The 115,343-nt window shown below is 72.8% G+C and carries 92 protein-coding genes and 1 pseudogene (1 of these 93 running past the window's edge); 28 read left to right on the forward strand and 65 right to left on the reverse strand.

The window, feature by feature from the left end:
- On the forward strand, positions 1 to 114 hold a 114-nt coding region (locus tag ABZ354_RS14595; protein ID WP_358656890.1), incomplete at its 5' end, for an integrase core domain-containing protein.
- A gap of 202 nt (positions 115 to 316) precedes the next feature.
- Positions 317 to 1,207, forward strand: a complete 891-nt coding sequence (locus ABZ354_RS14600) for a septum formation family protein (RefSeq protein WP_358656595.1) — start codon at positions 317 to 319, stop codon at positions 1,205 to 1,207.
- A gap of 128 nt (positions 1,208 to 1,335) precedes the next feature.
- Here the strand turns inward: ABZ354_RS14600 and ABZ354_RS14605 are convergent, their stop codons facing one another.
- The 6 genes from ABZ354_RS14605 to ABZ354_RS14630 all read right to left on the reverse strand — a co-directional run bounded on the left by ABZ354_RS14605 (position 1,336) and on the right by ABZ354_RS14630 (position 8,422).
- Complete coding sequence (locus ABZ354_RS14605) at positions 1,336 to 3,459, reverse strand: hypothetical protein (RefSeq protein WP_358656597.1); 2,124 nt, start codon at positions 3,457 to 3,459, stop codon at positions 1,336 to 1,338.
- 147 nt (positions 3,460 to 3,606) lie between these two features.
- On the reverse strand, positions 3,607 to 4,092 hold the full coding sequence (locus ABZ354_RS14610) for a hypothetical protein (protein WP_358656892.1): 486 nt from the start codon (positions 4,090 to 4,092) through the stop codon (positions 3,607 to 3,609).
- A gap of 92 nt (positions 4,093 to 4,184) precedes the next feature.
- A complete protein-coding gene (locus tag ABZ354_RS14615) occupies positions 4,185 to 4,886 on the reverse strand; it encodes an alpha/beta hydrolase (protein WP_358656599.1) in 702 nt (233 codons plus the stop codon).
- A 26-nt stretch (positions 4,887 to 4,912) separates the two neighbouring features.
- Entirely contained in the window at positions 4,913 to 5,998 is a 1,086-nt protein-coding gene (locus ABZ354_RS14620) for a hypothetical protein (protein WP_358656600.1), read from the reverse strand.
- A gap of 7 nt (positions 5,999 to 6,005) precedes the next feature.
- Entirely contained in the window at positions 6,006 to 6,470 is a 465-nt protein-coding gene (locus tag ABZ354_RS14625) for a hypothetical protein (RefSeq protein WP_358656602.1), read from the reverse strand.
- Positions 6,471 to 7,015: 545 nt separating this feature from the next.
- Complete coding sequence (locus ABZ354_RS14630) at positions 7,016 to 8,422, reverse strand: PLP-dependent aminotransferase family protein (RefSeq protein WP_358656603.1); 1,407 nt, start codon at positions 8,420 to 8,422, stop codon at positions 7,016 to 7,018.
- Between the two features lie 46 nt (positions 8,423 to 8,468).
- On the opposite strand from ABZ354_RS14630, the gene ABZ354_RS14635 reads away from it, so the two are divergent.
- The 3 genes from ABZ354_RS14635 (at position 8,469) to ABZ354_RS14645 (ending at position 10,040) form a co-directional block, all read left to right on the forward strand.
- A complete protein-coding gene (locus ABZ354_RS14635) occupies positions 8,469 to 8,975 on the forward strand; it encodes a carboxymuconolactone decarboxylase family protein (protein WP_358656604.1) in 507 nt (168 codons plus the stop codon).
- A gap of 178 nt (positions 8,976 to 9,153) precedes the next feature.
- Positions 9,154 to 9,312, forward strand: a complete 159-nt coding sequence (locus tag ABZ354_RS14640; RefSeq protein WP_358656605.1) for a hypothetical protein — start codon at positions 9,154 to 9,156, stop codon at positions 9,310 to 9,312.
- Positions 9,309 to 10,040, forward strand: a complete 732-nt coding sequence (locus tag ABZ354_RS14645; protein WP_358656607.1) for an isocitrate lyase/phosphoenolpyruvate mutase family protein — start codon at positions 9,309 to 9,311, stop codon at positions 10,038 to 10,040. The genes ABZ354_RS14640 and ABZ354_RS14645 overlap by 4 nt, the downstream gene beginning before the upstream one ends.
- A gap of 6 nt (positions 10,041 to 10,046) precedes the next feature.
- On the opposite strand, the gene ABZ354_RS14650 is transcribed toward ABZ354_RS14645, so the two are convergent.
- The 5 genes from ABZ354_RS14650 to ABZ354_RS14670 all read right to left on the reverse strand — a co-directional run bounded on the left by ABZ354_RS14650 (position 10,047) and on the right by ABZ354_RS14670 (position 17,427).
- The gene (locus ABZ354_RS14650; protein ID WP_358656894.1) at positions 10,047 to 11,009 is read right to left on the reverse strand and encodes an ABC transporter substrate-binding protein; all 963 of its coding nucleotides are present in this window, start codon (positions 11,007 to 11,009) and stop codon (positions 10,047 to 10,049) included.
- A 5-nt stretch (positions 11,010 to 11,014) separates the two neighbouring features.
- Positions 11,015 to 12,964 (reverse strand): ABC transporter permease subunit, encoded by a 1,950-nt coding sequence (locus tag ABZ354_RS14655; protein WP_358656609.1) that lies wholly within the window; start codon positions 12,962 to 12,964, stop codon positions 11,015 to 11,017.
- The gene (locus ABZ354_RS14660) at positions 12,964 to 14,307 is read right to left on the reverse strand and encodes a glycine betaine/L-proline ABC transporter ATP-binding protein (RefSeq protein WP_358656611.1); all 1,344 of its coding nucleotides are present in this window, start codon (positions 14,305 to 14,307) and stop codon (positions 12,964 to 12,966) included. The genes ABZ354_RS14655 and ABZ354_RS14660 overlap by 1 nt, the downstream gene beginning before the upstream one ends.
- Positions 14,307 to 15,836 (reverse strand): GMC oxidoreductase, encoded by a 1,530-nt coding sequence (locus ABZ354_RS14665; RefSeq protein ID WP_358656613.1) that lies wholly within the window; start codon positions 15,834 to 15,836, stop codon positions 14,307 to 14,309. Before ABZ354_RS14665 ends, ABZ354_RS14660 begins: the two co-directional genes overlap by 1 nt.
- A 61-nt stretch (positions 15,837 to 15,897) precedes the next feature.
- Positions 15,898 to 17,427: an aldehyde dehydrogenase family protein gene (locus tag ABZ354_RS14670; RefSeq protein WP_358656615.1), complete on the reverse strand. Its 1,530-nt coding sequence runs from the start codon at positions 17,425 to 17,427 to the stop codon at positions 15,898 to 15,900.
- A gap of 216 nt (positions 17,428 to 17,643) precedes the next feature.
- Between ABZ354_RS14670 and ABZ354_RS14675 the strand changes: the two genes are divergently transcribed.
- Positions 17,644 to 18,603 (forward strand): helix-turn-helix domain-containing GNAT family N-acetyltransferase, encoded by a 960-nt coding sequence (locus tag ABZ354_RS14675; protein ID WP_358656617.1) that lies wholly within the window; start codon positions 17,644 to 17,646, stop codon positions 18,601 to 18,603.
- A 58-nt stretch (positions 18,604 to 18,661) separates the two neighbouring features.
- On the opposite strand, the gene ABZ354_RS14680 is transcribed toward ABZ354_RS14675, so the two are convergent.
- The 7 genes from ABZ354_RS14680 to ABZ354_RS14710 all read right to left on the reverse strand — a co-directional run bounded on the left by ABZ354_RS14680 (position 18,662) and on the right by ABZ354_RS14710 (position 26,243).
- Entirely contained in the window at positions 18,662 to 19,567 is a 906-nt protein-coding gene (locus tag ABZ354_RS14680) for a hypothetical protein (RefSeq protein WP_358656619.1), read from the reverse strand.
- Between the two features lie 10 nt (positions 19,568 to 19,577).
- Positions 19,578 to 19,931, reverse strand: a complete 354-nt coding sequence (locus tag ABZ354_RS14685) for a hypothetical protein (RefSeq protein ID WP_358656621.1) — start codon at positions 19,929 to 19,931, stop codon at positions 19,578 to 19,580.
- A gap of 2 nt (positions 19,932 to 19,933) precedes the next feature.
- Positions 19,934 to 21,679, reverse strand: coding sequence for a hypothetical protein (locus ABZ354_RS14690; protein ID WP_358656623.1), 1,746 nt, complete (start codon positions 21,677 to 21,679; stop codon positions 19,934 to 19,936).
- Positions 21,680 to 21,962: 283 nt separating this feature from the next.
- Positions 21,963 to 22,952, reverse strand: a complete 990-nt coding sequence (locus ABZ354_RS14695) for a malate dehydrogenase (RefSeq protein ID WP_358656625.1) — start codon at positions 22,950 to 22,952, stop codon at positions 21,963 to 21,965.
- Positions 22,953 to 23,432: 480 nt separating this feature from the next.
- On the reverse strand, positions 23,433 to 24,584 hold the full coding sequence (locus ABZ354_RS14700; RefSeq protein WP_358656627.1) for an XRE family transcriptional regulator: 1,152 nt from the start codon (positions 24,582 to 24,584) through the stop codon (positions 23,433 to 23,435).
- A 290-nt stretch (positions 24,585 to 24,874) separates the two neighbouring features.
- Positions 24,875 to 25,306: a DUF3017 domain-containing protein gene (locus ABZ354_RS14705; protein WP_358656896.1), complete on the reverse strand. Its 432-nt coding sequence runs from the start codon at positions 25,304 to 25,306 to the stop codon at positions 24,875 to 24,877.
- Between the two features lie 82 nt (positions 25,307 to 25,388).
- Positions 25,389 to 26,243, reverse strand: coding sequence for a bifunctional methylenetetrahydrofolate dehydrogenase/methenyltetrahydrofolate cyclohydrolase (locus tag ABZ354_RS14710; RefSeq protein ID WP_358656629.1), 855 nt, complete (start codon positions 26,241 to 26,243; stop codon positions 25,389 to 25,391).
- 298 nt (positions 26,244 to 26,541) lie between these two features.
- Here ABZ354_RS14710 and ABZ354_RS14715 point away from each other — a divergent pair, with 298 nt between their 5' ends.
- Positions 26,542 to 27,141 (forward strand): hypothetical protein, encoded by a 600-nt coding sequence (locus ABZ354_RS14715; RefSeq protein ID WP_358656631.1) that lies wholly within the window; start codon positions 26,542 to 26,544, stop codon positions 27,139 to 27,141.
- 92 nt (positions 27,142 to 27,233) lie between these two features.
- On the opposite strand, the gene ABZ354_RS14720 is transcribed toward ABZ354_RS14715, so the two are convergent.
- From ABZ354_RS14720 to purN, 3 genes are all read right to left on the reverse strand, one after another.
- Positions 27,234 to 27,815, reverse strand: a complete 582-nt coding sequence (locus ABZ354_RS14720) for a Uma2 family endonuclease (protein ID WP_358656633.1) — start codon at positions 27,813 to 27,815, stop codon at positions 27,234 to 27,236.
- Positions 27,816 to 28,317: 502 nt separating this feature from the next.
- Positions 28,318 to 29,886, reverse strand: coding sequence for a bifunctional phosphoribosylaminoimidazolecarboxamide formyltransferase/IMP cyclohydrolase (gene purH, locus ABZ354_RS14725; RefSeq protein ID WP_358656635.1), 1,569 nt, complete (start codon positions 29,884 to 29,886; stop codon positions 28,318 to 28,320).
- Positions 29,883 to 30,521 (reverse strand): phosphoribosylglycinamide formyltransferase, encoded by a 639-nt coding sequence (gene purN / locus ABZ354_RS14730; protein WP_358656898.1) that lies wholly within the window; start codon positions 30,519 to 30,521, stop codon positions 29,883 to 29,885. The genes purH and purN overlap by 4 nt, the downstream gene beginning before the upstream one ends.
- Positions 30,522 to 31,014: 493 nt before the next feature.
- On the opposite strand from purN, the gene ABZ354_RS14735 reads away from it, so the two are divergent.
- Positions 31,015 to 31,836: a hypothetical protein gene (locus ABZ354_RS14735; protein WP_358656637.1), complete on the forward strand. Its 822-nt coding sequence runs from the start codon at positions 31,015 to 31,017 to the stop codon at positions 31,834 to 31,836.
- A 35-nt stretch (positions 31,837 to 31,871) separates the two neighbouring features.
- Here the strand turns inward: ABZ354_RS14735 and ABZ354_RS14740 are convergent, their stop codons facing one another.
- Positions 31,872 to 33,794 carry a DUF6350 family protein gene (locus ABZ354_RS14740; RefSeq protein ID WP_358656639.1) on the reverse strand — a complete coding sequence of 641 codons (1,923 nt, stop codon included), beginning with the start codon at positions 33,792 to 33,794 and terminating at the stop codon, positions 31,872 to 31,874.
- Between the two features lie 96 nt (positions 33,795 to 33,890).
- Between ABZ354_RS14740 and ABZ354_RS14745 the strand changes: the two genes are divergently transcribed.
- Positions 33,891 to 35,291, forward strand: a complete 1,401-nt coding sequence (locus tag ABZ354_RS14745) for a helix-turn-helix domain-containing protein (protein ID WP_358656641.1) — start codon at positions 33,891 to 33,893, stop codon at positions 35,289 to 35,291.
- A 166-nt stretch (positions 35,292 to 35,457) separates the two neighbouring features.
- Here the strand turns inward: ABZ354_RS14745 and sucD are convergent, their stop codons facing one another.
- The 7 genes from sucD to ABZ354_RS14780 all read right to left on the reverse strand — a co-directional run bounded on the left by sucD (position 35,458) and on the right by ABZ354_RS14780 (position 46,686).
- Entirely contained in the window at positions 35,458 to 36,342 is an 885-nt protein-coding gene (gene sucD, locus ABZ354_RS14750) for a succinate--CoA ligase subunit alpha (RefSeq protein ID WP_358656643.1), read from the reverse strand.
- A 28-nt stretch (positions 36,343 to 36,370) separates the two neighbouring features.
- Complete coding sequence (gene sucC, locus ABZ354_RS14755) at positions 36,371 to 37,552, reverse strand: ADP-forming succinate--CoA ligase subunit beta (RefSeq protein ID WP_358656645.1); 1,182 nt, start codon at positions 37,550 to 37,552, stop codon at positions 36,371 to 36,373.
- Between the two features lie 523 nt (positions 37,553 to 38,075).
- Entirely contained in the window at positions 38,076 to 39,725 is a 1,650-nt protein-coding gene (locus ABZ354_RS14760; RefSeq protein WP_358656647.1) for a hypothetical protein, read from the reverse strand.
- 216 nt (positions 39,726 to 39,941) lie between these two features.
- Positions 39,942 to 40,910 (reverse strand): hypothetical protein, encoded by a 969-nt coding sequence (locus tag ABZ354_RS14765; protein WP_358656649.1) that lies wholly within the window; start codon positions 40,908 to 40,910, stop codon positions 39,942 to 39,944.
- A 117-nt stretch (positions 40,911 to 41,027) separates the two neighbouring features.
- Positions 41,028 to 42,161, reverse strand: a complete 1,134-nt coding sequence (locus ABZ354_RS14770; RefSeq protein WP_358656900.1) for a VWA domain-containing protein — start codon at positions 42,159 to 42,161, stop codon at positions 41,028 to 41,030.
- 553 nt (positions 42,162 to 42,714) lie between these two features.
- Positions 42,715 to 45,336: a DUF5682 family protein gene (locus ABZ354_RS14775; RefSeq protein ID WP_358656651.1), complete on the reverse strand. Its 2,622-nt coding sequence runs from the start codon at positions 45,334 to 45,336 to the stop codon at positions 42,715 to 42,717.
- Between the two features lie 174 nt (positions 45,337 to 45,510).
- Positions 45,511 to 46,686 (reverse strand): AAA family ATPase, encoded by a 1,176-nt coding sequence (locus ABZ354_RS14780; protein WP_358656653.1) that lies wholly within the window; start codon positions 46,684 to 46,686, stop codon positions 45,511 to 45,513.
- A gap of 133 nt (positions 46,687 to 46,819) precedes the next feature.
- Between ABZ354_RS14780 and ABZ354_RS14785 the strand changes: the two genes are divergently transcribed.
- Positions 46,820 to 48,325, forward strand: a complete 1,506-nt coding sequence (locus ABZ354_RS14785; RefSeq protein ID WP_358656655.1) for an SWIM zinc finger family protein — start codon at positions 46,820 to 46,822, stop codon at positions 48,323 to 48,325.
- Positions 48,326 to 48,387: 62 nt separating this feature from the next.
- Positions 48,388 to 50,019 (forward strand): DUF5691 domain-containing protein, encoded by a 1,632-nt coding sequence (locus ABZ354_RS14790; RefSeq protein WP_358656657.1) that lies wholly within the window; start codon positions 48,388 to 48,390, stop codon positions 50,017 to 50,019.
- A 326-nt stretch (positions 50,020 to 50,345) separates the two neighbouring features.
- On the opposite strand, the gene ABZ354_RS14795 is transcribed toward ABZ354_RS14790, so the two are convergent.
- Positions 50,346 to 50,762 (reverse strand): cobalamin B12-binding domain-containing protein, encoded by a 417-nt coding sequence (locus ABZ354_RS14795; protein WP_358656659.1) that lies wholly within the window; start codon positions 50,760 to 50,762, stop codon positions 50,346 to 50,348.
- Positions 50,763 to 51,260: 498 nt separating this feature from the next.
- Between ABZ354_RS14795 and ABZ354_RS14800 the strand changes: the two genes are divergently transcribed.
- Positions 51,261 to 52,142: an alpha/beta fold hydrolase gene (locus ABZ354_RS14800; protein WP_358656661.1), complete on the forward strand. Its 882-nt coding sequence runs from the start codon at positions 51,261 to 51,263 to the stop codon at positions 52,140 to 52,142.
- Between the two features lie 458 nt (positions 52,143 to 52,600).
- Positions 52,601 to 54,193 carry a M23 family metallopeptidase gene (locus ABZ354_RS14805; RefSeq protein ID WP_358656663.1) on the forward strand — a complete coding sequence of 531 codons (1,593 nt, stop codon included), beginning with the start codon at positions 52,601 to 52,603 and terminating at the stop codon, positions 54,191 to 54,193.
- Between the two features lie 95 nt (positions 54,194 to 54,288).
- Here the strand turns inward: ABZ354_RS14805 and pcrA are convergent, their stop codons facing one another.
- Entirely contained in the window at positions 54,289 to 56,772 is a 2,484-nt protein-coding gene (pcrA, locus tag ABZ354_RS14810) for a DNA helicase PcrA (protein WP_358656665.1), read from the reverse strand.
- A gap of 544 nt (positions 56,773 to 57,316) precedes the next feature.
- Here pcrA and ABZ354_RS14815 point away from each other — a divergent pair.
- Complete coding sequence (locus ABZ354_RS14815; RefSeq protein ID WP_358656667.1) at positions 57,317 to 58,468, forward strand: NlpC/P60 family protein; 1,152 nt, start codon at positions 57,317 to 57,319, stop codon at positions 58,466 to 58,468.
- A 47-nt stretch (positions 58,469 to 58,515) separates the two neighbouring features.
- Here the strand turns inward: ABZ354_RS14815 and ABZ354_RS14820 are convergent, their stop codons facing one another.
- Positions 58,516 to 59,133, reverse strand: a complete 618-nt coding sequence (locus ABZ354_RS14820; protein WP_358656669.1) for a hypothetical protein — start codon at positions 59,131 to 59,133, stop codon at positions 58,516 to 58,518.
- Positions 59,134 to 59,140: 7 nt separating this feature from the next.
- Positions 59,141 to 59,494, reverse strand: coding sequence for a hypothetical protein (locus ABZ354_RS14825; protein ID WP_358656671.1), 354 nt, complete (start codon positions 59,492 to 59,494; stop codon positions 59,141 to 59,143).
- Positions 59,495 to 59,929: 435 nt separating this feature from the next.
- Here ABZ354_RS14825 and ABZ354_RS14830 point away from each other — a divergent pair, with 435 nt between their 5' ends.
- Positions 59,930 to 60,994 (forward strand): NlpC/P60 family protein, encoded by a 1,065-nt coding sequence (locus ABZ354_RS14830; RefSeq protein WP_358656673.1) that lies wholly within the window; start codon positions 59,930 to 59,932, stop codon positions 60,992 to 60,994.
- Positions 60,995 to 61,048: 54 nt separating this feature from the next.
- Here ABZ354_RS14830 and ABZ354_RS14835 read toward each other — a convergent pair whose 3' ends face one another.
- Positions 61,049 to 61,792 (reverse strand): response regulator transcription factor, encoded by a 744-nt coding sequence (locus ABZ354_RS14835; RefSeq protein WP_358656675.1) that lies wholly within the window; start codon positions 61,790 to 61,792, stop codon positions 61,049 to 61,051.
- Complete coding sequence (locus tag ABZ354_RS14840) at positions 61,789 to 63,081, reverse strand: PspC domain-containing protein (RefSeq protein WP_358656677.1); 1,293 nt, start codon at positions 63,079 to 63,081, stop codon at positions 61,789 to 61,791. The genes ABZ354_RS14835 and ABZ354_RS14840 overlap by 4 nt, the downstream gene beginning before the upstream one ends.
- 180 nt (positions 63,082 to 63,261) lie before the next feature.
- On the opposite strand from ABZ354_RS14840, the gene ABZ354_RS14845 reads away from it, so the two are divergent.
- Both ABZ354_RS14845 and ABZ354_RS14850 read left to right on the forward strand, forming a co-directional pair.
- Entirely contained in the window at positions 63,262 to 64,806 is a 1,545-nt protein-coding gene (locus tag ABZ354_RS14845) for a PspC domain-containing protein (protein ID WP_358656679.1), read from the forward strand.
- Positions 64,793 to 65,071, forward strand: coding sequence for a hypothetical protein (locus ABZ354_RS14850; RefSeq protein WP_358656681.1), 279 nt, complete (start codon positions 64,793 to 64,795; stop codon positions 65,069 to 65,071). Before ABZ354_RS14845 ends, ABZ354_RS14850 begins: the two co-directional genes overlap by 14 nt.
- Before the next feature lie 104 nt (positions 65,072 to 65,175).
- Here the strand turns inward: ABZ354_RS14850 and ABZ354_RS14855 are convergent, their stop codons facing one another.
- The 3 genes from ABZ354_RS14855 to ABZ354_RS14865 all read right to left on the reverse strand — a co-directional run bounded on the left by ABZ354_RS14855 (position 65,176) and on the right by ABZ354_RS14865 (position 68,533).
- Positions 65,176 to 65,715 carry a DoxX family protein gene (locus ABZ354_RS14855; RefSeq protein WP_358656682.1) on the reverse strand — a complete coding sequence of 180 codons (540 nt, stop codon included), beginning with the start codon at positions 65,713 to 65,715 and terminating at the stop codon, positions 65,176 to 65,178.
- A 403-nt stretch (positions 65,716 to 66,118) separates the two neighbouring features.
- On the reverse strand, positions 66,119 to 67,399 hold the full coding sequence (locus ABZ354_RS14860; protein ID WP_358656684.1) for a hypothetical protein: 1,281 nt from the start codon (positions 67,397 to 67,399) through the stop codon (positions 66,119 to 66,121).
- Positions 67,400 to 67,738: 339 nt separating this feature from the next.
- A complete protein-coding gene (locus ABZ354_RS14865; protein WP_358656686.1) occupies positions 67,739 to 68,533 on the reverse strand; it encodes a class II aldolase/adducin family protein in 795 nt (264 codons plus the stop codon).
- A gap of 150 nt (positions 68,534 to 68,683) precedes the next feature.
- Here ABZ354_RS14865 and ABZ354_RS14870 point away from each other — a divergent pair, with 150 nt between their 5' ends.
- Positions 68,684 to 69,214 (forward strand): pyridoxamine 5'-phosphate oxidase family protein, encoded by a 531-nt coding sequence (locus ABZ354_RS14870; RefSeq protein WP_358656687.1) that lies wholly within the window; start codon positions 68,684 to 68,686, stop codon positions 69,212 to 69,214.
- An 86-nt stretch (positions 69,215 to 69,300) separates the two neighbouring features.
- On the opposite strand, the gene guaA is transcribed toward ABZ354_RS14870, so the two are convergent.
- A complete protein-coding gene (guaA, locus tag ABZ354_RS14875; protein ID WP_358656689.1) occupies positions 69,301 to 70,881 on the reverse strand; it encodes a glutamine-hydrolyzing GMP synthase in 1,581 nt (526 codons plus the stop codon).
- 529 nt (positions 70,882 to 71,410) lie between these two features.
- Here guaA and ABZ354_RS14880 point away from each other — a divergent pair.
- Positions 71,411 to 71,794 carry a chorismate mutase gene (locus ABZ354_RS14880; protein WP_358656691.1) on the forward strand — a complete coding sequence of 128 codons (384 nt, stop codon included), beginning with the start codon at positions 71,411 to 71,413 and terminating at the stop codon, positions 71,792 to 71,794.
- Between the two features lie 148 nt (positions 71,795 to 71,942).
- Here ABZ354_RS14880 and ABZ354_RS14885 read toward each other — a convergent pair whose 3' ends face one another.
- From ABZ354_RS14885 to ABZ354_RS14920, 8 genes and pseudogenes are all read right to left on the reverse strand, one after another.
- Entirely contained in the window at positions 71,943 to 73,730 is a 1,788-nt protein-coding gene (locus ABZ354_RS14885; RefSeq protein WP_358656693.1) for a GMC family oxidoreductase, read from the reverse strand.
- A 99-nt stretch (positions 73,731 to 73,829) separates the two neighbouring features.
- Positions 73,830 to 75,449 carry a succinic semialdehyde dehydrogenase gene (locus ABZ354_RS14890; protein WP_358656695.1) on the reverse strand — a complete coding sequence of 540 codons (1,620 nt, stop codon included), beginning with the start codon at positions 75,447 to 75,449 and terminating at the stop codon, positions 73,830 to 73,832.
- A 167-nt stretch (positions 75,450 to 75,616) separates the two neighbouring features.
- Positions 75,617 to 77,365, reverse strand: coding sequence for a serine/threonine-protein kinase (locus ABZ354_RS14895; protein WP_358656697.1), 1,749 nt, complete (start codon positions 77,363 to 77,365; stop codon positions 75,617 to 75,619).
- Between the two features lie 243 nt (positions 77,366 to 77,608).
- Positions 77,609 to 79,297 carry a protein kinase gene (locus tag ABZ354_RS14900; protein ID WP_358656699.1) on the reverse strand — a complete coding sequence of 563 codons (1,689 nt, stop codon included), beginning with the start codon at positions 79,295 to 79,297 and terminating at the stop codon, positions 77,609 to 77,611.
- A 221-nt stretch (positions 79,298 to 79,518) separates the two neighbouring features.
- A pseudogene (locus tag ABZ354_RS14905) lies at positions 79,519 to 80,763 on the reverse strand (serine/threonine-protein kinase); the annotation flags it as partial.
- Positions 80,764 to 80,857: 94 nt separating this feature from the next.
- Positions 80,858 to 82,657: a serine/threonine-protein kinase gene (locus ABZ354_RS14910; protein WP_358656701.1), complete on the reverse strand. Its 1,800-nt coding sequence runs from the start codon at positions 82,655 to 82,657 to the stop codon at positions 80,858 to 80,860.
- 387 nt (positions 82,658 to 83,044) lie between these two features.
- Positions 83,045 to 85,510, reverse strand: coding sequence for a protein kinase (locus ABZ354_RS14915; protein ID WP_358656703.1), 2,466 nt, complete (start codon positions 85,508 to 85,510; stop codon positions 83,045 to 83,047).
- A gap of 195 nt (positions 85,511 to 85,705) precedes the next feature.
- Positions 85,706 to 87,670: a serine/threonine-protein kinase gene (locus ABZ354_RS14920; RefSeq protein ID WP_358656705.1), complete on the reverse strand. Its 1,965-nt coding sequence runs from the start codon at positions 87,668 to 87,670 to the stop codon at positions 85,706 to 85,708.
- Positions 87,671 to 87,842: 172 nt separating this feature from the next.
- On the opposite strand from ABZ354_RS14920, the gene ABZ354_RS14925 reads away from it, so the two are divergent.
- The gene (locus tag ABZ354_RS14925; protein WP_358656707.1) at positions 87,843 to 88,886 is read left to right on the forward strand and encodes a serine hydrolase domain-containing protein; all 1,044 of its coding nucleotides are present in this window, start codon (positions 87,843 to 87,845) and stop codon (positions 88,884 to 88,886) included.
- 241 nt (positions 88,887 to 89,127) lie between these two features.
- Here the strand turns inward: ABZ354_RS14925 and ABZ354_RS14930 are convergent, their stop codons facing one another.
- Positions 89,128 to 90,834: a glycerol-3-phosphate dehydrogenase/oxidase gene (locus ABZ354_RS14930; RefSeq protein ID WP_358656708.1), complete on the reverse strand. Its 1,707-nt coding sequence runs from the start codon at positions 90,832 to 90,834 to the stop codon at positions 89,128 to 89,130.
- Positions 90,835 to 91,106: 272 nt separating this feature from the next.
- Here ABZ354_RS14930 and ABZ354_RS14935 point away from each other — a divergent pair, with 272 nt between their 5' ends.
- The gene (locus ABZ354_RS14935; RefSeq protein ID WP_358656710.1) at positions 91,107 to 92,315 is read left to right on the forward strand and encodes a nucleotide sugar dehydrogenase; all 1,209 of its coding nucleotides are present in this window, start codon (positions 91,107 to 91,109) and stop codon (positions 92,313 to 92,315) included.
- Between the two features lie 317 nt (positions 92,316 to 92,632).
- On the opposite strand, the gene ABZ354_RS14940 is transcribed toward ABZ354_RS14935, so the two are convergent.
- The 4 genes from ABZ354_RS14940 to ABZ354_RS14955 all read right to left on the reverse strand — a co-directional run bounded on the left by ABZ354_RS14940 (position 92,633) and on the right by ABZ354_RS14955 (position 97,300).
- Positions 92,633 to 93,757, reverse strand: coding sequence for a GuaB3 family IMP dehydrogenase-related protein (locus ABZ354_RS14940; protein ID WP_358656712.1), 1,125 nt, complete (start codon positions 93,755 to 93,757; stop codon positions 92,633 to 92,635).
- A gap of 124 nt (positions 93,758 to 93,881) precedes the next feature.
- On the reverse strand, positions 93,882 to 95,387 hold the full coding sequence (guaB, locus tag ABZ354_RS14945) for an IMP dehydrogenase (protein WP_358656714.1): 1,506 nt from the start codon (positions 95,385 to 95,387) through the stop codon (positions 93,882 to 93,884).
- Positions 95,388 to 95,545: 158 nt separating this feature from the next.
- Complete coding sequence (locus tag ABZ354_RS14950; RefSeq protein WP_358656716.1) at positions 95,546 to 96,133, reverse strand: sigma-70 family RNA polymerase sigma factor; 588 nt, start codon at positions 96,131 to 96,133, stop codon at positions 95,546 to 95,548.
- Positions 96,134 to 96,688: 555 nt separating this feature from the next.
- Complete coding sequence (locus ABZ354_RS14955; RefSeq protein ID WP_003948568.1) at positions 96,689 to 97,300, reverse strand: response regulator transcription factor; 612 nt, start codon at positions 97,298 to 97,300, stop codon at positions 96,689 to 96,691.
- 380 nt (positions 97,301 to 97,680) lie between these two features.
- On the opposite strand from ABZ354_RS14955, the gene ABZ354_RS14960 reads away from it, so the two are divergent.
- Entirely contained in the window at positions 97,681 to 98,010 is a 330-nt protein-coding gene (locus ABZ354_RS14960) for a WhiB family transcriptional regulator (RefSeq protein ID WP_358656718.1), read from the forward strand.
- Between the two features lie 73 nt (positions 98,011 to 98,083).
- On the opposite strand, the gene ABZ354_RS14965 is transcribed toward ABZ354_RS14960, so the two are convergent.
- On the reverse strand, positions 98,084 to 98,980 hold the full coding sequence (locus tag ABZ354_RS14965; protein ID WP_358656720.1) for a LysR family transcriptional regulator: 897 nt from the start codon (positions 98,978 to 98,980) through the stop codon (positions 98,084 to 98,086).
- Positions 98,981 to 99,060: 80 nt separating this feature from the next.
- Here ABZ354_RS14965 and ABZ354_RS14970 point away from each other — a divergent pair, with 80 nt between their 5' ends.
- Together ABZ354_RS14970 and ABZ354_RS14975 are read left to right on the forward strand one after the other, a co-directional pair.
- Entirely contained in the window at positions 99,061 to 99,729 is a 669-nt protein-coding gene (locus tag ABZ354_RS14970; RefSeq protein WP_358656722.1) for an MOSC domain-containing protein, read from the forward strand.
- Between the two features lie 119 nt (positions 99,730 to 99,848).
- Positions 99,849 to 100,622 carry an SDR family oxidoreductase gene (locus ABZ354_RS14975; RefSeq protein WP_358656723.1) on the forward strand — a complete coding sequence of 258 codons (774 nt, stop codon included), beginning with the start codon at positions 99,849 to 99,851 and terminating at the stop codon, positions 100,620 to 100,622.
- A 77-nt stretch (positions 100,623 to 100,699) separates the two neighbouring features.
- Here ABZ354_RS14975 and ABZ354_RS14980 read toward each other — a convergent pair whose 3' ends face one another.
- Together ABZ354_RS14980 and ABZ354_RS14985 are read right to left on the reverse strand one after the other, a co-directional pair.
- Complete coding sequence (locus ABZ354_RS14980; protein WP_358656725.1) at positions 100,700 to 100,906, reverse strand: DUF397 domain-containing protein; 207 nt, start codon at positions 100,904 to 100,906, stop codon at positions 100,700 to 100,702.
- Positions 100,903 to 101,772 carry a helix-turn-helix transcriptional regulator gene (locus ABZ354_RS14985; protein ID WP_358656727.1) on the reverse strand — a complete coding sequence of 290 codons (870 nt, stop codon included), beginning with the start codon at positions 101,770 to 101,772 and terminating at the stop codon, positions 100,903 to 100,905. The genes ABZ354_RS14980 and ABZ354_RS14985 overlap by 4 nt, the downstream gene beginning before the upstream one ends.
- Positions 101,773 to 102,038: 266 nt before the next feature.
- On the opposite strand from ABZ354_RS14985, the gene ABZ354_RS14990 reads away from it, so the two are divergent.
- From ABZ354_RS14990 to ABZ354_RS15000, 3 genes are all read left to right on the forward strand, one after another.
- Positions 102,039 to 103,034, forward strand: a complete 996-nt coding sequence (locus ABZ354_RS14990) for a hypothetical protein (RefSeq protein WP_358656729.1) — start codon at positions 102,039 to 102,041, stop codon at positions 103,032 to 103,034.
- Between the two features lie 10 nt (positions 103,035 to 103,044).
- Positions 103,045 to 103,905 carry a hypothetical protein gene (locus ABZ354_RS14995; RefSeq protein WP_358656731.1) on the forward strand — a complete coding sequence of 287 codons (861 nt, stop codon included), beginning with the start codon at positions 103,045 to 103,047 and terminating at the stop codon, positions 103,903 to 103,905.
- A gap of 76 nt (positions 103,906 to 103,981) precedes the next feature.
- Positions 103,982 to 104,446, forward strand: a complete 465-nt coding sequence (locus tag ABZ354_RS15000; protein WP_358656733.1) for a hypothetical protein — start codon at positions 103,982 to 103,984, stop codon at positions 104,444 to 104,446.
- A gap of 319 nt (positions 104,447 to 104,765) precedes the next feature.
- Here the strand turns inward: ABZ354_RS15000 and groL are convergent, their stop codons facing one another.
- The 3 genes from groL to ABZ354_RS15015 form a co-directional block, all read right to left on the reverse strand.
- Positions 104,766 to 106,397, reverse strand: coding sequence for a chaperonin GroEL (gene groL, locus ABZ354_RS15005; protein WP_358656735.1), 1,632 nt, complete (start codon positions 106,395 to 106,397; stop codon positions 104,766 to 104,768).
- A gap of 117 nt (positions 106,398 to 106,514) precedes the next feature.
- Positions 106,515 to 106,823, reverse strand: a complete 309-nt coding sequence (groES, locus tag ABZ354_RS15010; RefSeq protein ID WP_030287454.1) for a co-chaperone GroES — start codon at positions 106,821 to 106,823, stop codon at positions 106,515 to 106,517.
- A 228-nt stretch (positions 106,824 to 107,051) separates the two neighbouring features.
- On the reverse strand, positions 107,052 to 107,933 hold the full coding sequence (locus ABZ354_RS15015) for a polysaccharide deacetylase family protein (RefSeq protein ID WP_358656737.1): 882 nt from the start codon (positions 107,931 to 107,933) through the stop codon (positions 107,052 to 107,054).
- A gap of 90 nt (positions 107,934 to 108,023) precedes the next feature.
- Here ABZ354_RS15015 and ABZ354_RS15020 point away from each other — a divergent pair, with 90 nt between their 5' ends.
- The gene (locus tag ABZ354_RS15020; RefSeq protein WP_358656739.1) at positions 108,024 to 109,196 is read left to right on the forward strand and encodes a methyltransferase domain-containing protein; all 1,173 of its coding nucleotides are present in this window, start codon (positions 108,024 to 108,026) and stop codon (positions 109,194 to 109,196) included.
- A gap of 57 nt (positions 109,197 to 109,253) precedes the next feature.
- Here ABZ354_RS15020 and ABZ354_RS15025 read toward each other — a convergent pair whose 3' ends face one another.
- From ABZ354_RS15025 to tsaB, 7 genes are all read right to left on the reverse strand, one after another.
- Complete coding sequence (locus tag ABZ354_RS15025; protein WP_358656902.1) at positions 109,254 to 110,612, reverse strand: sigma-70 family RNA polymerase sigma factor; 1,359 nt, start codon at positions 110,610 to 110,612, stop codon at positions 109,254 to 109,256.
- 213 nt (positions 110,613 to 110,825) lie between these two features.
- Positions 110,826 to 111,182, reverse strand: coding sequence for a YciI family protein (locus tag ABZ354_RS15030; protein ID WP_358656741.1), 357 nt, complete (start codon positions 111,180 to 111,182; stop codon positions 110,826 to 110,828).
- 321 nt (positions 111,183 to 111,503) lie between these two features.
- Complete coding sequence (locus tag ABZ354_RS15035) at positions 111,504 to 112,553, reverse strand: LacI family DNA-binding transcriptional regulator (RefSeq protein WP_358656743.1); 1,050 nt, start codon at positions 112,551 to 112,553, stop codon at positions 111,504 to 111,506.
- A 141-nt stretch (positions 112,554 to 112,694) separates the two neighbouring features.
- A complete protein-coding gene (locus tag ABZ354_RS15040; RefSeq protein WP_358656744.1) occupies positions 112,695 to 112,952 on the reverse strand; it encodes a hypothetical protein in 258 nt (85 codons plus the stop codon).
- 13 nt (positions 112,953 to 112,965) lie between these two features.
- Positions 112,966 to 114,075 (reverse strand): tRNA (adenosine(37)-N6)-threonylcarbamoyltransferase complex transferase subunit TsaD, encoded by a 1,110-nt coding sequence (gene tsaD, locus ABZ354_RS15045; RefSeq protein ID WP_358656745.1) that lies wholly within the window; start codon positions 114,073 to 114,075, stop codon positions 112,966 to 112,968.
- Positions 114,068 to 114,574, reverse strand: a complete 507-nt coding sequence (gene rimI, locus ABZ354_RS15050; protein ID WP_358656904.1) for a ribosomal protein S18-alanine N-acetyltransferase — start codon at positions 114,572 to 114,574, stop codon at positions 114,068 to 114,070. Before rimI ends, tsaD begins: the two co-directional genes overlap by 8 nt.
- Before the next feature lie 203 nt (positions 114,575 to 114,777).
- Positions 114,778 to 115,343, reverse strand: partial view of a tRNA (adenosine(37)-N6)-threonylcarbamoyltransferase complex dimerization subunit type 1 TsaB gene (gene tsaB, locus ABZ354_RS15055; RefSeq protein WP_358656746.1) — the 3' portion only. It continues 88 nt past the right edge of the window; the window shows 566 of its 654 coding nt (coding positions 89–654); the start codon falls outside the window, past its right edge; its stop codon occupies positions 114,778 to 114,780.

Raw genomic sequence — 115,343 nt, forward strand, 5'->3', positions numbered from 1 at the left:
AACACCGAACGCGCCCAGGCCCTGGCACCATGGCTGACCTTCTACAACACTCAACGCCGACACACCGCGCTCGCAGGCCAACCCCCGATCAGCCGACTGTCACCAACGCCATGACCGAGTACACCTAGGCGCCGCCGACGGCCGGCTGATCCGCCGCACCCCTGTGGCGTCGCGCGGCGACCCGCATACAACCCTCCCCACCTGTCGCGAGTCAGAGACGCCGCGGTGAGGTGAGGGCCTTCGCACAGCCGGGTCACAGGAATGGCATGCGATGCGCGCAACCCTCGAAAAGATCACTTCAGAGGATGTACACGTCATGCCAGTCCGTACCCCCTACCGTCCCCTTCGCGGCATATCCGCCGTCGTCGCCCTGCTCGCGATCGGCTCTGCGGGGTGCTCGGACGTCTCCGACGCCGTCGACAGCGCCAAGGACGGCGCGAAGAAGGTGGCTCGCCAGCGCTCGGTGTTCTCCCTGGACATCGGCGACTGCTACAACCCGAACGGCAAGGCCGAGGGGACGGCGTACGCCGTCGAGATCGTGCCCTGCGACGAGGCGCACGAGGGCCAGGTCGTCGGCGAGCTCGCGATCGACGACGGCAAGGCGTACCCCGGCGACGACGCGATCTCGACGATCGCGGACAACCGCTGCCCCGTCGAGGCGCAGAAGTACGCCCCGGACACCTGGGCGCTCCCCCAGGGCGTCGCCCTCTTCTACTACACCCCGACCAAGGACAGCTGGGCGACGGGCGACCGCGCGGTGAGCTGCACCTACACCGTGGAGAAGGGCACGTTCAGCGGCTCGCTGGACACCGCGAAGTCCCTCAAGCCCGAGCAGGCCACGTACCTCAAGGGTGCGAACGCGGTCTACGAGGCCCTGTGGGCGAACCAGCCCGAGAAGGAGAACGTCGAGGACGACCTGGCCGGCTACAAGGCGTTGGCCAAGGCCGTCGCGGCGGCCCTCGACACCCACGTCGAGGGCCTGAACGGCATCAAGGGCACGGAGGTCGGAAAGCTCCGCTCGACGCTGACGAAGGCGGCCGGGCACTGGAACAGGGCCGCGAACGCCGCCGATCCCGACGCGTTCTACATCGCCTACGATCCGGCGTTCACCGGCATCGACCCGAACAAGTCGACCGCCGCCCGCAGGGAACTGGGCCTGGCCACCACCGTCCCGGCCGAGGACGCCGAGGTCTGGGCGGCGAGCTGACGCTCCGACGGGTGAGCGGTGTGCCGGGTCCGTCCGGGGTCCGGAGCCGGCCCGCTTCCTGTGGTCTGTCCGTGCGGGCGCCGCCGGGGAAAAGACGTGTCCCTCGCGGTGCGCGTCCGGCGGCCGGCTCACGGGCCGAGTTGCCCGGTGCGCGCGGGCGCCCGGTTCTCACGTCGTAGGGCCGCGCGCAGCAGGGCGTGGCGGAAGTGGTATCTGACCCCTTCCTCACGGAGTACACCCGCGGCCTGAGCGGTGGTCATGAACTCGCCGAACCGGAGCGGCAGCCGGTCACGCAGGACATACCAGGCGTGGGCGGCCCGGAAGACCGGCCAGGCGGTGAACAGGCCGGGGCCGACCACGGCAGCCGACGCGACAGCCACGGCCAGGAACACGCCCGGCGGGGTCCGGCCCAGAATCAGCGACCAGGCGATCCAGGTGACCAGCACCGTCGCGACGACGTGGCAGAGGGCGAGCGCGCCCGTGGCCTTGCTGTCGCGGCGCAGCAGTTCGAGGGGCCGGGTGGCGTTCGCCGGGGCGACGTTCGCGTCCAGCGTGTGCACACGGTCCAGCACGGTCCCCGCGGCGAATCCGCCGCAGAGTCCCGCGACGACGGACAGCACCACCCCCTGGCCGAGCAGCGCCCACAGGTCGGGCCAGTGCAGCGGAGCGAACAGCAGGCCCGTGACATGCTGGCCGACCGCGCCCGCCGCGGCCAGGACGGGAAGCAGCCGCACGACCCTGGACAGGACGCTCCTTCCGTTCAGTTCCGAGCGGAAGCCGCCCGGGACGGCTGAGCGGGACCGGTACTCCTCGCGCCGGGTGACCGCGTAGGCCATCGCGAACGCCGCCCCGCACACCGTCCCCCACAGCGCACCCGCCAGCGCCGCGGTCCCCGCCGTCCGCGAGAGCCAGGAGAGGCCCGTCGTCAGCGCGGTGAGCAGCAGGCCGTAGAACAGGGCGAGTTGCCACTGGGCCCGGCGGTAGAGCATCCACCACTGGATGCCGCCGTCACCCGGCTGCTCCGCGAGGAAGCGCAGCAGGCGCAGGGCGCGGCGGGCTGTCCAGCGCCGGCCGGCAGGCAGGCCGTTGTTCAGCGGGTCGAAGACGGCAGGGACCAACGCGGCCAGCAGGTGCCGTTCGATGTCCTGGGCGGCGGGAAACCGCGTCGTGTCCGCCAGTTCCAGGGGGACTGCGGCGCCGCCGCGGTACACCTGGAGGCCGAGCCACTGCATGAGGGGGGTGGTGAAGACTCCCCTGGCCGGGGCTGCCTGCCCGGCGCGCATCGCGTCCAGCAGGGGAAGCCAGGCGGGACGGTTCGGGGTGCGCGAGTCGGCGAGGAAGTCCGCGAAGTGCTGCGGGTCCAACGGGCGCAGGCGTATCGCCACGGAACCCCGTACGGCTCCGGCCCTGGACACCGCTTCGCGGAACTGTTCCTCCCTGGAGGCCAGTGCGACCGACAGGCTCGACCCCAGTGCCTGGTTGAGTGCCCGCAGCAACGCGGGCCGCTCCGGACCGGCCATCTCGTCGAAGCCGTCCAGGAACGGCACGACGGCGCCGTCCCGCACCAGGCCGCGGGTGAGGTCCTGCGCGTCGACCCCGCTCTCCGGACCGACGACGGCCGGGTAGCGCTCCGCGATCTGTGCGATCAGCCACGGATACAGCGGCTGGTGTGCTTCCCACCCGGCCAGCGACAGCACCACCGGCACGGGGCCGCCGGCGTTCTGCCCGCTGGTGGCCGAGACCAGGAGTCGCTCGGCCAGCAGGTGCAGGGCGATGCTCTTGCCGGAGCCTGCCGGGCCGCAGACCACTACCCGGGCGGGCTGGCGTCCCGACCAGAGATGCTGCCGCAGCTGGTCGACGCGGCCGTTGTCCGGCGGGTCGTGGGCCGCTGTCGCACCGCTGTCGGCGAGCTCGGGCGCGGCCTCCCACGGAACGGCGATACAGGCGACCTCGACGCCGCGGTCGCGCAAGTCCTCCTGGAGGCGATCACGCTCGGCTGTCGCAAGGGCGGTCAGCCACTGCTCCCGGGAGGGAGGAGTCTGCGGCGGCTGCGGCCTGGACCGCCGCCACAACGCGTAGAACCCGGGGAGCAGCAGCCCGAGCGAACCGACGAACGTGTCGAAGGGATCGGCCAGGGACGCCGTGGTCCGCCATGTGTGGATGAGGTAACTGCCCACCAGGAGAGCCAGGATGATCGAGGCGATCAGAACAGTCGCGGATGTCTCCCCGCGTAATCGTGCACCGCTGACCATGACTGGCAGTGTGCCGCACGGGGGCGGCCCGCACCTTGCTTATGAGAGGGGACGGTACGCGTCCGACCGTGCGGCCGGCAGCACGGATCCGGAGCCGGCCCCGCGTGACCCGGCTGCCGTGCGACGGTTCGTGCGTCTTCGGGCGCTTCAGTTGTCATGCGACGAAGTCGGCGGGGCTTCGGAGGAGATCGGGTGGGGTTTCGACCAGAAGTCAGAGCGGATGTCGGGATCGGGGATGGGCCCTCCTGCATAATTCGGGCCGACCGTATCGGCCGTCGGCGGCGACACCGGCGACGTGGCCACGCAAGGTGTGGCGACCTCGAAGAAGGCTTGGCCATTGCCGCCGACGAGAAGACGCACACGGAACTGGTCGGGTGTCTCGAAGTATGTCGCGGGGCCCTTGGCGCTCCGGTTGACGCCCAGCCGACGATAGCCCTCTGCCTTCCAATGACGTTCCACCACTCCGAGGAAACTGCCTCTGCGTTCCGGCGAGATCATGGTCATTACGGCGCGGCGTCGTGACACGTCGCAGCTGCCCGTTGTCGTCTCTCCGTGGGTCCAGTGGACGGCGGGTTTGATGGCAGCGAACGTCTTGTCCAGAATTTCGTCGGCACGTTCGGCCGCTTCCTGCATGTTCACCTTCGGCTTCCCTTCATCGGCCGGCTGTGAAGTTCCGCATCCCGCAAGAAACAGAATTCCGGCCAGCGCAACGGCCCTGACGCCCCTCATCGCGGCTGCTCCAAGATAATGTCGTCGGACTTCCCCACCACGATGTGCGCGATATTGTCGGCTGACATCTGATCCTTTGTGGGGGTGAAATATTGAGAATGCGCATCAGTTCCGCCCTGAATTACGGTAGGGCCATCGTCGACCAGGAAACGTGTGGCTTCGAACTCCTTGTTCGCCGGGTCGGTTCCGAACCAGATCTCGCCGGGGTCGGTCTGTTGGTCCTGGGCCATATAGCCTGCCAAGCCGCCCACGGCAGTGCCGACGGCACCGCCGACGACTCCTCCCACAGGGCCGCCCATCCCCAAACCCAAGACCAAGCCTGCCGAGCCTCCTCCGGCAGCTCCAGCACCCATTCCGCTGGCTTCATTGTGATTGGGGAGTTTAGTGACGATGTCGTTGTCCGCAGCACCGACGAAGACATGGTCCTTGCCGACGTTGAGCTCGTCGGCAGTCTTTGCGCCGGTCCCGGGGCTGCCGACAAGGATGATGTCATCGGCTCCTGGGATCCCGCCCTTCTCTTGGGCTGCCAAACCGACGGTGAGAGAACCGTAGGAGTGCCCAATAGCCGTGATGTGCGGGTCCGCGTTCTCATTCGTGGCTGAGATTCCTGCCATGAAGCGGTTGTACGCAGGTGCTCCGGCCTCGGCATCGTCCCTGCGCATGACATCCGTGTTGGCGGCGAGATCCGACGGAGACAACTGAGGCGCGTCATAACCGAGCCAGACTATCGACGCAGTCGAGTTGTGCGGGTCGGCTTCACATCCGGATTTCCATAGGACACAATTGCGCGGCCGTTGCCTTCGTCTCCGATGCCGAGGAGATACATCGGGGGCACACTTCGTTCGTGCAGCTTCCTTTGAATTCCCTTCAGCCCGTCCAGCATCGTCCTCGACTCCTCGTCATCCCGTTCCGAGAGCTTCCCGATGAGGAGCTCCACATTCTCCCGGTTTGCCTCGTCTCGCGCCGCGACTGGAATGCCGTCCAAGTTCCCGATCACGTCAGGGTAGAGCGCCAGGTACTCGTCCCGCTGTTCTTGCGAGAGATGGTCCCACCAACTCTTGCGAGCGGCGGGCGACTTGTCCAAGGGGATGTTGTCCTCGAGGTAATTCGCTGCAGCGCTTCCCACGGCTGCGGTGTCGGCGGCGGTGTCCGCCCAGGTCTTTGTTCCAACCTCCAGCCCGGGAGCTGCCTTGAGCTTCCGTAACGCCTCCTGGTACCGATCGTCGATTTCTTCGGCCTCGCGCAGGGCATGAGCGATGCGGTCCGCGATGTCCTGGGCCTTCGCCAAGTGCGGATTCCCACGGTGAGGGTTAATTTCCTGATTCGTCGCATCCGGTCCGTACAACCCGTTGCTGTCCGGACCATAGATCCCTCTGTTGCTGGGGCCCAGCATGCCGTTGTTGCCCACAATTGTGCCACCGGGAATCTTGTCCCCGGTGAGTTCGTTCTTACCTCCTGCGGGAAAGGTGACGTCACCACTTGCACTAACAGGGAAACCCAGGGCTGCCGCCTCCTCCAGTGCCTCGGTCAAGCGACGTCTCGGGGCGATGATTTCGGACGAGAAACCGTTGAGGGCTCCGCTGATCAGGCCGCATTCGACCTGGGTGTAGTGGAAGTTCGCCGAGAGCTTCTTCAACTGCTTCTGTGCCGCTTCCGCGGCCTCACCCTCGTTGGCCTTCTGCATGGCCGTGGAAATCTGCTTGTCGACCCGCTCTCTGGCCGCATCGGCCATGTCTCTCACCGCGCGGTACCCGTCCGCTGCTTCGGCGTACTCAGACGGCGCTAAGGCCTTCAGGGTCTTGAGGTCCATGCTTTGATCACCGGCCCTTGCCGTCGGTAGAGGAGGCGTCCTCGGAGGCGACCCTCAGCTTGGCGATCTCTGCCTTGATGGCTTCGTCGGTCCCGAGCTGGTCGTTGCCCGTCTTCTCCAGTACGTCGGCGAGCCCGGAGCACAGCTCCCCGATGTCCCTCACCCGACGCTCCCAAGAGTCGTACACGCCCCCCTGAGCCGCTGCGGTCACACACTGGGAGTCCTTGCTGAGACCCGTCTGGCTGTCCTTCAGCTTGATCAGTGCCTTGCTGATGTTGTCCCGCAGGTCGCTGATGCCTTCCCCGGCCTTCGACCACGCCGCCTTGTCCGACCTCAAGTCGCCAGCCGGAGGACCGTAAGCGTCACCGGTGCTGGTGCCGCCCTGGTCAACCGGCATGCGGTTGAGCTGCATGTGAGCGGACTGGCGGCCGACTGCCGCGGCCTTCAGTTGCTCCCATTCCTCCCACGCCATGCGTGGACCCTCCCCGTTCCTCTCAGGCGCCGCCGAGCGGATACTCAACATGCGACGCGTAGTCGCGGTGATCGGACGAACGGTAACGCCCCGTCACTACGTGACCCATCCGTATCGGTCATCACGGCGCTTGAGCATCCGTACTCAGCAGAGACTGCGATTTGATGACCGGACAGTGCGTAGGCCCGGGATCCTGGAGCGCCTGATACATCGTCCGTGCCTCAGCTCCGTCGCGGTGGTGTCGTCGTCCAAGCCAGTCGCCACTATCGAGGCAGTCGTTGACGTGTCCGAGCCTCCAACCGCATGCGTGCCCTGATCGCGGCACTCGGGCAGCCCGTCGGCGTCTTCCTGCTCGTCGTGCCGTTGATGACTACCGCGCGGCGCATCGCCCCGCTGGGGCGTAGCCGAGGCTGCGTGCTACTTCGCCACCTCGTACGCGCTCGTGCGGGACTCCGGCAGGTCCGCTCGGGGCGACGGACTGACCCGGCAGCGTGCGGCGCCGGTCCGTGCCGGCCCCGCACGCCCCCACGCCCCGGCCGTCACCCCTACGGCAGCACCCGGTACAACGCCCCCAGCGTCGCCCCCCACGCATGCCCCGGAGGGGTGCCGTAGCCCACCACCAGGGCGTCCAGCCGTTCCGCGCGAGCGGACTCGTGGCGGTAGGTGGACAGGCCGTGCAGGGCCAGGTGCTGCCAGGTCGCCGACTGGACCACCGGTTTCTCCGTGCCGGGCGGGAGGCGGAGTACCGCGTGCAGGCCCGCCGCGATGCCGGTGACCGTGACGTCGGGGGCGTGGGCCGCCAGGCCCTCGATCAGGGTGTCCCGGCGGCGCCGGTAGCGCAGGCGGGAGGCGCGTACGTGGCGGTCGTAGGCGCCCGACGTGATGAACTCCGCGAGCGTCAGCTGGTCCAGCGCCCCGCACAGGTCGACGTGGCCCTTCGCCCGCGTGACCTCGTGCACCAGGTCCGGCGGCAGCACCATCCACGCCAGGCGCAGCCCGGGGGCCAGGGATTTGCTGGCCGTGCCGAGATACACCACGCGGTCCGGGTCCAGGCCCTGCAGAGCGCCGAACGGCTGCCGGTCGTAGCGGAATTCGCCGTCGTAGTCGTCCTCCAGGACCAGGCCCCCCGTGCGCCGGGCCCAGTCCACCACCGTCGCCCGCCGGTCCCGGTGCAGGGGTACGCCCATCGGGAACTGGTGGGCCGGCGTCAGCAGCACCGCGCCCTCCTCCCCCAGGCCCGACGGGTCCGTGCCCCGTGCGTCGAACGGCAGGGGCACCACCCCCAGACCCGCCCCGCGCAGCAGTGACCAGTGCGCGTCCAGGCCGTACGACTCGACCGCGACGGTCTGCGCCCCGCGCGCCCTCAGCACCTGGCCGAGCAGGCGCAGCCCGTGCACGAAGCCGCCGCACACCACGATGCGTTCCGGGTCGGCGCGGACGCCGCGGGCGCGGACGAGGTAGTCCGCGAGGGCGGACCGCAGTTCCGGACGGCCTCGCGGGTCGCCGTAGTCGAGTACGTCGTACGGCGCCGCCGCCAGCGCGCGGCGGGCCGCCTTGAGCCAGGCCGTGCGCGGGAACGCCGACAGGTCGGGGGTGCCCGGACGCAGGTCGTACGCCGGCCGGGACGGTTTGCGGGGGGAGCGGGGCGCGCCTCCCGGCCGGGCCACCGTCCGTTCCGCCACCCGCGTGCCCGAGCCCTGCCGCGCCGTCAGCCAGCCCTCCGCGACGAGGTCGGCGTACGCGTCCGCGACCGTGTTGCGGGCGATGCCCAGGTCGGCGGCGAGCACGCGGGAGGAGGGCAGTCGCGTGCCCGGCGGCAGCCTGCCGGTGCGGACGGCCTCGCGCAGGGCGTCCGTCACCCCCTTGCGCAATCCCCTGTGCGGGCCGGGAGTCGTTGATCCCCGTGCCTCCAGGTGCAGGTCTACGCCCAAAGTGGCCCAGCTGTCCGACATGGAAATGGACCATACCGCTGGGCTGCTTTCCTCCTAGGGTCGCGGTATGACGACCACAACCCGCCCGACGGAATCCGCCCCCTACGCCCCCGAAGTCCCCCCGCGCCTGGAGTGGGCACGGCTCGCCCCCGACGTCCTCAAGGCCATGGTCCGGCTCGAGACGGTCGCCCGGCAGGGACTCGACCCCACGCTGGCCCAGCTGGTGATGGTCCGTGCCTCCCAGATCAACCACTGCGCCCTCTGCGTCGACATGCACAGCAAGGACGCCCTCGCGGCGGGCGAGAGCGCCGAGCGGATCATCCAGCTCAGCGCCTGGGAGGAGTCGCGGCACTTCTACACCGAGAAGGAACTCGCCGCCCTCGCGCTGACCGAGGCCGTCACCGTCCTCACCGACGGGTTCGTGCCCGACGCCGTCTACGAGCACGCAGCCGCGCATTTCGAGGAGGCCGAGCTCGCCCACCTCATCGCCATGATCGCGGCCATCAACGCGTGGAACCGCTTCGGTGTGACCTGCCGCCTGACGCCCGGTCACTACCAGCCCGGACAGCACTGACAGGCCGTACCGCCCGCCTTCGGCGCGCGGTCCCGCCCCGCGGGGCGCGGTTGCGCGCCGAGGAAGGAAACCGGCTCGGCGATCACGCCACCGCCGAGCCGGTTCGGGTCCGCGCCTCCCGGCTCGACACGTGGGCCTCGGCCACGACATGCGCCCCGCGGTTGCCCGGAAGTCCGGGGTGAGTGAGCGAAGGTTGGATCTGCCGGCCCTCCGGAAGGAGGCCGGCGGCGTCCTCGACGAACGGGAACGGGCCGCCCTCGCGGTCCTCACCGTCGTCAGCAGCTCGAACCGGCTGGTGGTCAGCCGGCGACATACCCCCGGGAGCACCGAGCCGTGAACAAGCAGGCCGAGGCCTTTCGCACGCTGCACCTGTCCCGCCCGCCCGGCGATCCGCTGGTACTCCCCGGGCCGTGGGACGCGGCGAGCGCCCGTGTCCTCGCCGACGCCGGGTTCCCGGCCCTCGCCACGCCCAGCGCCGGGGTCGCCGCCTCCCTCGGGTACGAGGACGGACAGACCCCGGCCGACGAGATGTTCGCGGCGGTCGCGCGGATCGCGCGGGCCGTGGACGTGCCGGTGTCCGCGGACGTCGAGGGCGGGTACGGGCTCGCGCCGAAGGAACTGGTGGAGCGGCTCGGGGAGGCCGGTGTCGTCGGGTGCAATCTCGAGGACTCCGAGGGCGGTGCCCTGAAGGATCCCCGGCGGCACGCCGACTGGCTCGGCGAGGTGTGCGAGCTGGCCGCCGGGCAGATCTTCGTCAACGCGCGCGTGGACACCTTCGTGTGCGGGGTCGCCGATCCCGAAGCGGCCGTCGAGCGGGCCGCGGCGTACGTCGCCGCCGGTGCCGACTGCGTGTATCCGATCGGCGCCCCCGTCGGCGTACTGCCCCTGCTGCGGGCCGGTATCGAAGGGCCGCTGAACATGCACGGCACCGTGGACGACGGCGGCCCCTCCCCCGCCGAACTGGGCGCGCGAGGGGCCACCAGGGTCACCTTCGGTCCCGGCCTGCAGCTCAGGACCGCTCAGGCGCTGCGCGACGATCTCGCGGCCGGGCTCCTCATGCGGTGAGGCGGGTCAGGACAGCCACGGCCGCCACGTGGACTCGTGGCTGTCCACCCACTTCTTCGCCGCCTCCCCGGGCGACAGCTTCTGTTCGGCGATCATCAGGGAGACCTCGTTCTGGTCCTCCTTCGACCACGTGAACTTCCGCAGGAAGTCCGCCGCGCTGCCGCCGGCCGCCGCGAAGTCCGAGTTCAGGTACTTCTGCAGCGGCGTGTGCGGATAGGCGCAGGCCACCTTCTCGGGGTCGGCGTCGCAGCCCTCCTCGTACGGCGGCAGCTTCACCTCGGTCATCGGGACCTTCTCGAACAGCCACTGCGGCTCGTACCAGTAGGTGAGGAAGGGCTTCTTCTCCTTGGCGAACTGCTTCATCTGCGTGATCTGCGCCGCCTCGGACCCCGCGAACACCACCTGGTAGTCCAGCTTCAGGTTCTTCACCAGCGCCTTGTCGTTGGTGACGTAGGACGGCGAACCGTCCATCAGCTGGCCCTTGCCGCCGCTCTCCGGGGTGCGGAACCGCTCGGCGTACGTGTCGAGGTTCTTCCAGTCCGTGACGTCCGGGTGCTGCTCGGCGAAGTACGTCGGGACGTACCAGCCGATGTGCCCGGTGACGCCGAGGTCGCCGCCGCGCGTGATCGTCTTCTTGTCCTTGACGTACCGAGCCTCCTGGTCCGGGTGACCCCAGTCCTCCAGGATCGCGTCGACACGGCCCTGGCTGAGGGCGTCCCAGGCCGGGACCTCGTCGACCTGGACGGTGTCGACGCGGTAGCCCAGCTCGTGCTCCAGCAGGTACTGGGCGACGGCCACGTTGGACTGCGCGCCCACCCAGGACTGCACGGACAGGGTGACCGTCTTGGCGCCCTCGGCGTTCGCGAACGGCGAGGGCTGCTCGGTCATGTCGGCCGCGCCGCATCCCGTGAGCGTCAGCAGCAGAAGGGAACCCCCTACGGCCGCCGCCGTCTGCGTACGACGTCGCATGTCACTCACGCTCCCTTCTTCGCGCGGCGTTCGGTCGGCTGCGTCACCCGGTCCAGCATCAGCCCCAGGCAGACGATCGCGGCGCCGGCCACCAGACCGGTCGCCAGGTCGCCCTGTGCGAGGCCGAACACGACGTCGTAGCCGAGCGCGCCGCCGCCGACCAGGCCGCCGATGATGACGACGGCGAGGACGAGGACCACGCCCTGGTTGACGGCGAGCAGCAACGCCGGGCGGGCCAGCGGCAGCTGCACCTGACGGAGCTGCTGGCCGCCGGTCGCGCCGAGCGAGCGGGCCGATTCGAGTGCGGCGTGGTCGACCTGGCGCAGTCCCTGCGTGGTGATGCGGACGACGGCGGGGAGCGCGTACACGACGGCCGCCGCGACCGCCGGCGCGCGGCCCACGCCGAACAGGGCGACGACCGGGATCAGGTACACGAACTGCGGCATCGTCTGGAACACGTCCAGCACCGGGCGCAGCAGCCGTTCGAAGCGGTCGCTGCGGGCGGCGGCGATGCCGGTGGCGAAGCCGAGGACGAGAGTGACGGCCACGGCTGCCAGGACCTGGGAGAGCGTGTCCAGGGACGGCTTCCACACGCCCAGTACGCCGATGGCGGCCATGGCGAGTACGGCGGTCAGCGCGGTGCGCCAGGTGCCGATCAGCCAGGCCAGGGCGGCGACCGTGAGCAGGACGGCCCACCAGGGCAGCCACTGGAGGCCGTCGCGCAGCGGGTCCAGGACCCAGGTGGTGAAGCGGCCCGCCCAGTCGGCGGTGCCGCCGACGACGGGCACGCCCGAGTACAGGTGGCCGGTCATCCAGTCGACGGCCCGGTTGACGGGCTCGGCGATGTTCACGGTGGCGGCGTCCGGCCACTCCCGGCGGTCCAGGAGACGGCCGGCGACCGCGACGGCCGCGGCGGCGAGCAGCGCGTACAGCCCGTACACGCGGGGCTCCGGGTCGTCCTCGTCGCCGAGTCCGGCTCCGGCCGCGGCGGTCACCCGGTCCAGGACGACGGCCAGCAGCACGATCGGAATGCCGGCGGCGAGCGCGGCGCCCACGTCGACCGAGGCGAGCGCCTGGTAGACGCGGTCACCGAGGCCGCCCGCGCCGATCACGGACGCGATGACCGCCATGGACAGCGCCATCATGATCGTCTGGTTGACGCCGAGGAGGAGTTCCCTGCGGGCGAGCGGGATGCGCGCGGTCAGCAGGCGCTGCCGTGCCGTGGAGCCGAGCGACTCGACGGCCTCCAGCACCTCCGTGTCGGCGCCGCGCAGGCCGAGCGCGGTGAGCCGGGCCATGGGCGGCGCGGCGTAGACGACGGTCGCGAGGACGGCGGCGGGGACGCCGATGCCGAAGACCAGCACCACGGGGAGGAGGTACGCGAAGGCCGGGAGCACCTGCATGGTGTCCAGCACCGGGCGCAGGACGCGTTCCATACGGTCCGACAGACCCGCCGCCAGCCCCAGCAGCGTGCCCACGGCCACCGACAGGGCGACTGCCACGACCATGAGCGCGAGGGTCTGCATGGTCGGCACCCACATGCCGAGGGCGCCGCACGCGAGGAACGCCAGCGCCGTGCCGACGGCCAGGCGGACACCCGCGACGCGCCACGCGATCAGCGCGCCGACCGCCGTGACGCCCGCCCAGCCGATGCCGAGCAGGGCGAGGTAGACGGCCCGTACGGAGATGACGACGACGTTGCTGACGTGGCCGAAGAAGTACAGGAACAGCGGGTGGCTGTCGCGGTTGTCGATGATCCAGTCGCTGGTCCTGCCGAGCGGCCCGGTGAAATCCACCGTGAGCTCGGCGGGCCAGCTCGCGCCGCCCCACCGGGCGACGGCGAGCGGGACGAGGACCGCCGCGAGCAGCGCGAGGGCGAGCAGCTTGCGGACCGCCCGGCTGGCCGGGATGCCCGGTGGTGACGTCTTCCGCGTGGTCGCGGTGATCGTCGCCATCAGACCGGCTCCCCGGTGGCGGTGCCGTGGGCGTCCGGGCCGGGGGCGGCAGGACCGGGGGCGGCAGGGTGCGGGCCGGTGCCGGTCGGGTCCGGGCCGGTGGCGGCAGCGTGTGTGCCGCTGCCGGTCGGACCTGGGCCCGGACCGGTACCGGTGCCGGTCGCGCCCGGGCCGGGGCGGCGGGTGCGTTCTCTGCGCGGGAGCGGCGCCGGGTCCTGCGGGCCGGGCGCCGCCCGCCCGGCGGCGGAGCCGGGGGCGGAGCCCGCGACGACGTGCAGCAGCGCGGCCGGGTCGACGACGCCCAGGCACCGGCCGCCGTCCATCACCCGGGCGGTGGTGCCCGCGCGCGACACGGCCTCGATCGCCTCGGAGACCGTCGCGTCGGGGGCGACCGCCGGGCCGTGGCCCACCTCGTCGGCGCGGGCCGCCCGCATCGCCGTACGGACCGTCATGACCTGCTCGCGCGGCACGTCGCGGACGAACGCGCGAACGTAGTCGTCGGCGGGCGAGCCCACGATCTGCTCGGGCGTGCCGAGCTGCACGATCTTCCCGTCGCGCATCAGGGCGATGCGGTCGCCGAGGCGGAGGGCCTCGTTCAGGTCGTGGGTGATGAAGACCATCGTGCGCCCCTCCTCGTGGTGCAGCCGGATCACCTCCTCCTGCATGTCGCGCCGGATCAGCGGGTCGAGCGCGCTGAACGGCTCGTCGAACAGCAGCACCTCGGGGTCGACGGCGAGGGCGCGGGCCAGCCCGACGCGCTGGCGCTGACCGCCGGACAGCTGGGCGGGTCTGCGCTGCTCCATGCCCTCAAGGCCCACCTTGGCGACGACCTCGGCGGCCTTGGCGCGGCGCTCGGCCCTGCCCATGCCCTGGATCTCCAGGCCGTGGGCCACGTTGTCCAGGACGGTGCGGTGCGGGAGGAGACCGAAGTGCTGGAAGACCATCGCGGCCCGGTGCCGGCGCAGTTCCCGCAGCCGGGACTTGTCCATGGCGCGGACGTCCTCGCCGTCGATGGCGATACGGCCGGCCGTCGGCTCGATGAGCCGGGTCAGGCAGCGCACCAGCGTGGACTTGCCGGACCCGGACAGGCCCATGACGACGAAGACCTCGTTCTTGCGGACGTCGAAGGTCACGTCGCGGACGGCGGCCGTGCAGCCGGTGCGGGCGCGCAGCCCGGCGGCGTCCAGACCGGCCAGTCGGGGGTCGCCGGGTATGCGGTGGGACTTGGGGCCGAACACCTTCCACAGGCCCTCGACGGAGAAGACGGGCGACTCGCCGTCCGGGCCCTCCCTGCCGTGTCCGCCGTGGTCGCGGGCGCCGGTCCTCGTGCTGGTCGTACTCATCACGCACCACCTCCGATCAGGTCGACGGCCCGCTCACCGACCATGAGCACACCGATCATCGGGTTCACCGCGGTCATGGTCGGGAAGACGGACGCGTCGGCGACGCGGATGCCGTCCAGGCCGCGCACGCGCAGCTCGGGGTCGACGACGGCCCCGCGGTCGTCCGCCGCGCCGATGCGGCAGGTGCCCGCCGGGTGGTACACGGTGTGCGCCACCTTGCGGGCGTACTCGCTCAGTTCCTCGTCGCCCGTGACGTCGGGGCCGGGGCACACCTCGCGCTTGAGCCAGCGCGCGAGCGGCTCGGTCGCCGCGATCCGACGGGCGATCCTGATGCCGTCGACCAGGGTGCGGCCGTCGTAGTCGTCCTCGTCGGTGAAGTACCGGAAGTCCAGGGCGGGCTTCACGGCCGGGTCGGCGCTTGTCAGGCTGAGGCGCCCGCGGCTCTTCGGCTTGGGGATGTTCGGGGTCATGGAGACGCCGAACTCCGGGCGCCGGTAGCCCAGTCGCTCCGGGTGGTCCGTGAACGGGATCTGGTAGAAGTGGAACATCAGGTCGGGACCCGCGTGTCCGGGGTCGCGGCGCACGAACAGGCCCGCGTCGGAGTCCATCGCGGAGTTCTCCGGGATCGGCCCGTCGGTCTCCCAGACGATGACCGACTCGGGGTGGTCGAGCAGGTTCTCGCCGACGCCGGGCAGATCGAGGACGACGGGTATCCCGAGGGCCTCCAGGTCGTCCTTCGGGCCGATGCCGGAGTGCAGCAGCAGCCGCGGCGAGTCGACGGCCCCGGCGCACAGCAGCACCTCGTCGCGGGCGCGGACCAGGAACTCCTCGCCGTCCTCGGCGCGGACGTGCACGCCCTCGGCGCGGGTCCCGTCCAGCTGGAGTCTGTACGCCCAGGTCTCCAGGTAGAGGTGGAGGTTGGGGCGCTCGTCCATCACCGGGTGCAGGTAGGCGACCGACGCCGAGGACCGCTTGTTGTTCTCCGGGTGGTAGGCGAGGTCGAAGAAGCCGGCGCCCTCCGTGAACGGCTTGTGATTGAAGCCCTCGACGCGCGGCACGCCGAGCGCGCCCCGGGCGGCGTCCACGAAGTCGCGGGCGATGGCGTTCCGGTCCTTCTCGCCGACCGGCACGATGTTGTTCTTCAGACGGGCGTAGTACGCCTCCATCGGCACCGCGCCCCAGCCGGTGGCCCCGGCCGCCTCCCACTCGTCCCAGTCGGACGGCAGCGGCTTGAACGCGATGAGCGTGTTGTGGGAGGAGCAGCCGCCGAGCACGCGGGCGCGGCTGTGCCGGATGTGCGAGTTGCCGCGTGGCTGCTCGGTCGTGGGGTAGTCGTAGTCGAGTTCGCCGCCGAGCAGGCCCATCCAGCGGCGCAGTGTCAGGACGTCCTCGCGGCCGACGTCGCTGGGGCCGCCCTCGATGACGGCGACGGTGACGTCGGGGTTCTCGGTCAGCCGGGAAGCGATCACGGACCCTGCCGTGCCGCCGCCGATGACGACGTAGTCGTAGACATGGGGTGTCTCGGGCATGGGGGGTGTTACTCCAGAGGGCCGGAGGCGGGGGGACGGGTGGGGTGGGAGAAGGGGATGATCAGCCCGCGAACCAGCGCACCGGCCTCGGCGCGAGGTTCTGGTAGACGTGCTTGGTCTCGCGGTACTCGGCGAGTCCGGCCGGGCCGAGCTCGCGGCCCGTCCCGCTCTTGCCGAAGCCGCCCCACTCCGCCTGCGGCAGGTAGGGGTGGAAGTCGTTGATCCAGACGGTGCCGTGCCGCAGCCGCCCCGCGACCCGGCGGGCGCGTCCCGCGTCGGCGGTCCAGACGGCGCCGGCCAGGCCGTACTCGGTGTCGTTGGCGAGGGCCACCGCCTCGTCCTCGGTGCGGAAGGTCTCGACGGTGAGCACCGGCCCGAAGACCTCCTCGCGTACGACGCGCATCTCGCGGTGGCAGTGGTCGAGGACGGTGGGCTCGTAGAAGTAGCCGGTGGCGGGGCGGTCGGCGGACGGCTCGGGGCGCTTGCCGCCGCAGCGCAGGACAGCACCTTCGGCGAGCGCGGAGGCGACGTGGTCCTCGGTCCTGGCGCGCTGCTGCTCGGAGACGAGGGGGCCGCACTCGACGCCGTCGGCGGTGCCGCGGCCCAGGCGGATGCGCTCGGCCCGGCGGGCGAGTTCGGCGACGAAGCGGTCCCGGACGCTCTCCTCGACGATCAGCCGGGAGCCGGCGGAGCAGACCTGGCCGCTGTGGACGAACGCGGCGTTGAGGGCCTGGTCGACGGCGGTGTCGAAGGCGTCGTCGGTGGCGCAGGCGTCGGCGAAGACGACGTTCGGGTTCTTGCCGCCCAGTTCCAGGGCGACCTTCTTCACGCCGGGCGCGGCGGCCTGCGCGACCTTGGTGCCGCTGACCAGTCCGCCGGTGAAGGAGACGAGGTCGACGTCGGGGTGCTCGGCGAGGCGGGCGCCGACGGTGTGACCGGGGCCCGTGACGATGTTGGCGACCCCGTCCGGCAGCCCGGCCTCGGCCAGCAGCCCGATCAGGGCGACGGTCGTCAGCGGCGTGACCTCGCTCGGCTTGATCACGAAGGTGTTGCCGGCGGCGAGCGCGGGCGCGACCTTCCAGCTGGCCTGGAGCAGCGGATAGTTCCAGGGGGTGATCATCGCGCAGACGCCGACGGGCTCGTGCACGACGACGCTGTGGATGTCGGGCGACCCGGCGTCCACGACCCGGCCCGGCGCCTCGGTGGCGACGAGGTCGGCGAAGTACCGGAAGGCGTCGGCGACGCAGTCGACGTCGACGCGGCCCTCCTCGACGGTCTTCCCGGCGTCGCGGCTCTCCAGCAGACCGATCGCCTCCCGGTCGCGTACGAGGAGACCGGCGACGCGGCGCAGCAGCGCGGCGCGCTCGGCGACGGGCGTGCGCGGCCAGGGCCCTTCGTCGAAGGCGCGCCGGGCGGCGGCGACGGCCAGGTCGGCGTCCTTCTCGTCACCCTCGGCGACCACGGCGAACGGCGCGGCGTCCGCGGGGTCGATGATCTCGCGTGTGGCCGTGGAGACCGCCTCCCGCCACTCGCCCCCCGCGTGAATGGTCCTGCGCGCCTCGGGCGCGGTGCGTTCCGTACTGTCCGCCATGGTCGATCGCGCCTTCCGTTCCTGTTCAGCACCCGTGTGTCACACGCGTGTCACTCACGGGACCGGGTGCGCCTGCCCCCGGCCCGCGCATGCATGCGTGATCGGCGCCCGAAAGTGGGCCGCGCCACGAGGGAACCCGGCGAATCCGCAGGAAAAGGTCACCGTCCCTTCCTGTGCTCATGGACCGGCCGGATTCCTTTGACTAAAGTCAAGGGGATGGAGTCCCAGAGGGCCGCGGTGACGGCCGTAGTACCGACGCCCGCGCGGGCGACCGCGTCGCCGGAGCAGGTGGCGAAGTTCCGCAGCTTCAACCGCTACGTCACCCGCCGCATCGGCGTGCTCGACGACCACTACCTCGGCCAGGACCGCCCGCTGGGCGAGGCGCGGCTGCTGTTCGAGATCTGCCGCGGCCCCGACGGGGCGTCCCTGCGGGAGCTGCGGACCCGCCTCGGCCTGGACGCCGGCTACCTGAGCCGGATGGTCAAGGCCCTGCAGGCCCAGGGCCTGGTCGCGGTCAGAGTGCACCCCGACGACAGCAGGCTGCGGACCGTACGGCCCACGCCGGCCGGCCGCGCCGAGGTCGAGGAACAGGAACGCCGGGCCGACTCCCTGGTCGCCGGCCTGCTGGAGGGCCTGACCGGCGGACAGCGCGAACAGCTCACGGGCGCCCTGGCCACGGCCCACCGCCTGCTGCGCCTGGCGTCCATCACCGTGAGCTCGGTGGAGCCCGCCGGCCCCTCCGGCGGTCACCACCCGGACGCCCGCGCCTGCCTGGAGGCGTACGCCGCCGACATCGACCGCCGCTTCCCGGAGGGCTTCGACCCGGCCGACCTGGTCGGCCCCGGGGAGGTGACCGGGGACACCGGGGCGTTCTTCGTGGCGTACGAGGAGGGGCGGCCGGTGGGCTGCGGTGCGCTGCGGCGGCTGGAGCCCGGCGTGGGCGAGATCAAACACGTGTGGGTGCACCCCGGCGCCCGCCGCCTCGGCCTCGCCCGCCGGCTGCTCGACGCCCTGGAGCAGGCGGCCGTCGCCCTCGGCCTGACCGTCGTACGCCTGGACACGCACGCCACGCTCACCGAGGCCCGGGAGATGTACCGGACGTCCGGCTACACCGAGATCCCGGCGTACAGCGATCACGTGTACGGGGCGCACTGGTTCGAGAAGCGGGTGGGGTAGCGGGGCGACGGTCCGCCTTGCCGGGCGTCACGTCCCGGGCCGGACCGGTGGGCGTGGGCTACCCGCAGTAGGTGTCCGGCGGGCAGAAGTGGGTCAGTGCCGTCAGCGCCAGGTCGAGTTCGGGGTCGGCGCCGTCGGTGGACGCGCCGTACGCGGCGATGGCGTACACCTTGCCGTCGTCGGGCGAGCGGAAGCGGACGTCCTGGACGTGCCAGCTGTCGGCGTCCGCCTCGCCGCGGAAGGAGTCGGCCCGGTACTCCAGCCGCACACCGGTGATGTCGCCGGCGTCCAGCGGTTTCAGGGCGACCTCCTCGAAGCCCTTCGCCTTCCGCGTCTCGTCGGAGAGGAACAGGTCGAAGGACGCCGCGGGGGAGGACTCCGCCACCTCGTACACCTGGAGGCGGCGGAAGCCGTCCTCGCTGCGGTAGTCGACGATGTCGATGCCGTACTCGGAGTCCGTCGTCTCGCGCGTCCAGTCCCGCGGGCGGGCGATGGTGAAGCCCTGGGCGTCCAGGTACAGCTCGAAGTCGGCGGGGAGCCCGGTCGCCGTCCCGGACGGGGAAGTGCCCCCGGACGGGTCGTCACCGGTCGGCGAGGCGCTCGCGGAGGCGGCCTTGTCGTCCCGGGTACCGTCCCCGTCGCCGTCCTTGACGACCAGTGTCAGCACCAGCGCCACGGCGACCCCGACCGCGACGGCGCCGCCCAGGACGCCCCACGCCGGCGGGCCGCCGGGCCACCGGAAGGTGGGCGGAAACAGCTTCGTCACACAGCCGGGCAGCCGGGGACCGCCGTCCGGCACCTCGGGGCCGGACCGGCTCCCGGGCCCCCCGGCCGGGGGCGCGGCAGGCACCGGAGGCAGGAACTCCGGGCGCGGCGGGGGAGGCGGCGCGGCCGGGGCGGTGGCGTCGGTGCCGTCCTCCCAGCGCTGGGCGTCCTCGTTCCAGTACCACGGTCGCCCGCTCATGGCGTTGCGCTCACATCCCCAGCAGTCCGGCGACGGCCCCGGCCGACGCGACCAGCGACACGATGTTCTGGGCGTCCGCGAGGACGGTCCGCAGCCGCGCCGGGCGGCCCTCGCCGGCCGCGCCGGTCCGGGTGATGTCGCCCTCGGTGTCCGCGAGGGCCTCGTCGAGTCGCGCGGTCTGCTCGCTCGCCCGGAGCAGGGTCAGGTCGGCACGCAGTTGCCGCACGGCCCGCAGCAGCTCCTCACCGGCCTCGCCGCGCCCGGCGGGGGCGGCGTTGCGGGTCTCGGCGCGGGCGTTCTCCCCAAAAGCGAAGGCGGAGTTGTCCGCGCGGTCGATGCGGACGTCGGACTGTTCGGATGCCATCGCTAGTGGGATCCCTTCTGCGGCTCGGAGCCGCTGTTCACGGTCTCGGCGCTGCCGTGCTCACCGAACGCGAAGGAGGAGTGGTCGGCGCGTCCGATGTGGACGGCGCCGTTGCTGATGTTGACGATCCGCCGGACGAATTCGCCGGTCTCGTAGCCCGCGTCGGCCAGGGCCATGCGCACCCCGTGCGCGACGCGGTCCTGGATGCTGCGCAGGTACCGCTCGACGTCCATGTCCTGGAAGGTGGACCCGGCGGGCGCCGCGGCCAGCTCCCGCACCGAGCGGGCCGGGCCGTCGGGCAGCGCGTTCGCGTGACCGCCGGTCAGCAGTCGCCACGCGTACGCCGCGCCCCGGACGAGCGAGATGAGGGAGCGTCCGAATGCCCCGGGTGCCAGGACGGCCGCGTCGGCCGCCTTGCCGAACAGGTGGAGGCTGCGGAACCGGTGCGAGGTGCGGTCGGCGTCCTTGAAGTCCGCCCGGATCGGCTCCAGCACGTGCGGGGCGATCTCCAGCATGAGCATCCGGCCCTGCGTGTGCAGCCGTACGAAGACGGTGACGACCAGTTCTTCCTCCCAGCCGCCGACGCGGATGCGCAGGAAGTGCCGGCGCTTCTCACCGCCCTCCTCGACGGCCCGCGCGCGGTGATGCTCGAACGCGGCCCCCGTGTAGGGCGTCTCGTCCCGGGAGGGCAGCCCGTCCAGTGGCAGGAACACGCACTCGTCGATCTCCAGACGGCGCAGCCGGTCGCGCACGCCGGGGCCCGCGTACTCGGCGGGCACCCGCAGCTGCTCGATCAGCGGGCGGACCCGCTCCAGGATCACGCGGTTGCTGAGCGGCTGCTGCTGCCTCTGCTCCGCGTCCGGCCGGAGTTCGACGGCGAGCACCCAGGTCTCGTGGGCCGAGCCCGCGCCGCAGAACGGCCGCGCCTCGTGGTACATGACCAGCGGCGCGTGCTGTTCCAGCCGGATGCGCGCCAGCAGGCGCCGGACCCGCGCGTCCTCGATCCGCTCGGCGGGGTCGCCCGCGGCGTCCGGGAAGCGCTGCGGGGACAGCTCGGCGGAGAGGGCGCGCGCGAGCTGGACGCGGGGCGCGCAGGCGCACAGCCCGATGAGGACGAGCAGACACAGCCCGAGCCAGGCACGCCACGGTTCGGCCCCCGCCGCGTTCTCGGCCGCGATCGCCGCCGGCACGCCGCCCCCGCCGGAGCCGTAGGGGTCGCCGTACGGGTGTCCGGAGCCCGGGTCGCTGTCGGAGCCACCGGCGAACGCGACGGCGAACAGCACGAGCACCGTGGCCGCCGTCCCCAGGCGTCCCGTCCAGCGCGCCAGGAACGCGGAGAGCACCCGGTACCAGGGCGGCTCCGCGGCCCGCCCGCGCAGCAGGGGCGCGGCGGCCAGCAGCAGGCCGGAGAACGCGAGGTAGTAGAGCAGGCCGTCGGTGAGCGGGATCGCCACCGCCCAGAGGCCGACGACCGCCCCCGACCACAGCAGGTCCCGGCGGCGGGCGCGCAGGGCGTGGACGAGGACGCGCGCCGCGTCGAGGCCGAGCGACGGCGCGACGACGCGCTGTTCGTTGAGGCGGAGCTCCTCGATGACGTGGTCGCGGTACTCGGCGTCGAGGTACGTGCCCACGCACAGCAGCCGGGTGGCCTCACTGGCGTGCGGTGGTGTGGGCGGGAGGTCGGGCAGCGGTGCCGCGCCGGTGTGCTGTTGCTGCTGCGGTTGCTGCGGCACGTGTGCGGTGCTCACGTCGCTCCCCCGTTGCTCCATATCGCACTGGTGACCGACGAGTTGAGGGCCCATCAGCGTAGGGGAAGAGCATGTTCCGGCAGAACCGGTTTGTCACGGTATTGGTTCGGGACGCGCGTTCGTTTCCTGCGGACGGGTGAGTTGCCGCCACGGCGGGCCAGGGCGGGGGCGCCGGCACCGGCACCGGCACCGGTACCGGCACCGGCAGCGCACAGGGCCCCGCGCCGGACGAAAGCCGGTGCGGGGCCCTGCGGATGGTGCGGAGGAGACTCGGGGCCGGTCGTCAGATCAGGCCGAGACCGCGGACCGCGTCGCGCTCCTCGGCGAGCTCCTGCACGGAGGCGTCGATGCGGGCGCGGGAGAACTCGTTGATCTCCAGGCCCTGGACGATCTCGTACGAGCCGTCCTTGCAGGTGACCGGGAAGGACGAGATGAGGCCCTCGGGGACGCCGTAGGAGCCGTCCGACGGGATGCCCATGGAGACCCAGTCGCCGTCGGCCGTGCCGTTGACCCAGGAGTACACGTGGTCGATGGCGGCGTTGGCGGCGGACGCGGCCGACGAGGCGCCGCGGGCCTCGATGATGGCGGCGCCGCGCTTGGCGACGGTCGGGATGAAGTCCTCGGCGAGCCACTTCTCGTCGCCCACGACCTCGGCGGCGTTCTTGCCGCCGACCGTGGCGTGGAAGATGTCGGGGTACTGCGTGGCGGAGTGGTTGCCCCAGATGGTCAGGCGCTTGATGTCGGCGACCGTGGAGCCCGTCTTCTTCGCGAGCTGGGTCAGCGCGCGGTTGTGGTCCAGGCGGGTCATCGCGGTGAAGCGCTCGGCCGGCACGTCGGGGGCGGCGGCCTGGGCGATCAGGGCGTTGGTGTTCGCCGGGTTGCCGACGACCAGGACCTTCACGTCGTCCGCGGCGTGGTCGTTGATGGCCTTGCCCTGCGGCTTGAAGATGCCGCCGTTGGCCTCCAGCAGGTCGCCGCGCTCCATGCCCTTGGTGCGGGGGCGGGCGCCGACGAGGAGTGCGACGTTGGTGCCGTCGAACGCGACGTTCGGGTCGTCCGTGATGTCGATGCCCTGCAGGAGCGGGAACGCGCAGTCGTCCAGCTCCATCGCCGTGCCCTCGGCCGCCTTCAGGGCGGGGGTGATCTCGAGCAGGCGCAGCTTGACCGGCACGTCCGCGCCGAGCAGCTGGCCGGAGGCGATGCGGAAGAGCAGGGCGTAACCGATCTGGCCGGCCGCGCCGGTGACGGTGACGTTCACGGGAGTGCGGGTCATGGCGTTCTCCGTATGACAGCTGGCGGTGGGGCGTCCCTGCCCCGGGTCTGCGGGATCCCGCCCCGGCCTCCCGGTTCGCGGGTGCCGGTGCCCTCGGCCGCGATGATCGATCATCGGTACGGATGATCGATCTCTTGGCGTCAAGAGAGATCCGGCGGTCAGGCTATCGCGCATCCGCCGCGCCACACGGCCGGGTCGGTGTGGCCCGTCCCACAGAGTCGCGCGCCGTCGCGGCCGGACGGCAGCGAGCCGCCCTCCGGGAGCCACCGTCCGTCCGGGGGGCGTCTCCGTGCGCCGACGGCACGCGGCGGCCGTCCGTCCGGGAGAGGAGGACGGGGCGGCCGCCGGAGGGGGAACCGATCAGGGCCGGACTCCCGTGGGGGTACGGTTCGCCTGCCCGGGATCGGTGCGCCCATGCCTGCCGGAGCGGACATCCCTGCCGGCGCCGTCCAACGGCCCCGAGTCGGGGCCCCGTCCGCCCTACTGCGTGCAGCCCCGCTCGCCGCTCGCCGCCAGGGTCACGCAGGCCTTCGCGTCCATGGCGTCGTCGACGGCGACCATCGGGGTGTACGCGCCGGCGTCGCCGGTCTGCGTGATGGTGTCCGACTGCTCGGTCCCCGCGCCCCCGCCGCCCGCCGTCACGCTGACCCGGTCGCCCTGGGCCGCCCGTGTGATGCGGCCCCACGCGGCCTTGCAGGTCTCGCTGTAGCGGACCTCCACGAGCGTCGTGCCGACGGTCGCGGACCGGGCCGTGGTCACGAACTCGCCGCCGCACCCCATGTTCTCGGCGTCCTTGCCGGTGCAGTCGGCGCCGCCGCACTTCACACCGGGCGGCAGTTCGGCCGCGGTCGTGGCGGGGGGCGACGGGGTGGGGCCGGCGTCCTTGTCGTCCTTGCCCAGGCCGCCCATCAGGAAGTACGCCCCCGCGGCCACCACGAGCACCCCGACGGCCGCCACGAGGATCGTCGCCGGCCGCCGCCTGCCACCCCCGCCGGCGCGGGCACCGTGCGGTGGTCCGCCGTACGCCCCTGATGCCGTCGGGGCCGGGCCGCCGGCCGCCGGGCCGCGGGGGATGCGTCCGACCTGGTGGGGCCGGTGACCGTGACCGTCGGAGACACCCCAGGAGTTGACGGGCCGGGCGTCGGCGATGCCGCCGCGCGCCTCACCTCGCGCATCGCCTCTGTCGGCGGCCGTCGGCTGCGGCGGCACGGTCGGGCCCGCCCCGGCCCGGCGGGCCGCCCGGTCTCCGCCGCCGCTCCCACTGCCGCTCCCGCCGCCCACGGGCGGCCCGCCGAACTCACCGAGCGCCGCACGCGCCTGCGAGATGCGGATGGCCTCCATCGTCATGTCGTGGCGCATCTCCGAGCGGCTCCAGGCGCGTTCGGCGAGTTCCCACATGGTGGTCAGGTGGATGGGGTTGGTGCCGGTGACCTCGGCCAGGGCCACGACGGCGCCCTTGGGCGCGAGCAGCCGGCCGTTCAGGTAACGCTCCCAGGACGTCTTGCTGTAGCCCGTGCGGTCGGCGACCGACGCGATGCTCAGCTCACTGCGGTCCACGATCCGCCGCAGCTGGCTCGTGAACTCACCGATCTGCGGATCGAGTTCCTCCGGCAAGGCCTTCCAACGAGGCATCGCTCCCCCTCTTCCCCCCGGTCGTGCTGTCGTCCCCGCGCGGGGCGGCCCGCGCCGCCGCCCAGTGTCCCACCGGCGGGGTCTCGGGAATGCCGTGGAACAGGGCTGTACGGGACGTAGCGGAACGGTCACTTCCGTGCCACAGCGCGAGGACAGGCGTTGATCAGCCGCTCACCGGTGGACGAGTGTGGGGCGCGACGGCCCGCCCCTACTCGGGGGAGGGGGCGGGCCGCCGTACGTCCCACGGGCCCGGACCCGCGTACGAAGACGGGGCCCGGAGCCGGACGGCGTCAGCTGACCGTGAAGTGCAGGGTGTCCTTCAGGAACGGGATCTCCAGCCACGGTTCGGGCTGGGCCATCAGCGCCAGCAGCACGATCACCAGGCCGAGACCGCCGTACGTGACCATGTCCGTGAAGCGGGAACGCACCGCGAGCATGCCGACCCCCGGCAGCAGACGGCGCAGTACGGCGCCGGTCAGCAGCGCCACCCCGATCAGCAGGGTCCCGACGCGGAACAGGTCCAGGGCGGTCAGCAGCAGGCCCAGCCCGACGAGGGCCAGCACCGCGATGACCGGCCACTGCCGCGCCGGGGCGGGGGCGTCACCGGACGCCGCCCGGCCGCCGCCCTCGGGGCGTGCGGTGTCCCGGGTGAACAGCGGGAAGCGCCGTGTCGTACGCCGCGGGTGCCCCTCCGCGTCGGGCGCGCTGACGGCGTCCCGCACGGTGACGTCCCCGTCTGCCGCGTCCGGCGCGTGCTCGCTGCCCGCGCCGCCGTCACGGCTCTGCGTACCCGAGGTCTTCCGGTCAGCGGACACTGCGCTCGGCCGCCTCGACCACGTTGACGAGCAGCTGGGCGCGGGTCATGGGGCCCACGCCGCCGGGGTTCGGGGAGATCCACCCGGCCACCCCGGCGACGTCCGGGTGGACATCGCCCACGATCCTGCCCTCGGCGTTGCGGGACACACCGACGTCCAGGACGGCGGCACCCGGCTTCACGTCCTCGGGCCGGACGAGGTGGGCGGAACCGGCGGCGGCGACGATGATGTCCGCGCGCTTGAGGTGCGCCGACAGGTCGCGGGTGCCGGTGTGGCACTGGGTCACGGTGGCGTTCTCGCTGCGCCGGGTCAGGAGCAGCGGCATCGGGCGGCCGATGGTGACGCCGCGGCCGACGACCACGACCTCGGCCCCCTTGATCTCCACACCGTGGGCGCGCAGCAGGGTGAGGACGCCGTTGGGGGTGCAGGGCAGGGGCGCCGGCTCGTTGAGGACGAGGCGGCCGAGGTTCATCGGGTGCAGCCCGTCGGCGTCCTTGTCCGGATCCATCAGCTCGAGGATGCGGTTCTCGTCGATGCCCTTGGGAAGGGGCAGCTGGACGATGTAGCCGGTGCAGGCCGGGTCGTCGTTCAGCTCGCGGACGGCCGCCTCGATCTCGTCCTGCGTGGCGGTGGCCGGCAGCTCGCGCTGGATGGACGCGATGCCGACCTGGGCGCAGTCGCGGTGCTTTCCGGCGACGTACTTCTGACTGCCGGGGTCGTCGCCGACCAGGATCGTGCCGAGGCCGGGCGTGACGCCCTTCTCCTTCAGCGCCGCCACGCGGGCGGTCAGGTCGGACTTGATCGCGGCTGCGGTGGCCTTGCCATCGAGAATGTGGGCGGTCATGCCCCCATCCTCGCGGATGACCCGCCCCGGGTTCCAATCCGCCCACACGGCGGACACCCGCGGACTTGCCCGACGTCGCCCCCCTCCGTGTCTCCCGTCCCCCGGCCATGATCGCGATGTTGCACTTGCACAACACATGACGAATACGACCGGACGAGGGTGGACAAGTAAGAGCGGGGCAAGAACGATGAGTGGACAGTGCCGCGGGCAGTACCGGGGGGACGGACCGCATCTGTAGACATTCCTCCGAAGCCGTGCCGCGCGTCCCCGCACAGCAGCACACCGAGGAAGGACCGCCATGAGCTTCGGCGACCCCAACAATCCGTACGGGCCCCCGCCCGGCCAGCCGCCGACCGGCCCCGATTACGGCTACCCGCACCAGCAGTACCCCCAGCAGGGGTACGGCGGCTACCCGGCTCCCCCGCCCGGCGGCTTCGGCTACCCGGGCGGCCCGGTCGACATGCCGGGCACCGTCAAGGCGGCCCGCGTCATGCTGTTCGTGCTGGGTGGCTTCCAGGCGCTCGGCGGTCTGGTGATGGTGCTCGCGAGCGCCTGGTTCGCGGACCTCATAGACGACGAGATCTCCTCCGACTCCACCATCTCCTCCCAGGACGCCGAGACCGTCGCCGACATCGGTACGGGCGTCCTGATCGTCCTGGGTGTGTTCGTGCTGGCCTTCGCCCTCTGGGCGATCCTCACCGGCCTGAAGTTCGCGACCGGCCGCGGCGGCGCCCGGGTCTCGGCGATCATCTACTCGTCGCTCGTCGTGCTGTTCAGCCTCGTCAGCCTGGTCGGCGCCAACGTCTTCGCACTGATCAGCCTGGTGCTCGGCATCCTGATCATCGTCTTCTGCGCCAACCGCAACGGCAGCCTCTGGTTCAACCGCCCGCAGTACTGAGTGGGCGGTGGCGCAGTACCCGCCGCAGGACGCGTCACCACCGCAAAGGGCCGTATACCCGCCACCTGGGTGTACGGCCCTTTGCGATGCTCTCAGTCAGTACGCCGTGCGGTGAGCCCGTCCAGATCGAGACTGATCCCGAAGGGCACCGGGCGCTGGAGGGTGCCCCGGAAGATCCCGGCGGGCGCGTAGGCCCGGGTGGGCCCGTCCAGTTCATAGACGTGGACGACGGGCGCACCGTCCTCGTCCTCGATGCACCAGTAGTGCGGGATCCCGGCCTCCGCGTACTTGCGGAGCTTGACCGTGCGGTCGCGGTGAGCCGACTCGGGAGAAACGACCTCGACGACCAGCCGCACTTCGTCCGGAGCGAACCATGTGCGGTCGCCGTCGTAGTCGGCGGTCGTCACCAGGAGATCGGGCTCGGGCCGGTTGCGCTGATCGAGCTTGATCGTCATCTCGCGCCCGACGCGGACGTCGGCCGGGGCCTGCTCCATGAGGGCGACGGTGAGCATCGTGACGAGGTGGCCGTGCCACCACCTCTGCGGCGACATCATGAAGACGAGCGCTCCGTCGATCAGCTCGGTGTGGCGGGGCGCCTCGGTCAGACGGTCCAGGTCCTCCGCGAACCAGCCTTCCGCACGCGGCGGGCGCATCCAGTCGGGCAGTGCGGTCATGGCTCAACCGTAGCGATTCGCCAAGACCAGAGCCACGAGGTCATCGGCACCGCGGTTGCCTCATGTCGTCGGCAGACAAGGAGCCCTGCGACTGGAGTCGTTGTCCGCGACCGGGCCGGTACTGCTTCACCCGGGCCGGATGGTCGATGATCTCCCTGGGTGGTCGCCCTCGGTGGCCGCGTCTGTCGGCGAAGGTCATGACCTTGGCCATGCCGTGCCGCAGCGGGTGCCAGGGCGTTTTCCGGAACGATCGGAAGAACGCTCTGTGTCGGCCGGACCCCTTCGGGGATGTGCTCCATCTGCTCGGCCATCACTGCCGCTGGAGGTCAGCGACCCGGCCCCGAGTGCCCGGCCCGCCGTACGTCACTCCCGGCACCGATGACGGGACCGGCCGCGGCCTGCCGATCCTCGATGCCGTGAGCACACGGTGGGGAGTTCGTCAGGACGCGGCCGGCAACCGTCCGGTGCGAGGTGTCGGTCAGTACGGGTGAGCCCCGGCCCGTCAGTGGAAGAAGTGGCGCGTGCCCGTGAAGTACATCGTCACGCCCGCCTTCTTCGCGGCCTCCACGACCTGGTCGTCGCGGACCGAGCCGCCCGGCTGGACCACGGCCCTGACGCCCGCCGCGGTGAGGATCTCCAGGCCGTCCGGGAAGGGGAAGAACGCGTCGGAGGCGGCGTACGCACCCCGGGCGCGCTCCTCGCCCGCCCGCTCGACCGCCAGCTTCGCGGAGTCGACGCGGTTGACCTGGCCCATGCCGACGCCGACCGAGGCGCCGTCCCTGGCGAGCAGGATCGCGTTGGACTTCACCGCGCGGCAGGCCTTCCAGGCGAAGGACAGTTCGGCCAGTTCCGCCTCGTTCAGCGCCTCACCCGCCGCCAGGGTCCAGTTCGAGGGGTCGTCGCCGTCGGCCTGGAGGCGGTCGGTGACCTGGAGCAGGGCGCCGCCGTCGATGGGCTTGACCTCGACGGGCGCGGCCGGGCCCTCCGGGCAGCGCAGTACGCGAATGTTCTTCTTCTTGGTGAGGGCTTCGAGCGCGCCGTCCTCGTAGTCCGGCGCGACGATGACCTCGGTGAAGATCTCCGCGACCTGCTCCGCCATCTCCTTCGACACCGGGCGGTTGACCGCGATGACGCCGCCGAAGGCGGAGAGCGGGTCGCAGGCGTGGGCCTTGCGGTGCGCCTCGGCGACGTCCGCGCCGATCGCGATGCCGCAGGGGTTGGCGTGCTTGATGACCGCGACGCAGGGCTCGGCGTGGTCGTACGCGGCACGGCGCGCGGCGTCCGTGTCCGTGTAGTTGTTGTACGACATCTCCTTGCCGTGGAGCTGTTCGGCCTGGGCGAGGCCGCCCGTGCCGGTGACGTAGAGGGCGGCGGGCTGGTGCGGGTTCTCGCCGTAGCGCAGGGTGTGCTCGCGCTGCCAGGTGGCGCCGAGGAACACCGGCAGCTGCGAGTCGTCGAGCGGGGCGTAGGAGGAGGCGAACCAGGACGCCACCGCCACGTCGTAGGCGGCGGTGTGCTGGAAGGCGCGCGCGGCGAACAGCTTGCGCAGTTCGAGTGTGAAGCCGCCTTCCCGGACGGCCTGGAGGACCGCGGCGTACGCGCCGGGATCGGTGACGACCGCGACCGACGGGTGGTTCTTGGCGGCGGCGCGCACCATCGACGGGCCGCCGATGTCGATCTGCTCCACGCACTCGTCGGGCGTGGCCCCGGAGGCGACCGTCTCGCGGAAGGGGTAGAGATTGACGATCACCAGGTCGAAGGGGGCCACGCCCAGCTCGTCCAGCTGCCGGCGGTGGCTGTCGAGGCGCAGGTCGGCGAGGATGCCCGCGTGGACCTTCGGGTGGAGGGTCTTGACCCGGCCGTCCAGGCACTCGGGGAAGCCGGTGAGCTCCTCGACCTTGGTGACGGGGACGCCTGCGGCGGCGATGCGGGAGGCGGTGGAGCCCGTGGAGACCAGCTCGACGCCGGCCTCGTGGAGCCCGCGGGCCAGGTCTTCGAGGCCGGTCTTGTCGTAGACGCTGACCAGTGCGCGACGGATGGGCCGCTTGGTGCTCTCGGCGGTGGCGGTCACTGGATAACTACCTTTCGTCCCTCAATGCGATAGCCGTTGCGGGCGATACGCCCCACGACATCGACGAGCAGCCTTCGCTCGACGTCCTTGATGCGCTCGTGCAGAGCGCTCTCGTCGTCCTCGTCCCGTACCTCCACCACGCCCTGCGCGATGACCGGTCCGGTGTCGACGCCGTCGTCGACGAAGTGGACGGTGCAGCCGGTGACCTTGGCGCCGTACGCGAGCGCGTCCCGTACGCCGTGGGCTCCCGGAAAACTGGGCAGCAGGGCGGGGTGCGTGTTGACGAACCGCCCGCCGAACCGGGCCAGGAACCGCTTCCCGACGATCTTCATGAACCCGGCCGACACGACGAGGTCGGGATTGTGGGAGGCGACCGCCTCGGTGAGCGCCGCGTCCCACTCGTCGCGGGTCCCGTAGTCCCTGACCTTCCGGACGAACGTCGGCAGCCCGGCACGCTCGGCGCGGGCGAGGCCCTCGATGCCGGGGCGGTCGGCGCCCACGGCGACCACCTCGGCCCCGTACGCCTCACCGCCGACGGCGGCGATCTCGTCGAGCAGCGCCTGGAGGTTGGAGCCGGATCCGGAGACCAGCACGACGAGGCGCCGGGGCGACCGTCCGGGCAGGTGCCCGGGCACGTCCTCGGACAGCTCCTCCGGCACGTCCTCGGACTGGTTCTCGGGCAGGCTCTCGGCCACGGGCTTGGCGGCCACGGCGGGGCCCTTTCTCGGGAAGCCGGCGTCCGTGCGGGCCGGCTCGCACAACGCCTTGTATCTTCATACGAATGCTTCGGGGTCCCGGATACGGGGAAGCCTACGAAGCGGCCGGCCGTCAGCAACGATACCGGCACACCGGGCGGCCCTCGCGGGACGGGGGGACGGCCGGCAGGTAGCGTCTGGGAGGAGCCGGTCCGGGAACGCCCTCGGGACGCGACGCGTTCTCGGAATGACGACCCCGGTCGCGGCCCCCGCAAGCCGGCGCGGCCACCCGCCACCGCCACAACCGCAGGACCGCCCCGGCCCGGTCGCCGCCGCCCGGTCGTCCGTACCGCCCGCCGTATCGCCCGTCCCATCGCCATCCGTACCGATCAGTCGTGGTTCACCACATCACCGAGGGAAAGACGCTTACTTGATGCCGGACCGCAGCCCGCGACTCCTCACGTTCCCCCGGCCGTCCGCGTACGCCGGGGGGCGCAGCGGCGTTCTCCTGCGGGAGCGTCCCGCCTCGCCCCCGGACGCGCCTTCGGGCGGGGAGAACGGCGACGAGCAGGGCCGGGCCCCGGAGGACAACCCGTTCGCCCCGCCGCCGGAGGGCACGCCCGACCGCCCCTGGCAGCCCCGGCGCCCGTCGGACGGCGGCGAGGGCGGCGACGGTTCCCGGGGCGGCCGCAACCCCTGGGGGCGGCAGTGGAGCGACCGCCAGCCCCGCCGTTCGGGCGGTGGCTTCGGCGAGCGTCCGGGCGCACCCGGTTCCGGTTCCGGTCAGGACGGTCCGGGGGGCGGATCCACACCGGGCCCGCGCTGGGACCCCACGGACCCCGTCCAGCGGCACGCCCGCTTCTCGCTGCTGTGCGGCATGTGGGCCTTCTTCTTCGCCCTGTTCAGCTGGCCGTACGTGGCGCTGCTGCTCGGTGCGCTGGCCCTGCACTGGGGCATCAGCGCGCTGCGCGCCAAGCCACGCGCGTCGGCGCCGTCCGACCCGGACGAGGCGACCCCGGCGCCCGCGACCGCACCGGCCCCGGAGCAGACCGGCCGGCCGCAGACGACGGCCGCGATCAGTGGCCTGGTCATGGCGTCCCTGTCACTCGTCCTGGTCGCCGCGTCGTTCACGGCGCAGCTGGTCTACGACGAGTACTACACCTGCACGAACGACGCCCTCACGCAGCAGTCGAGAGACGCCTGCAGGGACCTGCTCCCGAAGGAACTGCGCGGGTTCCTGGGGACGAGCGACTGAGACGACGCCGGTCGCGGGACCTCGGCGGCGGGTGATCACAGGGCCTGGCCGTCCTGACCCAGCTGTTCGCCGGTGACCACACCGTCCCGGCGGGTGAGGTCCGGTGATCCGTCCGAGGGCTGGTACCCGTCCGGGTCAGGGTCTGCGTACTCGTCCGGGTCAGGGCCTGCGTACTTGTCCGGGTCAGGGTTTTGGTGGCCGCCCAAGTCCGGCTGCCGTGGCGGGTCGGCCGGGTCAGGGTTCCGGTGGCAGCCCAAGTCCGGCTGCCGTGGCGGGTCGGCCGGGTCAGGGTTTTGATGGCCGCCCGGGTCCGGGTTCCGGTAACCGTCCGGGTCCCGCTGCCGTGGCGGGTCGGCCGGGAGGAAGTCGTACGGCTCGAAGGGGGCGCCGTCCCGGCCCCGCGGAGCGTAGCGGTCTTCGCCCCGGTACGACCGCCCGGGAGTCCCGGTGCCTGCCGTGCTCGTGGCGGTCCGGGTCGCGGTCCCGCGCTCCGTGCGGCGCGAGAACCGGCCGCGCAGCGACGCCCACCCCCGGCGACGCTCCTCCTCGGCTCCGGCGGCATGAGCGCCATCCGTCTCCTGCGTGACCTGCCGGGATGCGTCTGCCCCTCGGCGCCCACGCCCTCCCTCCCGGCACCGCCAGGCCCGTACCCCCAGGGCCGCGGGCAGCGCCGTCACCGTGATCCACGACAGGCCGGCGGCGCCCACCTGCCACCACACCGGCCCGAACCGGGCGAGCGCGCCGACGCCGAGCGCGCCGCCCGCGAGGGCCGCGAGCGCGGCCAGCAGGACCGCGGACAGCAGGGCGGCGAGCCCGGCCGCGAAGGCGGTTTGCCCGTGCGACCAGGCAGAGGGCCCGTGCCCCGGCCCGGTCCCGCCCGATCGTGCGCCCGGCCGCCCGCCCGTCGCCGCGCCCGCCGTGCACCAGCCCACCGTCATCCCCGCCAGCACCGGGACCGCGCAGGTCGCCCAGTTCGAGGGTGTTCCCTGGCCCGCGTCCGGTACGGCGGTCAGCAGCGGGAACGGGGGCAGCAGGGGCATCGGGGCCGAGGCGAGCGGGGTCACGGCGTGGCCGGTGCCGAGGAGGAAGCCGGGGCCGAGTGCGTATGCCGCCGCCCACACCGCCGCGTTCGGCGCCAGTGCCAGTCCCAGCAGCAGGACCGCGAACCGCCCCGACCACCCCTCCGTGAGCTGCAGGAACGACGCGCGGGTCGCCCCGCCGTGCCACACCAGCGACACCACCAGCAGCAGCGCACCGGAGCCGACCAGCACCGCCGTACCGGCCGCGGCGGCGCGGACGGCGGCACCGCCGCGGCCCTCGGGGCCGAACAGCAGGGCCCGCGCGGCGGCCGGGAGCACGCCGCGTGCCCGTCCCACCGGCCCGGCCGGTCGCCCGTACGCCGTCCACACCCCGAAACCGGCCGACGCCGCGACGAGCAGCGGCAGGCACACGCAGGTCCACGGCCAGGCCGGCCGCAGCGGGCCCCCGGCCGCGTAGGACGAGGCGGCCACGGCGACGACGAGGTAGCCGAGGACGACACCCGTCCAGGCCGAGCGGGCGGGGAGCAGGGGGCCACCGTCACCGCTCTCGGTGGCGTCCCGCGCCGCACGGTGCACCAGCCACGCCGGCAGTGCCATCAGGAGAAGCGGGGTGACCCCCAGCGGGGCGGGGGCTCCGGAGAGCGTGTCCACACGGACGAGGTCGGCGCCGTGCGCCAGCAGCCACAGCGCGGCGGAGATGTGCAGCGCGCCGCCGGGGCCGCTGTCGGGGTAGGGGGAACTGATCCACAGCACCGTCACGAGCGCGGCGGACGAGCCGAGTCCCAGGCCCGCGGCGAGCACCCCGCCCAGCAGGCCCGCGACCAGGCCGGGGGAACGGTCGTGCAGGCGAGTGCGCAGCCTGGCGCGCAGGGACGGCGGCGACGGGCGGCGAGCGGTCATCTCGGTCACGCCCGCCATGCTCCCAACGCCACGCCTTTTCCCGGCGCAACAGGCGAACCCCGGATGTGTCGCTCAAAATACGTTCATGTGCTTTTTCGTGCGAAGGGGTGGCCAGTGACGCGGAGCCCCGCCACCCCGCTCCCCCCTCCCAGTGAACGCCGACGCCTGCGCGAGGCCGCTTCGCTGACGCGGACTCAGCTCGCCGCACGGCTCGGTGTCCCCCGGGACACGGTGCGCTCGTGGGAGACCGGCCGCACCAAGCCGCGCGGCCGGGAACGGGAGGCGTACGCGGAGGCGCTCGACTGTCTGGCCGCGGAGGCCGCCGAGGCCGCGGCCTCGGTGCGGGTGCCGGTACCGTACGGCGACCACCCCGAGGCCGGGGCCCCACCGGCGGAGCCGCTCACCGCCGGGCCGCCGTCTGCCGCGCCCGGGACGGACACCGCCCCGGACAGCGCCCCGGAAGTCGGTACGGAAGTCGGTACGGAGACAGGCCTGGACATCGGCCCGGACGCCGGTCCCGGTGCTGGGCCGGACATCGGCCCGGACGCCGGTCCGGAGATGGGCCCGGCAGTCCGCCGGGACGCCGGTCCGGACATCGGCCCGGGCAGCGATGATCGGGGCTTTCCGGACAGTGTCCTGTCGGCTCCCTTCTCCGACCCCCTCCCCGATGTCCTCGCACACCCCGGGCCCACCGCCCCCGACACCTGTACGGCACCCGCGCGGACGCCCGCTCAGGCCTTCGACGCGCTCTACACCTGCTGCGCCCCGTCCCTCGCACGGCAGGCCTACCTGCTGACCGGCCGCCGCGACCTGGCGCGCGAGTCGGTCGAGCGCGCCTTCCAGGTGGCCTGGGAGCGCTGGCCCGAGGTGGCCCGCGACCGCGACCCGGCGGGCTGGGTGCGCGCGACGACGTACGAGTACGCGCTGTCCCCCTGGCAGCGCTTCCGCCCCCGCCTCCGGCGCCACGGACCACCGCCCGCCGGCCCGTCGGCCCGCTCCCTCCTGGACGCCCTGCTCACCCTGCCGCGCCCGTACCGGCGCACGCTCCTGCTGTACGACGGTGTCGGCCTCGCCCTGCCCGAGACGGCGGCGGAGACGGAGGCCACCTCACCCGCGGCGGCCAACCGGCTGCTGCACGCGCGCGAGGCCGTCGCCGCCCGGCTGCCCGAGCTGTCGGACCCCGATGCGCTGCGCCACCGGCTCGCCGACCTGGCGTCGGCGGAGCGGCTGCGCGCCGCCAAACCGCAGACGGTGCGCCGGACCAGCGAACGCCGGGCCCGGTTCTGGACGCGGGCGGCCATCGCGTTCACGGCCGCACTGATCGGTACGACGGCGCTTACGCTGCGGTCGGCGCCGACACGGTACGAGCCGCCCGTACCGCCCGGTTCGACGGTGGGCGGCATCCCGCCGAGGATCGCGCCGGGCCCGCTGTCGGACGCGGAGCTGAGGCTGCGCGGCGAGCTGCGCAAGCAGCTGACGAGCGGCCCGGAGCGGCTGGTTCCGCTCCCCGGCTGAACTCCACCGGGCCTCGCACGGGCCCCCAACCCTCCCGAGCCCGCCGCGTCTCGCGCCGCACGCGGGCATGACGACGGGCCCGCCCCCACTGGGGGGACGGGCCCGTCCGTGCGTTCAGAACGCGACCGCTGGAGAGAGCGGCCGTGCGATGAAGTCGGCGGCTGGTTCAGCCGGCGAGGATCTCGCGGGCCAGCTCGGCGGTCTCGGTCGGCGTCTTGCCGACCTTCACGCCGGCGGCCTCGAGGGCCTCCTTCTTCGCGGCGGCCGTACCGGAGGAGCCGGAGACGATGGCGCCGGCGTGGCCCATGGTCTTGCCCTCGGGCGCGGTGAAGCCCGCGACGTAGCCGACGACCGGCTTGGTCACGTTCTTCGCGATGAAGTCCGCGGCCCGCTCCTCGGCGTCACCGCCGATCTCGCCGATCATGACGATCAGGTCGGTCTCGGGGTCAGCCTCGAACGCGGCGAGCGCGTCGATGTGCGTGGTGCCGATGATCGGGTCGCCACCGATGCCGACGGCGGTCGAGAAACCGATGTCACGCAGCTCGTACATCATCTGATACGTCAGCGTGCCGGACTTCGACACCAGGCCGATGCGGCCCGGCTTGGTGATGTCGCCCGGGATGATGCCGACGTTGGACTGGCCCGGCGTGATGATGCCGGGGCAGTTCGGACCGATGATGCGGGTCTTGTTGCCCTTCTTGCCGGCGTACGACCAGAAGGCGGCCGAGTCGTGCACGGCGATGCCCTCGGTGATCACGACGGCCAGCGGGATCTCGGCGTCGATGGCCTCGACGACCGCGTCCTTGGTGAACTTCTCCGGCACGAAGATGACGGAGACGTTGGCGCCGGTCTTCTCGATGGCCTCCTTGACGGTGCCGAAGACCGGTACCTCGTTGCCGTCGAAGTCCACGGACTGACCCGCCTTGCGCGGGTTGACGCCGCCCACGACGGTGGTGCCGTCGCCGAGCATGAGCCTGGTGTGCTTCATGCCGGTGGCACCGGTCATGCCCTGGACGATGACCTTGCTGTCCTTGTTGAGCCAGATAGCCATGGTGTGTTGGTGTCCTCGTCCTCAGTGCTTACTTGGCGGCGTGGGCCAGCTCGGCGGCCTTGTCGGCCGCGCCGTCCATGGTGTCGACGCGCTGGACCAGCGGGTGGTTGGCGTCGGTGAGGATCTTGCGGCCCAGCTCGGCGTTGTTGCCGTCGAGACGGACGACGAGCGGCTTCTCGACCTTCTCGCCGCGGTCCTCCAGGAGCTTCAGCGCCTGGACGATGCCGTTGGCGACCTCGTCGCAGGCGGTGATGCCGCCGAAGACGTTGACGAACACGGAGCGGACGTCCGGGTCGCCGAGAATGATCTCCAGGCCGTTCGCCATCACCTGGGCGGAGGCACCGCCACCGATGTCCAGGAAGTTGGCGGGCTTGACGTTGCCGTGCTTCTCACCGGCGTACGCGACGACGTCCAGGGTGCTCATGACGAGACCCGCGCCGTTGCCGATGATGCCGACCTCGCCGTCGAGCTTGACGTAGTTGAGGTTCTTCTCCTTGGCGGCGGCCTCGAGCGGGTTCGCCGCGGCCTTGTCGTGGAGGGCCTCGAAGTCGGGGTGGCGGAACTCGGCGTTGTCGTCCAGCGACACCTTGCCGTCCAGGGCGATGACGTCGCCGGAGGCGACCTTGGCCAGCGGGTTCACCTCGACCAGGAGGGCGTCCTCCTTGATGAAGGTGTCCCACAGCCGGACCAGGACGTCGGCGACCTTGCCGGCCACCTCGGCCGGGAACTTGGCCGCGGCCACGATCTCCTGGGCCTTCGCCGTGTCCACACCGTCGGTGGCGTCGATCGCGATCTTCGCGACGGCCTCCGGACGGTTGGCGGCCACCTCCTCGATGTCCACGCCGCCCTCGACGGAGGCAATGGCGAGGAAGGTGCGGTTGGCACGGTCGAGGAGGAAGGAGACGTAGTACTCCTCCAGGATCTCCGGTGCCGTCTCGGCGATCATCACCTTGTGGACCGTGTGGCCCTTGATGTCCATGCCGAGGATGTCCGTCGCCCGTGCGACGGCCTCGTCCGGGGTGCCGGCGAGCTTCACGCCACCGGCCTTGCCACGCCCGCCGACCTTCACCTGGGCCTTGACGACGGACTTGCCACCGAGACGCTCAGTGGCTGCGCGGGCCGCCTCAGGCGTGTCGATGACTTCACCGGCCAGCACCGGTACATCGTGCTTGGCGAAGAGGTCCCTCGCCTGGTACTCGAACAGGTCCACGCGCTTCCGTCCCTATCAGTGATCTCGCGGTTCGTTGTCTGCGTGGGCGTGCCGCGAGGGCAACGTGACGTCCGCCGTCTGTTCAGTCAGTCAGTCACAAGGGAGGCGCACACGGTGTCCGAGGGCGCGGCATGTCCGTCTCGCAGGTTATCGCCGCCAGTGGAACGCTTCTCAATCGCATGTCACACCTGAGCGGTGATACCTGTCACATGATGTCGGAATCACTGGCACACCGTGCCGTGAAAGAGAGGCCTCACCGGGCTGGGGTTGACCCGGTGAGGCTCCCGGACAACCCCGGGGAACGGCGAACACGCCGGTCACCGGGGTGCGGTGCGACCGGTCCCCACCTCAGGGGGGCCGGCCCGCACCTCCCGCGAGGGCTTCGGCCGGACGGACCGACGGCTTTCGGCCGTCCGGGTCCCGCCACCCTCACGGAGCCGAGCGCCCGCCCCGGCCTTGACGCCGGGACGGACGAAGAGGGGGAGGGTGCCCCGGCCGGCGGCGCCGGGACACCCGGCGCTCATCAGATGCCGTACGGGGTGCCGTGCGCGGTGCCGATGGCGGTGTCGTACGCGGTACCGGGAGTGGTGTCGTACGCGGTACCGGGAGTGATGTCGTACGCGGTACCGGGGGTGGAGTCGTACGCGGTGTCGTAGGCGGCGCCGAAGGTGTCGTACGCCGTACCGGACGGGGTGTCGTACGCGGCGCCGGACGGAGTGGCGTACGGCGAGCCGTACTGGAGGTCCGTCGTGTGAGCGGGCGCGTCCTGCACGTAGCCGTGCACGTCCTGGGTGAAGCCCTGGAGGTTCTGGGCGTAGCCCAGCGTGTAGTGGGCGTAGGCAGGGGTGATCGACTCGGTGAGACCCTCGGTGAAGGACTCGGCCCGACCCGTGACGCCGTACGCGAAACCGGTCGCGCTGTCGCCGACGCCGTACGCGAACGGCTCCGCCATGTCGGTGGCGGTGTCCGCCAAGGGCTGTGCGGCATGGGCGACGCCGTACGCGAACGGCTCCGTCTCACCCACGACACCCTCGGCGAAACCGCCCGTCCGCCCGGTGACGTCGTAGGCCACCGTCGTCATGGACCCCACGGTGTGGTCCGCGAACGCCCGCACGTCGCCGGTGACGCCGTACACCTGCCCGCTCGCGTCGGCGACGGCCTGCCGGGCGACGGCGACGGTGCCGGTGACGTGGCCCGGCACGGCGGACACGGACGCCCGGGCCGTACCCGCGGTCCTGTCCGCCTCGCCCCCGACGGAATCCAGGGCGTCGGAGAGACGGGACTCGACACGCGCGACCGTGGTCTGCGCGGTGCCGGTGACGTCCCTGGCCGCGAGCCGGGTGGTGGTGGTCGTGTCGGCGGCCGTGCCGTCGGCGAGTGCGAACATCTGGTCGGCACTGGCGGGCGTGACACGCTCGGCGCCACGCACCTGCGCGTGCACGGCCGGGCGGGCGCCGTGCAGCTTCGTCTGGGCGGCGGCCAGGGCCTTTTCCAGCTCGGGCGCGAAGGCGGCCAGCGGGCCGAAGAGGTAGTCGACCGTGCCCTGCGGCCAGTCCGGAACGGTGTCGGAGACCGCTTGAGCGGTGACACCGGTCACCTGGCCGGTGATGCCGGTCGCCCTGCCGGTGACGCCGCCCGCCTGGCCGGTGATGCCGGTCGCCCGGCCGGTGACGTCCGTGTCGGCGCTCACACCGATGCCGGCGTCGGCGGCGGCGCGGGCGGCCGCGGCACCCTGAACGGCCTCCGCGCCGCGGACCTTCGACGCCTGAGAGACGGTGACCTTCGCGTCGACGTAACGGCGGGCCTGCTCGGCGGCGTCCGCGGCGGTCGACGTGGCCGTGCCGGTGACGCCCTCGACGGTCCGGGTCGCGCCGCCGACGGTGCCCCGTGCGTCGGCGGTGTCGTCGACGGTGCGGGACGCGTGGCCGGACACGCCGGACACGGTGTCCTGCACGCCGGAGACGACGCCGGTGACCGTGTCGGAGACGGTGCCGGTGATGACGCCGAGGAGGCCGCCGGCGTCCGGGGCGGTCGCGGCGGCCTCAGTGGTGTGGTCCAGCACGGAGAGGGAGGAGGGCGGCAGTTCGTCGGCGGTGGCGGTGGCGGAGCCCAGCGCCCACGCGCCGGTGACGCCGGCGGCTATGACGATGGAGCGGCGGATGTTCTTGTTCATACGTGCGTCAGTTCCTTGGTTCACGGTGCCGGTGCTCGTGAGAGCTCCGGGACTCTGAAGGCTTGAGGACATTTCCGGGCCGAGGGCCTGGCGGACCGACGTGGCGTACGGCGGTCGCGGCCCCGGCGGGCTGTCGTCCGGCGATGGGGTCCGGACGGGCGGGCAGACCTGATCCACCCCCGCGCGGCAGGTCTACGGCGAGGTGGGGGCCTGTCTCTAGGCGGGGAAGACGGGAATGTCCCGGTACCGGTCCCGGGTCTCGGCCGCGTCCACGCGCGCGGCGGCACCCGGCACGAGCACCAGCGGCGCCCGGTGAACCGGGGTGAGGGCGGGCGCGTCGCCGTACCGCGAACCGGCTTGGTCGGTGGCGGCACGGTTGCCCAGCATCCCGTCCGGCTCACCGCCGGGAGGCTGCTGGAAGGGCGCGGGCGGTGCGGCGTGCGCGTCGGGCGCGGGCCGCTGCCCGTGCGTCCCGCGCCAGATGGCGGGCGCCGGGGCTGCCTGGGGGCACGAACCGCGTGTCGTGCCGGTGCCGTCCGACGTGCCGGTGGAGGAGGCGCGGCCCTCGCTCCCGTCGGCGGATGCCTGGTCGGCGGGACCGCCGGGAGCCGGGGTGTCGGTGGCCGGGGCGGGCAGGGGCAGCGGAAGGAACGGCAGGTGCGCGAACGGGGGCAGCCCGGGCAGCGTCGAGTGCGACGGCATGGTGTCCGCATCGTCCGGCATGCCGCCCAGGCTCCCGCCGAGCAGATCCTGGATGCGCTCGCTGCCCCACTCGAGACCGTCGGTGACGCGCTGGGCCCGGTCACGCAGACCTCGGGTCACGGGCGTGATGCCGCCGCCGAGGCCGTCGGTCAGGGCAGCGGTCCGGTCTTCTGCCCGGTGCCCGGCGGGCGGCTCCGCCGACGCGACGGCACCGGTCGCCCGCGTCGCGGGGCTCACGGCCCCACCCGCCGCGGAACCGTCAGCCGAACCGATTGCCGACTCGGCTTCCGGACCCGCTGTCGGACCGGCTTGCGCGCTCGCCACCGCCGACGGCACACTCTCCGCCGCCTGTGCCCGCTGCCCGCACAGCAGCCCGAGCGCGAACACACCGCCCGCCAGCAGCACCACGTGGAGCGCACGCCGCCCGGCCACTGCGCGCAGGACGCGGGCGGTGGCTCCGAACAGGGCTGCCGACCAGACCAAGAGGGGGACATTCCTCCCGTACGGCGAAACGGTTGACGTGTCACGAGCGGTGACTGCGCGCCGAATCCTCGCATGCGACTCCTGCGGTTGTGCAAGACCCGCGTTACGGATGACGGCTCATGTCTGTTTTGCCGCCCCGAGCTCGCTGTCCGGTACCGGCAGCGGCCGCTTCTCGATCGCCGCCGCCATCACCTCCGGGAACAGGTCCGGCGTACAGGCGAAGGCCGGGGCGCCCAGTGCGGCGAGCGCCGCCGCGTGCTCCCGGTCGTACGCGGGCGTCCCCTCGTCCGACAGCGCGAGCAGCGTCACGAACTGCACCCCCGACGCCTTCATCGCCGCCACCCGCTTCAGCATCTCGTCCCGGATGCCCCCTTCGTAGAGGTCGCTGATCAGCACGACCACCGTGTCCGCGGGCCGGGTGATCCGCGACTGGCAGTAGGCCAGCGCCCGGTTGATGTCCGTACCGCCGCCGAGCCGAGTGCCGAACAGGACGTCCACGGGGTCGTCCAGTTGGTCGGTGAGGTCCACGACCGCCGTGTCGAACACGACGAGCCGCGTACTGACCGACCGCATGGACGCGAGCACCGCCCCGAACACCGACGCGTACACGACTGACGCCGCCATCGAACCCGACTGGTCGACGCAGAGGACGACGTCCTTCTTCACGGACCGCGACGCCCGCCGGTGGCCGACGAGCCGTTCCGCAACGACCGTGCCGTACTCCGGGAGGTAGTGCTTGAGGTTCGCGGCGATCGTGCGGTTCCAGTCGATGTCGTGATGGCGGGGCCGACCGGTACGGGCGCTGCGGTCGAGCGCGCCGGTGAGCGTGGCCCGGGTGCGGGTGGCGAGCCGCCGCTCCAGGTCCTCGACCACCTTGCGCACGACCGTCCGTGCCGTCTCCCTCGTCGTGTCCGGCATCGCCTTGTTCAGCGACAGGAGCGTGCCGACGAGGTGCACGTCGGCCTCCACCGCCTCCAGCATCTCCGGTTCGAGCAACAGCGTGGCGAGCCCGAGCCGGTCGATGGCGTCGCGCTGCATGACCTGCACGACGGACGAGGGGAAGTACGTGCGGATGTCACCGAGCCAGCGCGCCACCGACGGCGCCGACGCCCCGAGCCCCGCCGCACGCTCCCGGCCCGCCCGCGGTGTCCCGCTCTTACCGTAGAGCGCGGCCAGCGCCCCGTCCATCGCCGCGTCCCGCCCCGACAACGCATGCTCCGTACCGTCGGCGGCCTCGCCCCCCAGCACCAGCCTCCACCGCCGAAGCCGCTCACCCGGCTGTCCATCCGGCTGACCACCCGGCTGACCATCCCCCTGCCCACCCGACTGCCCACCCGACTGCTCACCCAGGGGCTCGCGGCCGTCGGGCACGGGACCGGCCGGGGCAGACCGGTCAACCGGGAAAGGCCGAACGGACCCGGCAGACGCCGCATCGGCCGGAGCAGACCAGCCCGCCGGGACAGACGCCGCACCGAACAGAGCAGACCGATCCGCCGGGACAGGTCGACCGGACCGGGCAGACGCCGCATCGGCCGGAGCAGGCCGACCGGCCAGGGCGGACACCGCACCGGCCAGAGCAGACCAATCCGCCGGGACAGGCCGATCGGCCGGGACAGGCACCGCATCGGCCGGAGCAGACCAGCCCGCCGGGACAGACGCCGCATCGACCGGACCGTAACGGTCGGTCAGAGCCCGAGCAGGCGCCGCGGCGGTGGCCTGCGTGACCGCGACGGTCCGGTCGGCCGCAGCCACATCCGACCCGTCGGTCGCGGCCGGCCCCTCGCCCGAGTTCGTCGCTCCGGCGTCACTCGCTTCGGCCGCCACACCGCACCCCCACCAGATCGCCGTCCACCGCACCGTCCCCCCTCGCCGCACTCTCGGCCCCCACGGCACCCCCAGCCGCCCGGGTCCCCCCTGTCCCCCCTGTCCCCCCAGCCACCCCGCTTCCCAACAACAGCCGCACCGCCGGCAGCACGGCGTCCGCGCGCTCGGTGTCCGGGTCGGCCGCGAACCCGGGTATGCCGGCGCCGGCGGCACCCGCGGTGCTCCCCCGTGCCCCCGGTCCACGCCGGACCAGCTCGCCGAGGGTCCGCCGCACCCCGGGCTCGTACGCCGAGAACGTGCGCCGGAGCAGCGGCAGTACGTCCGTGAACGCGTCCGCCGGTACGCCGGTCAGCCACGCGTCGACCAGGCCGAGCAGCCGCTCGTCGTGCACGAGCAGCATCCCGCCCCCGGAGCCGCCGCCGACGAAGCCCTCGATCCACGCGGCGGCGTCCGCCGGCGGGGTTCCCGGGGACAGCACGAGGCTCATGAGCCGGGCCGCCTCGTCGTGCGGCAACTCCCCGTCGTCCAGCAGGAGCCGCACGGCGCGCCCCCGGACGACACCCGGCACGGAGTCGCGCCCGGACAGCGTCCGCAGCACACCCCGCCAACGACCACGCAGGTCACCGCGTGGGTCGTCGCACAGGTCGCCGCTCGTGACGCCGCGCAGGTCGCCGCGTGCGTCACCGGCCGGATCGCCGCGTGAGTCGGCACGACGATCGGCATGCCGATCAGCGGGCCCGGGCGCCGGACCGGGGGCGTTGTCCAGGAGATCCACCGCCCCGTGCACGGCGTCCACGTGACGCCGCATCTCCTCGGCCGCGTCCGCGTCCAGCCCGGCGCAGGCGGGCGGCAGGCCGACGAAGACGCGCTCGGCGAGCCCCGCAGCGACTTCGGTCAGCGCGGCGGTGTCCGTCCCGCGCACGTCCCCGTACCGCAGTGCGCGGACCAGCGCGGGAAGGGCCTGGGCGAGATGCCCGACGTCGGTGTCGAGCGCGGCCCGGTCGGCGAGGATCCGCATCACCGCCGGCAGCGCGTCGGGCAGTCCGGCCAGCAGGCAGCGCTCGGCGAGCACGGTCACGCCGGCCAGGTCCGGAGCCGCCACCGCGTCCGCCTCGGCCTTCGCGGTGGCGGCGGCGAGCACGGTCGTCCCCCACACCCCTGCCTCGGCGACCCGCACGGCCAACTCGGGCTCCCAGCGCAGCCGCCAGGTCTCGCGGAACGTCCCCGTGCTGCCCCGCGAGGCCTCCGCCTCGCCCCATGCGACGCCGAGCAGCCGCAGCCGGTGCAGGAGTCTGCTGCGCCCGGCGTCGGTCTCCTTGCGCAGGTCGAGCTCCAGCTCCCGCTCCCGTGCCTCCGGTTTGAGCCGCAGTCCGCGTTGTGCCCGGGCGAGATCCCGCTGGAGCGGCACCGCGGGCGCCGCAGGCGGCACCTCGCCCATCGCGTCCCCGACGACCAGCCGGTCGTGCACGAGCGCCAACGGCACGTCCGAGCCGTCGCACATCACCGCCCGCACCGCGTCGGTCGTCTCGCTCAGCCCGGGCAGCGGACGGCCGCGCATCGCGGCGAGGGTCTCCGCCAACCGCACCGCCTCGATGACGTGCGCCGGGGAGACGATCCGGTCCTCGGCACGCAGCAGCCCGGCGACCCGGGTGAGCCAGCGCTCGACCGGCCGGTCCGGCACACCGAACAGATGCCCGTACCAACCCGGCGAGTCGATGCCCGCGCCGTAGCCGCTCGACCGGGACAGCCTCCGGTTCGTCCACGGCACCCATGTCATGTCTACCTTGACCTTGGGCAGGCCCTTCAGCAGCGCGCGGTCGGCGGCGACGGTGGTCCGCCGCCGCAGCGCGGGCACGTGCCACGCCCCGCACACCACGGCCACCGCGTCACCGGACTCCCGCCGCGCCGCCCTCAGCCGGAGCCGCATGTGCGCCTCCCGCACGGCGTCCCGCCCGCGTCCGCCGTCCCCGTAGGTCTCCCGCAGGGCGCCCATCGCCTCCTCGAGCGCGATGAACGGCGCGAGCGGGTCCCCCTCCGCACCGCCGCGGTGTTCGACCACGTCCTCCCACCAGCGCTCGGGATCGTCGTGACCGGCGGTCTCGGCGAGCACGGCGAGGGGGTCGACACGGAGGGCCGCTCGGCGGTCTTCGTCACCGTCCTGCGGTGGACGGTCCTGCGCGTCGCGGGCCGCGGCGCGCGAGGCCGTGGCCGCACCGCTCGCCGCGTCACGGTCGCCGTTGCCGGACGTGGCGTCGCCCCCCAGGGCCAGGGTGTGCGTGGCGGGCAGGTCGATGAAGCGGGCCGGGACCTCGTGTTCCAGGGCCCAGCGGATCGCGACCCATTCCGGGGAGAACTCGGCCAGCGGCCAGAACGCCGAGCGACCCGGCTCGTCCACGGCGTGGGCGAGCAGCGCGACCGGCGGACGCATGGCCTCGTCACCGGCCAGCGGGATCAGGCCGTCGGCCTCGGGCGGTCCCTCGATCAGCAGGACGCGGGGCCGGGCGGCCTCCAGTGCCGCCCGGACGGCCCGCGCCGAACCGGGCCCGTGATGACGCACCCCGAGCAACAGCGGCCCCCCGCCGAACGCTTCAGCGCCGGTCACACCGGCCCCCGCTCCTCCGGGGCCACCGGGAGTCGTCGTGGGCGGCCGAACCCCGGCGCCCCGACCGGCCGCCGTCGCCGGGCGTGCCGGGGACCCCCGCGGCCGTCGTCCCGTCCGTCGCGGTGTCCGCCGCCGCGAACCACACCGCACGCCCCACCGCACTCAGGTCACGGCTCACGCGCTCACCTCCCGGCAGGCGCGGTAGAAGTCCGTCCAGCCGTCCCGCTCCCGCACGACGGTCTCCAGGTACTCCTGCCAGACGACCCGGTCGGCCGCCGGGTCGCGGACGACGGCGCCCAGGAGACCGGCGGCCACGTCGCCCGCCCGGAGTACGCCGTCGCCGAAGTGCGCGGCCAGGGCCAGCCCGTTGGTGACGACGGAGATCGCTTCGGCCGTGGACAGCGTGCCACTGGGCGACTTCAGCTTCGTACGGCCGTCGGTCGTGACCCCGTCGCGCAGTTCACGGAAGACGGTCACGACCCGGCGGATCTCGTCCACGCCGTCGGGCACGGCGGGCAGGTCGAGGGAGCGGCCGATCTGGTCGACGCGGCGCGCGACGATGTCGACCTCCGCCTCCGGGGTCTCGGGCAGCGGTAGGACGACCGTGTTGAAGCGGCGGCGCAGCGCGCTGGACAGGTCGTTGACGCCGCGGTCGCGGTCGTTGGCCGTGGCGATCAGGTTGAAGCCGCGCACGGCCTGCGTCTCCGCGCCCAGCTCGGGTATGGGCAGCGTCTTCTCCGACAGGATCGTGAGGAGCGAGTCCTGGACGTCGGCCGGGATCCGCGTCAACTCCTCGACGCGGGCCGTCATGCCCTCCGCCATGGCCCGCATGACCGGGCTGGGCACCAGAGCGCCGCGACTGGGGCCGTGGGCGAGCAACTGCGCGTAGTTCCACCCGTACCGGACGGCCTCCTCCGGGGTGCCGGCCGTGCCCTGGACCAGCAGCGTCGAGTCGCCGCTGACGGCCGCGGCGAGATGCTCGGACACCCAGGTCTTGGCGGTGCCGGGGACACCGAGCAGCAGCAGGGCGCGGTCGGTGGCGAGCGTGGTGACGGCGACCTCGACGATGCGGCGCGGCCCCACGTACTTGGGTGTGATCACGGTGCCGTCCGGCAGCGTGCCGCCCAGCAGGTACGTCGCGACGGACCACGGCGACAGCTTCCAGCGGGCGGGGCGCGGCCGGTCGTCGTGCGCGGCCAGCGCGGTCAGTTCGTCGGCGAAGGCGTCCTCGGCGTGCGGTCGCAGCACCTCCGGTCCGGGCACGGGCGTGTTCCCCCCGGTGCCTGCGACAGCGGGCTCGGAGTCCTTCCGACTGGGATCTGAGAGTGCGGTGTCCACGGAAACTGGCATGGCTGAGTCCCCCTCCAGCTCGGCCGGTTCGGATCTGACTCCACACTGCACCACGCCACTGACAACGCACTCTGACCTGCGCAAACGCCACTCGCCGGGCCGATTGTCAGTGGGGGGACCTACCTTCGATGTCATGACTCAGCAGGGGGTGCGCAGGACCGCGGACCAGGTGCTGGCACGGGCATCTGACGACGCGTCGCGCAGGGCGGGGAGCAGGCTCGGCGTGGCCGGCGCGTGGTCGGGGGCCGGCCGGGACGGGGGGACGGCGTGGGGGCTGTGCGGGGGCAGCGGCAGCCAGAGCGGCAGCGGGCCGTATCGGACGGTCGTCGACCTGGCGGACGCGTCCGGCCCGGAGTATGGGTGCAGTTGTCCGAGCAGGAAGTTCCCGTGCACGCACGCGATCGGCCTGCTTCTGCTGTGGGCGGGCGATGCCGACGCGGTGCCTCCGGGGCAGCCGCCGGACTGGGCGGCGCAGTGGCTGACCACGAGACTCGCCGCGAGAAGGGAGCGGGCGGAGGCGACGCGCCCGGCGGATGAGATCGCCTCCAGTCCCGATGCCCGGTCCGACTTTGATACCGGGTCCGGGTCCGCTACCGGCTCCGGGTCCGGGCCGGGGGCCGGAGACGGGCCGGGAGCCGGAGACGACCCGGGGGTTGACTCCGGGCCGACGTCCGGTGCGGCCGATCCCGGGGCGGCGCGGCGCAGGGCGGAGCGCCGGGCCGAGCGGATCACCGCGGGCGCCACGGAGCTGGAGCAGCGGCTGGCGGACCTGCTGCGCGCCGGTCTGGCCGGTGCCGAGCAGGCGGGGTACGGGCTGTGGGAGGAGACGGCGGCCCGCATGGTCGACGCCCAGGCCCCCGGGCTGGCCTCGCGGGTGCGGGAGCTGGGGACGATCCCGTCGTCCGGCCCGGACTGGCCGGTGCGGCTGCTGCAGGAGTCGGCGCTGCTGCACCTCCTCAACCGCGCCTGGCTGCACCGCGAGCAGCTGCCGGACGGCCTGGCGGCCACGGTCCGCTCCCGCACGGGCCTGACCGCCGTACCGACGGGCCCGCCGGTACGGGACCGGTGGCTGGTCCTCGCCCAGTACGACACGGCCGACAGCCGCCTGACGACCCGCCGCATCTGGCTGTACGGCGCGGACTCGCACCGCACGATGCTCGTCCTCTCCTACGGCGCCGCGGGCCGCGCCCCCGAGCTGGCGCTACCGGTGGGGCTGACGCTGGAGGCGGAGCTGTCGCCGTATCCAGGTGAGGCCCGGCAGCGGGCGGCGCTGGGCGAGCGGTTCGCCACAGCGGCGGCGGACGCGGCGGCGGACCTGCGCCCGCCGGGCGTCTCCACGGCCCGGGCGATCGCCGGTTACGGCACGGCACTGCGGGACGACCCGTGGCTGGAGTCGGTGCCGGTGACGCTGGACAGGGTCGTGCCGGCCCGGGACGGGGACGCCTGGCAACTGGCGGACGCCGACGAGGACACGGCCCTGCCACTGACCCCGGCCGCCCGTTCCCGGCCCGGGCTGTGGCGCCTGGTCGCGCTGTCGGGCGGCGCGCCCGTCAGGGTCTTCGGCGAATGCGGCCACCAGGGCTTCACCCCGTTGACGGCCTGGCCGGAGAAGGGAGGCACCGCGGTCCCGCTGTGCTGACCGGCCTTCCGCGGGGACCGGCCTCGCCACCGAAGGCAGACCGTACGAGAGGACAGAACCGCATGAGCAGCGCCCCGACCCCCGGGCGGGCCCCCGCCTGGGAAGAACTGGTGACGGCCGCGCTCCTCGGCACAGCGCGGCGTACGCCGCCGGGCTGTGCGCCGGGCCCTGACGCCCCGCTCGCGCTGCTGGACGCCGCGGCCGAGGAGACCGTACGTCGCCGCGCCGGCCTGCGTCCCGCGCGTGCCGCGCACCGGCCGGAACCGGCGCCCGAGGACACCCGCCCGCCCCTGCCGCCCGCCGCCGCCCGCCGACTGGCGATGCTGCTGGCCGGCCGGCCGGGTGCGTCCGGCGGAGGCCGCAGAGGGACGGCGCCCGACCTGATGGAACTGCTGCCGCAATGGCTGGCCACCGCCAACGCCCGCGGTTACGCGGCCCCTCCCGAGGCGCTGCCCGCGCTGCTGGACGCGGCCCGGGGCCGGACCGACCTGCGTCCGGCGGCGCTGGCCTTCGCGGGACCGCGCGCACTGTGGCTGGCCCGCCTGAACCCGGACTGGCGCTTCGCCCTGCGCACCACCCCGGGCGGCGGCACCACCCTGCCCCGCCGGGAGGAGACCGACCGCGTACGGCGACTGTGGCGGGAGGGCCTGTTCGCCGAGCGCGTCGCCCTGCTCTGCGAGCTGCGCGCCCGCGACCCGGACGCCGCGCGCGAGCTGCTCGTGTCGACCTGGGCGACGGAGCGGGCCGAGGACCGGCTGATGTTCCTCGACTCCCTGCGTACGGGACTGACCTCCCGGGACGAGCCGTTCCTCGAGCAGGCGCTCGCCGACCGCAGCCGGAACGTCAGGGCGACGGCGGCGGAGCTCCTGTCCGCCTTGCCGGAATCGGCGCTCGCCGCGCGGATGGCGGCCAGAGCCGGAGCCTGCGTGGCCCTCGACCACACGCACAGCACCCCGGCCATCGGCGTCGAGGCCCCCCACGAGTGCGACGCCGCGATGGAGCGGGACGGCGTCATGCCCAAGCCGCCCGCCGGCCGGGGTGAACGCTCGTGGTGGTTCGGCCAGCTGGTGGAGGCGGCCCCGCTCGGCATGTGGTCCCGCGGGCTGGGGGGCCGTACGCCGCGGGAGATCGTCGCGCTCCCGGTCACCGACGGCTGGCAGGGCGAGCTGCACGCGGCATGGTGCCGGGCGGCGGTGCGGCAGCGGGACGCGGCCTGGGCGCGGGCCCTCCTCGGGGAACCCACGGCACCGGAGGCGGGCGGCCCGGGAGCGGTGTCCCTCGCCGAACGCGCCAAGCTGCTGGGCACGCTGGCCGCCGGGGAGCGTGCCGAATGGGTGGCGGGGTTCATCGCGACGCACGGGCTGTCCGAGGCGTTCCAGCTGCTCGGGGTGTGCGCGGTGCCGTGGTCGCCGCCGCTCGGCCGGGCCGTGGTCGACGCGCTGAACATCGCGCGGGACGCGGGCAGTTACCCGTGGAGCTTCAGCGGCGTGATGGGCCTGGCCGAGCGCTGCCTCGACCCCTGTGAGGCAAGCCGTCTGGACGGCCTCCTGGCCGTGCCGGACGAACCGGAGGACGCGTCGCCGGGCGCCGGAGGCTACTGGGCGGAAGCATTCCAGCGCCTGGTGACGACCCTGCGGCTGCGCGCGGCGATGACGGACGAGCTACGGCCGGCCGGTAAGCCGGGCGGGGTGTGAGCGCGAGTGGCCGACGAAGCTCCGTCCACGGCGACCGGCACGCGCCGGGACCGCGGCCGGCTCGGCGCGACCCTTCGCCACCGGAACTACGGCCCACCGGCACGACGCCCGCCAGCACAGCTGCCGCAAGACGGACGACGGCATCGACCACTCGATTACTCGCCCTCTCGGCCACTCGGCCACTCGCCACTCGGGGGGCGCCCCTCGGCAGGGTCGCCCCTCGACAGGATCGCCCCTCGGCCACTCGCCAGGATTGCCCCTCGGCGAGGATCACGCCTCGTCCCCGGCCGGGCGGCCCGTCGGCCGAAGTCACGTCCCGACGGAGGTCAGGCCTCGGCCGGCTGCCTCACGTTCGCCCGCACCCACTCCACGATCGACGCGGTCGTCGCCCCGGGCGTGAAGATCTCCGCGACGCCCTTCTCCTTCAGCGGGGCGATGTCCGCCTCGGGGATGATCCCGCCGCCGAAGACGAGGATGTCCGCCGCGTCCCGCTCCTTCAGCAGCTCGATCACGGCTGCGAAGAGCGTGTTGTGCGCGCCGGACAGAATGGACAGCCCGATCGCGTCGGCGTCCTCCTGGATCGCGGTGCCGACGATCTGCTCGGGAGTCTGGTGGAGGCCGGTGTAGATGACCTCCATACCGGCATCGCGCAACGCACGCGCGATCACCTTCGCCCCGCGATCGTGGCCGTCGAGCCCCGGCTTGGCCACCACCACGCGGATCGGACCGGCTGCCACACCCATCACTGCCTCCATCACGACTACACCATCCGGTACGGAACCGTACGGTCCCGGTCCCACACCGGCCCGGGAAGTGAACGAACGTTATCTCCAGCATCCCGCAAGCAGCCGTTTCACGGTGCACAGGGAGGGGGAAATCACACAGGGGGACACGTTCATCGCGCACCGTTCACGGCCCCGACGACCCGTACCGCCCCCACTAAAACGTACTGCCCGTGCCGCACGTACCGCCCACACGCACGGCACGGTGCCCCACCACCAGGACGGAGCTCTCACGGGAGCCGAGACGAAGCCGTCGTACCGCCACGGCGAGGCCGCGCGCCACGGCGGCACGGCAGCACGGCGAGTACGACCGGTAGGACGGGTAGGGCGGATACGGCGGGTACCGCGCATCCGGCGAGGACGCCCGCCTCCCGCGCCTCCCACTCGCCCTCCTCGCCGCTCCCCACCAGAGCACCCGGGGGACAGAGCCGCCCTTCGGGTGCCGACAGGAGGTCGGTCATGAAGGTCACCGGATCAGCCCCGCCCCTCCTGCCCCTGTGCCGTCGCCTGCTGCCGGCGGGCCTGGCCGGGGTGCCGCGCGTGCCGGCGGCCCTCCTCAGGGCGACAGCCCTGGAGATCGCGATCCTGGCCGCACACCTCGTGCTCTACCCCTCCGGCATCGCCCAGGAGCGTCCCGCCCGGCCCGCGCTCCCCGAGCAGGACGACGGCACGGCACGCCTGCCCTCCGACACCGGGCCCCCGGTCGTGCTGCTGCACGGCCTCGTCGACAACCGGTCGGTGTTCGTCCTGCTGCGCCGCAGCCTGGCCCGGCACGGCGGCGGTCGGCAACGGATCGAGTCGCTCAACTACTCGCCGCTGACCCGCGACATCCGCACCGCCGCCGAGCTGCTGGGCAGGCACATCGAAGAGATCTGCGAGCGCACGGGCAGCGCGCGGGTCGACATCGTGGGCCACAGCCTCGGCGGCCTGATCGCCCGTTACTACGCGCAGCGGCTCGGTGGTGACGCCCGCGTCCGCACACTGGTGACCCTGGGAACGCCGCACTCCGGGACCCGGGCCGTGCCCCTGGCCGACGCGCACCCGGTCGTGCGCCAGATGCGTCCGGGTTCGCCGGTGATCGAGGAGCTGACCCGCCCGGCGCCCGGCTGCCGGACACGCTTCGTCAGCTTCTGGAGCGACCTGGACCACGTGATGGACCCGCCGGAGGCGGCCCGCCTCGACCATCCCGACCTGACCGTGGAGAACGTCCTGGTGACCGGGATCGGCCATCTCGCCCTGCCGGTTCACCCGGCGGTCGCGACCCGCATACGCCACGCCCTCGACGCCGACCACCCGGACACCGGCACCGCGCCATGCGCGGACGACCTGACAGTGGCCTGACGGTACGACCACCCCGTGACGACGGCCGCCGCGCCGACGCACCCGCGTCGACGGCGCACGCGGCGACGGCGCACGCCACCCGCCCGCGGCTCGCCGGCAGCCCTCCCGGAGCGCAACGGACGGCGGCAACAGCGGGACACCCGCCGCTCCCCGGAAGAGTCGGGCCCGGCTCGCCCCAACACGCCCGAACCGGGTGATACCCCCACACGCGCTCGCCACCCGGCCCGCACCCGAACTGCGTTCCGAACAAAGGTGATCCCGGCCGGACGCAAAGCCGATCACCTTCGAACGTTCATCGAACACAACGCCAAAGTCGTGCCCGCCGTCCGCCGAAAGACGGCCGAATGCCCGTTTCCTGCGAGTGGGAAACCTGGGGAAGATTGTCGAGCCCGCATACCGCCGGGTACAGTCGCCGCACTGCTCTGGCAGCCCCTGTTGTCGAGGCGAAAGAGAAGTTGGTGAACGACCGTCACCCGTCGGGGACCATGACCACCCCGGCTCCGGCTTCCGACGCCGCCTCCGCGGACTACGCGTCCTACGGGACCCCGGAAAACCAGTACGGCGACTTCACCACGTACGACGCCTACGACGCCACCGCTTTTGGCGCCGCCTCCTACGACCCGGGAGCGCACGCCACGACCAGCTTCGCGACCGACCCCCTCTTCGGTGACCTCCCCGGCAGTGACTATGCCGTGGCCGGCACCACCGGCGCGTACGACGCCACCCAGTGGACGACCGGCGGCCAGGGAGCGGCACTCGACTACGACGCCGCGTACGCCGCCCAGCAGCAAGTCGCCCAGCACGCCGGGTACGACACGGGCACCTACGACGCGACCGCCTGGACGTCCGGTTATCAGCAGGTGCCCGCCGGGGCGCAGCAGCCCGGCGCGCCCGACGCCACCGGCCAGTGGGATGCCGGTTCCTGGGTCCAGCCCGACCAGTCGGGCAACCCGGCCGACCAGACCCAGCAGTGGGAATGGGGCACGCAGGCTTTCGACACCGGAGCGTACGACGCGACGCAGTGGAACGCGGACAGCGCCGCACAGCCGACGGAGACCTACGAGCAGCACGGCGAGTCCTACGACGAGCGGGCCGACGCGGCCTACGACCGGACGCCGTACACCGAATACAACGATGTCGCGGACCATGCCCGCTCCCCGTACGGCGATCCGGACCAGGATCTCCCGGACTCCGCGGGCGCTGCGGCGGGTGGCGAATCCTTCACTCCGAGCGGCGGGCCGCGCACCCCGCTCCTCGACGAGCAGGAAGAGGTCGTCGTCACTCCGGGCCGCGCGGCCTCTCGCGCCGGTGCCCGTTCCCGCCGCCGCTCCCCCGCCAAACGCTCGGCGCTGATGACGGTCGCGGTGCCCTCGGCCTGCGTGATGGGTGTCGCCGGGATCGCCGCCGCCTCGGTGAGCGGCATGAGCGAGGACGGCGCCCAGGAGACCAGCGCGTCGGCCGCCGACGCGAAGCCCGTGCAGCCGGCCACCGCCAACAACAAGCTGGACACCCAGCTGGCAAGCCTCACCGCGGGCGCCGACGACTTCGCCGACCGGGCCAGCCGTACGCAGGAGCGCATCGACCTCAGGGCCCAGCAGGAGGCCGAGAAGAAGAGGGCGGCGGCCGAAGCGGCCCGCAAGGAGCGGCTCCGCCCGAAGTTCGCCCTGCCCGTCACGCAGCACGGCCTCAGCGCCTACTACGGCCAGGCCGGCATCAACTGGATGTCCGCGCACAGCGGCATCGACTTCCCCGTGTCGTACGGCACGAGCGTGCTGGCCGCGACCGACGGCACGGTCCGTACGCAGTGGAACAGCGCGTACGGCAACATGCTGATCGTGACCGCGAAGGACGGCACGGAGACGTGGTACTGCCACCTCTCCACCTACCGGGTCTCCACCGGCGCGACCGTGAAGGCGGGCGACCCGGTCGCGTACTCCGGCAACTCCGGCAACTCGACGGGCCCGCATCTGCACTTCGAGGTCCGCCCGGCCGGTGGCGCGGCGATCGACCCGCTGCCGTGGCTCCGCAGCCACGGCCTCGACCCGCAGTAGGCCGAAGGATCCGCCCTCCCGAGCAGGAACGCCGCCCCTCGTCAGACGGGCGGCGCCCCTTTTTCCCGTGTTGCCGGAGGCGGCCGGCGGAGCTCTTACAGCTTCTCGACCGGCGCGTAGCGCAGCAGCAGCCGCTTCGGCTTGGCGTCGCCGAAGTCGATCGTCGCCTCCGCCTTCTCCCCGGTGCCCTTCACCGCGACCACGGTGCCGAGCCCGAACTGGTCGTGCGTCACCCGGTCCCCGACCGCGAGCCCGACGACCGGCTTCTCCTCCGCCGTACGGCGCGTGGCGAAGCCGGAGGCGCCCGCCGCGGACGAGCGGGAGCGGGACGACGACAGTGACGCGGCCACGCCGGAGGCGGGCCCGGCGGACGGGGACGCGGTCGCGCCGGTGCGCTTCCACTCCACGTAGGCCGCCGGGATCTCCTCCAGGAACCGGGAGGGCGGGTTGTAGGACGGCTGGCCCCAGGCGCTGCGCAGGGTGGAGCGGGTCAGGTACAGCCGCTCGCGCGCGCGTGTGATGCCGACGTAGGCGAGGCGGCGTTCCTCTTCCAGTTCCTTGGTCTGGCCGAGGGCGCGCATGTGCGGGAAGACGCCGTCCTCCATGCCGGTGAGGAAGACGACCGGGAATTCGAGGCCCTTGGCGGTGTGCAGGGTCATCAGGGTGATGACGCCGTCGCCGTCCTCCTCGTCGGGGATCTGGTCGGAGTCGGCGACCAGGGCGACCTTCTCCAGGAAGTCGGACAACGCGACCGACTCGCCCTCGGCGCGCTCCTGCTCGAACTCCAGGGCTACGGCGGCGAGTTCCTGGAGGTTCTCGATGCGGGTCTCGTCCTGCGGGTCGGTGGAGGCCTGCAACTCGGCCAGGTATCCGGTCCGTTCCAGCACGGCTTCCAGCACGGTGGCCGGTCCGGCACCGGACTCGACGATCGTGCGGAGGTCCTCCATCAGCGTGTTGAAGCGCTTGACCGCGTTCGTGGAACGCGCGGCCATGCCGTACGCCTCGTCCACGCGCTTGAGCGCCTGCGGGAAGCTGATCTTCTCGCGCTGGGAGAGGGCGTCGATCATGGCCTCGGCGCGCTCGCCGATGCCGCGCTTGGGGACGTTGAGGATGCGGCGCAGCGGAACCGTATCCTCCGGGTTGGCGAGCACCCGCAGGTAGGCCAGGACGTCCCGGACCTCCTTGCGCTCGTAGAAGCGGACACCGCCGACGACCTTGTAGGGCAGGCCGACGCGGATGAAGACCTCTTCGAAGACACGGGACTGGGCGTTGGTCCGGTAGAAGACGGCCACGTCCGCGGCCTTGGCCTCGCCCGCGTCGGTGAGCCGGTCTATCTCGTCGGCGACGAACTGCGCCTCGTCGTGCTCGGTGTCCGCCACGTACCCGGTGATGGCGGCGCCCTGGCCCGCGTTCGTCCACAGGTTCTTGGGGCGGCGGGACTCGTTGCGCTCGATGACCGCGTTGGCGGCGCTGAGGATGGTCTGCGTGGAGCGGTAGTTCTGCTCGAGCAGGATCGTCGTCGCGTTCGGGTAGTCCTCCTCGAACTGGAGGATGTTGCGGATGGTCGCTCCGCGGAAGGCGTAGATCGACTGGTCGGCGTCACCGACGACGCACAGCTCGGCCGGGCCGGGCTCGTCGGGCGCCGGCGGTACGTCCTCGTCGTGGGCGCCGGTGCCGACGAGTTCCCGTACGAGGGCGTACTGGGCGTGGTTGGTGTCCTGGTACTCGTCGACCATGACGTGGCGGAAGCGGCGGCGGTAGTGCCCGGCGACGTCGGGGAAGGCGCGGAGCAGGTTGACCGTCGTCATGATCAGGTCGTCGAAGTCGAGCGCGTTCGCCTCGCGCAGCCGCGACTGGTACAGCGCGTACGCCTGGGCGAGCGTCTTTTCGAAGCCGTCGGCGGCCCGGGCGGCGAAGTCCTCCTCGTCGATCAGCTCGTTCTTCAGGTTGCTGATCTTGGCGCTGAAGGACTTGGGCGGGTAGCGCTTGGGGTCGAGGTCCAGGTCGCGGCAGACCAGGGCCATCAGGCGCTTGGAGTCGGCGGCGTCGTAGATCGAGAACGACGACGTGAAGCCGAGCTTCTTGCTCTCGCGGCGCAGGATGCGCACGCAGGCGCTGTGGAACGTCATCACCCACATCGCGTTCGCCCGCGGGCCGACGAGCTGCTCGACGCGCTCCTTCATCTCCCCGGCGGCCTTGTTGGTGAAGGTGATCGCGAGGATCTGGCCGGGGTGGACGCTTCGCTCGGCAAGCAGGTGGGCGATGCGGTGCGTGAGCACGCGCGTCTTTCCGGAGCCGGCGCCGGCCACGATGAGCAGGGGGGAGCCGGAGTGCACGACGGCGGCGCGCTGGTTGTCGTTCAGTCCTTCGAGCAGCGCCGCCGAGTCGATCACCGGGCGCGGGGCGCCGTCCCGGTAGTGGGTGTCCCGGTCCGGGGGCAGGTCGAACTTCCCGCCGAACAGGTCGTCCGGAACCGGCTCGGGTCCGTGCTCGTCCTCGGGGGGCGGCGGGGGCTCTTCCTCGTGGGCCCGCGGGGCCTGGAGGCTCGCCAGGAAGCTGTCGTCAAAGAGGCTGCTCATCGCTCTCCGAGTCTAGGGCGCCCCACTGACAACCCGGCCCCACCCCGAGAACATCACACGGCAGGCCGCACGGACCGCCGGGACGGAATGCGAAACCTACCGGTTACGGCGGCTTCGAGAGACTTCTATGACTTTGTCTCTGTCATTCCCTAATCGCCCTGCGTGACCATCTCCTCGCATCGAGCGATCAGCCGCACCATGGCGCGCCAACCGCCTCAAACCACCCCAACGACATCCCGGTGAGCGATGCCCTGACCGAAGGTCACGAAAATGTATCGGGCATATCACCCACCAACCTTCACAGGTGCCACACGGGTTGGCTACCGTGCCGGGCAGGCCGCACGACCCCCACCGGCGAAACCGCCGGGTCGCGCGGCCTCCGCCCCGTCCGGTGCGCCCGCACAGCAGCCGGAGCCGGGGACCCGCCGACCTCCGGGGTGAATCGGCCGAGCTCCCTCGTGAGCGTGGCCACCGGGCAGCCTTCCGGCCCACCCGCCCGTACACGACCCCCCTCGGCAGGCGGAACACGGAAGGAGCCGCCCCCTTGGCGTCGCACCGCAAGCCCCGTCCCGCCCGGACGCGCCTTGGGGGCATACGGACCCCCGCCCTCGCCACGGCGGCCCTCACCTCCGTGGCGTTGCTCTCCCAGACGGCCAACGCCGCACCCGCCGACGACCGGCCGAGTCTCGAAGAGGTGCAGAAGAAGGTCGACGACCTCTACCGCCAGGCCGAGTCGGCGACCGAGAAGTACAACTCGGCCAAGGTGAAGACCACCAAGCAGCGCAAGCACGTCGACACCCTCCTCGACGACGTCGCCAGGCGCACCCAGGAACTCAACGAGGCGCGCGAGGAACTGGGCTCCTACGCCGCCGCCCAGTACCGCACCGGCGCCGGCGCGCCCGGCACCGCGACCTTCCTGCTCGCGGACACACCGCAGGACTTCTTCGACCGCTCGCAGCTGATGGACCGGCTCACCGGCCGGCAGAAGGAAGCGGTGGACGACTACGTCACGCAGCAGTCCGTGACGATGAAGAAGCGCCGTGAGGCCACCGAGAGCCTGGAGACGCTCACCACGTCACAGGCCACTCTGAAGACGTCCAAGTCGACCGTCCAGAAGAAGCTCTCCGCAGCCCGCGAACTGCTGGCGCGGCTGACCTCCGAGGAGAAGGCGCGGCTCGCGGCGATCGAGAAGAAGAAGCAGAAGGAGGCCGCCCGCAAGGCCGCCGAGCTGGCCCGGCAGCAGGAGGAGCGGCGGGCCCGCGAGGAGGCGGCGGCCGGACAGCGGGAAGAGGGCGGCGGTTCCGGCGGCGGCACCTCGACCACCGACCCGGCCTACCCCACCAAGGCCGGGAAGGCCCTCGCCTTCGCCCGCGCGCAGATCGGCAAACCCTACGTCTGGGGCGCCACAGGACCCGGCTCCTACGACTGCTCGGGCCTGACCCAGGACGCCTGGGAGGCCGCGGGCGTCAGCATCCCGCGGACCACCTACGACCAGGTCAACACCGGCACGACGGTCAGCGTGTCCCAGGCGCGGCCCGGCGACCTCGTCTTCTTCTACGACGATGTCACCCACGTCGGCATCTACATCGGCGACGGCATGATGATCCACGCGCCGAAGCCGGGGGCGTACGTCCGCGAGGAGTCGATCTACTACGACGGCGAGTCCTCGATCCACAGCGTGGTGCGGCCCGCCTGAGACCACCCGGCCCGGGTCGGTGACCGGGGCGGCCCGGACGGCCGGCCTCAGTGGCCGCCCCGGTTCTCCACGCACGGGCCGGTGCCCGGCTGGGGCTCGGCGTACGCGCCGTGCACCTCGACCGTGATCTCGTCCCGCGTGGCGCGACCGGACACGCACGTGACCCCGGTGTGGACGCTGTAGAAGCCCCGGTCCACGTACACACCGTGGTCCGGGCCGCAGCCGAGCGAGCGCAGCGCCGCCACGATGCGCGCGTCACCGAGGTCGCCCTCCTCCCGGGCCCGCTCCAGCTCCCGCTCGATGAGCCGGGCCGACGCCTGCCCCTGGGCGTGCTGCTCTGCGGTCAGGCGGCCCTTCATCCGGTAGGCGTGGTTTTCGGCGTAGTGCGGAGGGGCGTCCCCCGGCGGTTCCTGCGGGCCGCCGTCCGCGCTCCGCGCCGGGGACGACGGGGGCGAGGACGGCGAGGACGGCGAGGACGAAGGAGCCGCGGGCACTTCGGCGGCCTGCGCGCACTTCGGCCGGGGCTCGAACGAGGGCCGGGACGTGAGCGAGGGCCGGGGGCCCGCCGCCTCCGGCTGCCCGGCCCGCTCCGTGCCGCACGCGGTGACGGTCGCGGCGGTGGCGGCCAGCAGGACGGCGACCGCGGCCGATCGGACAAGAGTCATGGCCGGCTCAGGTCCACAGGACGGCGATGAAGATGTTCGCCGTGGTCAGCAGGCCGACAAGGCCGAACAGCCCCTTCTCGACCCTCTCCTCGTCGCGCTTCACGTAGACGAGGCCGAGGATCACGATCAGCAGGGCCAGCTTCACGCCGATCTTGACGTTGTCGACGGTCTGGCCGTCGGCCTGGTTGAGGCCGACCAGGGCCACGCCGGTGACCAGCATCGTCAGGGCGCCGTGCAGCATCGGCGGAGAGAAACGGGCCTCGCCACCCCCCATGGCCTTCACCTGGGTGAGGAAGCCGCCGAGCAGCGCGGCGATGCCGACGATGTGCAGGCCGACGAAGAGATGGATGAGTACGTCCATGAGTCCGGAGCCTAGTGAGGGGCGCGGCCGACGCCCACAGCACCCCTCGGCACGGTCTCATAACACCGTGCCGCCACCCCCACTTCGAAAAGGTCATATCGGTCATTCCACTGCGGGAAGTGACGACGCCGGAACGGTACTTGAGTCAGTTCCCGGTACGTTCCGGTCCCCTGTCGCCAGTTCAGTGCAACGCCGAGCCCGGGGCGCGCGACTCCGCCTAGCGTCCTGCCTCGGGTGACCGGCAACTCCTCAGCCGCCCCGGCCGGGTCGGCCGCCGGACACCTCCTCCAGAAGTCCGGCGGCGGCACGCTCCCCCTTTTACGGGCCGCCGCCGGACGGACACCGCCCGCGGGAGGCCGGACGACGGCTCCCGCCCGTACGGCTCGCACGGCCCCCGGGCCCGCGCGGCCCGGTCGAAAGGAAAGTGGAACCGAGGTGGCAGCGCACCGCAAACCCCGAAAACGCATGCCGGGAGGCGGCAGGTCCCGTGCGGCGGTCACGATCGCCCTCGCCGGAGCGGCGACGGCGACGGTCCTCGACGGCACCGGCCATGCCGAGCCGCCACCGACACCGCCCCCGGTGGAGGCGCGGGTGAACCGGCTGTACCGGGAGGCGGAGGCCGCCACCGAGAAGTACAACGGGGCCAAGGAGCAGGCGGATGCGGCCCAGCGGCGGCTCGAAGACCTGCGGGACGAGGCGGCGCGCAGGGAGGACCGGCTCAACACGGCACGGGAGACTCTGGGTTCGGCAGCGGCGGCCCAGTACCGCGCCGGCGGCCTCGACCCGGCGCTGCAACTGGCGCTCTCCTCCCACCCGGACCGCTATCTCGACGGCGCGGAGTTCCTGGAGCGGGCGGGCGTGCGGCAGAGGGCGGAGCTGGGACGGGTGCGCGAGCAACTGCGCGAGGTGGAGAAACTGCGCGGCGCGGCCCGCATCGAACTGGCCTCGCTGAAGTCCCGGCAGACGGAACTCAAGCGGCACCGCGCGACGGTCACCGGCAAGCTGGGCGAGGCCCGCCGCCTGCTGTCCCGCCTGACGGCGCGGGAACGGGCCCGGATGGCATCGGCATCGGACCCGCTCCCCGCGTCGCGCTCGTCGGCGCCCGCCCGGACCGCGGCGCCCGCGCCTCCCGTGCGGCCCACAGCCGTCACCTCCCGCGCCGCCGCGGCCGTCGCGTACGCCTACAGCAAGATCGGCAGCCCGTACGTCTGGGGGGCGACCGGCCCGGCATCCTTCGACTGCTCCGGCCTGACCCAGGCGGCCTACCGCGCGGCGGGCGTCTCCCTGCCGCGCACCACATACACCCAGATCAACGCGGGCCGGCGCGTCTCCCGCGCCGAACTCGCCCCGGGTGACCTGGTCTTCTTCTACTCCGGCGTCAGCCATGTGGGCATCTACATCGGCAACGGCAGGATGATCCACGCCCCGAGGCCGTCCTCCACGGTCCGGGTGTCCCCGATCACGGAGATGCCGTTCGCGGGGGCGGCGCGGGTGGGGTGAGGAACACCGCCGGGGTGCGGCTGCGCCTCGTGGGACGTGAGGCCGGACGGACGGTCAGACCAGGCGCCGTGCCGTCGCCCACCGGGTCAGCTCGTGGCGGTTGGAGAGCTGGAGCTTTCTGAGGACCGCCGAGACATGGGACTCGACCGTCTTGACGGAGATGAACAGTTGCTTGGCGATCTCCTTGTAGGCGTAGCCCCGGGCGATCAGGCGGAGGACCTCGCGCTCGCGCTGGGTGAGGCGGTCGAGGTCCTCGTCCACCGGCGGGGCGTCGGTGGAGGCGAACGCGTCGAGGACGAAGCCCGCGAGGCGCGGGGAGAACACCGCGTCGCCCTCCTGCACCCGGAAGATCGAGTCGATCAGGTCCACGCCGGTGATCGTCTTCGTCACGTAACCGCGCGCGCCGCCGCGGATCACGCCGATCACGTCCTCCGCGGCGTCCGACACGGAGAGGGCGAGGAAGCGGACGGGCCTCTCGGCGTCGGCCGACAACGCGGCGCAGCGGCGCAGCACTTCGACACCCCCGCCGCCCGGCAGGTGCACGTCGAGGAGGACGACCTCGGGCCGGGCCGCGGTGATGACCGTGACGGCCTGGTCGACGTCGGCGGCCTCGCCGACGACCTCCACGCCGGTCTGCGCGGTCTGGCCGATCTCGGCCCGGACGCCCGTACGGAACATGCGGTGGTCGTCGACGAGGACCACGCGGACGTACCGCCCGGCCGTGCCGCCGCCGGCAACCTCCGCGGAGCCCGCCCCCTCCGCCCCGGTCGGTCCGTTCGTCTCGGTCGGGTCACTCATGACGTCTTCTCCGCCCTCTCCATCTCCAGCTCGACCTCCGTGCCGCCGTCCGGCACCGCCCGCAGCCGGGCCGTGCCGCCGTGCCGCTCCATGCGGCCGATGATCGATTCTCTGACGCCCATGCGGTCGGCGGGTATCGAGTCGAGGTCGAAGCCGGGGCCGCGGTCCCGGACGGACACGAAGACCGTTCTGCCCTCGACTTCGGCGTAGACCTGAACCGCGCCGCCCTCGCCACCGTACTTGGCGGCGTTCACCATCGCTTCCCGCGCGGCCTGCATCTGCGCGGAGGTCTTCTCGTCGAGGGGGCAGTCGCCGACCACGACGACCTCCAGGGGGACGCCGTGCTTGTCCTCCACCTCCGCGGCGTTGCGCCGGACGGCTTCGGCGAGTGTGGTGGGCTCGTCCTCCTCGTCCTTGCCGGTGCCCTCCGGCTTGTAGAGCCAGGTGCGCAGGTCGCGCTCCTGGGCGCGGGCGAGGCGGCGCACCTCGTTCGCGTTCTCCGCGTTGCGCTGTATCAGGGTCAGGGTGTGCAGCACCGAGTCGTGGACGTGGGCGGCGACTTCGGCGCGCTCCTGGGCACGGATGCGCATCAGGCGCTCCTCGGAGAGGTCCTGCGTCATGCGCACCAGGTAGGGACCGGCGAGCAGCGTTATCCCCACTAGGACGGCGAGGGCGGCCTGGAGGATGGAGCCGAGATGCGCGGCGGAGCCCTGGAGAACGAAGATGGCGGAGACCCCGGCCGTCACCAGCAGCACGCCGACCACGGCCCGCAGCAGGGTGACCGTGCGCCGGTGACGGCCGACCTCGGCCCAGCGGGCCCGGCGGGCGTTGTCCGCCTGGCGCCAGACGAGGGCGACGCCCGCGCCCACGAGCACCATGGGCCACAGGTAGACCCGGGCTCCGCCGCTCAGATTCACGTTGCCCACGAAGACCATGGCCACGACGACCATGAGGAGCAGGGCGACGATCTGGCCCCGGTCCGGCTTGCGGGCGACAAGTCTGCGCCGGCCGTCCGGCGAGGTCTCCGAGGCGATGAGGGAGGCCGGCTTCTGGGCCTCGACGCCGCCGACACCGAGCGGCACGAAGAACCAGAACGCCGCGTACAGCAGCGCGCCGAGGCCGTCCGCCATGAACAGGCCGACGAAGACCAGCCGCACCCAGATCACGGGCAGCCCGAGATGACCGGCGAGCCCCCGCGCCACACCACCCAGCCAGCGTCCGTCGCTGCTGCGGTAGAGCTTGCGCGGCGGCCGCGGTTCGGCGAGTGGCGCTGCTGCGGCTTCCGGCATGCCATTGATGGTCACACGACCGGCCGGGCCGGGCATCAGGGTCCGCCCCCGAGACACCCCTGATCTTCGGCCCCGAGGGGGTGTCGAACGCTTCCCGGGCGCCGGCTCGGGGGCGATATCAGGGTTGGGCCAGGGTCGTTCCGACTCCCGTCGGGGCGGCTCGGCCGTCACCATGGACCCATGACAGAACACGAGCACGCCGCGACGGGTCAGGGACCCGGCTCCGGCCCGCGCCCCCCGCTGGGTGCCGGGCCGCAGGATGCCGCGCCCGCCGCGGACGCCGCGGCCGGCCAGCCCGGCGCGGGCTCGACCGCGGGAGCCGCCCCGGGCGGGGGCTCGCGCGCGCACGGGCACGCGGGCGCGCGACAGAGAGGGAGCGGCCCGACGGGGGGGAGCACGCGGACCACGGGCGACGCTGCCACCGGGGTGCCCGGGGACGCCGACGGCCCGGAGCCCTCCCATCCCTTCCGGCGGTACCGGCCGCACAAGCTGATCGGCGGCGTGTGCGCGGGCCTGGGGCGGCAGTGCGACATGGACCCGGTCATCTTCCGGATCACGCTCGCGGTGCTCTCCGCGACCGGCGGCATCGGCCTCATCTTCTACGGCTTCGCCTGGCTCTTCGTCCCGTACGACGACGAGGAGGAGAACGAGGTACGCAAGCTGCTCACCGGCCGGGTCGACGGTCAGGCCCTGGCGGCCGTGCTGTTCGCGCTGGTCGGCTGCGGCGTGTTCCTGACGATGCTGAAGAACGGCGGCGTGCTGACCTTCGCCGTGATCGTCTCCCTGCTGCTCGCGGGCGCCGGGTACTGGTCGCGGCAGCGCGGCGCGCCCGGCCCCGACCCGCTCACCTCGCAGGCGGTCGCCGACGCCCCTCCGGAACCGAAGGCACCGCCCGTCGTCGCCACCTATCCGTCCTGGTGGCGCGACCCCATAGTCAAGGACGGCACACACGTCGGCGGGACGGGCTATCTGTGGGGCCCGAAGGGCTCCGTCCACCCGGACGTCGCGGCGGCCGTCAACATCAGCCGCGGCATCCCCCGGGAGCGCCGTGCGACCCCCTGGGACCGGCCACCGCCACCTCCGAGGCCGCGTGGCCCCCGCCGGGTGGGCGGCTGGGTGTTCCTGTTCGCCCTTCTCGCGGGCGGCCTCGGCACGGGCCTCACCTGGGAGGACCACCCGCTCGGCACCAGTCTGCAGGCCGGCCTGTCCGGCGCGCTGGTCGTCTTCGGCCTGGGTATCGCGGTCAGCGCGTTCGCCGGGCGGACGGGAGCGGGGTCGGTTTTCCTGGCGATCGTCACGGCGGCGCTGCTGGCCGGCTCCGCGGCGGTGCCCAAGGACATCGGCACGCAGTGGACGCGGCCGACGTGGCAGCCCACCGCGGTGGCGCAGGTGCGGGACCACTACGACCTCGGCACCGGCGCGGGCACGCTCGACCTGTCCGAGCTGCGCGTGCCCCACGGGCAGTCGGTGGCCACGAGCGCCGATGTGGGCCTGGGCCGAATAGAGGTGATCGTGCCCCGGGACGTGACCGTGCGGCTCACCATCGAGGTGGGTCTGGGCGACATCCAGTTGCCGGGCGACCAGCAGAAGGACGTGGACGTGCAGCCGGGCAATCACCAGGAGACCACCCTGAAGCCGGTCGCGGGCGGCAAGGACGCCGGGACGCTCGACCTGGACCTCCATGTCGGCGCCGGACAGGTGGAGGTGACCCGTGCTGCGGCATGAGTTCCAGCCGGGCAGGCTGGTCGCCGGTCTCTCCCTGACGCTCGGCGGCGTGCTCTATGCCGGTGACGCGGACGGGGCGTGGGAGACACCGTGGTTCGTGCTGATTCCGGTCGTCGTGGGCGGCCTGTGCCTGGCGGGCGCGACGGCGATCATCATGGGCGGCCTGCGCAGACGCCACCCGCGACCACGCGGAGCCGGGGCGGAGAGTACGGGCACCCCCGGCACCGCGGCGACCCACGGGAGCGAGCCGGGCCCTCCACACTGACGCGCAGGGAACGGGCCCCCGCGCTGACGGCAGCCGGGCCCTGCCGGCCGGGAGGCCCGGTCACGCCCCGGCACGGCGCCGGCGTCAGCTGCGTACCGCACGCGCTACTGGTTCCGCCCGGTCCTCTGCCGTCGGCGGGAGCGCAGCGCCGCGTCGATCGACAGGTAGGGAGCCCCGGCCAGGACGAGGGGGATCCACGCCATCAGGTAGGCGAGGTCGTTGCCGTAGTAGTAGGGGTCGGAGGCCCAGCTCACGGTGAGCCACAGGCTCAGCGAGATCAGCGCGCCGCCGAGGGCCGCGAGGCGGGCGAGCAGTCCGACGAGGATGCCGATGCCGACGGCGAGTTCACCGAAGGCGATGGCGTAGCCGAAGGCGGGCGGATTCTTCAGGGCCAGGTCGACCAGGGCCGGGACGGCCGAGGAGTCGCGGACTCCGTGCATCAGTTCACCGATCGATCCGGCGCCGGAGTCCTTCATGAAGGCGTTGTCGGTGAGTTTGTCGAGCCCGGCGTAGATGAACGTGACACCGAGGAAGATGCGGAGGGGAAGGAGGGCGTAGTGGGCGAGGGTGCCCCGTAGGCCGCCACGGCCACCGCCACCGTCGAGGTGGGGATCGTGCGGGTCCGTCCGTCTGCTGTGGGTCATCGCTGCCAGCCGCCTCTCGCCTGCCCTGCCGGGCTCCTCCTCAGACGATACGTACGACGGGCCCACCTCGCTCAGCCTTGTGCGGGGCGGTTTTTTCTCCGGCGCGTGCCTGCCCCGCCGGGTGCAGGCTCCGGTGACGCTCCGTGCACAGCCTGCCTGGCCGGACGGGGCGGGCGACGGCCCGTCGTGCCCACACGCGGGCGGCGCCGCCCCGGCGCCCTCCGGCCGAACCGGCCGGTCCAGCGGACGGGCACGCCGGGCCGGACGAGCCGGGCGGGCGGGTCGGGCCGGTCGAGCGAGTCGGCCCGGGTCGGGCGGGTCGGGCCAGCTCAGGCGGGTCGGGAGGCGGGCCGGTCCGCCCGATCCCGCACCGTGCCCGGCACGCGTCCCGGGTCGTTTCCGTTCAGTCCGTCACGTCGATCGCGTACCGGTTCGTCTCGACGCCCGCGGCCGTCACCACCTGGACTTCTCGGCGGCCCGGTTCCACGTCGGCCGGGACCGGGACCCTCAGGAGGGAGTCCGTCGGGTTGTTGAAGCCGCCGGAGACCGGGACCAGGGGGACGTGGACGTGGACGGTGCCGATGCGGACGACCATGCGGGAGAGGCGGTCGGCGGTCTGGGCGCCGGGCGGTACGAAGCCGGCGCCGCGGATCTCGATGTCGTCGCCGGTACGGATCGGCGCGTCCAGGTCGCCGGCCTCACGTGCACGCACGACGGAGAGGATCACGGGACGGCCGCCTTCCGCGTACTTGCCGGCGACGTAGGTGGCGGCCGACACCAGCACCAGGACGGCCAGGCCCCACGGCAGGTCGGGCAGCTGGTCCGGGCGGCGGGCGAGGCGTACCGCGGCGAAGGCGAGAGCGACGGCACCGATCACGACGTACTGGATGTCGGCGAAGGTGCCGCGGCCGGAGTCGTCGGTGAGCAGGTCGGCGGCGCGCGGCCGGTCCGCGCGGACCTTCTGCAGCCGCTGGCCGAGGACGCGGAGGCCGACCACGCGGCGCACCAGGACGGCGATGCCGCACACCACGGCGAGGACGGTGACCACGCCGGCGCCGCGGGCGAGTTCGAGTCCGGCGAGCAGCGCGTCGCGCTCCCGGGACCCGGAGGCGGCGGCCAGCCGGCCGACCAGGACGAGGACCGCGTACGCCAGGAACAGCACCCATGTGGCGGCCACGACCCGGGAGGTGGACAGCCGGTTGTCCTCACCGATGACGGGGGCGAGCGCCCCGCCGCGCGCCCGGTGGAACCAGGAGGCCGCGGTCAGCCCGCCGGCGACGACCAGCGCGGCCAGGATTCCGGCGGTGCGGGCCGACGTCCAGCCCACGCCGATCGCGGTGAACGCCTGGACGAGGAGGAGCAGGACGACCGCAGCCCAGACGGTGCCAGCGGTGCGGCGCCACAGGCTCGCCAGCCAGGCGTCGCCCTCGGCGCGGCTGCGTTCGGCGACGAGTTCGGCGGACTGGGTGAGCTCTTCCGAGACCCACTGCCGGGAGGCCGACGCCGAGTGGGCGACCGCGGCGGGCAGCCCGTGACCGGCCGCGAACTCGTCGCGCATGGCCAGGAATTCGGCGACCGCCCGCCGGTGTCCGGCACGCGCCCCGTGCGGGCAGTCTCCGCAGGTGCAGCCGCCCTTGTGCGCGTCGGCGTCCGTGCCGCCCCGCCTCGCCTCCTGCACCGCCACGCCCGATGCCGCCTTCCCCGTCGTCCTTCACCGGCGACCGCCCGCGATCCGGGGCGTCCGTCGTCGTGCAACTGCCGTAACTTCCCTACAACGACTGCGAATTGTGCCCTACGACACCCCGCTCACGTCCGGCAGGTGTGGTCATGGAGGGTGAACGGCGGGTCACCGTGTTGACCCGGCCGTGAGAATTCCCTTACGGCTCGGATCACCCGGTGTGCCACGAAGGCGACCGTACTGCACGACTTCTGCTCAGCGTGCGTTTCGTGAGCCACATGCGTTTCGTGAGTCCTCATACGTTTCGTGCGCCACGTGTGGTTCGTGCGCCGCGCCCGGGGTTCTTCAGCTCAGCAGGTCCGGTTCGCTGCGGCTGATGTCCTGCCACAGCGGCTGGTAGTTGATCCACGCGACGAGGTCGCCGCCGGCCTGTTCGCGAGTGGCCACGGCCGCCTTGTGGTCGATCAGCACCGGCCGGCCCGCCGCCTTCGCGGAGAGCTGCACCTGACAGGAGCGTTCCATGGACAGGAACCACCAGGCCGCCGCGTCCACCGAGTCGCCGACCGTGAGCAGGCCGTGGTTGCGCAGCACCAGGGCCTTGCGGGTGCCGAGCACGGTGGCGATGCGGCGCCCTTCCTCGGCGTCCACGGCCACGCCGGAGTAGGCGTCGTAGACGGCGTGGTCCTCGTAGAAGGCGCAGCTCTCTTGCGTGATCGGGTCGAGCAGGTCGCCGAGGGCGGCGACGGCGCGGCCGTGCACCGAGTGGCAGTGGGCGACGGCGACGACGTCGGGCCGGGCGGCGTGGACCTGGGCGTGCACGGTGAACGCGGCCTGGTTGACGTGGTGGCGGCCCTGGATCACCTGGCCGTCCGAGTTGGCGAGCACCAGGTCGCTCACGGTGACGTGCTTGAACGGCATGCCGAACGGGTTGACCCAGAAGCAGTCGCTGAACTCCGGGTCCCGGGCGGTTATGTGACCGGAGACGCCGTCCTCGAACCCGTACCGCCCGAAGATCCTGAGGGCGCCCGCGAGCCTTTCCCTGCGATGCCGGCGCTCGTCCTCGACCGACTCGTGCATCGGCGGCATCACGAACTGCAACTGATCGGTGGGCAGCGGCAGGGGCGGGGTGGGCCCGTGCATAGATCCTCCAGCGGTGTTCCGTCTCCGGGCCGGAAGTTACCCTCCGTGAGACGGGGAGGACAGAGGCATGCTGTGAAGATCGGGCGCAGTCGGGTCAAGTCATGGCGATACCCGACAGAAGATGTCGCATATGAGGATCAGGCTGACCGTATGAACGAGTCGACACCGATCACCCCCGTCTCCCGCACCGCCCCGACGGCACGGCGGAGCGCGGCGAACTGGGCGGCCTTCAGCACCGCCGAGCCCGGCCTCGCCCGCACCGTCGAGGAGCGGTTCGGCGCCCACACCCATCACGTTCTCGCGACGCTGCGCGCGGACGGGTCGCCGCGCACCACCGGTCTGGAGGTGCGGTTCCTGGACGGCGAGCTGTGGCTCGGCATGATGCCGGGCTCGCTGAAGGCCCTCGACCTGCGCCGCGACCCGCGTTTCGCGCTCCAGGCCAACCCGGGCGAAGGCACGTCGATGGGCGGCGGCGACGTGCGGATCGGGGGCCGCGCGATCGAGGTGGAGGACGGCGCGACGAAGTCCGGGTACGTGAAAGAGGTGGAACCGCCGGAGCCGTTCCACCTCTTCCGCACCGAGCTGACGGAGGTCGTCCGCACCTACGTCGAGGACGACACGTACCTGGTCGTCCAGGTCTGGAAGCCCGGCACGCCGCTGCGCACGATCAGGCGCACCTGAACTCCCGTGCTCCCGGGGTCACCGAGGGTCCAGGGACCGCCGGAAGCACACGGACCGCCTGAAGCAAAAGCCCGGGAACACTGGGGTCACTCCCACTCGATGGTGCCCGGCGGCTTGCTCGTCACGTCGAGGACGACACGGTTGACGTCCTTGACCTCGTTGGTGATCCGCGTGGAGATCTTCGCGAGGACGTCGTACGGCAGACGCGACCAGTCGGCCGTCATGGCGTCCTCGGAGGAGACCGGGCGCAGCACGATCGGGTGGCCGTAGGTGCGGCCGTCGCCCTGGACGCCGACGCTGCGGACGTCCGCGAGGAGGACCACCGGGCACTGCCAGATGTCGCGGTCGAGGCCGGCCGCCGTCAGCTCCTCGCGGGCGATGGCGTCGGCCTCGCGCAGCAGGTCGAGGCGGTCCTTGGTGACCTCGCCGACGATGCGGATGCCGAGGCCGGGGCCCGGGAAGGGCTGGCGCTGGACGATCTCCTCGGGCAGGCCGAGCTCCTGGCCGACCATGCGGACCTCGTCCTTGAACAGCTTGCGCAGCGGTTCGACCAGCTGGAACTCGAGGTCTTCCGGGAGCCCGCCGACGTTGTGGTGGGACTTGATGTTGGCGGTGCCGGTGCCGCCGCCGGACTCCACCACGTCCGGGTAGAGCGTGCCCTGCACCAGGAAGGCGACCTCGGGGCCCTCGTCCGCGACGATCTCGGCCTGGGCCTGCTCGAAGACCCGGATGAACTCCCGGCCGATGATCTTCCGCTTCTGCTCCGGGTCGCTGACCCCGGCGAGCGCCTCGAGGAACCGCTTCTCGGCGTCCACGACCTTCAGCTGTACGCCGGTCGCGGCGACGAAGTCCTTCTCGACCTGCTCGGTCTCGCCCTTGCGCATCAGGCCGTGGTCGACGTACACGCAGGTCAGCTGGGATCCGATGGCCCGCTGCACCAGCGCGGCGGCCACCGCGGAGTCGACGCCGCCGGACAGGCCGCAGATCGCGCGCCGGTCGCCGACCTGCTCGCGGATCGCGGCGACCTGCTCGTCGATGACGTTGCCGGTGGTCCAGGAGGGGGTCAGGCCCGCGCCCCGGTACAGGAAGTGCTCCAGCACCTGCTGGCCGTGTGTGGAGTGCATCACCTCGGGGTGGTACTGCACGCCGTACAGCTTCTTCTCGTCGTTCTCGAAGGCGGCGACCGGGACGACGTCCGTGGACGCGGTGACCGTGAAGCCCTCCGGTGCGGCGGAGCAGGCGTCGCCGTGCGACATCCACACGGCCTGCTCGGCGGGGGTGCCCTCGAAGAGGGTGGAGGACGGCCGGGAGACGCGCAGTTCCGTACGGCCGTACTCGCGGGCGCCGCTGTTGTCGACGGTGCCGCCGAGGACCTGCGCCATCAGCTGGAAGCCGTAGCACATGCCGAAGACGGGGACGCCGGCCTCGAAGAGCTCGCGGTCCAGGCGGGGGGCGCCCTCCTCGTACACGGACGAGGGGCCGCCGGACAGGATGACGGCCGCGGGGTTCTTGGCGAGCATCTCGGCGACCGGCATGGTGCCCGGCACGATCTCGCTGTAGACCCGGGCCTCACGGACGCGACGGGCGATGAGCTGGGCGTACTGCGCGCCGAAGTCGACGACCAGGACGGTGTCGGGGGCGGCGGCAGCGGAAGTCGCTGATGACACGGGGTGCCTTCCGGCGGTGGGGCGGGGGCTTGTGCTACCCGATTCTACCGAGGTGGGGCGGATGCCCCTTCCGGGCCGGGACCCCGCCGGGCGTGGGCCCCAACCGGACCGGCGCCGCACCGCGCCGGTACCCTTCGGGGCCGGCGCCCCGGGCCGGTGTCCCTTCCGGACCCGCGCCTGTACCGAGCAGTCCCGGCCTGTCGGCGCCGCCGCCGCGCCCGGCAGCGTCCTTCGGGCCGGTGACCCTGCCGAGCCGTGATCCTGCCGACCCCGTCCCCCTCGCAGGCGCGACAGGGCGGGCGGCGGGTACACTCCCGACCATGCTCACGCACCAGACGTTCGTCTTTACCTATGGCAACCGGCCCGCCGGCTGCCATGGTCGTGCTGCTTGAGCTACTGACAAGCGACTTTCCAGGCGCCCCGGGCTTTCAGGCCCGGGGCGTTCGGCGTTTCCCGGGACCTGTCACCCGGGGCACCGCGCCCGGCGACACGAGCGAAACCGGCGACACGGCCGGCAAGGAGCCCCGACATGACCACCCTCACGACGACCGCCCGCACGACGAGCACAGACACGACGACCCCCGGCACCGCGGCACCCGGCACCGCGACCTCCGGCACCACGGCACCCGGCACCGCGACCCCCGAGAAGACCGGTGCCCGCACCGACGAGGCCGCCGCCCTGATCACCGGCGCCCGGGAGCGCATCGACACGCTCGACGACCGCGTCATCGGCCTGATCCAGGAACGGATGGCCGTCTCCGCCGTCATCCAGGAGGCACGGATCACTTCCGGCGGGCGGCGCGTGCACCTGTCCCGCGAGATGGAGGTCCTCGGCCACTACCGGGACGCCCTGGGCACGCCGGGTACGGCGCTCGCGATGACGCTGCTGGAGCTGTGCCGGGGCCGCGTCTGAAGCGGGGGGCCGGGCAGTACGCCCGGGGTCGGCGTCAGCCTTCGCGGTCCGCCCCTGACCGCTGCCCCTTCACGGTCCGCCCCCGGCCGACGAATCGTCCGGCGCCCGGCCCCGGGCGCCGCCTCTTCGGTCGCCGGCCCGCCGGACGCTACTTTTTCGGCGGCAGGGCCGGCATGCCCAGGAAGGGCAGCTTCAGCGCGCCGAAGGCCTCCACCGGGACCGCCGGGGCCTTCGGCTCCACCGGCTTCAGACGTACGTACGCCGCTGTCTGCGCGGGACGGGGGTCGTTCTCGCCCTTGTTCGGCCAGTACGCCATGGCCCGCTCGGCCTGCGCCGTGATCGTCAGGGACGGGTTGACGCCCAGGTTCGCGGTGACGGCCGCGCCGTCGACGACGGAGATGCCGGGGTGGCCCCACAGCCGGTGGTACGGGTCGATGACGCCGGTCTCGTGGGAGGCGCCGATGGGGCAGCCACCCAGGAAGTGGGCGGTCAGCGGGGTGCCCATCAGTTCGCCGACGTTGGAGCCCGCGAAGCCGTTGATCTCTTCCGCGAGGGCCTGGGCGCTCTCGGTGGCGGCCCTGATCTGCTTCGGGTTGGGCGAGCCGTGGCCCTGCCGGGCGGTGAGCAGGCCCCTGCCGACGCCCTTCGGCTTCAGGTACGTCGTCAGGGAGTTGTCCAGCGACTGCATCACCAGGCCGATGATGGTGCGTTCCGACCAGCGGCGGTTGGACAGGGAACGCAGGACCAGCAGCGGATGCCGGACGGCGTTCGCCAGCCAGCCCAGCACGCGTGCCGAGCCCTTGCCGCTGGGGGCGTAGGGCACCTGGAGGATCGACAGGCCGCCCATCGAGTTGGAGCCCTTGCCGTAGCGGACCGGCTCGATGTGGGTGTTCTCGTCGGGGTGGATGGACGAGGTGATGGCGACACCCCGGGTGAAGTCGGCCTTCGGCTCGCCGGTCGCCCTGCGGTAGCGGCGGTCGTCGGTCTGCGCGCCCACCAGTGCCTCGGAGTTGGTGCGGGTGAGGTCACCGAGGCGGTCGGAGATGTGCGGGAGCTGCCCGCCCGCCTTCATGCGGTGCAGCAGGGTCTGCGTGCCGTACGTACCGGCTGCCACGACGACCCGCCGGGCCGTGAACGTGCGGCCCTCGCCCCTGCGCCGGTTCTCGGTGGGGAGCGTCGCGACGGCGAACCCGCCGCGCGAGTCCTCGGTCACCGACACCACCGTCGTCATGGGGTGGACGACCGCGCCCGCCTTCTCCGCGAGGTACAGGTAGTTCTCGTTCAGGGTGTTCTTCGCGCCGTGCCGGCAGCCGGTCATGCACTCGCCGCACTCGCGGCAGGCCCGGCGGGACGGCCCCGCGCCCCCGAAGTACGGGTCGGGCACCTCCTCGCCGGGCTTCGCGCGCACGGTCTTCCCGGCGTCCTCGCCGTCGCCGTAGAACACGCCGACCGGCGCCATGTGGAAGCTGTCGCCGCAGCCCATCCGCTCGGCCGCCGCCTTCAGGTGCACGTCGGACGGCGTCATGGTCGGGTTGACACGCACGCCGAGCATGCGCTGCGCCTGGTCGTAGTACGGCCGCAGCTCCTCCTCCCAGTCGGTGATGTCCTTCCACTGCGGGTCCTCGAAGAAGGGCTTCGGCGGTACGTAGAGGGTGTTGGCGTAGTTGAGGGAGCCGCCGCCCACCCCGGCGCCCGCCAGGACCATGACGTTGCCCAGCAGGTGGATGCGCTGGATGCCGTACATGCCGAGCCGGGGTGCCCACAGGTAGTTCTTCAGGTCCCAGGAGTTCTTCGGGAGGGTCTCGCGGGAGAAGCGGCGGCCCGCCTCCAGGACCCCCACCCGGTACCCCTTCTCCGTCAGGCGCAGGGCGGTGACGGAACCGCCGAATCCGGAGCCCACGACGACGACGTCGTAGTCATACATCTCCTGTGACACGTGCTCTCCTCGTTGAGAACCTTCTGAGAACCGCCGGGGCGGGTGGGGGTGGCCGAGGTGGTCGGGGCGGAGGCGGCTCGGAGAGCGGCGGCCGGGGTTCTAGCGGAGGCGGAACGCCTTCATCAGCCGCAGGCCTGCGCTCATGACGGCCGCGTACTTCTCGTCGTCCATGCCGAACGCCGGAGCCATCGGCAGCAGCCGCTGGTGGGCGACAGTCTGGGCCTCGGTGTACTTGAGGATGCCCTCGGAGCCGTGCCTGCGGCCGAGTCCGGAGTCCTTCATGCCTCCCATCGGCGACTGGACGCTGCCGTAGGCGGGCGCGTAGCCCTCGTTGATGTTGACGGTGCCGGTGCGCAGCCGGGCGGCGACCTCGCGGCCGCGCCGGGCGTTCTTCGTCCACACCGAGGAGTTCAGCCCGTACGGCGTGGAATTGGCGCGCTCGATCGCCTCGTCGTCGCTGCCGAAGCGGTAGACGGAGACGACCGGCCCGAAGGTCTCCTCCTCGCAGACGGCCATGGCGGGCCCGACGCCGTCCAGGACGGTCGGCTCGAAGAAGTACGGGCCGATGTCCGGGCGGGCGACGCCGCCGGCGACGAGCTTCGCACCGCGCGCGACGGCGTCCTCGACGTGCCGCTTCACGGTCTCCAGCTGGCGCTCGCCGACGAGGGAGCCCATGTCGGCGCCGTAGGCGAGGGCGTTGCCCAGCCGCATGGCCCTGGTGCGGGCGGCGAAGCGTTCCAGGAAGGCGTCGGCGATCGACTCGTGGACGAGGAGCCGCTCGATGGAGATGCACAGCTGGCCCGCGGAGGAGAAGCAGGCGCGTACGGCACCGGCCGCGGCCTTGTCGATGTCGGCGTCCTCCAGCACCAGCATGGCGTTCTTGCCGCCGAGTTCGAGGGAGACGCCGATCAGGCGGGCGGCGGCGCCCTGCGCGACCTCGCGGCCGGTGCGGGTGGAGCCGGTGAAGGACACGTAGTCGGCGTGCTTGACGACCTCGGGTCCCACGACCGGGCCGTCACCGAGGACGACCTGGAACACCTCGGCGGGCAGCCCGGCCTCGATCAGCAGGTCACGGGCCCACAGGGCGGTCAGACAGGTCTCGGTGTCGGGTTTCATCACGACCGCGTTGCCCGCGACGAACGCGGGAAGCGCGTCGCCGACGGACAGCTCCAGCGGGTAATTCCAGGGGGCGATCTGACCGACGACGCCGCGCGCGTGGCGCAGTTCGGTGACCTTGGTGAGGGTCGGTACGGCGCCCGTGTGCCGCCTCGGCCGCAGATAGGCGGGGGCCTTGCGGCCGTAGTGCCGGGCGGCGACCACGACGGCCTGGACCTCCTCGTGGGCGTGCAGGCGGGCCTTGCCGGTCTCCAGCTGGATCAGGTCGAGCACCTCGGCCTGCCGCTCCAGTACCAGGTCGTGGAAGCGCAGCAGGACGGCGGCACGCCTGCGCACCGGGATCCGCTCCCAGACGGCCTGGGCGGCGCGGGCCGCCTCGAAGGCCCTTGCCACGTCCTCGGGGGTGGACTCCGGCAGGTCGGCCAGTTTCTCGCCGGTGAACGGTGTGTGGTTGGCGGTACTGCCCGACCCGGCCACGCCCTTGACGAGCTGGGCGACCAGCTCGGGGGTGACCACGTCCGCGGCGGTGCGGGCACCCGCAGGAGCGGGGGCGTGGGGGTTCGTCGTCGTGCCGGTCTTTTCGAGGGCCTGCGCGTCCGTCATGGGCGGCAGAGTATGCCGGACCGGACACTTTGTGTACCCGTCGGTAACAGGGATTCACCGACTACTCACATGCCGCCAGTGATCGCTGGCAACAAAGACCTGATCAGGGCGTTGTCCGGTCGGAAATCAAGCGCTCCGTTCGGGCACCTCGTACGGCCCGCCGGACATCAGCCGCTACCGAAGCGGATACGGTCACGGGCCCCGGCGAACACCGCCGCGCCCTCCTTCTCCTGCGCGCTGCCCCTGGGCATGTCGACGCGCAGTTCGTACAGGCGGCCGTCGCCGGTGCGGATCACCGCCTGCATGATCCGCCGGGGGTGGGCGTCCGGGCCGCAGGTCGTGTCGGCGATGACGGCCTCGTTCCCCCGGACACGGGTGCGGACGTACCGGGTGCGCGCCTCGCCGTCCCGGCCGTCCCGGGCGCGGTGCGCCTCCCGGGCCTGCTCCAGCGGGGTGCGGGGCGCACGGTCCCACTGGGAGAGCCGGACCCGTACGGCACCGCCGCGCCGGTCGTCGTAACGGGCGACCCGGGGCTGCCGCGCGACGCCGCCGTCGGTGCCGGCCGCGTGGTAGGGGCTCGGCAGCAGGAGCGTGGCGTCCATGCCCGCGGCACGGTGCGCGGTCCAGGTGACCCGGTCGGCACCGGCGGGCGTCTGCTCGGCGACGGCCCGGCTGCCCGGACCGCCGACCAGGGAGGCGAACCACAGGCCGGCCAGGAGCAACAGCGCGCCGAGGAAGGCGAAGGGGACGGTACGGAACCAGCGGCGGGGGCCGGAGACGGGAGGGACGGCCTGGTCGGCAGGGGCTGCCGGGGCGGACTCGGCCGGACTGTCGGCACCGGGCTCCGCACCGCCCTCCGGCCCCCCTGCGGAGACATTTTCCTGACGGGTGATCACCGCCGGCCCGGCGGCCTCACCCGCCCCCGGCCCCGCCACCGCCTCCAGGACCGTGCCGACCTCCTCCGCGTCCGGCCGCTGCTCGGGCTCCCGCACCAGCAGCCGGGCCAGCAGCGGGCCGAGGGGTCCGGCGCACTCCGGCTCGGGCGCGTCGCAGGCGAGGATCGCGGCGCGCGTGGCCTCGGGCGACGTACGGCGGAACGGGGACGCGCCCTCCACTGCGGCGTACAGCAGGACGCCCAGGGACCACAGGTCGGACGCCGGGCCGGCGGTCCGGCCGGACATCCGCTCGGGCGCGACGTACTCCAGCGATCCGGCGAACTCCCCCGCGGTCGTGGAGACCACGGGATTCTTGGAGGTCACGGGGGTCGTGGGTGCCACGGGGGTTGTGCAGGCCGGGGGGGTCTTGGGTGCCGCGGGGGTCGTGGGAGCCGTGGCCGTGGGAACGGTCCCGGCCGTCGGGGCAGCCGTGGCCGTCGGGCGAGGCTCCTCGCCGTGCCCGTGGGCGAGGCCGAAGTCGGTGAGGACGACGCGGCCGTCGGGCGCGAGCAGCACGTTGGCCGGTTTCACGTCCCGGTGGACGATGCCGACGGCGTGCGCGGCGCGCAGGGCGCCGAGGACGGCGAGGCCGATGCGGGCGGCCTCCCGGGCGCCGACCGGGCCGCCGCGCAACACCTTGTGCAGGGACCGGCCGCGCACCAACTCCATGACGATCCACGGGAGCCCGTCGTGGCCGTCCCCGTCCTCCACCACCACGTCGTGGATGGTGACGGCGGCGGGGTGGTCGACCCGTGCGGCGGCGCGTGCCTCGCGGTACAGCCGGTGGGCGGCGCGCCGGCGGGTCTCCTCCTCCGGGCCGCCGGGCAACCGGGGCTCCTTGACGGCGACTTGACGCCCGGCGAGCTCGTCGCGGGCCCGCCACACGGTGCCCGGGCCGCCGGTGCCGATCCGCTCGGCCAGCCGGTAACGCCCGGCCACCAGCCGCCCCTCGACGCCCGCCCCGTCACCGTCGTTGCTCATGCCCCATCAGTACCGCGCGGGGCACCCGCTTGTCGACGCGCGGCCGGCCCGCCGGCATCGGTCCGGAGCCGTGCGGGGACCGTCGCAGCGCACGCCCAGCGGGCCGGCGGTGGGAGTGTCGCAGCGCACCCCCCGGGGCCGTGCAGGGACCGTCAGCGAACGCCCCGGGGCCGTGCCCGAGGTGTCCCGGCGCACGGCCCCGGGGCCGTGTCCCCGAGCCGGCGGCTTGCCCCGGGCCTCGTCTCAGAGCTTGTCGATGTCCAGGTTCTCGATGGCCGTCTTCGCCACCTCGCGGCCCCGCTCGGTGAAGTCGCCCTTGCCCGGGTAGCCGATGGTCAGCTTGTACATGTTCCCGCCAGAGTCCTTGTAGTAGAAGATCTCCAGCTCACGGGGCAGCGGATTCTCGCTGTCGTCCGTCTCGTACTCGACCGTGCTTCGAGCGGCCCTCTTCCCCCTGTACGTGGTCTCCTGAGTCACCGTCTTGGGATTCTCGGGCATGTCGAGGTCGTAGTCGCCGTTGTCCTTGAAGGTGGCCTCGTCCTCGTACATCTCCGCGGCGGCCGACTCGGCGATGTTGCCGCTCGCGTCCTCGGACTTCTTGTCCAGGGACAGGCCGATCCAGAGGCTGCCGCTCGGGTCGTAGTACCGGACCCAGTGGTCGTCGGAGTCGTCGGGCGTGCGCCGCATGTAGGCGGCGGGCACGGCGAGGGAGGCTCCGAGGGCCTTCTCCTCCTTGGTCTGCCACGCGTCCGGGAGAGGCCCGGCGAACGGGTCCGCGATCACCAGGTACGCCGTCACCGCCGCGGCGACGACCACGGCTCCGAGGACGCCCAGCGTCTTGCGGCCGACGCGGATGCCGGGAGCGTCCGTGCCCCCGCCGGGGCCCGCGACCGTCACGTACCGGGTGGGCACCGGGGCGGGCGGGTTCGCCGCGGCCTCCAGCAGTGCCCGCACCCGGGCGGCGCCGGGCCGGCGGGCCGGGTCCTTCTGCAGCAGGCCGGTGATGGCCTCGGCGAGCGGACCCTGCGCCGCGGCGGGCGGCGCGGGCGTGGCGTTGAGTACGGACTGGAGCGTGGCCGGCGTGTTGCTGCGGCGGAACGGCGACACGCCCTCCGTCGCCGCGTACAGCACCACGCCCAGCGACCACAGGTCCGAGGCGGGGCCGGGGCGCTGGCCGAGTACGCGCTCGGGCGCGATGTACTCGGGCGAGCCGACGAAGCCGCCGGTGTCGGTCAGGTTCGTCTCGCCCTCGATCTGGGCGATGCCGAAGTCGGTGAGGACGACCCGGTCGTGGCGGCCGAGCATCACGTTGTCCGGCTTGACGTCCCGGTGCAGGATGCCCGCCGCGTGCGCCGCCTCCAGCGCGCCGAGGACCTCCAGGCCGACCCGGGCCGCCTCGCGCGCGCTCAGCGTGCCCTCCTGGAGGGCGTCGCCCAGCGAGCGGCCCTGCACCAGCTCCATCACGATCCACGGCCGGCCGTCGACGACGGCCACGTCGTGCACGTTCACCACGGCCGGATGGTCGAGCCGGGCCGCGGCCCGTGCCTCGCGGCGCATCCGCTCGAAGACGTTGGCGCGTTCGCGTTCCGGAAGGTGGTCCGGGACCCGCGGCTCCTTGACCGCGACCTCACGGTCCACGGTCTCGTCCTTGGCCCGCCACACGGTGCCCATACCGCCGTGCCCGAGCTTCGCGAGCAGCCGGTAACGCTCGCCGATGAGCCGCCCGGCGCCCGGGTCGGGCTCGGGCGGCCCGGCGGGTGTGGCCGGCGAGGCGGGTGTGAGGGGTGTGGCGGCCGGACGGGCCGGGACGACCGGGGGGTGCGCCGCGTAGGGATTGTTCGGGTGCGGTACCGCCATCTGCGGGTTCGGCGGTTGCAGACCGAAACTCGTGGGTTCGTCGGACCCGTAGCGGGCTCCCCCGTTGTTGCTCATGGCTCCATCCATATCGCGCCGGGCGCTCCCGCATCCACCGGCGACGGTGGGTGGTCACGGAGTCGTGACGCGCGGCGGGGCTTATCTCCTGTTTATGCGCGTACGGGTGTACGAGGGCCTGGGGCCTGCCCTGTGGCGCGGGGGCGGGCGGCGCGCCGCCCGCGCAGGTGGCGCGGTCACGTGCCGTCGGCGGTGGCGGTGGCGGTGGCAAGAGCGGTGGCGGGGGACGCCGTGCCGGCCCCGGCGCTGACCGGGGACACCTGGCCGGCGGGCGTGGCCGGCGACGCCGTCTGCGTCACCGTCACCGTCGCCGTCGGGGTGGATGTCGGAGGCAGAGTCAGACCCGAGGTCGCCGGCGTGGCGGGCCGGGAGGTCGGGCCCGGCGCCGGACTGCTCGGCGTGCCGTCCCTGTCGCCGTCGCCGTGCAGGAGCATCGCCGCCACGGTCAGACCCGCCCCGGCCGTCGCGGCGATCAGCAGCGCCGCCACCAGCACGCCCCGTCTGGAGCGCCGCCGCGGCCCCGCCCGCCCCGACACCGGGAACGGCACCCGGCCCGGCGTCCGGAGCGGCATCCGCCCCGGCATCCGGGACTGTCCCCGGCCGGGCGTGCCGTCGGCCCACGTCACGGGCATGCGGCCCGTCTCCCGGAACGTCCGCAGCATCCACTCGGCCTGCGCCGCCTCAAGCCGCCGTTCCGGATCACGCTCCAGCAGCCCCCGTACGACGGGCAGGAGCGGCGTGGCCTGCTGGGGCGGGCTGAACTCGCCCGACACCACCGCGTGCAGCACCCCGCCCAGCGAGTCGCGGTGGAACGGCGACTCGCCGCTGAGGGCCGCGCACAGCAACACGCCGAGCGACCACAGGTCCGAGGCGGGCCCGGTCTGCGCCCCGGCGATCCGCTCGGGCGGGGTGTACTCGGGCGAGCCGACGAAGGAGCCGTTCTCCGTGAGCGTGGTGGCGCCCGGGACCTGGGCGATGCCGAAGTCGGAGAGGACGACCCGGTCGGTGCCGTCCTCCAGCAGGACGTTCGCCGGTTTCACGTCCCGGTGCAGCACACCGGCCTCGTGGGCGGTGCGCAGCGCGCTCAGCAGGGCGATGCCGATCCGCGCGGCCTCGGCGGCGTCGACCGGGCCGCGCGCGGCGACCCGCTCGGCGAGGGTGGGGCCGTCGATCAGCTCCATGACGATGTAGGGGCGTTCGCCGTCCTCGACGACGTCGTGCACGACGACGATGTGCGGATGGTGCAACTGGGCCACCGCGCGGGCCTCGCGCAGCGTGCGGTCCCGCTGCCGCCTGGCCTCCTCCGCGGTGAGCGTGTCGTCGAGGGGGAGTTCCTTCACGGCGACACGCCGACCGAGCAGTTGGTCCGTGGCCTGCCACACCACGCCCATGCCGCCACGGCCGAGCCTCGCGTCAAGCCGGTACCGTCCCGCGACGATCCGGGCGCCGGCGCCCTCGGTCCCCATACGCCCATCATGCCCCACTGGACGCACGCACTCCGGGTGCCGAACCGCAGGTGGCCGACAACCGACGCCGACATACCCACCGTTCGGGCGTCCCTCAGGACACCCCCGGCTCCCACCCCCGAAGCACCGACGCGAACTGCTCGCGGGTCGTCCGCCAGTCCCCGGCGGGCGCGGACATGTAGAGCGCGTACTCCGTGCCGTCCCGGGAGACGTACGTCTCCTCCACGGCGCGGCGCGGCCCGGGGAACGCCGTGTCCTTGGCCTGGGCGGTCCAGGTGTACTCCCAGCGGGAGCCGGGACGGTCCCGGTACACGTTCTCGTGCAGGATCACGCGCCGGTAGTCGACGAGCCGCTGCAACTGCTCCTCCAGATCGAGCTGGTGGGCGTGCGGGTCGGCGTAGTCGGGCGTGTCGTCCACGGCGATGCGCAGGAAGTGCCTTCCGCCGTCCGGCGTGTAGTCGATCTGCCTGATCCCGCCCTCCGTGTCGAACACCTGGCGCTGCCAGCCCTTGGGCAGGTAGAGGCTGAATCCCGCCGGGTCGTGGCGGCGGACCCACGACGCCGGCACGCCGCCCGTCGGCCCCGGCGGGCTCGTGACACCGGACGTCGGAGTGGGCGCCGGCGTCGGCGATGCGGATGTCCTGTTGCCCGACTCGCGGCCCCTGTCCCAGTGCTGCAGCACCACGGCGGTGCCGCCGCCGAAGAGCGCGGCGAGCACGACCACCAGCGCCACGGTGCGCAGCCGGCGCCGCCCCGGCGCGCCCCGGTCGGTACGTCCGTGCCCCGTCACGGCCGGCCCGACATGCGTGGGCCCGGTCGCCGTCCCGTACGGCGCCGGATACCCCGGCCCGCCCGCCGCCCCGTACCCGCCACCGGTGCCCGTGCCGTACGGCCCGCCGTGTCCCGGCCCGTACTCGCCACCCCCGGCGCCGGTCCCGTACCCTCCGCCGGTCCCGGTCCCCCCGTACCCGCCGCCACCTGCCGTGGTCCCGTACGACCTCCCGTACGACCCCGGGGGTGCCGGAGCCGCGCCGGGGCCGCCGTACTGCGTCGGCACGTACGCCTCCGCGTCGCTCGGGCGGCGCCCCTCGGCCGCCTCGGCGAGCATCTGCTCGGTGGCCGGCGCGTCGGGACGGGTGGCCGGATCCTTGCGGAGCAGGGCCCTGATGACGGGCTGGAGCGGACCGGCGTACCGCATCTCGGCCGGCTCCTCGTCCACGACCGCCTGCATGGTGTTCAGAGGCGAGGTGCGGCGGAACGGCGACCGGCCCTCCACCGCCGTGTAGAGCGTCGCGCCGAGCGCCCAGAGGTCGGAGGCGGAGCCGGGGTCGTGGCCGCGCACCCGCTCGGGCGCGAGATAGTCCACCGAGCCGACGACCTCGCCGGTCCGGGTGATCGTGGTGTCGCCCTCGATCTGGGCGATGCCGAAGTCCGTGAGCAGGACGCGGCCGTCGTGGCCGAGGAGGACGTTGCCGGGTTTCACGTCGCGGTGCAGGACACCGGCGTTGTGCGCGGCGCGCAGGGCGCGCAGCACCCACAGCCCGACGCGGGCCGCCTCGCGCGGCTCCAGGCGGCCCTCCGCCGTGACGGCGTCGGCCAGCGAACGGCCCTCGACCAGCTCCATCACGATCCACGGCCGGCCGTCGTGCTCCAGCACGTCGTGGACGGTGACCACGGCCGAATGGTTGATGCGGGCGGCGGCCCGCGCCTCGGCCCCCGTGCGGGCCAGCAGGATGCTCCGCTCACTTTCGGAGACGTAGAGGGCGGCGGTCAGTTCCTTGACCGCGACGGACCGGCTCAGCACCTCGTCGTGCGCCCGCCACACCCGGCCCATGCCGCCGCTGCCGATGGAATTGCCGAGCCGGTAGCGGCCCGCGAGGAGCACGCCCTGCATCTGATTCACATTTCCCCGCAATGGTCTTGACAGACTCAGCGTAGGGACCGGCCCGTACCCAGGGAACCGGCGCGGCACCAAGGTGACCGCACTGTGACGGTTACGCCCCCGCGGGGAGCAACACGGCGCGCTACGGCCTTCGTTCGGTGACCCGCAGCGTCAGTGCGCGGACCGGCCACCTCGTTGCGTGCACCCGCCGCGTCTTTGTGGACCGGCAGCAGCAGCGCGGTGGACCGGGAACTCAACGCGTGGACCGGCGCCGTCAGCGCGTGGGCCCGGAGTGCGTCAGCCCGTGGACGCGCGTCAGCCCGTAGACCGCCGCGTCATTACGTGGACCGGCAGCAGCAGCGCGTGAGCCCCGGGTGTGCCGGCCCGTGGACCGCCGCGTCAGCCCGTGACCTGGTACGTCGCCGACGCCTGCTCGAACAGCCGGGTCACCTCGTCCCGTTCGGCCTCCGGGCCGCGCACCTGCACCACGTGGTAGTGCCCGTCGACCAGCATCGCCAGGTTCCGCACGAACAGCTCGCACCCGTCGTCCCCGGTCCAGGTGAACTGTCCCTCGGCCATGGTCCGGCCGCCCACCTCGATGGTCTTCAGCCCGGTCGACGTGGCCCAGGTGGAGTCCCGGAAAGGCTGCAACTCCCGCTCGTGCTCCCGCTGATACGCCATCGGGTCGCTGCCGTACGCGCGCGAGCCGTCCCTGCCCGGCACGACGATCAGCTCGAAATCACCGTGTGCGTAGACGACTTGGCCGCGGCCGTTGCGGCCGGAGCGCTGCCAGCCCTCCGCGACGGCGACGCGGAAGCCCTCCGGGTCCTTGCGCAGGGTGAAGCCGTCGGCGACGTCCGGGCCGACGGTGGTCTGCGTCTCGGCCGAGCCGTCCGACGGGCCGTCGTCCGGACCCGTCGCCGTCTGACCTGAGCCGGGACCGCCGCTGGCGTCCGGGGACAGCCCCGGCGCCTGCCCGGCCTCCCCCGCGGAACCCGAACGACCGCTGCCGTCACCGTCCCCCGTGCCGGTCGTCGGCATGAACATCACGGCGTACGCGATCGCCGCGCCGAGCCCGAGCAGGACCAGCACCAGCAGCGTGCGGCCGAGGCGCCGCGGCGACTCCTCCTCCTGGCCGGCCTTCTTGTGCCGTCCGTGGTGCGCGGGCAGCCCGGCGCGCCGCCTGCGCACCAGCTCGCCGCGCCGCCGCACGATCGGCAGCCGGCCGGTGTCGGCGGGCGGCGCCGCCACGACATGCACCCCGGCATCCGGCTCGGGCGCCGAACGCACCAGGGAACGCAGCCAGCCGCCCAGCTCCTCGAAGTCGATCCGCTCCGTGGGGTCCTGCCGCAGCAGCGACTCCACGACCGGGCGCAGCGGGCCGCACTCCTCCGCGAACGCGGGCGGCTCGGCGCACACCATCTGCACCAGCTCGGCCGTCGACTCCTCCGGGTAGGGCGCGTGCCCCTGCACGGCACGGAAGAGCAGCGCGCCGAGCGCCCACAGGTCGGTCGCGGGACCGATGGGCGCGGCCAGCTGCCAGTTCTCGTGCACGGGACCGGCCTGTTCGGGTGCCCACCGCTCGGTCACCGGTCCGACGACGGCCATCCGCGCCTGCCGCGCCCGCTCGGCGGCCAGTGCGGTGGCGGGTCCGCGCCGCGGTCCGGGACCACCGGCGGTCGGCCCGTCCCAGCCGGTCGGCACACCGGCCCCGGCCGGCACCGCGGGAGACCCGGACGGCACGGGGAGGGTCCCGCCGGCCTGCCGAGACGGCAGGAACGGCGCCGCCCCGCCGGGAGGCACGGGCCCGTGGAGCGGAGGCCGGCCACTGTCGAAGGCCGACGTACCGCCGAAGGCGGTGGCATCCGGCGCAGTCGTGGCACCGTCCGGGCCCGGGGCGCCGTCGGCGGGGCGGGCGCCGGGCCCGGGTGTGCGGCCGTTCTGTGCCTCCTGGACGCGGGCCGCCGCCCGCGCACCCGCCCGGTACGCCGCGATGGCCCCGGCCCGCGCCGCCCGGATCTCGGCGGTGGGATCGAGGGGCCGGCGGTCGAGCCCGGCCGGTCCCGCGCCTGCCGCGCCTGCCGCCTCCACGCCGGCGGCCGGCAGCCCGCGGGCCGAACGCGCTTCGATGGCGGCCCGCCGCTCGGCCTCGGGGTCGAGGGCCGCGGCCGTCGTTCCCGCGGGTCTGGGCGGCTGCGCCGCCATGCCCCCGGCGATGTCGTCCTCGGGGTCGTGCGGCACCGGGTCGTAGCCGCACAGGGCTTCCTCCGCCGCCCCCGCCGCCAGGCCGGTCAGCATGACGCGGCCGTCGTCGCAGACCAGCACCGTGCGGGCGGTGAGGTTGCGGTGCACCCAGCCGTGTCCGTGCAGCACGCGCAGCGCCATCAGGATGTCGGCGGCGATCTCGGCCGCCCGGTACGGCGTCAGCGGCTTCTCCGCGAGCAGCGTCGCCAGGGACCGCGCCGGCACCAGCTCGCTGACGATCCACAGCGAACCGCCGTCGGCGAACACGTCGAAGACCTGGTCGAGCCGCGGGTGGTCGGGGACGCCGGCCGCGGCCTGCGCCGCCTCCACGGCGCGCCGTACGACCGGGTCGGCGGGCCGCCGCGGTCCGGGTCGGGCGGAGGGTCCGGGGTGGCCGGGGAACCCGTGGGCCCCACCGCCCCGCACCGTGAAACCGTCGGGCAGCCCGTCCGCGTCGAGCACCTCGGCCTCGACGACCTCCGGCAACGGCACCTGTCTGACCAGGACTTCCTGCCCGCTGTAGGTGTCGAAGGCGCGGGACTCGGTCAGTTCGTACTCGTCCGACGGCGGCAGCGGCAGGCGGTAGCGGTCGGCGAGTACCCGACCCGCGTAGTCGTCCACGTTGCCTCCCCCGGCAGCCCGGTCGTTCCGTTCCGTTCGTTCGGTCCGTTCCGGTCAGCCCGTTCCCGTTCGGTCATGTCCGTTCGCTCTGCGGGCCGTTCCCCGTGCGTACGGTCCGCGGTCATTCACGATACGTGCCGGAGGCAACCCGCAAAGAGGGCTTGCCGGATTGGCGCTCACCCCGGGGAGTTCACCTCACGGCTTGGGTTCAAACGTCTTCGTGAGTGTCCGCCAGGTGTCCTTGCGCAGGTCGCTGCCCCAGTTCGAGGCTTTCGCCGTGTACATCAGGGCATGTCCGAGGTGGTCGTCGACGACGAATCCCCGGTCGACCGCCCGGTACTTCGTGCCGCTCTCCACGTAGGTGAACTCCCAGTCGGCCGTGTTCCAGCCGCGGTAGTCCACCTTCGCTATGCGGACCTTCCGGTACTGGTCACGCACCATGTACTTCTCCTGGTTGCGCCAGTCCGCGACCGGGTCGTCCTTCGGCGTGGACGTCCAGGCGACGAGCAGCCGCTGCCCGTCCGGTCCCGTGAACCGGTCCCCTGTCCTGCCGTGGGACTGGTACTTCCAGCCCTTCGGCAGCCCGATCGAATAACCCTGACCGCCCTCGTGCGTCGAGACCGCCGGCGCGGCACCGCCGGACGATCCGTTCGCACCCGACGAGTGGCTCGCCCCGGTGCTCGGCGAGCCGGAGCCCGACGCGCCGCCCGTCGACGCGCTGCCCCCGGACGCCTTCGCGTCCCCGTCCGTCCCGGGCCCGCCCTTCGGGTCCTCATGGGTGTCACCGGTCTTCGCCGCACTGGCGACCGGCTTGCCCTTACCCCTCGCCTTGTCGGAGTCGTCACCGTCGCCCAGGGTGACCGCCAGGACCACACCCAGCAGGGCGAGCACCACGGCCACCGCGATCACGACCAGCGTCCGCTGCGGCACGACATCGGTGAGCGACGCCCTCGGCGCGGGCCTGGCCGGCAGGTCCGGCGGCGGCATCACGGGCCACCCGGAACTCCGCCCGCCCGAGGCCCCAGCACCCGTGCCGACAGCCTCACCGGCCGCGGGCGCACCGGCCGCCGGCACGCCGGAGACCCTCGTCTCGGCGACCGCGCCCTCGGACTCACCGCCCGCCGTGTCCGTACCGGCGACCGCGCCCGCACCGGCGGCCCGCCGCACCGACCGCAGCGCACCACGCAGCCGCTCGGCGGCCTCCTCGCTGCGCCGGCCCCCCGCCGAGTCCCCGCCGCCCGCGCGCGGGCCGGGCTCCTCCGGCAACGGCACGACCTTCGTCGCGTCCGGCGCGGACTCCGGCGCCGCCGGCCCGTGGATGACCGCGGTGAGCATCGCCCGCGCGCCCGCGTCGTCGAGCCGCTCGACGGGGTCCTTGTTGAGCAGGCCGTAGATGACCTCCTTCAACGGCCCCGCGTTCTTCGGCTCCTCCAGCGGCTCGGTCATCACCGCCGTGAGCGTCGCGATCGCGGACCCCTTGTCGTACGGCGGGCTGCCCTCCACCGCCGCGTACAGCAGCCCGCCGAGCGACCACAGGTCGGCGGCCGGTCCCGGCTTGTGCCCGCGGGCGCGCTCCGGGGAGATGTAGGAGGGCGCGCCGACGAGCATGCCGGTCGAGGTGATGGACGGGTCGCCCTCGACCTGCGCGATACCGAAGTCGGTGAGCACGACCCGGCCGTCCTCGGCGATCAGCACGTTCGACGGCTTCACGTCGCGGTGCAGGATGCCCTCCCGGTGCGCGGACCGCAGCACGTCCAGGACGGCGAGACCCACCTCGGCGGCCCGCTTCGGCTCCAGCAGGCCGTCCTCGCGGATGGCCTCGGCGAGCGACTTGCCCTCGACCAGTTCCATCACGATCCACGGCCGGTCGTCCTCCTGGACGACGTCGTACACCGTGACGGCGCCGTTGTTGCGGATCCGCGCGATCGCCTTGGCCTCGCGCAGCGTCCGCGTGATCAGGCGCCGCTTCTCCTCCTCGTCGATGCTCGACGGGAACCGCAGCTCCTTGACGGCGACCGTCCGCCCCAGGGTCTCGTCCTCGGCACGCCACACCGTCCCCATGCCACCGCGGCCGAGCACGTCTCCCAGCCGGTACCGCCCGGCGAGGAGACGTGCGCTCTTGTCCTGACGGGATGTCCCCGCCCGCTCCGCCTCCGACATGCGTCCCCTCATGCAACCCGCCCTGACAGAGATTTCATTGTCTCTCACCCGGCAAGTGCCGGGCGCCCAGGGTGTCCCCGGCGCCTTCGGCGGGGCTCCGCGACCCGGGGGCCGCGTGGAGTCCTCCCTTCCACCGCCTGCATGATGGGCCGCGACGGGGGGAGGACACGCGATGCGGCCGCTTCGGACGCTACTGGCCCTCCCCGTGGCCGCGCTCCTGCTCACCCTGGCCCCGTCCGGCACGTCGGCCTTCACCTCGCCGACCCCGGAGAAGGTCCTGCCGCTGCTGGTGACCCGGGGCCGGGCACCCGCCGCCGCCCTCCTCGCCGTGTCGGCGAGCGGCGCCCGCTACGCCGACGCGGGACCGGGCTTGTCCCGCGCCGACCATTTCCGGGCCGGCAGCGTCACGAAGACCTTCATCGCCACCGTGGTCCTCCAACTGGCCGCCGAACAGCGGCTGTCGCTGTCCGACACGGTGGAGCGGCACCTGCCCGGCCTGGTGCGCGGAGCGGGCAACGACGGCCGCGCGCTGACCCTGCGCGCCCTGCTCACCCACACCAGCGGCCTGTACGACTTCACCGCGGACACCGGCGGCACCACCCCCCTCTCTCCCCGTCAGGCCCTGCGGACCGCGCTCACCCACCCCCCGGCATCCCCCGGCCGCTACGCGTACTCGAACACCGACTACGTCCTGCTCGGTCTGGTCGTCGAGCAGGTCACCGGCCACTCGTACGCCGACGAGACCGAACGCCGCCTCCTCGCTCCGCTGGGTCTGACCGGCACCTCCTTTCCCGGCTCCCGCACCTCACTGCCCGCCCCGCACGGCCGCGCCTACGCCGAGGACGGGACCGACGTCACCGATCTCGACCCGCGGGTGGCGGGTGCCGCGGGCGAGATGGTGACGACGCTCGCCGATCTGGACCGCTTCTACTCGGCCCTGCTGTCCGGCGGCCTGCTGCCCCCGCGCCGGCTGCGCGAGATGCTCGACACCCGTACCGCGCACGGCTCGTACGGCATGGGCCTGTTCCCCGAAAAGCTGCCGTGCGGCGTCACGGTGTGGGGGCACAACGGGCGCATCTCCGGCAGCTACGTGCGCACCGCGGCCACCGTCGACGGGCGTCATGTCCTCACCTTCCGGGTGAACACGACGGCGATCGCAGACCCCGGTCTCGAACTCCGCCTGCTCGCCGCCGAGTTCTGCCCTCGCCATCAGTAGAACGAGCGGGACTCGAACAGAGATCCCATCACTCGTCACTCGATCAGGTGACTTCGACCGGCAGTGACACGGACGGCCGGCCCGGGGGACCGTTGGTCTCGGGCCCGCAGGCACGGGCCCCGTGCCTGCGGGCGCACTCCCGGACCCACCTGGCGAAGGCCCGGCGGGCGACCACCCGCGCACCCCCACGAGGCCCCTCCCCACCACGGCCGTCCCATCACGGCCGCCGTACAAAGCCCCCTCACAACGGCACGATGTCCGGCGCCCCCAGCCGCGCCGCGTCCGCCGTCAGGTCGTCCGGCTGGCGCTGGGACTCCCGCTCGGCCTCCACCCGCTTCTCGTAGTGCTCCACCTCGCGCTCGATCTGGCCCTTGTCCCAGCCCAGCACCGGCGCCATCAGCCGCGCGGCCTCGCGGGCGGTGCGCGTGCCCCGGTCGAAGGTCTCGATCGAGATCCGCGTACGCCGGGTCAGCGCGTCGTCCAGGTGCCGGGCCCCCTCGTGCGAGGCGGCGTAGACGATCTCGGCGCGCAGATAGTCGTCGGCCGCCGGCAGCGGCTCGCCCAGTGAGGGGTCCTCGGCGATCAGGCCGAGCAATTCCTCGGTCAGCGAGCCGTACCGGTTGAGCAGGTGCTCCACTCGCACCACGTGGAGGCCGGTGCGGGCCGCGATCCGCGCTCGCGCGTTCCACAGCGCCAGGTAGCCCTCGGCGCCGAGCAGCGGGATCTCCTCGGTGACGCATTCGGCGACGCGCATGTCGAGCCCGCGCACGGCCTCGTCGACCGCGTCCTTGGCCATCACCCGGTACGTCGTGTACTTGCCGCCCGCGACGACGACCAGCCCCGGCGCGGGGTGCGCCACGGTGTGCTCGCGGGACAGCTTGCTGGTGGCGTCGGACTCGCCGGCGAGCAACGGCCGCAGGCCCGCGTACACGCCCTGGACGTCGTCACGGGTGAGCGGCACCGCCAGCACCGAGTTCACGTGCTCCAGCAGGTAGTCGATGTCCGCGCTGGAGGCGGCCGGGTGCGTCTTGTCGAGGTCCCAGTCGGTGTCGGTGGTGCCGACGATCCAGTGCCGGCCCCACGGGATCACGAAGAGCACGGACTTCTCGGTGCGCAGGATCAGCCCGGTCGAGGAGCTGATGCGGTCCCGGGGCACCACCAGGTGGATGCCCTTGGAGGCGCGGACGTGGAACTGTCCGCGCTCCCCCACCATGGCCTGCGTGTCGTCGGTCCACACGCCCGTGGCGTTGACGATCTGCTTGGCGCGGACCTCGTACTCGCCACCCGCCTCCACGTCCTGCACGCGCGCGCCGACGACCCGCCCGCCCTCGCGCAGGAATCCGGTCACCCGCGAGCGGTTGGCGGTCTGAGCCCCGTACGCCGCGGCCGTGCGCACCAGGGTGGCCACATAGCGGGCGTCGTCCATCTGGGCGTCGTAGTACTGCAACGCCCCGACCAGCGCGTCCTTCTTCAGGCAGGGGGCCACGCGCAGGGCGTGACGGCGGCTCAGGTGCCGGTGCATCGGCAGGCCGCGCCCGTGTCCGCGGGCCATCGACATCGCGTCGTACAGTGCCACGCCCGACCCGGCGTACAGCCGCTCCCAGCCCCTGTGTTCCAGCGGGTAGAGGAACGGCACCGGTTTCACCAGGTGCGGGGCGATCCGCTCCAGCAGCAGGCCGCGCTCCTTCAGTGCCTCCCTCACGAGCGTGAAGTCGAGCATCTCCAGATAGCGCAGGCCCCCGTGTATGAGCTTGCTGGACCGGCTGGAGGTGCCCGACGCCCAGTCCCGCGCCTCGACCAGTCCCGTGGACAGGCCGCGGGTCACGGCGTCGAGGGCGGTGCCCGCGCCCACCACACCCGCGCCCACGACCAGCACGTCCAGCTCGTGCTCGGCCATGGCCGCGAGTGACTCGGCGCGCTGCGCCGGTCCCAGTGTCGCTGTCCTCACCGCTGCCTCCCGCTCGTCCGTCGCGTAGGCCGCACCCGTCGGGCGAAGCCCGGTCTCTCACCCCATGCCCAAATTCTGACCGCCATGCCCGGCTTCAGCCACCAGTCGCCCCAGCCTGTGGACAACCCTCACGGAAACATCCGACGAGACTCGACCCATCAATCCCGCATATCGGTCATATTTACTCCTAGTCTGACATTGCGCTCGCTCGTCCAGTCCACAGGGCTTGCGCACCTGTCCCGTTTCGGTTATTGGGAAGGACGGCCCACGCCATGCCCGCAGATCTCGCCGTCATCGGACTCGGCCCGTACGGCCTGCCCCTGGCCCAGGCCGCCGTCGCCGCCGGCATCCCCACCCTCGGCTACCGGACCGGCCCCGAGTCCGGCTCGCTCAGCCCCGCCGAGCTGCGCAGGATGCTCGCGGGCGGCTTCCGCACCGCCGCGAGCCCCGCAGAGCTGGGCCGCGTACGCACCGCCGTCATCTGCGCGCCCACCCCGCGCGGCCCGGACGGCGGCCTCGACCTGAGTCAGGTGGAGGCCGCCGCCCGCACCCTCGCCCGCCGCCTGCGCCCGCACACCACCGTGATCCTGGAGTCCCCCGTACCCCCCGGCACCACCGAGGGCTTCCTCCGCGGGCTTCTCGAAGAGGGCTCCGGGCTGCGCGCCGGGCACGATTTCCACCTCGCGTACTCGCCCAGCCGTGTCGATCCCGGCAACCGCGACTTCACGCCCGCCAACACCCCCAAGGTCATCGGAGGCCTCACCTCCGCGTGCACGGAATCCGCCGCCGCCTTCTACGGCCGGCTCACCGAGAAGGTGGTGCGTGCGCGAGGCCCCCGCGAGGCCGAGACGGTCCGGCTCCTGGAAACCAACTTCCGCCACGTCAACATCGCCCTGGTCAACGAGATGGCGGTGCTCTGCCACGACCTCGGCGTCGACCTGTGGGACGTCGTCCGCTGCGCCGAGACCAAGCCGTTCGGCTTCCAGGCCTTCCGCCCCGGCCCCGGAGTCGGCGGCCACTCGGTCCCCCAGGACCTCGGCGGACACGCCGCACGCCCCCTGCGCATGGTCGAGGTGGCGCAGCAGGTCAACGACCAGATGCCCCGCTACGTCGTGCAGCGCGCCGCCGCCCTCCTCAACGAGCACGGCAAGTCCGCCCGCGGCGCGCGTGTGCTGCTCCTCGGCGTCACCTACAAGGCCGACCTCGCCGACCAGCAGGCCACCCCGGCCCAGGAGATCGCGATCCGCCTGAGCCAGCTGGGCGCGCAGCTCAGCTACCACGACCCGCACGTCCCGTCCTGGCACGTCCTGGACCGCCCGGTCCCCCGCGCCGACTCCCTCTACGAGGCGGCGGCCGACGCCGACCTCACGATCCTCCTCCAGCAGCACCGCACGTACGACCTCCAGGGCCTGTCGGTGAAGGCCCAGCTGCTGCTGGACACGCGCGGGGCCACGCCCACGGGGGCGGCGTACCGGTTGTGAGAAGCGCGCACCGCCCCGCACCCCCGCCGCAAGAGCACTGCCCGCCCCTCACCGGCGGCGGACCCGGCCGGGGCCGAACCGCAGGGGGACCGCGGGGGGGCTCCTGAACGGCGCGCCCAGGGTCCGCACGCCCGCACAAGCCGGGGTGCGCCGAGGGTCCGCACCCCGGCTTGTGCGGGCGAGGCGTTCACCGTCCGCGGGCCGGCACGACCCCCTCCTGCCTCACCGCACGTCCCGCCCACGCCGCTCCAGCACGAGCACGCGGAAAGGCCCGGACCACTCGGTCCGGGCCTTTCCGCCACTCAGTGCGCGCAGCGTCACCGCTTGTGCTGCGCGTCCGCCACCGTCACCTCGACCCGCTGGAACTCCTTCAGCTCGCTGTAGCCGGTCGTGGCCATGGCGCGGCGCAGGGCGCCGAAGAGGTTCATCGAGCCGTCCGGGGTGTGGGACGGGCCGGTGAGGATCTCCTCCAGGGTGCCGACCGTGCCCAGGTCGACCTTCTTGCCGCGCGGCAGTTCCTCGTTGACCGCTTCCATGCCCCAGTGGTGGCCCTTGCCCGGGCCGTCCGTGGCGCGGGCGAGCGGGGAGCCCATCATCACCGCGTCCGCGCCGCAGGCGATCGCCTTGGGCAGGTCGCCGGACCAGCCGACGCCGCCGTCCGCGATCACGTGCACGTACCGTCCGCCGGATTCGTCCATGTAGTCGCGCCGGGCCGCCGCCACGTCGGCGACGGCCGTGGCCATCGGGACCTGGATACCCAGGACGTTGCGCGTGGTGTGCGCGGCGCCGCCGCCGAAGCCGACCAGGACGCCCGCCGCGCCGGTGCGCATCAGGTGCAGGGCCGCCGTGTAGGTGGCGCAGCCGCCGACGATCACCGGGACGTCGAGCTCGTAGATGAACTGCTTCAGGTTCAGCGGCTCGTGCGACGACGACACGTGCTCCGCCGAGACCGTCGTACCGCGGATGACGAAGATGTCGACGCCCGCGTCCACGACCGCCTTGGAGAACTGGACCGTGCGCTGCGGGGAGAGTGCCGCCGCGGTGACCACGCCCGAGTCGCGCACCTCCTTGATGCGCTGCCCGATCAGCTCCTCCTTGATGGGAGCGGCGTAGATCTCCTGCAGGCGGCGGGTGGCGGCCTCGACGGGCAGCTCGGTGATCTCGTCGAGCAGCGGCTGCGGGTCCTCGTGCCGCGTCCACAGGCCTTCCAGGTTCAGCACGCCGAGGCCGCCGAGCTCGCCGATGCGGATCGCGGTGGCCGGGGAGACGACCGAGTCCATGGGGGCGGCCAGGAAGGGCAGCTCGAAGCGGTAGGCGTCGATCTGCCAGGTGATCGAGACCTCCTTCGGGTCCCGCGTACGGCGGCTGGGGACGACGGCGATGTCGTCGAAGGCGTAGGCCCGGCGGCCGCGCTTGCCGCGCCCGATCTCGATCTCAGTCACGTCTGTGGCCTTTCCCTGTTGCGTTTCAGCGCGTTCCAGTATCCCTGACGGGTCCGCGGGCGCCGCCCGACGTACGAGGAGGGCGGCCCGGGACGTGCCCGGTCCGCCCTCCGCCGAATCCGCGTCAGCGCTTGCTGCTGTAGTTCGGCGCCTCGACCGTCATCTGGATGTCGTGCGGGTGGCTCTCCTTCAGGCCGGCGGAGGTGATCCGCACGAACCTGCCCTTGGACTCCATCTCCCCGACGGTGGCGGCGCCCACGTAGCCCATGGTCTGGCGCAGACCGCCGACGAGCTGGTGGAGCACGTTGGACAGCGGGCCGCGGTAGGGCACCTGGCCCTCGACGCCCTCGGGGACGAGCTTGTCGTCGGAGGCGACCTCCGCCTGGAAGTAGCGGTCCTTGGAGTACGACCTGCCCTGCCCGCGCGACTGCATGGCGCCCAGCGAACCCATGCCGCGGTACGACTTGAACTGCTTGCCGTTGATGAAGAGCAGCTCGCCCGGCGACTCCTCGCAGCCCGCGAGGAGGCTGCCCAGCATCACCGTGTCGGCACCGGCGGCGAGCGCCTTGCCGATGTCGCCGGAGTACTGCAGGCCGCCGTCGCCGATCAGCGGGATGCCCGCCGGACGGGCCGCGAGGGAGGCCTCGTAGATGGCGGTGACCTGCGGGACGCCGATACCGGCGACGACGCGGGTGGTGCAGATGGAGCCCGGTCCGACGCCGACCTTGATGCCGTCGACACCGGCGTCGATGAGCGCCTGGGCGCCGTCGCGGGTGGCGACGTTGCCGCCGATCACGTCGATGTCCACGCTGGACTTGATCTTCGCCATCCAGCTGAGGGCGTTGCTGTTGTGGCCGTGCGAGGTGTCGACGACCAGGAAGTCCGCACCGGCCGCGGCGAGGGCCTGGGCGCGCTCCAGGGCCTCGGGGCTGGCGCCCACGGCGGCCCCGACGAGCAGCCGGCCCTCGGCGTCCTTCGCGGCGTTGGGGTACTTCTCGGCCTTCACGAAGTCCTTGACCGTGATCAGGCCCTTGAGGACACCCTGGTCGTCGACCAGCGGCAGCTTCTCGATCTTGTGCCGGCGCAGCAGCTCCATGGCGTCCACGCCGGAGATGCCGACCGTGCCGGTGACCAGCGGCATCGGCGTCATGACCTCGCGCACCCGACGGCTGCGGTCGGTCTCGAAGGCCATGTCACGGTTGGTGACGATGCCGAGGAGTTTGCCGGCCGGGTCGGTGACGGGGACTCCGCTGATGCGGAACTTGGCGCACAGCCCGTCGGCCTCGGCGAGCGTGGCGTCGGGGTGCACGGTGATCGGGTCGGTGACCATCCCGGACTCCGACCGCTTCACCAGGTCGACCTGGTTGACCTGGTCCTCGACGGACAGGTTGCGGTGCAGCACTCCGACACCGCCGAGGCGGGCCATCGCGATCGCCATGCGCGACTCGGTGACCTTGTCCATGGCGGCGGACAGGAGCGGGATGTTGACCCGGACGTTGCGAGAGATGCGGGACGAGGTGTCGACCGCGCCCGGCAGCACTTCGGATGCGCCCGGCAACAGCAGCACGTCGTCGTAGGTCAGCCCGAGTGTCGCGAATTTTCCGGGCACTCCGTCGACGTTTGCAGTCATGACACCTTCCCCAGATGGCCTTGCTCGGTGCGGATGTCCATGCTAACGGGAAGCTGAGGTGTCTCATTCCACGTTCACGGAGGCGCGAAGGCTTCGCACATTCGTACGGGCCGGGGCCGTCGGTGCGCAGGTGCCGCACCGGCCCTCGCGTGACGGGGCTACTGCTCGGCCAGCGCCCGCAGCCGGCTCAGCGCCCGGTGCTGTGCGACGCGCACGGCGCCGGGTGACATTCCCAGCATCTGGCCGGTCTCCTCGGCGGTGAGCCCGACCGCGATGCGCAGCAGCAGCAGCTCACGCTGGTTGACCGGGAGGTTGGCCAGGAGTTTCTTGGCCCATTCGGCGTCGCTGCTGAGCAGGGCGCGCTCCTCGGGGCCGAGCGAGTCGTCCGGGCGTTCGGGCATCTCGTCGGAGGGTACGGCCGTGGAGCCGGGGTGACGCATCGCGGCGCGCTGCAGGTCGGCGACCTTGTGGGCGGCGATGGCGAAGACGAACGCCTCGAAGGGACGCCCGGTGTCTCTGTAACGCGGCAGGGCGAGCAGAACCGCCACGCAGACTTCCTGCGCGAGGTCCTCCACGAAGTGCCGGGCGTCGCCCGGGAGCCGCGACAGCCGCGTACGGCAGTAGCGCAGGGCGAGGGGGTGGACATGGGCGAGCAGGTCGTGCGTGGCCTGCTCGTCCCCGTCGACGGCACGGTGAACGAGCGCTCCGATCGCCCCTTGGGCAGTGACCGCATCGTCCTCACGCATCGGTCCATGGTGCCCTGCGCCCGTCCGATCCGTGGCACCGCGCCTGTTGTTGTGCACCGAAGCGTTATGAGCAGGTGCGCCGGCACTCATACCCTGCGCCCTCCCCTTCCGCTCGACCGACTCGTCCCCGAGAGACTCCACCCCTCAAGGATGCGGCATGCGCGGCGAAACGAGCAGCGGGCACCCGGCGGGCCGCCCTGCCACCCCCGCCCACCTGGCGGTGGGCGGGGAATTCGCCGCTTCCGCCGGGCGTGTACGAGGGGCGGGACACGCCTGGCGGTGGGCGGGGAATTCGCCGCTTCCGCCGGGCGTGTACGCGGGGCGGGACACGCGGCCGTCCGGTGACGCGGCCCGACGCACACGGGGCGCCCTGGGGTCTGTCGTTTGGTTCGGGCCGGCTGTAAGAAGCGGTGCTTCGCAGCCGACCCGAGCGGGGTCTGGTGCGTGCGGCTGCGAGGCGGAGGAGGGCGTCAACGCGGAGCGTTGGCAACCGACGACAACGCGGCAGATGTGCGTGCCAGACCCCGCGACGCCGGGGTGATCCAACGACAGGCCCTAGCGGACCAGGCCCCACCGGAAACCGAGCGCGACGGCATGTGCCCGGTCCGAGGCGCCGAGCTTCTTGAACAGCCGTCGGGCGTGCGTCTTGACCGTGTCCTCGGAGAGGAACAGCTCGCGGCCGATCTCGGCGTTGGAGCGGCCGTGGCTCATGCCTTCGAGCACCTGGATCTCACGCGCGGTGAGCGTGGGCGCGGCGCCCATCTCGGCCGAGCGCAGCCGGCGCGGCGCGAGCCGCCAGGTCGGGTCGGCGAGGGCCTGCGTCACCGTGGCCCGCAGCTCCGCGCGGGAGGCGTCCTTGTGCAGGTACCCCCGGGCGCCGGCGGCGACGGCCAGCGCCACGCCGTCCAGGTCCTCGGCGACCGTCAGCATGATGATGCGCGCGCCGGGGTCGGCGGACAGCAGCCGGCGGACGGTCTCGACGCCGCCCAGTCCGGGCATGCGTACGTCCATCAGAATGAGGTCCGAGCGGTCGGCGCCCCAGCGGCGGAGGACTTCCTCACCGTTGGCCGCAGTCGTCACCCGCTCGACGCCGGGCACGGTGGCAACCGCGCGGCGGAGCGCCTCTCGGGCGAGCGGGGAGTCGTCGCAGACGAGGACGGATGTCATGGCCGCCCTCCGCAGCTGATGCACGTCACCTTGAGCCTCCAGGCTGGTACGAAATCGTCACCTGTGCGGTCGACCGTCTCGGACGTTCGTCCGAGCGCTTGTCACTTCGACCGCCTCCGCACTCTCAACGACGGTCACTCGAAAGAGTTACGGGGCCGCGCGCCGTCTTCGGCACTCTACGTGAGGGGACGGACACGTGCAGACATGCACAGCAGACCCTCAATCTTTCATCACAACCTATGCCCCATTTGGACCCTTTTCTTCCCTCTTGTTGGTGTTTGCGGCTAGATTCGCAATGAGTCATATTTTCATCTTCTTAGATGGTAGTTGTACGGTCGTGGGCACCCGGTCCACCCAGAACGGCTACAAGGGGTCACGCAATGGCAGATTTCTCCCGCCTTCCCGGACCGAACGCGGACCTGTGGGACTGGCAGCTCCTGGCTGCCTGCCGAGGGGTGGACAGCTCCCTCTTCTTCCACCCCGAGGGTGAGCGCGGCGCGGCACGGAGTGCTCGTGAGAACTCGGCCAAAGAGGTCTGCATGAGGTGCCCGGTCCGCGCACAGTGCGCGGCACACGCGCTTGCGGTACGCGAGCCGTACGGGGTCTGGGGCGGACTGACCGAGGACGAGCGCGAGGAGCTGATGGGGCGGGCGCGCAACCGGCTGGTGCCGACGCCCGCGCACGGTTCCGGTCACGCCTCGCACACGTGAGGGAGCCCGAGACCACTCAGAAGGAACGTTTCTCTTGTGAACTTCCGGGCCCTGCCGCCCCGGCCCGGGCCCCTTAACGCGCGGCGGCGCGCGTCAGCTCGTCCAGCGTCGCCGACACGGCCGGCACCTGTGCCAGGTCGGGCAGGGTGAGCGCGACGATCTCGCGGCGCACCGCCGGTTCCAGCGTCACCGTGCGCGCGCCCCGCGGCCGTACGGACTCCACGGCGAGCTGGGGCAGGACGGCCACGCCCAGGCCCGCGCCCACCAGGCCCACCACGGCGGGGTAGTCGTCGGTCGCGAAGTCGATGCGGGGCGTGAAACCGGCGCTCTCGCACACCTCCACCAGCTGACCGCGGCAGCGCGGGCAGCCCGCGATCCACGGCTCCCTGGCAAGCTCCCCGATGGCGACACTCTCCGCGCGCGCGAGGCGGTGCCGTTCCGGCACGAGCGCGACGAGCCGGTCGGTCAGCAGCGGCCGTACGACGAGGTCGGCCCATTCCTCGGCGCCCGCCGCGCCCGCGTAGCGGAAGGCGAGCGCGATGTCGCAGTCGCCCTCGCGGAGCAGTTCGACGGATCTCGGGGGTTCGGCCTCCTCCAGGGAGACGCGGGTGCCGGGGTGGGCGGCGCGCAGGGCGGCCAGGGCGGTGGGCACGAGGGTGGAGCTGCCGCTGGGGAAGGACACCAGCCGGACCCGGCCGGCGCGCAGTCCGGCGATGGCGGCGACCTCTTCCTCGGCCGCGACGAGTCCGGCGAGGATGCCGACGGCGTGCCGTACGAGGGCCTCGCCGGCCTGGGTCAGCCGCATGGTGCGCCCGCTGCGGATCAGCAGGGGCGTGCCGACCGAGGACTCCAGGGCCTTGATCTGCTGGCTGACGGCGGGCTGGGTACAGCCCAGCTCGCGGCCCGCCGCCGAGAAGGAGCCGGTGGTGGCCACGGCGCGCAGGACACGGAGATGACGGGCTTCGATCACTCTTCAAGGATAAGTGAAGCTTTGGACCGAAGCCGGATAATGCGTCGACGCTTTGACCACAGCTCGCCTACCGTGCCGCCATGAAGCTTCTGTCTGTGAATCTGGGCCGCGCCCGGGCCGTGCCCTACACGGATCAGCCGGACGGGCTGACCGGCATCGACAAACGGCCGGCCGACGGGCCGGTACGGGTGGCGGCGCCCGGACCGAAGGGGGCCGGCGCGAGCGGTCTGGCGGGGGACGCGGTGTGCGACACCCGCCATCACGGCGGGGACCACCAGGCGGTGTACGCGATGGCGCGCGAGGACCTCGACCAGTGGGAGCGCGAGCTGGGGCGCACCCTGGCGAACGGCACGTTCGGCGAGAACCTCACCACGGCGGGCGTGGACGTGTCGGGGGCGCTGATAGGCGAGCGGTGGCGGGTCGGCCCGGACGTCGTGCTGGAGGTGGCCAGCGGCCGGATTCCGTGTCGCACCTTCCAGGGCCATCTGGGTGAGGAGCGGTGGGTGCGGCGGTTCACGGAGAGGGGCGCGCCGGGGGCGTACCTGCGGGTGATCGAGCCCGGGGAGATCCGCGCGGGGGACGCCGTGGAGGTCGTGCACCGCCCCGTGCACGACGTGACGGTGGCGGTGCAGTTCCGCGCGGTGACCACCGAACGGGCGTGGCTGCCGCGGCTGTTGGCGGCGGGCACGGCGCTGGACCCGGAGGCGCTGGCGACGGCACGGACGTACGTGGAGAAGCGGGGCGGCTGACGGTGCGCGGCGGCCGTTCGTCCGCGCGCCGCCGTACGCGCCGTCGACCGGGGCTTCACCGGCGGGGAGGAAGCGTGCAGAAAAGGGACCTCTGGGGTCCGGGTCACTAATCTGGCGCCATGACAACGGCATTGATTACGGGATCGACGGCGGGCATCGGTGCGGCGTTCGCGCGGCGGCTGGCGGCCGACGGGCACGACCTGGTCCTGGTCGCGCGGGACACGAAGCGCCTGCGGGAGCAGGCGACCGAACTGCACGACCGGCACGGCATCGAGGCCGAGGTCCTGACCGCCGACCTGGCGACGGACGACGGCATCGAGGCGGTCGCCGCCCGGCTCGGGGACCGCCGGAACCCCGTCGACCTGCTGATCAACAACGCCGGCTTCGGCAACAAGGGCCGCTATCTGGAGGTGTCCCTCGCCGACGAGCTGACCATGCTCAAGGTGCACTGCGAGGCGGTGCTGCGGCTGACGTCGGCGGCGACGGAGACGATGCGGAAGCGGGGCCGCGGCGGTGTCGTCAACGTCGCTTCGGTGGCGGCGTTCGTGCCGCGTGGGACGTACGGCGCGTCGAAGGCGTGGGTCGTGCAGTTCACGCAGGGCGTGGCGAAGGACCTGGCGGGCAGCGGCGTCCGGCTGATGGCGCTGTGCCCCGGGTTCGTGCGCACGGAGTTCCACGAGCGGGCCGGGATGGGCACGGACAACATCCCGGGCTGGATGTGGCTCGACGCGGACAAGCTGGTCACGGCGGCACTGCACGATCTGGCCCGCGGCAGGACGGTGTCCATTCCGGACCCGCGCTACAAGGCCCTGATGGGCCTCGTGAAGGTGGTGCCCCGGGATCTGCTGGGCGGGCTGTCCTCGCGGACGGGGCGGAAGTACGGGCCGCGGTAGGGGCGTCCCGGGACGGGGGCGGGGTGCCGGGGAGGGGCGGTGGGGAGCACGAGACTCCCTACCGCCCCTCGTTCGTCTCACACGCCTGCGGCCATCCGCACGAACGCCGCCCACTGGGCAGTGGAGACGTTGAGTATCGCCGCGTCCGGTCGCTTGGAGTCGCGGATCAGTACGGCTGTATCCGCATCGGCGACCTCAACGCAGTCACCGCCGCTACCGGAGCTGTAGCTGCTCTTGGACCAGCTCACCTCGTCCGCGGCGGGCTCGGAGCTGCTTGCCTTCATACCTCTCCCAACAGCTTCTCGATGAAGGTCAGCGACTCCCGAGGAGTGAGTGCCTGCGCTCGGAGAACACCGTAGGTTGCTTCCAGGGGACCGACCTTCTTGGGCGCGGTATACAGGATGCTCGCCTCCTGTACCTCCATGTACCCCACCCTGCGCTGGTCTTCGAGGTGGATCAACGTAAAGGCGCCGCCCAGCCCAGCGTGTTCGTCGCGTTCGGTCGGCATGACCTGCATCTCGACGTTGCGCTCGTGCCCGTACAGCAGCAGTTGCTCCAGTTGGCCATGTAGGACCTGGTGCCCTCCGACAGGTCGGCGGAGCGCCTGTTCCTCGATGACGAAACTGAGGAGAGGCACGGGCCGCCGAGAAAAGAGCCTCTGCCTCTCCAACCGAGCCGCCACGCGCTGCTCAATGACTTCCGGGTCCAGCAGAGGGCGCCACATCGTGAAGACCGCTCGTGCGTACTCCTCGGTCTGCAGTAACCCTTTGACCACGTGGTTGTCGTAGGCGTGCAGCTCAACCGCCTGGGTCTCCAGCTCCGCGTACCTCCGGAAGAACCCCGGATACCGAGCCTTCGCCACTTCCCCCTTCATCGCGACCAGGACCCCCCGCGCCCCCACCTCCCGGTCCACCGCGTCCACCAGTTCCGGCCGGGGGATGCGCCGACCCTGCTCCACCGCCGCGATCAGCGCCTCGCCGTAGCCGACCCGCTCGCCCAGCTGCGCCTGGGTCAGCCCCGCGACCTCCCGCAGCAGCTTCATCTGGCGGCCGAAGCACCGCAGGAACTCCCCGTTCGAGTCCGCGCCCGCACCCGCGCTCTCCACACCCGCACCCGAATCCGCGCCCATCCCGTTCGTCCCCTTCAGCACGCCCAGCCTTCGTCACCCGTGCTCGCACGGTAGGAAGCACAAACGTCAACCACGCAGGAATCGCCATAAGTTGCGACGTACGAGTGAACGCCGTTCACAACGGCTCTCTTCACTCAACGCGTCCACACCAGCACAATCCGTGCGGTACCGTCGCCTCGACATCATGTCGTCCGCGTGCCACGCCGGGCGCAGACGAAGACGGCCCCCGCGACGGCTGCAACCGTCCGCGAGGGCCTGAACCACCAGTGGAAGTAAGGGCTCCCACCGTGATTTACCGGCACCATATCGCGCCCCCGCGCGCCTTCACGCAGTTCTCCCACGACCTCATCCGGCACCCCCGGCTGTCCTCCGACGCCGTGCGACTGCTGACCTGGCAGCTCTCCCTCCCGGAGGGAGCGCGCGAGTCGTTGTCGCGCACCGCCGAGCGCGCCCGCATCGGGGCGTGCGCCTTTACGCGGGCCAAGCGGCAGCTCAAGGAGGAGGGGTTCGTGCACGAGCGGCGACTCCAGGGGCCCGGCGGTCACTGGGTCACCCAACAGCTCGTCTCCAACGTGCCGTTGAGCGCCGCCGAGGCCGCGAAGGTTCTCGCCCGGGGGCCCGTACACGCGCCCTCGGTCCCCGCATCCGCGCAGGTCGCTCCGGGTCCCCGCATTCCGGCCGTCGGTGACCCGACGCCTCGGCCCACCGACGGTCATCCAAGGAAAGACCCCGGGGAAAACACCTCCCACCGTCCCGCCGGGCCGGACGGCATCACCCCGGAGACCTCGGAAGCCGCCGGGGAACCCGGGGGACCCGGGTCCCCCGAAGCCGCCCGCGCCCTCGTCACCGCCCTCCCCCGCCTGTCCCCCGACCTCCGCCGCATCCCCCGGGGCATGCACGACGAGCTGGCGCGGCTCGTCTCCGCCTGGCTCGCGGCCGGGCACACCCCCGCCGGCATCCGCACGCACATCCTGCGCGGCCTCCCCGACGACGGCACCCCGGTCCACCGCCCCGGCGGCCTCCTGCGCTACCTGCTCCGCGACGTGCCGCCCACACCCGACCGCGACGCCACCCCGGCCGCCGAACGTCCAACCCGCACCTGCCAGCCCAGCCGCCTCGCCGCACTCCGGGAATGCGAGGGCGACCACCTACAGGCGACGCTCTTCCGTCCGGCCGCCGACGAGACGATGTGCCGCCGCTGCCTCAACTCACCGCCGCCCGAGGGCAGTCGGGCGGCGACCCCACGACCCCAGTCGTTCACACCATCTCCACAAATGCTGTAGGTTCCCGCCCATGGCCACAAGCAACGTGAGCGAGAATCCGGAGTCGCGATTCTCGGCAGCACTGGTGAGCGCAGCGAGATTCCCGGGCGTGCGCATCAACAGGGAGGCGTACCTCCGAAAAGCACTGACTCGCTATTGCTCCGAGGACGACATTCGCAGAGCAATCGAAGAGACCCCTGCGGCGGCGGGTATCCCTCTCGAAGTTCTGAACAAAGCGGCCAATGACTCGATCAACTACGAAACCGCCAAGGTCAGCACTCTCTCTGCGGCTGCCGGGATACCTGGCCTCCTCGCCCTTCCCGCCACTGTGCCCGCCGACACGGCCCAGTACTTCGGGCACATGCTGCGTATCGCGCAGAAGCTCGCCTATCTCTACAGCTGGCCCGACCTGTTCTCCGACAACGACGACCTCGATGACGCGACCAAGGGAGTACTCACGCTCTTCTTCGGCGTGATGTTCGGCACCCAGTCGGCGAACGCCGCCGTGGGGAAGGTCGCGGGGATGATGGCCGAGCAGGTCGCCAAGAAGCTGCCGCAGCAGGCACTCACCAAGGGCGTCATCTACCCCATCGTGAAAAGGGTCGCGGGCTACCTCGGCGTTCAGATGACGAAGCAAACGTTCGCCAAGTCCGTCTCCAAGGCCATCCCTCTGGTCGGGGCGGTCGTTTCCGGCGGGCTCACTCTCGCGACCTACCTACCCATGGCCAAAAGGCTGAAGAAGCACCTGTCCGGCTTGGAGTTGACGAAGCCGTCGCACCGGGTCGTACATGGGGAATTCACAGAAGTTCACGAGCCTTTCGCCACAGACCACGCTGAGCAGCACGACGCAGACGACAGTGCCACCAAGCCGGGGCATCCTCATTCCTGTTGACTCGTCAGAGAGTCACTGCCCTGGGGCGACGGGAGCGCGCGTCCGGCGTTGTCGGACGCCTGACAGGATGCGCGCCATGGCATCGCGAGGCGACAGTGACAAGACGTACGTGGTCGGCCTGTGCGACCAGGTCCTCGGTGAAGAGGCCCTGACCCAGCACCGGTTCGACTGGCTGCTCGGCGACCCGGGGGCCGGGGGCCGACAGGTCGGGCTGCCGGTCGACGCGTACTGGCCCGGCCACCGGCTGGTGGTCGACTACCGGGGACTCCACCACGACCACCCGGTGCCGCACTTCGACAAGCCGGACCGGCTCACCGTGAGTGGTGTCCACCGGGGCGAGCAGCGTGCCCTGTACGACGCCCGCCGTGACACCGAGATCCCCGCCCACGGGCTGCGGCTGGTCGTGGTCCGGCCGGCCGACCTCGACGCGGACGGGCGCGGGCGGCTGCGGCGCGACCATGAGGCAGATCTGGTGGCGCTGCGGAAGATCCTGGCCCCACCGGCCCGCGCGGAGGCCGCCCCGGCCGGCCCGACAGCGTAGTCCCGCCGCCCCGACAGACGACTGCCGTGGGGCGTCGTACCTGGTGAGCGGGGGTGTGGGCGTACGATCCGGCCCCATGCTCGTCGCGGCCCTCTGCGAGGACTGGGGCATCGCCCCGCGGTCCGGTGCGCCCGGACAGACCGTGTGGGTGGCAGAGCGGGCCGGACACATCAGCGCTGCGAGCAGCCCGGACGTCCGGCAGTGGCACCCACGGACTGCGGAAGAACGCCCGGGGCCCTGCCCTCCGTGTCAGGGAGGGCAGGGCCCCGGGGGACGCCTCACGCGTCGTACCACTCAAGCGGCCGCGGGCGGCCTTCGCTCAGTGGGAGTGACCGTGGCCGTGGCTGTGGCCCGCGGCGGCCGGCTCTTCCTCTTCCTTCTTCTCGACGACCAGGGTCTCGGTCGTGAGGAGGAGGGAGGCGATGGAGGCGGCGTTCTCCAGGGCGGAGCGGGTGACCTTGACCGGGTCGATGACGCCGGCCTTGATCAGGTCGCCGTACTCGCCGGTCGCGGCGTTGAAGCCCTGGCCCTTGTCGAGCTCGGCGACCTTGGAGGTGATGACGTAGCCCTCCAGGCCGGCGTTCTCGGCGATCCAGCGCAGCGGCTCGACGGCGGCCTTGCGGACGACGGCGACACCGGTGGCCTCGTCGCCGGTCTTGCCGAGGCCGCCGTCCAGGACCTTCACGGCGTGGACGAGCGCGGAGCCACCACCGGAGACGATGCCCTCCTCGACCGCGGCGCGGGTCGCGGAGATGGCGTCCTCCAGACGGTGCTTGCGCTCCTTCAGCTCCACCTCGGTGGCGGCACCGACCTTGATCACGCACACGCCGCCGGCCAGCTTCGCGAGGCGCTCCTGGAGCTTCTCGCGGTCCCAGTCGGAGTCGGTGTTCTCGATCTCGGCCTTGATCTGGGCGACGCGGCCCTGCAGGTCGTCGGTCTTGCCGGAACCGTCGACGATCGTGGTGTCGTCCTTGGTCACGGTGACGCGGCGGGCGGAGCCGAGGACCTCGAGACCGACCTGGTCGATCTTGAGGCCGACCTCCTCGGAGATGACCGTGGCGCCGGTGAGGACGGCCATGTCCTGCAGCATCGCCTTGCGGCGGTCGCCGAAGCCGGGGGCCTTCACGGCGACGGCGTTGAAGGTGCCGCGGATCTTGTTCACGACCAGGGTCGACAGGGCCTCGCCCTCGACGTCCTCGGCGATGATCAGCAGCGGCTTGGAGGCGTTGGCCTGGATGACCTTCTCCAGCAGCGGCAGCATGTCCGCGATGGAGGCGATCTTGCCCTGGTGGATCAGGATGTACGGGTCGTCGAGGACGGCCTCCATACGCTCCTGGTCCGTCACGAAGTACGGCGACAGGTAGCCCTTGTCGAAGGCCATGCCCTCGGTGAAGTCCAGCTCGAGACCGAAGGTGTTGGACTCCTCGACGGTGATGACACCGTCCTTGCCGACCTTGTCCATGGCCTCGGCGATGAGCTCGCCGACCTGCTGGTCCTGGGCGGACAGCGCGGCCACGGCGGCGATGTCGGACTTCTCGTCGATGGGACGCGCGGTCGCGAGGAGGTCCTCGCACACGGCGGCGACGGCCGCGTCGATGCCCTTCTTCAGCAGCGCCGGGGAGGCGCCGGCGGCGACGTTCTTCAGGCCCTCGCGGACGAGCGCCTGGGCCAGCACGGTCGCGGTGGTCGTACCGTCACCCGCGATGTCGTTGGTCTTGGTCGCCACCTCCTTGACGAGCTGGGCGCCGAGGTTCTCGTACGGGTCGTCGAGCTCGACCTCGCGCGCGATGGTGACGCCGTCGTTGGTGATGGTCGGGGCGCCGAACTTCTTGTCGATGACGACGTTGCGGCCCTTGGGGCCGATCGTCACCTTCACCGTGTCGGCGAGCTTGTTGACGCCGCGCTCGAGGGCGCGACGGGCGTCCTCGTCGAACTTCAGGATCTTCGCCATGGGAGCGTGAGCCCTCTCGGAAATCTGGGTGAAAGTACTGCGCCCCGGGCGCCCGGCTTCTTAGGTCGCGGGGGCCAGGGGCGCAGTTCGAGCAAAGGTGCTGTGCGTCGAGGTGACTTACTTCTCGACGATCGCGAGCACGTCGCGGGCCGAGAGGACGAGGTACTCCTCGCCGTTGTACTTCACCTCGGTGCCGCCGTACTTGCTGTAGAGCACGACGTCGCCGACGGAGACGTCGAGCGGAAGACGGTTGCCTTCCTCGAAGCGGCCCGGGCCCACAGCCAGGACGACGCCCTCCTGGGGCTTCTCCTTGGCGGTGTCCGGGATGACCAGGCCAGAGGCCGTGGTCTGCTCGGCGTCGAGCGGCTGGACCACAATGCGGTCCTCGAGCGGCTTGATGGCAACCTTGGTGCTGGCGGTCGTCACGATCCGACCTCCCCCTTCGGAGATCTCACGGGGTTAACTGTCTGAGGTGGCGACCAGGTGGATCCGTCGTCGCGGGTGCCGGACCTGCCCGTCGCGTTGTTGGCACTCTCCTGTGGGGAGTGCCAGAGCCGAGACTATGACCGCGATTAGCACTCGGTCAAGCGGAGTGCCAATTGCGCGCGGCGCGGCGGAAGATTCCGCTCCTCGGCGGCCCCTCTTCAGGGGGCTTCAGCGGGTGGTTCCGGGCGGGGCGAGGTAGTCCTCGAGCCGGCCCACTCTCAGTCCCCGCTTCCCGATTTCCCCGAGGAGACGGACCGTGCGGGCCCGCAGGGTGAGGGCGGGGGCGTCCGCGGAGGGGAGCGAGACGATGTCGCCGGGGGCGAGACGCCGGGTGCCGCCGGTGAAGGTGAGCCCGCCGTCACCGCCCAGCATCGCCCGCCACAGGACGAACGCGTGGATGCCGCAGCCGGCCGCCACCCGGCGGGTCGTCGTGTCGTAGCGGCCGTACGGCGGGCGGAAGAGGTGGGGGCGGACGCCGAAGCGGGACCTGAGCTTGTGCTGCTGGCCGCAGATCTCCGCGCGCTGTCCGGCGTACGGCAGGCCGGGCAGGGCCGGGTGGTCGAGGGTGTGGTTCTGGATGCTCGCGCCGACCGCGCGCAGCCGGGCGAAGTGCGCGTAGCCCGGCCCGACGACGCTGTCCGTGAGGAACATGGTCACCGGCAGGCGGCGCTCGCGGACGAGGTCGATGAAGGCCGGGTCGCGTTCGGCGCCGTCGTCGTACGTCAGGAAGACCACCGGGTCGCGGGTGGGGACGCGGTCGAGCACCGGGGGGAGGGGGCGGGGCACGGCGGGGCGGGCGGGGGCGGGCGGGTGGTCCGAGGTGCGGTCGGAGCCGCGGCCCGGGGACTTCGTACCCGGGGCGTCCGGGCCGGCCGGGGCGTGCGGGGTGGGGGCGCAGGCCGTGAGCAGCAGGGCGGCCAGGGCGGCGGCGACGGTGCGTGGGCCGGTGCCGCTTCGGATGCGTGTGTCCCGTGTGTCCCGGGAGGCTGCGACGTCACGGAAGGCCGCGAGAAACGCCCGGCTCTTATCGTTTTGTCGTCCTGCCCGCATGGGGTGGGATCCTCCCAGGCGGCCGGCCGGAACCCGGCACGACACCGCCGACGCGGGCACGCCGTCCACCGACTGGCCCACAATGACCCGGTGAACGACCTCGCTCCCCTGCTGAGTCCCGAAGGCCGCGCCCTCCTGGAAGAGGTCCGCGGCACCGCCCCCGCCGAGGAACTCGCCGTCGCCACCCGGCTGCGCCGCGACCATCCGGCCGAGCTGGTGTCGGCGGCGCTCGGCCAGGCCCGGCTGCGGCAGCGGGCGGTGGCGAAGTTCGGGGCGGGGGACGCCGGGCGGATGTTCTTCACGCCGAACGGGGTGGAGCAGTCGACGCGGGCGAGCGTCGCGGCCCACCGGGCGCGCAGGTTCGCGGAGGTGGGGGTCGCCTCGGTCGCCGATCTGTGCTGCGGCATCGGCGGGGACGCGATCGCGATGGCGCGGGCCGGGATCCGCGTCCTCGCCGTGGACCGCGACCCGCTGACGGCGGCCGTGGCGCGGGCGAACGCCGAGGCGCTGGGGCTCGCGGAGCTGATCGAGGTGCGGGAGGCGGACGTCACGGACGTGGACACCGCCGGTTTCGACGCCGTCTTCGTCGACCCGGCGCGGCGCGGCGGCCGGGGCCGCGTCTTCGACCCCGAGGCGTACTCCCCGCCCCTGTCCTGGGCCGTACGGGCGGCCGGCACGGCACGGCACGCGGCCCTCAAGGTCGCCCCCGGCATCCCGCACGAGGCGGTGCCCGCGGCGGCCGAGGCCGAGTGGATCTCCGACGGCGGGGACGTGAAGGAGGCGGTGCTGTGGTTCGGCACCGAGCCGGGCGCCGTACGGGCCACCCTGCTGCCGGGGCCGCGCACCCTGCTCTCCCGCGGGCTGCCCGACCCCGCCGTCCGCCCCGTCGGCCGGTACCTCTACGAGCCCGACGGCGCCGTCGTCCGCTCCCACCTGGTCGCCGAGGTCGCCGAACAGCTCGACGGCGGCCTGCTCGACGCCACCATCGCGTACGTCACGTCGGACACGCTGCGGCCGAACCCGTACGCCACCGCCTACGAGATCACCGATCACCTGCCCTTCAACGTCAAGAAGCTGAAGGCGCTGCTGCGGGAGCGGCAGGTCGGGGTGCTGACCGTGAAGAAGCGCGGCTCGGCCGTCGAACCGGAGGAGCTGCGCCGCAAGGTCAAGCCGCAGGGCCCGCACGCGGCGACGGTGTTCCTGACCCGGGTGGCGGGCGCCCCGGCCATGCTCGTCGGGCGTCCGGCCGGCGCCCCCGGCTGAGCGGCACGGCCGGGCACCCGCGAAGTGCCCACTACGCCGCCCGCCGGCCCCCAGAGGTCAGGCCGACTCCGTCGCCGCCCGGCGCAGCAGCAGGTCCCGCTCGCGCGCGTTGCGGGTGAGGGAGGCGGCGCGGGTGAACTCCGCGGCGGCCTCCGCTCCCCGTCCCAGCCTGGCCAGCAGGTCGCCGCGCACGCTGGGCAGCAGGTGGTAGTCCTTGAGCGCCGGTACGCCGGCCAGCGCGTCCACCAGCTTCAGGGCCGGCTCGGGTCCCTCCGCCATGGAGACGGCCACCGCGCGGTTCAGCTCGACCACCGGGGACGGGGAGCGGGCCGCGAGCAGGCCGTACAGGGTGGCGATGCGGCCCCAGCCGGTCTCCTCGTAGGTGTGCGCGTGCGCGTGGCAGGCGGCGATCGCGGCCTGCAGGGCGTACGGGCCGAGGGCGCCGTCCGCGGCGGCCTCGGCGCGGGCGAGCGCGGCGGCGCCGCGGGCGATGAGCATGCGGTTCCACCGGCGCCGGTTCTGGTCCTTCAGGAGGACCGGCGCACCGGACGCGTCGGTCCGGGCGGCGGCGCGGGACGCCTGGAACTCCAGGAGCGAGGCCAGCGCGTGCGCCTCGGACTCCTTCGGCATCAGCGACGACACCAGGCGGGCCAGCCGCAGCGCGTCCTCGCACAGGGCGGGGCGCAGCAGGTCGTCGCCGGCCGTGGCGGCGTACCCCTCGTTGAAGATCAGGTAGATGACGTCGAGTACGGAGCCGAGCCGGGCCGCCCGGTCGGGGCCGTACGGCACCTCGAAGGCGATGTTCCGGGTGGCGAGGGTGCGTTTGGCGCGGCTGATGCGCTGGGCGACGGTGGCCTCGGGCACCAGGTGGGCGCGGGCGATCTCGGCGGTGGTGAGGCCGCCGAGCAGCCGGAGCGTGAGCGCGGTGCGCGCCTCGGCGGACAGCACCGGGTGGCAGGCGGTGAAGACCAGCCTGAGCAGGTCGTCGTCGATGTCCTCGGGGTCGGCGGGCTCCCCGGGCGGCGGCGTGGTCTCCAGGTCGCGGCCGATCTCGGCGAGCTTGCGGGCGTAGGTGTCCCGGCGGCGCACCAGGTCGACCGCGCGGTGCCGTGCGGTGGCCATGAGCCAGGCACCGGGGTTGTCGGGCACGCCGTCGCGCGGCCACCGTTCCAGGGCGGCGACCAGCGCGTCCTGCGCCAGCTCCTCGGCGAGACCGACGTCCCGCACGACGCGGGCGACACCGGCGATGATGCGCGGCGATTCGATGCGGAAGACGGTTTCGACGGTCTCGGCGGTGTGGCGGGGGTCGGGGGTGCGGCGGGGGCGGGGGGCGCGGCGCGGGTCGAAAGCGGCTTGCGGGGCGGCGCCGGACCGGCCGGACCCGCCGGTGGGACCGGTGGGACCGGTGGGGCCCATGGGGTCGGTGCGGTCGACCGGCCGATCGGCGGAGTCGGCGGGGCCGGCGGAATCGCTGGGCCTGGCGGGGCCGCTGGACCCGGCGGGGTCGGCGGCGGGGCCGGGGCGGCCGTAGGGGGCGGCGGGGCCGTCGGCGGGGCCGGCGGGGGGCTGTGGGCTCACAACCCCCCATTCGACACCCGGCGCGGCGGGGCGGCGACAGACCGGGCGGGATCAGCCGCCGTCGATCTCACGCAGCTCGCAGGTGATGTTCCAGCCCTCGCCGTGGGTCCTCAGGAAGCGGGACGCCCACTCCTGGGCCTCGGCCATGTCCTTGCACTGCATGATGGCGTAGCCGCCGACGACCTCCTTGGTCTCGGTGAAAGGCCCGTCGGTGACCGAGAGCTGCCGGCCGTCCCAGTGCACGCGGGCGCCCTGCGCGGTCGGCGCCAGGCCGGCGGTGTCGAGCATCACCCCGGCCTTGGTGATCTCGTCCAGCAGCTTCCCCATCCGTTCCATCACCTCGGGTCCGGGTCCCCCGGCGGGCGCGGTGTTCTCGTCGATGCGGATCAGCGACATGTAGCGGGGCACGGTGGCTCCTCGGGTCGGTCGGGCCGGGTCCTTCCCGGCCTCTCACCCCTTGCGTCGATCGGGACCCCGCCGTCTCGACACGGCCACCGGATTTTCTTCGGGAAATTTTCCGGGCGCCGCAGAGTCCGGGCTCACGGCTCACGGCTCACGGCCCACGGCCCACGGCTCGCGCGACCCCGAGCTCAGGCGCTCACGCGACCCCGAGCTCGCGGCCCCGGGCGTCAGGCCGGGGGTACTGCCGTCGGGCGGGGAGTGCTGCCGGCCAGGCCGGGAGTGCGGCCATCAGGCGGGGTGTGCGGCCACAGGCGGGGAGAGGCGACGTCATGCCGGGGGTGCGGCCGTGCTGCTGCGGACCACGAGGCTGGTCGCCAGCTCCACGCGGGTCGCGGCCGGGGTGCCCTCGTCGCGGCCGAGGTCCAGCAGCAGCTTGGCGGCGGCCTCCGCCATCTCCGTCAGCGGCTGGCGCACGGTCGTCAGCGGCGGACCCACCCAGCGCGCCACGGGCAGGTCGTCGAAGCCGACCACGCTGAGGTCCTCGGGGATTCTGAGGCCCAGCTCGCGCGCCGCCTCGTACAGGCCGAGCGCCTGGAGGTCGTTGCCGGCGAAGACGGCGGTGGGCCGGTCCGGGCGGCCCAGCAGGGCGAGGCCCTGGCGGTAACCCGCGTCGTGGTGGAAGTCGCCGGCCCGGATCAGACCGGGGTCGACCGGCAGCCCGGCGGTCTCCAGGGCGGCCCGGTAGCCGTCGACACGGGCGCGGCTGCACATCATGCGGGACGGTCCGCTGATCGCGCCGATGCGGGTGTGGCCGAGGTCGACCAGGTGCCGGGTGGCGGCGAGGCCGCCCTGCCAGTTGGTGGCGCCGATCGAGGGCACGTCCGCGCCCGGGTCGCCGGCCGGGTCCATCACCACGAACGGGATGGAACGGCTGGTGAGCAGCGCGCGCTGCGACCCGTCGAGGTCGGACAGGACGAGGATGACGCCGTGCGGGCGGCGGGCGGCGACCTGGTCGGCCCAGCTGCGGCCCGGCGTGAGCCGCCCCGCGCTCTCGGACAGGACGACGCTCAGCCCGGCGTCGCGGGCGACGTTCTCCACGCCCCGGATGACCTCCATCGCCCAGGCGCTCTCCAGCTCGTGGAAGACCAGGTCGATCAGCGGGGAGCGGCTGGCCTCGGCGCGCCGGCGGCGGTAGCCGTGGGCGCGCAGCAGGTGCTCCACGCGGGCCCGGGTGGCGGGGGCGACGTCGGCGCGGCCGTTCAGGACCTTCGAAACAGTCGGTGCCGACACACCGGCCTCGCGGGCGATCTCGGCGAGGGTCGCGGTCTGCGTGGACCGGCCTCGTGTCCGGGTTTCTGCGGGCTGCGGTGATGTCATGGCGGCGATCGTAACCCCGTACGACGGCGGGACGAAGACCTTGCCCCGTCAGGAAGCTCCGGAACATTCGACGGAGTAGGCGAAACATTCGCCTCACGGGCCCCGGGAGTCACGACGGCCCGGAACCGCGCGGCGCTCCGGTCAGTCCGCACCCAGCGACTCGAACCGCCAGCGGTGCACCGCGCGGGTCACCAACCCGCCCGGGGGCTCCGGCAGTTCGGGGAGCTCCGCGTCGTACGGCGCCTCCCACCACGTGACGACCAGCACCCGGTCCCGCGGGGCGCGGAAGGTCTCCCGGCGCAGGGGCGGCGGCACCAGTTCCCTGGCGCGCGCCCAGGCGAGCAGATCGGCGCCCCTGCCGTCGGCGGCCCGCGCCTCCCACATCAGCGCGACTGTCATGCGTACACGGCCGTCATGAGTAGAGGTTCTCCCCGCGGACCTCGTGACCGGCCTCGTGACCGGTTCCGTGCAGGTGGTCGGGGCCCGGCACGTGCGGGTCCGTCACCGGCAGGGAGGAGTCCGCGGACAGGTCCCAGCCCGACGCCGGCCGGTTGCGGGCCACCATCTCCGCACCGAGCGCGGCCACCATGGCCCCGTTGTCCGTGCACAGCTTGGGGCGCGGCACGCGCAGCCGGATGCCGGCCGCCTCGCAGCGCTGCTGGGCGAGCGCCCGCAGCCGCGTGTTGGCGGCCACGCCGCCGCCGATCATCAGGTGGTCGACGCCCTCGTCCTTGCAGGCCCGCACCGCCTTGCGGGTCAGGACGTCCACGACCGCCTCCTGGAAGGACGCCGCCACGTCCCGCACCGGCACCTCCTCCCCCGCCGCCCGCTTGGCCTCGATCCAGCGGGCCACCGCTGTCTTCAGTCCGGAGAAGGAGAAGTCGTACGCCGGGTCGCGCGGGCCGGTCAGGCCGCGCGGGAACGCGATGGCCTTCGGGTCGCCCTCGCGCGCGTACCGGTCGATGACCGGGCCGCCGGGGAAGCCCAGGTCGAGCACGCGGGCGATCTTGTCGAAGGCCTCGCCCGCCGCGTCGTCGATGGTGGCGCCCATCGGGCGGACGTCGGAGGTGATGTCGGAGGACAGCAGCAGCGAGGAGTGGCCGCCGGACACCAGCAGCGCCATCGTCGGCTCGGGCAGTCTGCCGTGCTCCAGCTGGTCCACGCAGATGTGCGAGGCGAGGTGGTTCACGCCGTAGAGCGGCTTGCCGAGCGCGTACGCGTACGCCTTGGCCGCCGACACACCGACCAGCAGCGCGCCGGCCAGGCCCGGGCCCGCGGTGACCGCGACGCCGTCCAGGTCGGTCGCGCTCACCCCGGCTTCCTTCAGCGCGCGTTCGACGGTCGGGACCATCGCCTCCAGGTGGGCGCGCGAGGCGACCTCCGGGACGACACCGCCGAAGCGGGCGTGCTCGTCGACGCTGGAGGCGACCGCGTCCGCGAGCAGGGTGGTGCCGCGGACGATGCCGACGCCGGTCTCGTCGCAGGAGGTCTCGATCCCCAGGACCAGGGGTTCGTCAGTCATGGATCTCGGTTCCTTGTACGGAGGGTGAGGGGGCGTCCGGGCTGCTGCCGCCGTCGGAGGCCTTGGTCGCGAGGCGCATCACCAGGGCGTCGACGTTGCCCGGCTGGTAGTAGCCGCGCCGGAAGCCGATGGCCTCGAAGCCGAAACGCTCGTACAGCTTCTGCGCGCGGACGTTGTCCACGCGGCACTCCAGCAGCACCTCGGCGCATTCGAAGGCGGTCGCGGCCTTCAGCAGTTCGGTCAGCATCCGGGAGCCGAGGCCGGTGCCCCACTGGTCGCGGGCCACGGCGATGGTCTGCACGTCGGCGGTGTCACCGGCGGCGGCGAGGCCCGCGTAACCGGCGATCCGCCCGTCCTCCTCGGCTACCAGGTAGCGCCGGGTCGCCCCGGGGCCGCGCGCGTGCGCAAGTTCGGACCAGAACATGCCGCGCGACCAGGCGTCCTCGGGGAACAGGTCGCGTTCCAGTTCGAGCACGGGGTCGATGTCCCACCAGCGCATCTCGCGGAGCGCGGCGGACGGGGCGACGGGCACGGATGCGGACCCGGTCGCGGACACGGACGCAGTCGCGCTCCCGGCCCCGGTATCGGTATCGGTTCCGGTTTCGGTACCGGTTTCGGTTCCGGTTTCGGTATGCGTACCGGGACCGGTGGCGGGCCGGGTGTCGGTCCCGCTGCCGGGGTGGGGTCCAGTCGTCTCGCCCGTCACTTGGGGGTGACCACCTTGTAGTTCTTGGGGACCTGGGCGTCGGGCCTGCGCAGGTACAGCGGCCGGGGCTCCGGCAGCTCGTCGCCGCGGGCCAGGCGCTCGGCGGCGAGACTCGCGAGGGCGGCGGCGGACACGTGCTCGGGCTCGTGCGCCTTCGGGAAGGTGTCCGGGTACAGCAGCGCGCCCGCGCCGACCGCGGTCAGGCCCTCGACCTGCTCCGCGATGTCGGCGGGACGGTTGACGGCCGGGTCGGTGACACGGGTGCGGGAGTCGGCGTAGCGCGCCCAGTAGACCTCCTTGCGGCGGGCGTCCGTCGCCACGACGAAGGGGCCCGGCAGGTCGGCCGCGTAGGCGAGGCCGTCCAGCGTGCACACGCCGTGCACGGGCACGCCGAGCGCGAGGCCGAAGGTGTCCGCGGTCATCAGGCCGACGCGCAGCCCGGTGTACGGGCCGGGGCCGATGCCGACGACGACGCCGGTGACCGCGCCGAGCGGGAGGCCGGCGTCGCTGCAGAGGCGGTCCACGGCCGGGAGCAGCAGCTCGCCGTGGCGGCGGGCGTCGA

It is taken from the genome of Streptomyces sp. NPDC005925 (assembly GCF_040638805.1).
Taxonomy (GTDB): Bacteria; Actinomycetota; Actinomycetes; order Streptomycetales; family Streptomycetaceae; genus Streptomyces.

What these genes read in the sequence shown, in the direction of transcription:
- ABZ354_RS14735 (WP_358656637.1), top strand. Translation starts at nt 31,015, where the DNA reads ATGCCGGACCGCAGCCCGCGACTCCTCACGTTCCCCCGGCCGTCCGCG.
- ABZ354_RS14855 (WP_358656682.1), bottom strand. Translation starts at nt 65,715, where the DNA reads ATGACCCACAGCAGACGGACGGACCCGCACGATCCCCACCTCGACGGT.
- ABZ354_RS15025 (WP_358656902.1), bottom strand. Translation starts at nt 110,612, where the DNA reads ATGGGCCCCACCGGTCCCACCGGTCCCACCGGCGGGTCCGGCCGGTCC.
- ABZ354_RS14870 (WP_358656687.1), top strand. Translation starts at nt 68,684, where the DNA reads ATGAACGAGTCGACACCGATCACCCCCGTCTCCCGCACCGCCCCGACG.
- ABZ354_RS14665 (WP_358656613.1), bottom strand. Translation starts at nt 15,836, where the DNA reads ATGCCCGAGACACCCCATGTCTACGACTACGTCGTCATCGGCGGCGGC.
- ABZ354_RS14610 (WP_358656892.1), bottom strand. Translation starts at nt 4,092, where the DNA reads ATGCAGGAAGCGGCCGAACGTGCCGACGAAATTCTGGACAAGACGTTC.
- ABZ354_RS14950 (WP_358656716.1), bottom strand. Translation starts at nt 96,133, where the DNA reads ATGCGTGAGGACGATGCGGTCACTGCCCAAGGGGCGATCGGAGCGCTC.
- pcrA (WP_358656665.1), bottom strand. Translation starts at nt 56,772, where the DNA reads ATGAGCAGCCTCTTTGACGACAGCTTCCTGGCGAGCCTCCAGGCCCCG.
- ABZ354_RS14980 (WP_358656725.1), bottom strand. Translation starts at nt 100,906, where the DNA reads ATGAAGGCAAGCAGCTCCGAGCCCGCCGCGGACGAGGTGAGCTGGTCC.
- guaB (WP_358656714.1), bottom strand. Translation starts at nt 95,387, where the DNA reads ATGACTGCAAACGTCGACGGAGTGCCCGGAAAATTCGCGACACTCGGG.
- ABZ354_RS14790 (WP_358656657.1), top strand. Translation starts at nt 48,388, where the DNA reads ATGAGCAGCGCCCCGACCCCCGGGCGGGCCCCCGCCTGGGAAGAACTG.
- ABZ354_RS15040 (WP_358656744.1), bottom strand. Translation starts at nt 112,952, where the DNA reads ATGACAGTCGCGCTGATGTGGGAGGCGCGGGCCGCCGACGGCAGGGGC.
- sucD (WP_358656643.1), bottom strand. Translation starts at nt 36,342, where the DNA reads ATGGCTATCTGGCTCAACAAGGACAGCAAGGTCATCGTCCAGGGCATG.
- ABZ354_RS14620 (WP_358656600.1), bottom strand. Translation starts at nt 5,998, where the DNA reads ATGGACCTCAAGACCCTGAAGGCCTTAGCGCCGTCTGAGTACGCCGAA.
- ABZ354_RS14840 (WP_358656677.1), bottom strand. Translation starts at nt 63,081, where the DNA reads ATGCCGGAAGCCGCAGCAGCGCCACTCGCCGAACCGCGGCCGCCGCGC.
- ABZ354_RS14715 (WP_358656631.1), top strand. Translation starts at nt 26,542, where the DNA reads ATGAGCTTCGGCGACCCCAACAATCCGTACGGGCCCCCGCCCGGCCAG.
- ABZ354_RS14630 (WP_358656603.1), bottom strand. Translation starts at nt 8,422, where the DNA reads ATGTCGGACAGCTGGGCCACTTTGGGCGTAGACCTGCACCTGGAGGCA.
- ABZ354_RS14975 (WP_358656723.1), top strand. Translation starts at nt 99,849, where the DNA reads ATGACAACGGCATTGATTACGGGATCGACGGCGGGCATCGGTGCGGCG.
- ABZ354_RS14635 (WP_358656604.1), top strand. Translation starts at nt 8,469, where the DNA reads ATGACGACCACAACCCGCCCGACGGAATCCGCCCCCTACGCCCCCGAA.
- ABZ354_RS14670 (WP_358656615.1), bottom strand. Translation starts at nt 17,427, where the DNA reads ATGGCGGACAGTACGGAACGCACCGCGCCCGAGGCGCGCAGGACCATT.
- ABZ354_RS14720 (WP_358656633.1), bottom strand. Translation starts at nt 27,815, where the DNA reads ATGACCGCACTGCCCGACTGGATGCGCCCGCCGCGTGCGGAAGGCTGG.
- ABZ354_RS14780 (WP_358656653.1), bottom strand. Translation starts at nt 46,686, where the DNA reads ATGCCAGTTTCCGTGGACACCGCACTCTCAGATCCCAGTCGGAAGGAC.
- ABZ354_RS14920 (WP_358656705.1), bottom strand. Translation starts at nt 87,670, where the DNA reads ATGTCGGAGGCGGAGCGGGCGGGGACATCCCGTCAGGACAAGAGCGCA.
- ABZ354_RS14685 (WP_358656621.1), bottom strand. Translation starts at nt 19,931, where the DNA reads ATGGCATCCGAACAGTCCGACGTCCGCATCGACCGCGCGGACAACTCC.
- ABZ354_RS14800 (WP_358656661.1), top strand. Translation starts at nt 51,261, where the DNA reads ATGAAGGTCACCGGATCAGCCCCGCCCCTCCTGCCCCTGTGCCGTCGC.
- rimI (WP_358656904.1), bottom strand. Translation starts at nt 114,574, where the DNA reads ATGCGCTGGTGGGACATCGACCCCGTGCTCGAACTGGAACGCGACCTG.
- ABZ354_RS14925 (WP_358656707.1), top strand. Translation starts at nt 87,843, where the DNA reads ATGCGGCCGCTTCGGACGCTACTGGCCCTCCCCGTGGCCGCGCTCCTG.
- ABZ354_RS14795 (WP_358656659.1), bottom strand. Translation starts at nt 50,762, where the DNA reads ATGGGTGTGGCAGCCGGTCCGATCCGCGTGGTGGTGGCCAAGCCGGGG.
- ABZ354_RS15015 (WP_358656737.1), bottom strand. Translation starts at nt 107,933, where the DNA reads ATGCGGGCAGGACGACAAAACGATAAGAGCCGGGCGTTTCTCGCGGCC.
- ABZ354_RS14955 (WP_003948568.1), bottom strand. Translation starts at nt 97,300, where the DNA reads ATGACATCCGTCCTCGTCTGCGACGACTCCCCGCTCGCCCGAGAGGCG.
- ABZ354_RS14995 (WP_358656731.1), top strand. Translation starts at nt 103,045, where the DNA reads ATGGCCACAAGCAACGTGAGCGAGAATCCGGAGTCGCGATTCTCGGCA.
- ABZ354_RS14700 (WP_358656627.1), bottom strand. Translation starts at nt 24,584, where the DNA reads ATGCCTCGTTGGAAGGCCTTGCCGGAGGAACTCGATCCGCAGATCGGT.
- ABZ354_RS14895 (WP_358656697.1), bottom strand. Translation starts at nt 77,365, where the DNA reads ATGAGCAACGACGGTGACGGGGCGGGCGTCGAGGGGCGGCTGGTGGCC.
- ABZ354_RS14760 (WP_358656647.1), bottom strand. Translation starts at nt 39,725, where the DNA reads ATGAACAAGAACATCCGCCGCTCCATCGTCATAGCCGCCGGCGTCACC.
- ABZ354_RS14865 (WP_358656686.1), bottom strand. Translation starts at nt 68,533, where the DNA reads ATGCACGGGCCCACCCCGCCCCTGCCGCTGCCCACCGATCAGTTGCAG.
- ABZ354_RS14605 (WP_358656597.1), bottom strand. Translation starts at nt 3,459, where the DNA reads ATGGTCAGCGGTGCACGATTACGCGGGGAGACATCCGCGACTGTTCTG.
- ABZ354_RS14835 (WP_358656675.1), bottom strand. Translation starts at nt 61,792, where the DNA reads ATGAGTGACCCGACCGAGACGAACGGACCGACCGGGGCGGAGGGGGCG.
- ABZ354_RS14960 (WP_358656718.1), top strand. Translation starts at nt 97,681, where the DNA reads ATGGCAGATTTCTCCCGCCTTCCCGGACCGAACGCGGACCTGTGGGAC.
- ABZ354_RS14890 (WP_358656695.1), bottom strand. Translation starts at nt 75,449, where the DNA reads ATGACGGACGCGCAGGCCCTCGAAAAGACCGGCACGACGACGAACCCC.
- ABZ354_RS14820 (WP_358656669.1), bottom strand. Translation starts at nt 59,133, where the DNA reads ATGACTCTTGTCCGATCGGCCGCGGTCGCCGTCCTGCTGGCCGCCACC.
- ABZ354_RS14710 (WP_358656629.1), bottom strand. Translation starts at nt 26,243, where the DNA reads ATGACCGCCCACATTCTCGATGGCAAGGCCACCGCAGCCGCGATCAAG.
- ABZ354_RS14910 (WP_358656701.1), bottom strand. Translation starts at nt 82,657, where the DNA reads ATGCAGGGCGTGCTCCTCGCGGGCCGCTACCGGCTCGGCAATTCCATC.
- ABZ354_RS14785 (WP_358656655.1), top strand. Translation starts at nt 46,820, where the DNA reads ATGACTCAGCAGGGGGTGCGCAGGACCGCGGACCAGGTGCTGGCACGG.
- tsaD (WP_358656745.1), bottom strand. Translation starts at nt 114,075, where the DNA reads ATGACTGACGAACCCCTGGTCCTGGGGATCGAGACCTCCTGCGACGAG.
- ABZ354_RS15035 (WP_358656743.1), bottom strand. Translation starts at nt 112,553, where the DNA reads ATGACATCACCGCAGCCCGCAGAAACCCGGACACGAGGCCGGTCCACG.
- ABZ354_RS14600 (WP_358656595.1), top strand. Translation starts at nt 317, where the DNA reads ATGCCAGTCCGTACCCCCTACCGTCCCCTTCGCGGCATATCCGCCGTC.
- ABZ354_RS14650 (WP_358656894.1), bottom strand. Translation starts at nt 11,009, where the DNA reads ATGCGACGTCGTACGCAGACGGCGGCGGCCGTAGGGGGTTCCCTTCTG.
- ABZ354_RS14680 (WP_358656619.1), bottom strand. Translation starts at nt 19,567, where the DNA reads ATGAGCGGGCGACCGTGGTACTGGAACGAGGACGCCCAGCGCTGGGAG.
- ABZ354_RS14695 (WP_358656625.1), bottom strand. Translation starts at nt 22,952, where the DNA reads ATGACCCGCACTCCCGTGAACGTCACCGTCACCGGCGCGGCCGGCCAG.
- ABZ354_RS14880 (WP_358656691.1), top strand. Translation starts at nt 71,411, where the DNA reads ATGACCACCCTCACGACGACCGCCCGCACGACGAGCACAGACACGACG.
- ABZ354_RS14660 (WP_358656611.1), bottom strand. Translation starts at nt 14,307, where the DNA reads ATGAGTACGACCAGCACGAGGACCGGCGCCCGCGACCACGGCGGACAC.
- groL (WP_358656735.1), bottom strand. Translation starts at nt 106,397, where the DNA reads ATGGCGAAGATCCTGAAGTTCGACGAGGACGCCCGTCGCGCCCTCGAG.
- ABZ354_RS14900 (WP_358656699.1), bottom strand. Translation starts at nt 79,297, where the DNA reads ATGAGCAACAACGGGGGAGCCCGCTACGGGTCCGACGAACCCACGAGT.
- ABZ354_RS14970 (WP_358656722.1), top strand. Translation starts at nt 99,061, where the DNA reads ATGAAGCTTCTGTCTGTGAATCTGGGCCGCGCCCGGGCCGTGCCCTAC.
- ABZ354_RS14675 (WP_358656617.1), top strand. Translation starts at nt 17,644, where the DNA reads ATGGAGTCCCAGAGGGCCGCGGTGACGGCCGTAGTACCGACGCCCGCG.
- ABZ354_RS14825 (WP_358656671.1), bottom strand. Translation starts at nt 59,494, where the DNA reads ATGGACGTACTCATCCATCTCTTCGTCGGCCTGCACATCGTCGGCATC.
- ABZ354_RS14655 (WP_358656609.1), bottom strand. Translation starts at nt 12,964, where the DNA reads ATGGCGACGATCACCGCGACCACGCGGAAGACGTCACCACCGGGCATC.
- ABZ354_RS14935 (WP_358656710.1), top strand. Translation starts at nt 91,107, where the DNA reads ATGCCCGCAGATCTCGCCGTCATCGGACTCGGCCCGTACGGCCTGCCC.
- ABZ354_RS14845 (WP_358656679.1), top strand. Translation starts at nt 63,262, where the DNA reads ATGACAGAACACGAGCACGCCGCGACGGGTCAGGGACCCGGCTCCGGC.
- ABZ354_RS14740 (WP_358656639.1), bottom strand. Translation starts at nt 33,794, where the DNA reads ATGGCGGGCGTGACCGAGATGACCGCTCGCCGCCCGTCGCCGCCGTCC.
- ABZ354_RS14625 (WP_358656602.1), bottom strand. Translation starts at nt 6,470, where the DNA reads ATGGCGTGGGAGGAATGGGAGCAACTGAAGGCCGCGGCAGTCGGCCGC.
- ABZ354_RS15000 (WP_358656733.1), top strand. Translation starts at nt 103,982, where the DNA reads ATGGCATCGCGAGGCGACAGTGACAAGACGTACGTGGTCGGCCTGTGC.